This window comes from Streptomyces sp. Z423-1 (genome assembly GCF_013009255.1).
Classification (GTDB): Bacteria; Actinomycetota; Actinomycetes; order Streptomycetales; family Streptomycetaceae; genus Streptomyces; species Streptomyces gossypiisoli.
This window is the reverse complement of record NZ_CP053109.1, coordinates 8247963-8358034: the sequence shown is the minus strand read 5'-3', so window position 1 is coordinate 8358034 and position 110072 is coordinate 8247963. Positions and strand designations below refer to the sequence as shown.

The 110072-nt window shown below is 71.4% G+C and carries 116 protein-coding genes, 3 pseudogenes and 1 riboswitch (2 of these 120 cut by a window edge); of the genes and pseudogenes, 69 read left to right on the top strand and 50 right to left on the bottom strand.

Annotated elements, in window-relative coordinates:
- From HJD23_RS38145 to HJD23_RS38125, 5 genes are all read right to left on the bottom strand, one after another.
- Positions 1-532: the 5' portion of a phosphatidylinositol-specific phospholipase C/glycerophosphodiester phosphodiesterase family protein gene (locus tag HJD23_RS38145; protein WP_171107530.1), read on the bottom strand. 350 nt of this gene lie to the left of the window's left edge; the window shows 532 of its 882 coding nt (coding positions 1-532); its start codon is at positions 530-532; the stop codon falls past the left edge of the window.
- Between the two features lie 205 nt (positions 533-737).
- Positions 738-1814 (bottom strand): acyl-CoA dehydrogenase family protein, encoded by a 1077-nt coding sequence (locus HJD23_RS38140; RefSeq protein ID WP_171107528.1) that lies wholly within the window; start codon positions 1812-1814, stop codon positions 738-740.
- A complete protein-coding gene (locus tag HJD23_RS38135; RefSeq protein ID WP_171107526.1) occupies positions 1811-2992 on the bottom strand; it encodes an acyl-CoA dehydrogenase family protein in 1182 nt (393 codons plus the stop codon). Before HJD23_RS38135 ends, HJD23_RS38140 begins: the two co-directional genes overlap by 4 nt.
- Positions 2989-3954: an NADPH:quinone oxidoreductase family protein gene (locus HJD23_RS38130; protein ID WP_171107524.1), complete on the bottom strand. Its 966-nt coding sequence runs from the start codon at positions 3952-3954 to the stop codon at positions 2989-2991. Before HJD23_RS38130 ends, HJD23_RS38135 begins: the two co-directional genes overlap by 4 nt.
- An 89-nt stretch (positions 3955-4043) precedes the next feature.
- Complete coding sequence (locus tag HJD23_RS38125) at positions 4044-4616, bottom strand: XRE family transcriptional regulator (protein WP_171107522.1); 573 nt, start codon at positions 4614-4616, stop codon at positions 4044-4046.
- Positions 4617-4679: 63 nt separating this feature from the next.
- Between HJD23_RS38125 and HJD23_RS38120 the strand changes: the two genes are divergently transcribed.
- From HJD23_RS38120 to HJD23_RS38085, 8 genes are all read left to right on the top strand, one after another.
- Complete coding sequence (locus HJD23_RS38120; RefSeq protein WP_171107520.1) at positions 4680-5609, top strand: NAD(P)/FAD-dependent oxidoreductase; 930 nt, start codon at positions 4680-4682, stop codon at positions 5607-5609.
- 29 nt (positions 5610-5638) lie between these two features.
- The gene (locus HJD23_RS38115; RefSeq protein ID WP_171107518.1) at positions 5639-7177 is read left to right on the top strand and encodes an ATP-dependent DNA ligase; all 1539 of its coding nucleotides are present in this window, start codon (positions 5639-5641) and stop codon (positions 7175-7177) included.
- On the top strand, positions 7174-7638 hold the full coding sequence (locus HJD23_RS38110; protein ID WP_171107516.1) for an NUDIX domain-containing protein: 465 nt from the start codon (positions 7174-7176) through the stop codon (positions 7636-7638). Before HJD23_RS38115 ends, HJD23_RS38110 begins: the two co-directional genes overlap by 4 nt.
- A gap of 75 nt (positions 7639-7713) precedes the next feature.
- Positions 7714-9099, top strand: coding sequence for an NADP-dependent succinic semialdehyde dehydrogenase (locus HJD23_RS38105; RefSeq protein WP_171107514.1), 1386 nt, complete (start codon positions 7714-7716; stop codon positions 9097-9099).
- Positions 9100-9124: 25 nt separating this feature from the next.
- On the top strand, positions 9125-9361 hold the full coding sequence (locus HJD23_RS38100; protein WP_141310221.1) for a DUF6213 family protein: 237 nt from the start codon (positions 9125-9127) through the stop codon (positions 9359-9361).
- Positions 9362-9533: 172 nt separating this feature from the next.
- Positions 9534-10592: a type III polyketide synthase gene (locus HJD23_RS38095; RefSeq protein WP_171107512.1), complete on the top strand. Its 1059-nt coding sequence runs from the start codon at positions 9534-9536 to the stop codon at positions 10590-10592.
- Between the two features lies 1 nt (position 10593).
- Complete coding sequence (locus HJD23_RS38090; RefSeq protein WP_171107510.1) at positions 10594-11862, top strand: cytochrome P450; 1269 nt, start codon at positions 10594-10596, stop codon at positions 11860-11862.
- A 7-nt stretch (positions 11863-11869) separates the two neighbouring features.
- Positions 11870-12391, top strand: a complete 522-nt coding sequence (locus HJD23_RS38085; RefSeq protein ID WP_171107508.1) for a cupin domain-containing protein — start codon at positions 11870-11872, stop codon at positions 12389-12391.
- An 18-nt stretch (positions 12392-12409) separates the two neighbouring features.
- On the opposite strand, the gene HJD23_RS38080 is transcribed toward HJD23_RS38085, so the two are convergent.
- Positions 12410-13639 carry an acyl-CoA dehydrogenase family protein gene (locus tag HJD23_RS38080; protein ID WP_171107505.1) on the bottom strand — a complete coding sequence of 410 codons (1230 nt, stop codon included), beginning with the start codon at positions 13637-13639 and terminating at the stop codon, positions 12410-12412.
- A gap of 170 nt (positions 13640-13809) precedes the next feature.
- Between HJD23_RS38080 and HJD23_RS38075 the strand changes: the two genes are divergently transcribed.
- Positions 13810-14451, top strand: a complete 642-nt coding sequence (locus HJD23_RS38075; RefSeq protein WP_171107503.1) for a TetR family transcriptional regulator — start codon at positions 13810-13812, stop codon at positions 14449-14451.
- Positions 14452-14553: 102 nt separating this feature from the next.
- Here the strand turns inward: HJD23_RS38075 and def are convergent, their stop codons facing one another.
- Positions 14554-15093 carry a peptide deformylase gene (gene def / locus HJD23_RS38070; RefSeq protein ID WP_171107501.1) on the bottom strand — a complete coding sequence of 180 codons (540 nt, stop codon included), beginning with the start codon at positions 15091-15093 and terminating at the stop codon, positions 14554-14556.
- A 149-nt stretch (positions 15094-15242) separates the two neighbouring features.
- On the opposite strand from def, the gene HJD23_RS38065 reads away from it, so the two are divergent.
- From HJD23_RS38065 to HJD23_RS38045, 5 genes are all read left to right on the top strand, one after another.
- The gene (locus HJD23_RS38065) at positions 15243-16481 is read left to right on the top strand and encodes a MurT ligase domain-containing protein (RefSeq protein WP_171107499.1); all 1239 of its coding nucleotides are present in this window, start codon (positions 15243-15245) and stop codon (positions 16479-16481) included.
- A gap of 20 nt (positions 16482-16501) precedes the next feature.
- On the top strand, positions 16502-17233 hold the full coding sequence (locus HJD23_RS38060) for a glutamine amidotransferase (RefSeq protein WP_141310228.1): 732 nt from the start codon (positions 16502-16504) through the stop codon (positions 17231-17233).
- A gap of 187 nt (positions 17234-17420) precedes the next feature.
- Positions 17421-18446 (top strand): 6-phosphofructokinase, encoded by a 1026-nt coding sequence (locus tag HJD23_RS38055; RefSeq protein ID WP_171107497.1) that lies wholly within the window; start codon positions 17421-17423, stop codon positions 18444-18446.
- Positions 18447-18549: 103 nt separating this feature from the next.
- Entirely contained in the window at positions 18550-19500 is a 951-nt protein-coding gene (locus HJD23_RS38050; protein WP_171107495.1) for a cytochrome c oxidase assembly protein, read from the top strand.
- Between the two features lie 409 nt (positions 19501-19909).
- Complete coding sequence (locus HJD23_RS38045; protein ID WP_141310231.1) at positions 19910-20080, top strand: hypothetical protein; 171 nt, start codon at positions 19910-19912, stop codon at positions 20078-20080.
- Between the two features lie 6 nt (positions 20081-20086).
- On the opposite strand, the gene HJD23_RS38040 is transcribed toward HJD23_RS38045, so the two are convergent.
- The 4 genes from HJD23_RS38040 to HJD23_RS38025 all read right to left on the bottom strand — a co-directional run bounded on the left by HJD23_RS38040 (position 20087) and on the right by HJD23_RS38025 (position 24471).
- Positions 20087-21292, bottom strand: coding sequence for a histidine kinase (locus tag HJD23_RS38040; RefSeq protein ID WP_171107493.1), 1206 nt, complete (start codon positions 21290-21292; stop codon positions 20087-20089).
- Positions 21293-21634: 342 nt separating this feature from the next.
- A complete protein-coding gene (locus HJD23_RS38035) occupies positions 21635-23347 on the bottom strand; it encodes a cation acetate symporter (RefSeq protein ID WP_171108796.1) in 1713 nt (570 codons plus the stop codon).
- Positions 23348-23359: 12 nt separating this feature from the next.
- Complete coding sequence (locus HJD23_RS38030) at positions 23360-23719, bottom strand: hypothetical protein (protein WP_171111451.1); 360 nt, start codon at positions 23717-23719, stop codon at positions 23360-23362.
- 2 nt (positions 23720-23721) lie between these two features.
- A complete protein-coding gene (locus HJD23_RS38025; protein ID WP_171108795.1) occupies positions 23722-24471 on the bottom strand; it encodes a LytTR family DNA-binding domain-containing protein in 750 nt (249 codons plus the stop codon).
- Between the two features lie 77 nt (positions 24472-24548).
- Between HJD23_RS38025 and HJD23_RS38020 the strand changes: the two genes are divergently transcribed.
- From HJD23_RS38020 to HJD23_RS38005, 4 genes are all read left to right on the top strand, one after another.
- The gene (locus HJD23_RS38020; RefSeq protein ID WP_171108793.1) at positions 24549-25052 is read left to right on the top strand and encodes an Lrp/AsnC family transcriptional regulator; all 504 of its coding nucleotides are present in this window, start codon (positions 24549-24551) and stop codon (positions 25050-25052) included.
- Between the two features lie 121 nt (positions 25053-25173).
- The gene (ddaH, locus tag HJD23_RS38015; RefSeq protein ID WP_171108791.1) at positions 25174-25995 is read left to right on the top strand and encodes a dimethylargininase; all 822 of its coding nucleotides are present in this window, start codon (positions 25174-25176) and stop codon (positions 25993-25995) included.
- Positions 25992-27215, top strand: coding sequence for an ornithine--oxo-acid transaminase (rocD, locus tag HJD23_RS38010; RefSeq protein WP_171108788.1), 1224 nt, complete (start codon positions 25992-25994; stop codon positions 27213-27215). Before ddaH ends, rocD begins: the two co-directional genes overlap by 4 nt.
- Before the next feature lie 494 nt (positions 27216-27709).
- On the top strand, positions 27710-30196 hold the full coding sequence (locus HJD23_RS38005; RefSeq protein ID WP_171108786.1) for a SpoIIE family protein phosphatase: 2487 nt from the start codon (positions 27710-27712) through the stop codon (positions 30194-30196).
- A gap of 99 nt (positions 30197-30295) precedes the next feature.
- Here HJD23_RS38005 and HJD23_RS38000 read toward each other — a convergent pair.
- Both HJD23_RS38000 and HJD23_RS37995 read right to left on the bottom strand, forming a co-directional pair.
- A pseudogene (locus tag HJD23_RS38000) lies at positions 30296-30738 on the bottom strand (SRPBCC family protein).
- 28 nt (positions 30739-30766) lie between these two features.
- Positions 30767-31285 (bottom strand): TIGR03086 family metal-binding protein, encoded by a 519-nt coding sequence (locus tag HJD23_RS37995; protein WP_171111449.1) that lies wholly within the window; start codon positions 31283-31285, stop codon positions 30767-30769.
- A gap of 47 nt (positions 31286-31332) precedes the next feature.
- On the opposite strand from HJD23_RS37995, the gene HJD23_RS37990 reads away from it, so the two are divergent.
- Together HJD23_RS37990 and HJD23_RS37985 are read left to right on the top strand one after the other, a co-directional pair.
- Positions 31333-31665, top strand: a complete 333-nt coding sequence (locus HJD23_RS37990; protein WP_171108784.1) for a metalloregulator ArsR/SmtB family transcription factor — start codon at positions 31333-31335, stop codon at positions 31663-31665.
- Positions 31662-32099 carry an SRPBCC domain-containing protein gene (locus tag HJD23_RS37985; protein WP_171108782.1) on the top strand — a complete coding sequence of 146 codons (438 nt, stop codon included), beginning with the start codon at positions 31662-31664 and terminating at the stop codon, positions 32097-32099. The genes HJD23_RS37990 and HJD23_RS37985 overlap by 4 nt, the downstream gene beginning before the upstream one ends.
- 72 nt (positions 32100-32171) lie before the next feature.
- On the opposite strand, the gene HJD23_RS37980 is transcribed toward HJD23_RS37985, so the two are convergent.
- From HJD23_RS37980 to HJD23_RS37970, 3 genes are all read right to left on the bottom strand, one after another.
- Complete coding sequence (locus HJD23_RS37980) at positions 32172-32987, bottom strand: SAM-dependent methyltransferase (RefSeq protein WP_171108780.1); 816 nt, start codon at positions 32985-32987, stop codon at positions 32172-32174.
- Positions 32988-33060: 73 nt separating this feature from the next.
- Complete coding sequence (locus HJD23_RS37975; RefSeq protein WP_171111447.1) at positions 33061-33273, bottom strand: DUF397 domain-containing protein; 213 nt, start codon at positions 33271-33273, stop codon at positions 33061-33063.
- 25 nt (positions 33274-33298) lie between these two features.
- On the bottom strand, positions 33299-34174 hold the full coding sequence (locus HJD23_RS37970) for a helix-turn-helix transcriptional regulator (protein ID WP_171108778.1): 876 nt from the start codon (positions 34172-34174) through the stop codon (positions 33299-33301).
- Positions 34175-34480: 306 nt separating this feature from the next.
- Here HJD23_RS37970 and HJD23_RS43160 point away from each other — a divergent pair, with 306 nt between their 5' ends.
- From HJD23_RS43160 to HJD23_RS37955, 4 genes are all read left to right on the top strand, one after another.
- On the top strand, positions 34481-35227 hold the full coding sequence (locus HJD23_RS43160) for an ATP-binding protein (RefSeq protein WP_240980904.1): 747 nt from the start codon (positions 34481-34483) through the stop codon (positions 35225-35227).
- Positions 35205-35666: a hypothetical protein gene (locus HJD23_RS43155; RefSeq protein WP_180687724.1), complete on the top strand. Its 462-nt coding sequence runs from the start codon at positions 35205-35207 to the stop codon at positions 35664-35666. Before HJD23_RS43160 ends, HJD23_RS43155 begins: the two co-directional genes overlap by 23 nt.
- A gap of 142 nt (positions 35667-35808) precedes the next feature.
- The gene (locus tag HJD23_RS37960; RefSeq protein WP_171108776.1) at positions 35809-36537 is read left to right on the top strand and encodes a lysophospholipid acyltransferase family protein; all 729 of its coding nucleotides are present in this window, start codon (positions 35809-35811) and stop codon (positions 36535-36537) included.
- 69 nt (positions 36538-36606) lie between these two features.
- On the top strand, positions 36607-37659 hold the full coding sequence (locus tag HJD23_RS37955; protein WP_171111445.1) for an NAD-dependent epimerase/dehydratase family protein: 1053 nt from the start codon (positions 36607-36609) through the stop codon (positions 37657-37659).
- 7 nt (positions 37660-37666) lie between these two features.
- Here the strand turns inward: HJD23_RS37955 and HJD23_RS37950 are convergent, their stop codons facing one another.
- From HJD23_RS37950 to HJD23_RS37915, 8 genes are all read right to left on the bottom strand, one after another.
- Positions 37667-39271 carry an alpha/beta hydrolase gene (locus HJD23_RS37950; RefSeq protein ID WP_171108773.1) on the bottom strand — a complete coding sequence of 535 codons (1605 nt, stop codon included), beginning with the start codon at positions 39269-39271 and terminating at the stop codon, positions 37667-37669.
- A gap of 129 nt (positions 39272-39400) precedes the next feature.
- Positions 39401-40168 carry an urease accessory protein UreD gene (locus HJD23_RS37945; protein WP_171108771.1) on the bottom strand — a complete coding sequence of 256 codons (768 nt, stop codon included), beginning with the start codon at positions 40166-40168 and terminating at the stop codon, positions 39401-39403.
- A complete protein-coding gene (ureG, locus tag HJD23_RS37940) occupies positions 40165-40842 on the bottom strand; it encodes an urease accessory protein UreG (RefSeq protein ID WP_171108769.1) in 678 nt (225 codons plus the stop codon). Before ureG ends, HJD23_RS37945 begins: the two co-directional genes overlap by 4 nt.
- Before the next feature lie 207 nt (positions 40843-41049).
- Positions 41050-41724, bottom strand: a complete 675-nt coding sequence (locus tag HJD23_RS37935) for an urease accessory UreF family protein (RefSeq protein WP_171108768.1) — start codon at positions 41722-41724, stop codon at positions 41050-41052.
- A 9-nt stretch (positions 41725-41733) separates the two neighbouring features.
- Positions 41734-43455, bottom strand: coding sequence for an urease subunit alpha (locus HJD23_RS37930; protein ID WP_171108766.1), 1722 nt, complete (start codon positions 43453-43455; stop codon positions 41734-41736).
- Entirely contained in the window at positions 43448-43759 is a 312-nt protein-coding gene (locus HJD23_RS37925) for an urease subunit beta (RefSeq protein WP_171108764.1), read from the bottom strand. The genes HJD23_RS37930 and HJD23_RS37925 overlap by 8 nt, the downstream gene beginning before the upstream one ends.
- 10 nt (positions 43760-43769) lie before the next feature.
- Complete coding sequence (locus tag HJD23_RS37920) at positions 43770-44072, bottom strand: urease subunit gamma (RefSeq protein ID WP_141310265.1); 303 nt, start codon at positions 44070-44072, stop codon at positions 43770-43772.
- 111 nt (positions 44073-44183) lie between these two features.
- Entirely contained in the window at positions 44184-44831 is a 648-nt protein-coding gene (locus HJD23_RS37915) for a TetR/AcrR family transcriptional regulator (protein WP_171108762.1), read from the bottom strand.
- A gap of 115 nt (positions 44832-44946) precedes the next feature.
- Here HJD23_RS37915 and HJD23_RS37910 point away from each other — a divergent pair, with 115 nt between their 5' ends.
- From HJD23_RS37910 to HJD23_RS37895, 4 genes and pseudogenes are all read left to right on the top strand, one after another.
- Positions 44947-45957 carry an ABC transporter permease gene (locus HJD23_RS37910; protein ID WP_171108760.1) on the top strand — a complete coding sequence of 337 codons (1011 nt, stop codon included), beginning with the start codon at positions 44947-44949 and terminating at the stop codon, positions 45955-45957.
- A gap of 108 nt (positions 45958-46065) precedes the next feature.
- A pseudogene (locus HJD23_RS37905) lies at positions 46066-46269 on the top strand (ATP-dependent Clp protease proteolytic subunit); the annotation flags it as partial.
- A gap of 13 nt (positions 46270-46282) precedes the next feature.
- Positions 46283-46591 carry a hypothetical protein gene (locus tag HJD23_RS37900; protein WP_141310270.1) on the top strand — a complete coding sequence of 103 codons (309 nt, stop codon included), beginning with the start codon at positions 46283-46285 and terminating at the stop codon, positions 46589-46591.
- Positions 46592-46939: 348 nt separating this feature from the next.
- A riboswitch (cyclic di-AMP (ydaO/yuaA leader) is annotated at positions 46940-47148 on the top strand.
- A 3-nt stretch (positions 47149-47151) separates the two neighbouring features.
- On the top strand, positions 47152-47625 hold the full coding sequence (locus HJD23_RS37895; RefSeq protein WP_171108758.1) for a C40 family peptidase: 474 nt from the start codon (positions 47152-47154) through the stop codon (positions 47623-47625).
- 60 nt (positions 47626-47685) lie between these two features.
- On the opposite strand, the gene HJD23_RS37890 is transcribed toward HJD23_RS37895, so the two are convergent.
- Positions 47686-48300, bottom strand: a complete 615-nt coding sequence (locus HJD23_RS37890; RefSeq protein WP_171108755.1) for a LysE family translocator — start codon at positions 48298-48300, stop codon at positions 47686-47688.
- A gap of 103 nt (positions 48301-48403) precedes the next feature.
- Here HJD23_RS37890 and HJD23_RS37885 point away from each other — a divergent pair, with 103 nt between their 5' ends.
- Positions 48404-49327, top strand: coding sequence for a LysR family transcriptional regulator (locus HJD23_RS37885; protein ID WP_171108753.1), 924 nt, complete (start codon positions 48404-48406; stop codon positions 49325-49327).
- 351 nt (positions 49328-49678) lie between these two features.
- On the opposite strand, the gene HJD23_RS37880 is transcribed toward HJD23_RS37885, so the two are convergent.
- Positions 49679-50137 carry an ATP-binding protein gene (locus HJD23_RS37880; RefSeq protein ID WP_171108751.1) on the bottom strand — a complete coding sequence of 153 codons (459 nt, stop codon included), beginning with the start codon at positions 50135-50137 and terminating at the stop codon, positions 49679-49681.
- Positions 50138-50349: 212 nt separating this feature from the next.
- Between HJD23_RS37880 and HJD23_RS37875 the strand changes: the two genes are divergently transcribed.
- Both HJD23_RS37875 and HJD23_RS37870 read left to right on the top strand, forming a co-directional pair.
- On the top strand, positions 50350-51210 hold the full coding sequence (locus HJD23_RS37875; protein WP_171108749.1) for a helix-turn-helix transcriptional regulator: 861 nt from the start codon (positions 50350-50352) through the stop codon (positions 51208-51210).
- A 9-nt stretch (positions 51211-51219) separates the two neighbouring features.
- Complete coding sequence (locus tag HJD23_RS37870; protein ID WP_171108747.1) at positions 51220-51441, top strand: DUF397 domain-containing protein; 222 nt, start codon at positions 51220-51222, stop codon at positions 51439-51441.
- Between the two features lie 66 nt (positions 51442-51507).
- On the opposite strand, the gene HJD23_RS37865 is transcribed toward HJD23_RS37870, so the two are convergent.
- Positions 51508-52635, bottom strand: a complete 1128-nt coding sequence (locus tag HJD23_RS37865) for an 8-amino-7-oxononanoate synthase (protein ID WP_171108745.1) — start codon at positions 52633-52635, stop codon at positions 51508-51510.
- 154 nt (positions 52636-52789) lie between these two features.
- On the opposite strand from HJD23_RS37865, the gene bioB reads away from it, so the two are divergent.
- The 4 genes from bioB (at position 52790) to HJD23_RS37845 (ending at position 56766) form a co-directional block, all read left to right on the top strand.
- Positions 52790-53962, top strand: a complete 1173-nt coding sequence (bioB, locus tag HJD23_RS37860; RefSeq protein WP_171108743.1) for a biotin synthase BioB — start codon at positions 52790-52792, stop codon at positions 53960-53962.
- Positions 53955-55235: an adenosylmethionine--8-amino-7-oxononanoate transaminase gene (locus HJD23_RS37855; RefSeq protein ID WP_171108742.1), complete on the top strand. Its 1281-nt coding sequence runs from the start codon at positions 53955-53957 to the stop codon at positions 55233-55235. The genes bioB and HJD23_RS37855 overlap by 8 nt, the downstream gene beginning before the upstream one ends.
- A gap of 1 nt (position 55236) precedes the next feature.
- The gene (gene bioD, locus HJD23_RS37850) at positions 55237-55983 is read left to right on the top strand and encodes a dethiobiotin synthase (protein WP_171108739.1); all 747 of its coding nucleotides are present in this window, start codon (positions 55237-55239) and stop codon (positions 55981-55983) included.
- A 102-nt stretch (positions 55984-56085) separates the two neighbouring features.
- A complete protein-coding gene (locus HJD23_RS37845) occupies positions 56086-56766 on the top strand; it encodes a class I SAM-dependent methyltransferase (protein ID WP_171108738.1) in 681 nt (226 codons plus the stop codon).
- Positions 56767-56775: 9 nt separating this feature from the next.
- Here HJD23_RS37845 and HJD23_RS37840 read toward each other — a convergent pair whose 3' ends face one another.
- Together HJD23_RS37840 and HJD23_RS37835 are read right to left on the bottom strand one after the other, a co-directional pair.
- Positions 56776-57150: a fic family toxin-antitoxin system, toxin component gene (locus tag HJD23_RS37840; protein ID WP_171108736.1), complete on the bottom strand. Its 375-nt coding sequence runs from the start codon at positions 57148-57150 to the stop codon at positions 56776-56778.
- Positions 57151-57154: 4 nt separating this feature from the next.
- Positions 57155-57394: a toxin-antitoxin system HicB family antitoxin gene (locus tag HJD23_RS37835; protein WP_171108734.1), complete on the bottom strand. Its 240-nt coding sequence runs from the start codon at positions 57392-57394 to the stop codon at positions 57155-57157.
- Between the two features lie 231 nt (positions 57395-57625).
- Here HJD23_RS37835 and HJD23_RS37830 point away from each other — a divergent pair, with 231 nt between their 5' ends.
- Both HJD23_RS37830 and HJD23_RS37825 read left to right on the top strand, forming a co-directional pair.
- Complete coding sequence (locus HJD23_RS37830) at positions 57626-58468, top strand: ABC transporter ATP-binding protein (protein ID WP_171108732.1); 843 nt, start codon at positions 57626-57628, stop codon at positions 58466-58468.
- A gap of 3 nt (positions 58469-58471) precedes the next feature.
- On the top strand, positions 58472-61039 hold the full coding sequence (locus HJD23_RS37825) for an FtsX family ABC transporter permease (protein WP_171108730.1): 2568 nt from the start codon (positions 58472-58474) through the stop codon (positions 61037-61039).
- A gap of 86 nt (positions 61040-61125) precedes the next feature.
- Here HJD23_RS37825 and HJD23_RS37820 read toward each other — a convergent pair whose 3' ends face one another.
- Genes HJD23_RS37820 through HJD23_RS37785 form a run of 8 tightly spaced genes read right to left on the bottom strand, consistent with a single transcriptional unit; the run spans position 61126 to position 69417 of the window.
- Positions 61126-62547 carry an NADH-quinone oxidoreductase subunit N gene (locus HJD23_RS37820; protein WP_171108728.1) on the bottom strand — a complete coding sequence of 474 codons (1422 nt, stop codon included), beginning with the start codon at positions 62545-62547 and terminating at the stop codon, positions 61126-61128.
- Complete coding sequence (locus HJD23_RS37815; protein WP_171108726.1) at positions 62544-64049, bottom strand: NADH-quinone oxidoreductase subunit M; 1506 nt, start codon at positions 64047-64049, stop codon at positions 62544-62546. The genes HJD23_RS37820 and HJD23_RS37815 overlap by 4 nt, the downstream gene beginning before the upstream one ends.
- A 4-nt stretch (positions 64050-64053) precedes the next feature.
- The gene (locus HJD23_RS37810; protein ID WP_171108725.1) at positions 64054-65925 is read right to left on the bottom strand and encodes a proton-conducting transporter membrane subunit; all 1872 of its coding nucleotides are present in this window, start codon (positions 65923-65925) and stop codon (positions 64054-64056) included.
- Entirely contained in the window at positions 65922-66227 is a 306-nt protein-coding gene (locus HJD23_RS37805) for an NADH-quinone oxidoreductase subunit K (RefSeq protein ID WP_171108723.1), read from the bottom strand. The genes HJD23_RS37810 and HJD23_RS37805 overlap by 4 nt, the downstream gene beginning before the upstream one ends.
- The gene (locus HJD23_RS37800; protein ID WP_171108721.1) at positions 66224-66793 is read right to left on the bottom strand and encodes an NADH-quinone oxidoreductase subunit J; all 570 of its coding nucleotides are present in this window, start codon (positions 66791-66793) and stop codon (positions 66224-66226) included. The genes HJD23_RS37805 and HJD23_RS37800 overlap by 4 nt, the downstream gene beginning before the upstream one ends.
- 20 nt (positions 66794-66813) lie before the next feature.
- Positions 66814-67743, bottom strand: a complete 930-nt coding sequence (locus HJD23_RS37795; RefSeq protein WP_171108719.1) for an NADH-quinone oxidoreductase subunit H — start codon at positions 67741-67743, stop codon at positions 66814-66816.
- Entirely contained in the window at positions 67736-69076 is a 1341-nt protein-coding gene (locus HJD23_RS37790; RefSeq protein ID WP_171108717.1) for a hypothetical protein, read from the bottom strand. Before HJD23_RS37790 ends, HJD23_RS37795 begins: the two co-directional genes overlap by 8 nt.
- Positions 69067-69417, bottom strand: coding sequence for an NADH-quinone oxidoreductase subunit A (locus tag HJD23_RS37785; RefSeq protein ID WP_171108715.1), 351 nt, complete (start codon positions 69415-69417; stop codon positions 69067-69069). Before HJD23_RS37785 ends, HJD23_RS37790 begins: the two co-directional genes overlap by 10 nt.
- 449 nt (positions 69418-69866) lie before the next feature.
- On the opposite strand from HJD23_RS37785, the gene HJD23_RS37780 reads away from it, so the two are divergent.
- Both HJD23_RS37780 and HJD23_RS37775 read left to right on the top strand, forming a co-directional pair.
- On the top strand, positions 69867-72221 hold the full coding sequence (locus tag HJD23_RS37780; RefSeq protein WP_240981112.1) for a SpoIIE family protein phosphatase: 2355 nt from the start codon (positions 69867-69869) through the stop codon (positions 72219-72221).
- A 140-nt stretch (positions 72222-72361) separates the two neighbouring features.
- A complete protein-coding gene (locus tag HJD23_RS37775; RefSeq protein ID WP_171108711.1) occupies positions 72362-73729 on the top strand; it encodes an SGNH/GDSL hydrolase family protein in 1368 nt (455 codons plus the stop codon).
- Between the two features lie 49 nt (positions 73730-73778).
- On the opposite strand, the gene HJD23_RS37770 is transcribed toward HJD23_RS37775, so the two are convergent.
- Positions 73779-74303, bottom strand: a complete 525-nt coding sequence (locus HJD23_RS37770; RefSeq protein WP_171108709.1) for a PepSY domain-containing protein — start codon at positions 74301-74303, stop codon at positions 73779-73781.
- Between the two features lie 288 nt (positions 74304-74591).
- Between HJD23_RS37770 and HJD23_RS37765 the strand changes: the two genes are divergently transcribed.
- Positions 74592-75944, top strand: coding sequence for a DUF2254 domain-containing protein (locus HJD23_RS37765; protein WP_171108707.1), 1353 nt, complete (start codon positions 74592-74594; stop codon positions 75942-75944).
- A 102-nt stretch (positions 75945-76046) separates the two neighbouring features.
- On the opposite strand, the gene HJD23_RS37760 is transcribed toward HJD23_RS37765, so the two are convergent.
- From HJD23_RS37760 to HJD23_RS37720, 9 genes are all read right to left on the bottom strand, one after another.
- On the bottom strand, positions 76047-77204 hold the full coding sequence (locus HJD23_RS37760; RefSeq protein WP_171108705.1) for an aromatic ring-hydroxylating dioxygenase subunit alpha: 1158 nt from the start codon (positions 77202-77204) through the stop codon (positions 76047-76049).
- Between the two features lie 233 nt (positions 77205-77437).
- Positions 77438-77749 carry a hypothetical protein gene (locus tag HJD23_RS37755; RefSeq protein ID WP_171108703.1) on the bottom strand — a complete coding sequence of 104 codons (312 nt, stop codon included), beginning with the start codon at positions 77747-77749 and terminating at the stop codon, positions 77438-77440.
- A gap of 375 nt (positions 77750-78124) precedes the next feature.
- On the bottom strand, positions 78125-78661 hold the full coding sequence (locus HJD23_RS44390) for a hypothetical protein (RefSeq protein WP_232108335.1): 537 nt from the start codon (positions 78659-78661) through the stop codon (positions 78125-78127).
- Between the two features lie 7 nt (positions 78662-78668).
- The gene (locus tag HJD23_RS37745; protein ID WP_171108701.1) at positions 78669-79028 is read right to left on the bottom strand and encodes a hypothetical protein; all 360 of its coding nucleotides are present in this window, start codon (positions 79026-79028) and stop codon (positions 78669-78671) included.
- The gene (locus tag HJD23_RS37740) at positions 79025-80701 is read right to left on the bottom strand and encodes a cbb3-type cytochrome c oxidase subunit I (protein ID WP_171108699.1); all 1677 of its coding nucleotides are present in this window, start codon (positions 80699-80701) and stop codon (positions 79025-79027) included. The genes HJD23_RS37745 and HJD23_RS37740 overlap by 4 nt, the downstream gene beginning before the upstream one ends.
- A complete protein-coding gene (gene coxB / locus HJD23_RS37735) occupies positions 80698-81354 on the bottom strand; it encodes a cytochrome c oxidase subunit II (protein WP_171108697.1) in 657 nt (218 codons plus the stop codon). Before coxB ends, HJD23_RS37740 begins: the two co-directional genes overlap by 4 nt.
- A 160-nt stretch (positions 81355-81514) precedes the next feature.
- On the bottom strand, positions 81515-84721 hold the full coding sequence (locus HJD23_RS37730; RefSeq protein ID WP_171108695.1) for an FAD-binding and (Fe-S)-binding domain-containing protein: 3207 nt from the start codon (positions 84719-84721) through the stop codon (positions 81515-81517).
- A 30-nt stretch (positions 84722-84751) separates the two neighbouring features.
- Positions 84752-85906, bottom strand: coding sequence for an enolase C-terminal domain-like protein (locus HJD23_RS37725; RefSeq protein ID WP_171108693.1), 1155 nt, complete (start codon positions 85904-85906; stop codon positions 84752-84754).
- Positions 85903-87702, bottom strand: a complete 1800-nt coding sequence (locus HJD23_RS37720; RefSeq protein WP_171108691.1) for a thiamine pyrophosphate-requiring protein — start codon at positions 87700-87702, stop codon at positions 85903-85905. The genes HJD23_RS37725 and HJD23_RS37720 overlap by 4 nt, the downstream gene beginning before the upstream one ends.
- A gap of 286 nt (positions 87703-87988) precedes the next feature.
- On the opposite strand from HJD23_RS37720, the gene HJD23_RS37715 reads away from it, so the two are divergent.
- The 6 genes and pseudogenes from HJD23_RS37715 to HJD23_RS37685 form a co-directional block, all read left to right on the top strand.
- Positions 87989-88411 carry a sigma factor gene (locus HJD23_RS37715; protein WP_240980902.1) on the top strand — a complete coding sequence of 141 codons (423 nt, stop codon included), beginning with the start codon at positions 87989-87991 and terminating at the stop codon, positions 88409-88411.
- A gap of 549 nt (positions 88412-88960) precedes the next feature.
- Positions 88961-89380 (top strand): GNAT family N-acetyltransferase, encoded by a 420-nt coding sequence (locus HJD23_RS37705; protein WP_171108689.1) that lies wholly within the window; start codon positions 88961-88963, stop codon positions 89378-89380.
- Between the two features lie 203 nt (positions 89381-89583).
- Positions 89584-90912 (top strand): hemolysin family protein, encoded by a 1329-nt coding sequence (locus tag HJD23_RS37700; RefSeq protein WP_171108687.1) that lies wholly within the window; start codon positions 89584-89586, stop codon positions 90910-90912.
- A complete protein-coding gene (locus tag HJD23_RS37695; RefSeq protein WP_171108685.1) occupies positions 90909-91922 on the top strand; it encodes a hemolysin family protein in 1014 nt (337 codons plus the stop codon). The genes HJD23_RS37700 and HJD23_RS37695 overlap by 4 nt, the downstream gene beginning before the upstream one ends.
- 82 nt (positions 91923-92004) lie before the next feature.
- Entirely contained in the window at positions 92005-92808 is an 804-nt protein-coding gene (locus HJD23_RS37690) for an SGNH/GDSL hydrolase family protein (RefSeq protein ID WP_171108682.1), read from the top strand.
- Positions 92809-92815: 7 nt separating this feature from the next.
- Positions 92816-93148 (top strand): annotated as a pseudogene (locus tag HJD23_RS37685) (DUF4326 domain-containing protein); the annotation flags it as partial.
- 191 nt (positions 93149-93339) lie between these two features.
- On the opposite strand, the gene HJD23_RS37680 reads toward HJD23_RS37685, so the two are convergent.
- The 3 genes from HJD23_RS37680 to HJD23_RS37670 all read right to left on the bottom strand — a co-directional run bounded on the left by HJD23_RS37680 (position 93340) and on the right by HJD23_RS37670 (position 96092).
- The gene (locus HJD23_RS37680) at positions 93340-94578 is read right to left on the bottom strand and encodes a site-specific integrase (RefSeq protein WP_171108680.1); all 1239 of its coding nucleotides are present in this window, start codon (positions 94576-94578) and stop codon (positions 93340-93342) included.
- Between the two features lie 141 nt (positions 94579-94719).
- Positions 94720-95031, bottom strand: coding sequence for a hypothetical protein (locus HJD23_RS37675; RefSeq protein WP_171108679.1), 312 nt, complete (start codon positions 95029-95031; stop codon positions 94720-94722).
- A 527-nt stretch (positions 95032-95558) separates the two neighbouring features.
- The gene (locus HJD23_RS37670) at positions 95559-96092 is read right to left on the bottom strand and encodes a hypothetical protein (protein ID WP_206326001.1); all 534 of its coding nucleotides are present in this window, start codon (positions 96090-96092) and stop codon (positions 95559-95561) included.
- 171 nt (positions 96093-96263) lie between these two features.
- Between HJD23_RS37670 and HJD23_RS37665 the strand changes: the two genes are divergently transcribed.
- From HJD23_RS37665 to HJD23_RS37555, 23 genes are all read left to right on the top strand, one after another.
- Positions 96264-96503: a helix-turn-helix transcriptional regulator gene (locus tag HJD23_RS37665; protein WP_171108677.1), complete on the top strand. Its 240-nt coding sequence runs from the start codon at positions 96264-96266 to the stop codon at positions 96501-96503.
- Positions 96503-96709: a DNA-binding protein gene (locus HJD23_RS37660; protein ID WP_171108675.1), complete on the top strand. Its 207-nt coding sequence runs from the start codon at positions 96503-96505 to the stop codon at positions 96707-96709. Before HJD23_RS37665 ends, HJD23_RS37660 begins: the two co-directional genes overlap by 1 nt.
- Positions 96710-96920: 211 nt before the next feature.
- Complete coding sequence (locus HJD23_RS37655) at positions 96921-97271, top strand: hypothetical protein (protein ID WP_171108673.1); 351 nt, start codon at positions 96921-96923, stop codon at positions 97269-97271.
- Positions 97268-98428, top strand: coding sequence for a hypothetical protein (locus HJD23_RS37650; protein ID WP_171108671.1), 1161 nt, complete (start codon positions 97268-97270; stop codon positions 98426-98428). Before HJD23_RS37655 ends, HJD23_RS37650 begins: the two co-directional genes overlap by 4 nt.
- 106 nt (positions 98429-98534) lie before the next feature.
- Positions 98535-99188, top strand: coding sequence for a hypothetical protein (locus tag HJD23_RS37645; protein ID WP_171108669.1), 654 nt, complete (start codon positions 98535-98537; stop codon positions 99186-99188).
- Positions 99185-99589 (top strand): hypothetical protein, encoded by a 405-nt coding sequence (locus tag HJD23_RS37640; RefSeq protein ID WP_171108667.1) that lies wholly within the window; start codon positions 99185-99187, stop codon positions 99587-99589. The genes HJD23_RS37645 and HJD23_RS37640 overlap by 4 nt, the downstream gene beginning before the upstream one ends.
- A complete protein-coding gene (locus HJD23_RS37635; protein WP_171108664.1) occupies positions 99586-99966 on the top strand; it encodes a hypothetical protein in 381 nt (126 codons plus the stop codon). Before HJD23_RS37640 ends, HJD23_RS37635 begins: the two co-directional genes overlap by 4 nt.
- Positions 99963-100214, top strand: coding sequence for a hypothetical protein (locus tag HJD23_RS37630; protein ID WP_171108662.1), 252 nt, complete (start codon positions 99963-99965; stop codon positions 100212-100214). Before HJD23_RS37635 ends, HJD23_RS37630 begins: the two co-directional genes overlap by 4 nt.
- The gene (locus HJD23_RS37625; protein WP_171108660.1) at positions 100211-100456 is read left to right on the top strand and encodes a hypothetical protein; all 246 of its coding nucleotides are present in this window, start codon (positions 100211-100213) and stop codon (positions 100454-100456) included. Before HJD23_RS37630 ends, HJD23_RS37625 begins: the two co-directional genes overlap by 4 nt.
- Positions 100456-101496 carry a lambda-exonuclease family protein gene (locus HJD23_RS37620; RefSeq protein WP_171134121.1) on the top strand — a complete coding sequence of 347 codons (1041 nt, stop codon included), beginning with the start codon at positions 100456-100458 and terminating at the stop codon, positions 101494-101496. The genes HJD23_RS37625 and HJD23_RS37620 overlap by 1 nt, the downstream gene beginning before the upstream one ends.
- A 1-nt stretch (position 101497) precedes the next feature.
- Positions 101498-102271 carry an ERF family protein gene (locus tag HJD23_RS37615; RefSeq protein ID WP_171108658.1) on the top strand — a complete coding sequence of 258 codons (774 nt, stop codon included), beginning with the start codon at positions 101498-101500 and terminating at the stop codon, positions 102269-102271.
- Positions 102268-103020, top strand: coding sequence for an exonuclease domain-containing protein (locus tag HJD23_RS37610; protein ID WP_171108656.1), 753 nt, complete (start codon positions 102268-102270; stop codon positions 103018-103020). Before HJD23_RS37615 ends, HJD23_RS37610 begins: the two co-directional genes overlap by 4 nt.
- The gene (locus HJD23_RS37605; RefSeq protein WP_171108654.1) at positions 103020-103463 is read left to right on the top strand and encodes a hypothetical protein; all 444 of its coding nucleotides are present in this window, start codon (positions 103020-103022) and stop codon (positions 103461-103463) included. Before HJD23_RS37610 ends, HJD23_RS37605 begins: the two co-directional genes overlap by 1 nt.
- Complete coding sequence (locus tag HJD23_RS37600; RefSeq protein WP_171108652.1) at positions 103460-103741, top strand: hypothetical protein; 282 nt, start codon at positions 103460-103462, stop codon at positions 103739-103741. The genes HJD23_RS37605 and HJD23_RS37600 overlap by 4 nt, the downstream gene beginning before the upstream one ends.
- The gene (locus HJD23_RS37595) at positions 103738-104376 is read left to right on the top strand and encodes a hypothetical protein (RefSeq protein ID WP_240980901.1); all 639 of its coding nucleotides are present in this window, start codon (positions 103738-103740) and stop codon (positions 104374-104376) included. Before HJD23_RS37600 ends, HJD23_RS37595 begins: the two co-directional genes overlap by 4 nt.
- Positions 104373-105698, top strand: coding sequence for a DNA cytosine methyltransferase (locus tag HJD23_RS37590; RefSeq protein WP_240980900.1), 1326 nt, complete (start codon positions 104373-104375; stop codon positions 105696-105698). Before HJD23_RS37595 ends, HJD23_RS37590 begins: the two co-directional genes overlap by 4 nt.
- Positions 105695-106345 carry a hypothetical protein gene (locus tag HJD23_RS37585; protein ID WP_171108650.1) on the top strand — a complete coding sequence of 217 codons (651 nt, stop codon included), beginning with the start codon at positions 105695-105697 and terminating at the stop codon, positions 106343-106345. The genes HJD23_RS37590 and HJD23_RS37585 overlap by 4 nt, the downstream gene beginning before the upstream one ends.
- The gene (locus tag HJD23_RS37580; RefSeq protein ID WP_171108649.1) at positions 106345-106545 is read left to right on the top strand and encodes a transcription factor WhiB; all 201 of its coding nucleotides are present in this window, start codon (positions 106345-106347) and stop codon (positions 106543-106545) included. Before HJD23_RS37585 ends, HJD23_RS37580 begins: the two co-directional genes overlap by 1 nt.
- Positions 106545-107012, top strand: a complete 468-nt coding sequence (locus HJD23_RS37575) for a hypothetical protein (RefSeq protein ID WP_171108647.1) — start codon at positions 106545-106547, stop codon at positions 107010-107012. The genes HJD23_RS37580 and HJD23_RS37575 overlap by 1 nt, the downstream gene beginning before the upstream one ends.
- A gap of 138 nt (positions 107013-107150) precedes the next feature.
- Entirely contained in the window at positions 107151-107519 is a 369-nt protein-coding gene (locus tag HJD23_RS37570) for a hypothetical protein (RefSeq protein WP_171108645.1), read from the top strand.
- Positions 107520-107521: 2 nt separating this feature from the next.
- Positions 107522-108340, top strand: coding sequence for a DUF2303 family protein (locus HJD23_RS37565; protein ID WP_171108643.1), 819 nt, complete (start codon positions 107522-107524; stop codon positions 108338-108340).
- Positions 108340-108648, top strand: a complete 309-nt coding sequence (locus tag HJD23_RS37560; RefSeq protein ID WP_171108641.1) for a hypothetical protein — start codon at positions 108340-108342, stop codon at positions 108646-108648. Before HJD23_RS37565 ends, HJD23_RS37560 begins: the two co-directional genes overlap by 1 nt.
- An 11-nt stretch (positions 108649-108659) precedes the next feature.
- A protein-coding gene (locus HJD23_RS37555; RefSeq protein ID WP_171108639.1) for an AAA family ATPase crosses the window boundary here: on the top strand, positions 108660-110072 show its 5' portion. 369 nt of this gene lie beyond the right edge of the window; 1413 of the gene's 1782 nt are visible here — the first part of the coding sequence; the start codon lies at positions 108660-108662; its stop codon lies beyond the right edge, outside the window.

The following is a 110072-nucleotide window of genomic DNA, read 5'->3' as shown; positions in this document are numbered from 1 at the left end:
GCTGCGCCTCCATCGGCACGCGCGCCGCGCGGTCGCCGGAGATGACGGCGGTGACCGGTCCGGGGAAGACCCTGCCGTGGGCGTACGTGGTGAACAGGTGCCGGTAGCGGCGCAGATGACGGTCGAGTTCCAGGTAGGTCGAGGCGCCCTCGGTCTTGAGGTCGATCAGCAGCTGGAGCGACCCGCGGTGGCCGCGGTACACCGAGCCGCGGTTGGCCTTCACGCGGGCGGCGAGGGTGTCGAGGTAGAGGGACTCCAGGGTGCGGGCCGGGTCGAGGTCCTCGGGGTCGTGCGCGACGAGGAGCTGGTCACCGACGAGGTAGATGTCGGCCTCGACGCTGCCGAAGCGGTGGTCGAGGGCGTCGAGGAGCGGCCGGGGGTGCTCGTAGTCGTTGTGCGCGTGGGCGCGCCACAGCGGCCGTGGGGTGCGCTTCCGGTCGTTCGCCAGCGCGCTCGCGCCGGGCAGGGCGACCGCGCCCGCGAGGGCGGCGCCAAGGGTGGTGAGGGCTCTGCGACGGGTGGTGAGGGCCATGCTCTGCCTCCCTGGTGGGCGGGTTGGAACCCCAGCGAGTATGAGGTTCCAGTCCGCCCAACCGGCAGGTGGGAGCGGGGGAGTTGGCCGGACCGCCGCCATGAGTTCACTTCACCGGCGCAGCCACACCGAAAAGCCCGCCCCAGGTGGGACGGGCTTTCCTCGGGGTTCCCACGCGCTTCGGCCGCGCGTTTCCCGGTGTACGTCAGGGGGCCTGAAGGTCCATCAGTTCGGCCAGCGCGGCCCGGTGGGCGCCCGCGGTGCCGTACGCGATGGAGTCCGCCTTGGCCCGCTTCAGATACAGGTGCACCGGGTGTTCCCAGGTCATCCCGATACCGCCGTGCAGTTGCAGCGCCTCCTCGGCGGCGCGCACGGCGACGGGCGCGGCATAGGCCTGGGCCACCGCGACCGACACGGCCACGTCCTCGCCGGTCGCCAGCGCGTCCGCCGCGCCGCGTGCGGTGGCCCGCAGGTGGACGACCTCCAGCCACAGCTGGGCCAGCCGGTGCTTGAGCGCCTGGAACCCGCCGACGGGCCGGTTGAACTGCTTGCGCTCCTTCAGATGGCGCACGGCCTCGGTCAGCGACCAGTCGGCGAGGCCCAGTTGCTCCGACGCCAGCAGCCCGGCCGCCGCGCGCAGAGCCCGTCGTACGGCGGGCTCGGCCTCGCCCACCCGGCGTCCAGCCGCGCCCCGGAGGACCACCCGTGCCACGGGCCGGGTCAGGTCCAGGGACACCTGCGGCAGCACCGTCACGGCGTCGGCCTGCACGGCGTACAGCCCGCCGTCGTCGGCGGGCACGAGCAGCACATCGGCGGCCGACGCGTCCGCGACGCCGGTCAACTCGCCGTGCAGCGCTCCGTCTTCGAGTCGTACGACGGGGAAGGCGGCGCCCGGTGCGAGGTGCAGCGGGACGGCGAGGGCGCCGATGGTCCGGCCCGACGCCAGCCCGGTGAGCAGCTCACCGGAGCCGTCGCAGGCCAGCAGCGCCTCGGTGGCGACGACGGCGCTCGTCAGATATGGCACCGGCGCGACCGCCCGCCCCAGCTCCTCCAGGACGACGGCGGCTTCGCGGTGCGAGGCACCCTGCCCGTCCCGGTCCTCGGGCACCAGCAGTCCGGCGAGGCCCATGCCCTCGGTGAGGAGCTTCCACAGCTCCAAGTCGTGTGGGGCGGCGGACTCGCTGCGGGCGATCACACCGGCCGCGTCGCAGTGATCGGAGAGCAGGTCGCGGACGGCGGCCCGCAACGCCTCTTCCTCCTCCGAGTACAGCAGGTCGGTCATCGGGCCAGGTCCTTCCAGGCGACGTCCTTGTCGGTGCGCGGCTCGGCGGGCAGTCCGAGGACGCGTTCGGCGACGATGTTCAGCAGGACCTCGCTGGTCCCGCCCTCGATGCTGTTGCCCTTGGAGCGCAGATAGCGGTAGCCGGCGTCGCGGCCGGTGAAGTCCACGAACTCGGGGCGCCGCATGGTCCAGTCGTCGTACAGGAGCCCTTCCTCGCCCAGGAGTTCCACCTCCAGGCCGCTGATCTCCTGGTTGAGGCGGGCGAAGGCGAGCTTCATGCCGGCGCCCTCGGGGCCGGGCTGGCCCGCGACGAGCTGCTGGCGCAGCCGTTCGCCGGTGAGCCTGGCGACCTCGGCCTCGACCCACAGCTCGAGGAGCCGCTGGTGGAGGTCGTGGGCGCGCAGTTCGGGGCGTTCGCGCCAGGTCTTGGAGACCGGGCCGATCATGCCGCCCTCGCGGGGCAGTCGCATGCCGCCGATGGCGACGCGCTCGTTGTTCAGCGTGGTCTGCGCGACCCGCCAGCCGTCGCCGACCTCACCGAGGCGGCGCGCGTCGGGGATCCGGACGTCGGTCAGGAACACCTCGTTGAACTCGGCCTCGCCGGTGATCTGGCGCAGCGGCCGGACCTCGACGCCGGGGTCGGTCATGTCGCAGAGGAAGTACGTGATGCCCTGGTGCTTGGGCACGTCCGGGTCGGTGCGGGCGATGAGGATGGCCCAGCGGGCGAGATGCGCGCTGGACGTCCAGACCTTCTGCCCGTTGACGATCCAGTCGTCGCCTTCCCGGACGGCCCGGGTGCCCAGCGCGGCCAGGTCGGACCCGGCGCCGGGCTCGCTGAAGAGCTGGCACCAGACCTCCTCCCCCACCCACAGCGGCCGCAGATAGCGCTGCTTCTGCTCCTCGGTGCCGTAGCGCAGGATCGTCGGCGCGGCCATGCCCAGACCGATGCCGATCCGCCGCGGGTCGTTGTCCGGGGCGCCCGCCGCCTCCAGCTCGGCGTCCACGACGGCCTGGAGCGAGCGCGGGACACCGAGTCCGCCGAGCCCCTCGGGGTAGTGCACCCAGGCGAGCCCGGCGTCGAAACGGGCCCTGAGGAAGTCGAGCCGGTCCGTCGATGCGGGCGGGTACGCGGCCAGCAGCTCCTGGGTGCGGCGGCGCAGTTCTGCGGCGTCGGTCATGCTGCCTCCTCCATGACAACGGCGATCCGGCCGGTGGTGAGGCCGTCCGCCACCTTCTGCACGGCCGCCGCGGCGCCGCTCAGCGGCACCCGCTCGCTCACCAGCGGCTTGATCGCGCCCCGGGCGGCCAGTTCGGTGAGCTGCTCGTGGCAGTGCTGGACCAGCTTGGGGTTCTTGGTGTTGTACAGGCCCCAGTGCAGGCCGAGGATCGAGTAGTTCTTGACGAGGGCGTGGTTGAGCGCGGGGCTCGGGATCGTGCCGCTGGCGAAGCCGACGACCACGATCCGGCCCTCGAAGGCGACCGTCTTGGCGGACTGGGTGTACGCCTCGCCGCCCACGGGGTCGTAGATCACGTCGGCGCCCCGGCCGCCGGTGGCCTCCTTCACGGCCGCGACGACATCGGTGGCACGCCGGTCGATCACGACGTCGCAGCCCAGCTCACGCGCGACGGCGGCCTTCTGCGCGCCGCCCACGACGCCGATGACCGTGGCGCCGGCCGCCTTGCCGAGCTGCACGGCCGCGCTGCCGACCCCTCCGGCGGCGGCGTGCACGAGCAGCGTCTCCCCCGCTTCCAGCCGGGCCCGCCGGTGCAGGCCGAACCAGCCGGTCTGGTAGCCGATGTGCAGGGCGGCGGCCTCGGCGTCGTCCAGGGCGTCGGGCGCGGGCAGCAGGGCGGCGGCGTCCGCGACGGCGTACTCGGCGAAACCGCCGTACGGCAGCACCGGGTTGGCGATCACACGGCGGCCGTCCTCGGTCTCGCCGCAGATCTCGACGCCGGGCGTGAAGGGCAGCGGCGGCCGGACCTGGTACTGGCCCCGGCACAGCAGGGCGTCCGGGAAGTTGATGTTCGCGGCCCGCACCTTCAGCAGGACCTGGCCGTCACCGGGCGTCGGCGCCGCCATCTCATTCAGGCGCATCACCTCGCTCGGCTCGCCGTTCTCGTGCACCTGCCATGCCTGCATGCGGGGCCTCCACGGGGGACTGCGTCGTCTGACCGGGTACGCACTGCATACTAAGCGGTCGCTTGCCCCTCAGGGAACAGTCAGATACGTCACGCCCCCTTCGGCCGCGCCCGCACATGCATCCGCTCCCCCTGCGGCCCGAACAGGCTCAGGAACTCCGCCGGCCCCTCCCCCGTCGACCCGAACCAGTGCGGCACCCGGGTGTCGAACTCGGCCGCCTCCCCGGCCGTGAGGACCACATCATGGTCGCCCAGCACCACCCGCAGCCGTCCCGACAGCACGTACAACCACTCGTAGCCCTCATGGGTGCGCGGTTCGGGCTCCTCCTCGCGCTGCGGTACCAGCACCTTGAAGGCCTGGAGACCGCCGGGCTGCCGGGTGAGCGGCCAGTAGGTGCGTCCGTGTCGCACAAGGGGCTTGGCGCGTACCCGCGGGTCCCCCACCGGCGGCGTTCCGACCAGCTCGTCCAGCGGCACCTGGTGGGCCTGCGCGATCGGCAGCAGCAACTCCAGGCTGGGCTTGCGCAGGCCCGACTCCAGCCGGGAGAGCGTGCTCACCGAGATGCCGGTCGCCTCGGACAGCGCGGCCAGGGTCACCTCCCGCTCCTTCCGGATCCGCCGCAGCCGGGGGCCCACATCCGCGAGAACGTCTTCGGTACTCATGCCCGTATTGCAGAATCGGCAAAGACGTTTGTCAATCCCGTACCCGCGGGCGACCGTGTCGGTATGACCGAGACATACGAAGTGATCGTGATCGGCGGCGGCACGGCGGGCCTGTCCGCCGCCCTCGTACTGGGCCGCGCCCGGCGCCGCACGCTGGTGATCGACGCGGGCGAACCGCGCAACGCGCCCGCCGCGCACATGCAGGGCTATCTGTCGCGGGACGGCATGCCGCCCGCCGAGTTCCTGGCGATCGGCCGCGAGGAGATCGCGCGGTACGGCGTGGAGCTGGTCCGGGACCGGGCGGTGGACGTCACGCGCGGCAAGGACTTCGCGGTCGCGCTGGCGAGTGGACGGCACGTGCACGCCCGACGGCTCGTCATCACCACCGGCCTCAAGGACGAGCTGCCCGCGGTGCCGGGAGTCGCGGAGCGGTTCGGCCGGGATGTGCTGCACTGCCCGTACTGCCACGGCTGGGAGGTCCGCGACCGGGCCTTCGGCGTACTGGCGACCACGCCGATGAGCGTGCACCAGGCGCTGATCGTCACCCAGTGGTCCAAGGACGTGACGTTCTTCCTGCACGAGGTCGCCGAGGACGACCTGTCCGACGACGACCTGCGCCGGCTCGCCGCGGCCGGGGTCGAGGTCGTGCCGGGCGAGGTCGCGGGCGTGGTGGTCGAGGACGACCGGCTCACCGGCGTCCGGCTCGCGGACGGCACGGTCCACGAGCGGGAGGTGCTGTTCACCGCGCCCCGCGCCGTCCCGCAGACCGGCCTGCTGGAGCGGCTGGGCGCCGAGCTGAACGAGACGCCGTTCGGCGCGTATGCCGTGGTGGACGCGACCGGCCTGACCAGCGTGCCGGGCGTGTGGGCCGCGGGCAACGCCGTCGGCTTCTCCGAGCAGGTGGTGAACGCGGCGAGCGGCGGCTACCGCGCGGGCGCCACGATCAACGGGGAGCTGCTGATGTCCGACCTCGACGCGGCCGTCCAGGTGTAGGCCCCGCCTCCCCGGTGCACCATGACTGCATGCTGCTGACCCGGCTCGCCGACGTGTCCCAGGAGGTCGCCGCCACCTCGGCGCGGTCCCGCAAGATCGCCCTGCTCGCCGAGTTGTTCCGGGACGCGGAGCCGGACGACGTGCCGGTCGTCATCCCCTATCTCGCGGGCCGGTTGCCGCAGGGCCGGCTCGGCATCGGCTGGAAGGTGCTCGGCCGCCGGGTCGCCCCGGCCGCCGGGCCGACCCTGACCGTGCGCGAGGTGGACGCCCGCCTCACCGCGATCGGCAAGGTCACGGGCACCGGTTCGCAGGCCGAGCGGGCCCGGCAGGTCGGGGAGTTGATGGGCGCGGCCACCGAGGGCGAGCAGCGTTTCCTGATCGGCCTGATCACGGGCGAGGTCCGGCAGGGCGCGCTGGACGCGCTCGCCGTCGAGGGGCTGGCGCAGGCGACCGGGGCCGCGGGCCCGGACGTACGGCGGGCGGTGATGCTGGCGGGGTCGTTGCAGACCGTGGCGCAGGCGCTGCTCGCCGACGGCCCGCAGGCCCTGGACCGCTTCCGCCTCACCGTCGGCCGCCCGGTGCTGCCGATGCTCGCCCACACCGCGTCCTCGGTGACGGAGGCGGTCGAGAAGCTGGGCGCCTGCGCGGTGGAGGAGAAGCTGGACGGCATCCGCGTCCAGGTCCACCGCGACGGCGACGACGTACGCCTCTACACCCGCACCCTCGACGACATCACCGACCGGCTGCCCGAGCTGATCTCGGCCGCGCTTCGGCTGCGCGGCGAGCGGTTCGTGCTGGACGGCGAGGTGATCGCCTTCGACGAGCGTGGCCGGCCGCGCTCGTTCCAGGAGACCGCCGGCCGGGTCGGCTCCCGGGTGGACGTGGCCACGGCCGCCCGGGCGGTCCCGGTCTCCCCGGTCTTCTTCGACGCGCTGTCCGTCGACGGCCGCGATCTGCTCGACCTGCCGTTCGCCGAGCGGCACGCGGAACTGGCCCGCTTGGTGCCCGAGCCCATGCGGGTGCGGCGGACCGTGGTGTCCGGCCCCGACGACGTGCCCGCGGCCGAGACCTTCCTCGCCGAGACTCTCGAACGCGGCCACGAGGGCGTCGTGGTCAAGGCGCTCGACGCGCCCTACAGCGCGGGGCGGCGCGGCGCCGCCTGGCTGAAGGTCAAGCCCGTGCACACCCTCGACCTGGTGGTCCTGGCCGCCGAATGGGGCCACGGCCGCCGCACCGGCAAGCTCTCCAACCTCCACCTCGGCGCCCGCACGGCCGACGGCGGCTTTGCGATGCTCGGCAAGACGTTCAAGGGCATGTCCGACGCGATGCTGACCTGGCAGACCGAGCGGCTCCAGGAACTGGCCGTCGAGTCCGACGGCTATGTGGTGGCGGTGCGCCCCGAACTCGTCGTGGAGATCGCCTACGACGGTCTGCAGAAGTCGACCCGCTATCCGGCCGGCGTCGCCCTGCGCTTCGCCCGCGTGATCCGCTACCGCGAGGACAAGCGCCCGGAGGAGGCCGACACCGTCGAGACGCTGCTGGCCGCGCACCCGGAGGTCAGGCCGTGAGGGGCAGGCACAGCGCGGGCCTGCTGCTGTTCCGGCACACCGACGGCGGTCTGGAGGTGTTGCTGGGCCATATGGGCGGACCGTTCTTCGCCCGGCGGGACGCGGGCGCGTGGACCGTGCCGAAGGGCGAGTACGACCCCGCGGAGCCCGCCTGGGAGGCGGCCCGCCGGGAGTTCCAGGAGGAGCTCGGGGTGCCGCCGCCGGACGGCGAGGCCGTGCCGCTCGGCGAGGTCCGGCAGACCGGCGGCAAGATCGTCACGGCGTGGGCGGTCGAGGCGGACCTCGACCCCGGCTCCATCAACCCCGGCACCTTCACCATGGAGTGGCCACCGAAGTCGGGACGCACCCAGGAGTTCCCCGAACTGGACCGGGTGGCGTGGTTCGGCCTGGACCGGGCCCGGGGGGTGATCATCAAGGCGCAGTCCACGTTTCTCGACCGCCTGGCGGAGCACTCGGCCTGAAGAGGCCCGCACGCGTTGCGGCCCCCACCGCGGCGCGGCAAGGTCATAGCACAGTCGCTCCCCAGGAGGCCAGCCATGCCCATCGCAACGGTGAACCCGGCGAACGGCGAGACGATCAAGACGTACGAGGCCATGGGCGCCGAGGAGATCGAGCGCCGGCTCCAGCTCGCCGTGGCCACCTTCCGCACGTACCGGGAGAGCGGCTTCGCCGACCGCGCGCGGTTGCTGAACCGGGCGGCGGACCTCCTGGACGAGGACCAGCAGGACATCGCCCGCGTGCTGACCACCGAGATGGGCAAGCCGATCAAGCAGGCGCGCGCGGAGGCCGCGAAGTGCGCCAAGGCGATGCGCTGGTACGCCGCCAACGCCGAGCGCCTCCTCGCCGACGAGGAGCCCGCCGACACCGACGTCGAGGACTCCGGCGCCTCCCGGGTCCGGGTCCGTTACCGGCCGCTCGGTCCGATCCTCGCGGTGATGCCGTGGAACTTCCCCCTGTGGCAGGTGATCCGGTTCGCCGCGCCCGCGCTGATGGCGGGCAACGTCGGACTGCTCAAGCACGCCTCGAACGTGCCCCAGACCGCCCTCTACCTGGAGGACCTGTTCCACCGGGCGGGCTTCACCGAGGGCTGCTTCCAGACCCTGCTCATCGGCGCCGCCGCGGTCGACGACATCCTGCGCGACGAACGCGTCAGGGCGGCGACCCTGACCGGCAGCGAGCCCGCCGGGCGCGCGGTCGCCTCCACCGCCGGGGAGATGGTCAAGAAGACGGTGCTGGAGCTGGGCGGCAGCGATCCGTACATCGTGATGCCGTCGGCGGACCTCGACCGGGCGGCACAGGTCGCGGTGACGGCGCGGGTGCAGAACACCGGCCAGTCGTGCATCGCCGCCAAGCGGTTCATCGTCCACACGGACGTGTACGACGCCTTCGCCGAGCGTTTCGTCCAGGGCATGGAGGCGCTCAGGATCGGCGACCCGATGGACGAGGAGACGGAGGTCGGGCCGCTGTCCAGCGAGCGGGGCCGGGCCGACCTGGAGGAGCTGGTGGACGATGCGAAGCGCAGCGGCGCGCGCGTGCTGTGCGGCGGGGAGCGGCCCGAGGGCGACGGCTGGTACTACCCGCCGACGGTCCTCGCCGGGATCACCCGCGAGATGCGCATCCACCGCGAGGAGGCGTTCGGGCCGGTCGCCACGCTGTACCGGGCGGGTGACCTGGACGAGGCGGTGCTGATCGCCAACGACTCCCCTTTCGGACTGAGTTCCAACGTCTGGACGCGCGCGGAGACGGACGTCGACCGGTTCGTACGGGATCTGGAGGCGGGCAGTGTGTACGTCAACGGGATGACCGCCTCGCACCCGGCTTTCCCGTTCGGGGGTGTGAAGCGGTCCGGGTACGGGCGTGAGCTGTCCGGGCACGGAATCCGCGAGTTCTGCAACATCACGACCGTATGGCACGGAGCGTGAGGGTTCCGGGGCTACGATCCCCTTTGTGAACCGCGAAGTGACTCTGCCTCTGATCGTCGACGACCGCGGTACCTTGCAGGTGGCCGCGGCCGACGTGAGCAAGCTGCTCCGCACGGTGGGCGGGAGGTGGCTGCGTCTCGTCGAGGCCGGGCAGGAGGGGCTCGACGAGGACACGGTCGCCGCGCTGACCATCGAGCTGGCCAAGTTGGCCGACCGGATCGACGTGGCGTGCATCGCGCACAGCAGTGGGGCCGGTTCCTAGAGGTCAGCGGCGTGCGGTGACCCGGCGCCCGAAAGTCGTTGTCGCCTGTACGGAGTAACCCGGCGCGAGATCGCGGGCCTCTCGGGTGATCGTGGGTTTACACCTCCTCGGAGGTGAACCACCTTCTGACCGGGGCCCAGAGCCTTCCGGACGGCGAAAGCAGGCACGGTTCATGGCGACTTTGTGCAGACCCTCGGTGTCCGTTCCAGAACACGTGATCACGATGGAAGAGACGCTGGAGCTGGCACGCTCCCGCCACGCGGACCATCCCCAACTTCCGCTGGCCCTTCGGCTGATCGAGAACACCGGCGTGCGCACGCGGCACATCGTGCAGCCCATCGAGGAGACCCTCAAGCACCCCGGGTTCGAGACCCGCAACAAGATCTACGAAGCCGAGGCCAAGGCCCGTGTCCCAGCGGTCGTGCAACGGGCGCTCGACGACGCGGAAATGCTCACCAGCGACATCGACGTGATCATCTATGTGTCGTGCACGGGCTTCATGATGCCCTCGCTCACGGCCTGGCTGATCAACGAGATGGACTTCCCCAGCAACACCCGTCAGATCCCCATAGCCCAGCTGGGCTGTGCGGCCGGCGGCGCGGCGATCAACCGGGCCCACGACTTCTGCATGGCCTACCCCAAGGGCAATGTGCTGATCGTGGCCTGCGAGTTCTGCTCGCTGTGCTACCAGCCCACCGACATCGGTGTCGGATCGCTGCTGTCCAACGGCCTGTTCGGGGACGGCATCGCCGCCGCCGTGGTCCGCGGCCGCGGCGGCACCGGAGTGAAGCTGGAGCGCAACGGCTCGTACCTGATCCCCAAGACCGAGGACTGGATCTCGTACGACGTCCGGGCCACCGGATTCCACTTCCTGCTGGACAAGCGGGTGCCCGGCACCATGGAGCCGCTCGCGCCGGCGCTGCACGAGCTGGCGGGCGCCCACGGGTGGGACGCCTCCGACCTGGACTTCTACATCATCCACGCCGGAGGACCCCGCATCCTCGACGACCTCAGCAAATTCCTGCAGGTCGAGCCGCACGCCTTCCGGTTCAGCCGGGCCACCCTCACCGAGTACGGCAACATCGCCAGCGCCGTCGTCCTGGACGCGCTGCGCAGGCTGTTCGACGAGGGCGGCGTCGAGCACCAGGCGCGCGGACTGCTCGCCGGGTTCGGACCCGGCATCACAGCGGAGATGTCCGTGGGCCGCTGGCAGATCGACGAGGCGGCGTGACATGAGCCAGGACACGATCATCGCGACCGCGCCACCGCACGTCGGGTGCGGCAGGAGCGACGACACGACCACGGGGACCGCGCCGCCACCCGTGCGGCAGTGGCCGGCACTGGACCTGACCGGAGTGGCCTTCGATCCGGTCCTGCGCGACCTGATGGACGACGGCCCGGTCACCCGGATCCAGCTGCCCAACGGCGAGGGCTGGGCCTGGCTCGTCACCCGCTACGACGACGTACGGATGGTGGCCAACGACCCCCGGTTCAGTCGCGAGGCGGTCAGGGAACGGCCGGTCACCCGGCTCGCCCCGCACTTCATCCCGGCCCGTGGCGCGGTCGGTTTCCTGGATCCGCCGGACCACACCCGGCTGCGCCGCTCGGTGGCCTCCGCGTTCACGGCGCGGGGCGTGGAGCGGGTACGGGAGAAGTCCCGGCGGATGCTCGACGAGCTGGTGGACGAACTGCTCCAGGACGGCCCGCCCGCCGACCTCACGGCGACCGTGCTGAGTCCCTTCCCCATCGCGGTGATCTGCGAGCTGATGGGCGTCCCGGCCGCCGACCGGCACAACATGCACGTCTGGACGCAGCTGATCCTGTCCTCGTCGCAGGGCGCGGACGTCAGCGAGCGGGCCAAGCAGGAGATGAGCGCCTGTTTCTCCGATCTCATCGGCCTCAGGGAGAACAGCACGGCCGAGGACGTCACCTCCCTGCTCGGCGCCGCCGTGGGCCGGGGCGAGATCACGCTGGAGGAGGCCGTCGGCCTCGCCGTGCTGGTCCAGATCGGCGGCGAGGCGGTCACCAACAACAGCGGGCAGATGTTCTACATCCTGCTCACCCGGCCGGACCTCGCCGAGCGACTGCGCGCCGAGCCGGCCATCCGCCCGCAGGCCATCGACGAACTGCTGCGCTGGATCCCGCACCGCAACGCCGTCGGCCTGTCCCGCATCGCCACGGAGGACGTACACATCAAAGGCCACCTCATCCGCGCGGGCGAGGCGATCTACGTGTCGTATCTCGCGGCCAACCGGGACCCGGACGTCTTCCCCGACCCCGGGACGATCGACTTCTCCCGCAACCCCAACCCGCATGCGGCGTTCGGCTTCGGGCCCCACTACTGCGTGGGCGGCATGCTGGCGAAGCTGGAGTCCGAGCTGCTGGTGGACGCCCTGCTGGACCGGGTGCCGGGCCTGAGACTGGCGGTGCCGCCGGATGAAGTGCCCTTCAGGAAGGGCGCGCTGATCCGCGGGCCCGAATGCCTGCCCGTGACCTGGTGAGCGCACGGTGACCGCGACCGAGGGACTGCTGGTGCCACCCGGCCACGGCCGGGTGGTCCAGACACCCGCCCAGCACGTGACGTTCAAGGTCACCGGCTCGCACTCCCGGACGGCCTCCACCTTCGAGGTGCTCGTGCCCCCGGGCTTCGACGTCGGCGCCCATGTGCACACCCGCAGCGAGGAGCTGTTCTACGTCCTCGAAGGCGAGCTGGACGTACTCGCCTTCGAGCCCCGCGTCCGGACCCCCGACAACTGGCAGAAGTGGGAGTCGAGTTCGGGAAGGCGGGTGGTCCGTGCGACACCGGGGACGGTCATCGTCGTGCCGCCCGGATGCCCGCACGCGTTCGCGAATCCGACGGAGACCCCGGCAAAGATGTTCTTCCAGGCGTCCCCGCCTCCGGATCACGAGCGGTACTTCGAGGAACTGCTGGAGATCCTGAGGGACGGGGGCCCACCGGATCACGAGGCGATCGAAAAACTCCGGGCAAGGTACGACATCGAGCAACTCACACCTTTGAAGCACCGATGAGTGCACGCCCCCCGCGTACTACCGAATGGACATCCCAGACACCGTCCGAGCAATCACCAGCCGCTGGATCTCACTGGTCCCCTCGAAGATCGTGTAGATCGCCGCATCGCGGTGCATGCGCTCCACCGGGTACTCCCTGGTGTAGCCGTTGCCACCGAGAATCTGGATGGCCTGGGCGGTGACCTTCTTCGCCGTCTCGCTCGCGAACAGCTTGGACATCGAGCCCTCGGCCGCCGTGAACGGCTTCCCGTTCACCGCCATCCAGGACGCCCGCCACACCAGCAGCCGCGCCGCATCGATGGACGTGCGCATGTCGGCGAGCTGGAACGCGACCCCCTGGTTGTCGATGATCGGCCGCCCGAACTGCTCACGCGTCATCGCGTAGTCCAGGGCCACCTCGTACGCCGCCCGGGCCGTGCCCACGGCCATCGCGCCGACGGCGGGACGGCTCGCCTCGAACGTCGCCATCGCCGCGTTCTTCACCCGCTCCCCGCCGGAGGCCTTCGCCTTCTCCCGGGCGCGGGCGAGCCGCTCGTCCAGCTTCTCCTTGCCGCCGAGCAGGCAGGAGCCGGGGACACGCACGTTGTCGAGGACGACCTCGGCGGTGTGCGAGGCGCGGATGCCGTGCTTCTTGAACTTCTGGCCCTGGGACAGCCCCGGTGTGTTCGGCGGGATGATGAAGGAGGCATGACCCTTGGAGCCCAGCTCGGGGTCGACGACCGCGACGACCACATGGACGCCCGCGATGCCGCCGTTGGTCGCCCAGGTCTTGGTGCCGTCGATGACCCACTCGTCCTTGGCCTCGTCGTACACCGCACGCGTACGCATGGACGCCACGTCGGACCCGGCGTCGGGTTCGGAGGAGCAGAACGCGGCGACCTTGACGTCGCTGGCATCGCCGTACATCTGGGGGATCCAGGTGCCGATCTGCTCCTCGGTGCCGTTGGCGAGCACCCCCACCGCCGCGAGGCCGGTGCCGACGATCGACAGGGCGATACCGGCGTCGCCCCAGAACAGCTCCTCCATGGCCATGGGGATACCGAGGCCGGTGGGGTCGAAGTACTGCTGCGCGTAGAAGTCGAGGGAGTAGATGCCGACCTTCGCGGCCTCCTGGATGACCGGCCAGGGAGTCTCCTCACGCTCGTCCCATTCGGCGGCCGCGGGGCGGATGACATCGGCGGCGAAGCCGTGCAGCCAGTCCCGGACCTCCTTTTGTTCGTCGTTGAGCTCCATGGTGAACTCGGCCATGTCCCCTCCAGCGGCGCACAATGCATGTTACTTGCGGTAACAGCAGTCTGTTACCCATGGGTAGGAAAAGTCAACTGACGACGATTCCTCGGCAGCCCGTTCGAGGCACGGGGCGTGTTGAGTGTTAGTTTGCGCTGGCGTCACCGATTCAGCACGGGTGGGGAGAGCTCATGGACACCACGCAGCGGACCGAGCAACAGCGGTCCGCCGACCGCCGACGGCGCGAGCTGCTGGAGGCCGCCGACAGGGTGGTGCTGCGGGACGGCCCGCAGGCGTCGATGAACGCCATCGCCGCGGAGGCGGGCATCACGAAGCCGATCCTTTATCGCCACTTCGGTGACAAGGGCGGGTTGTACGCGGCGCTGGCCAAGCGGCACACCGACGCGCTGCTGGACTCGCTGCGGGCCGCGCTGGACGCTCCGGCGGAGCGGCGCGAGCGGGTCGAGGCGACCCTGGACACCTATCTCGCGGCGATCGAGGCTCGGCCCCAGGTGTATCGGTTTCTGATGCATCCGGCGGAGGGGTCGCCGGGGGATCAGGGGTTCGATGTGGGCAAGCACTCGGCGCCGTTGTTGCGGCGGATGGGTGAGGAGCTGGCCCAGGTGATCGAGGAGCGGCTGGATCTCGGTCCGGGGAGTCAGCAGCTGGCCCGGGTGTGGGGGCATGGGATCGTCGGGATGATGCATGCCGCCGGGGACTGGTGGCTGGGGGAACGGCCTTGTTCTCGGGATGAGTTGGTGCGGAGTTTGGCTGATCTGCTGTGGGGGCGTCTTGCGGCTGCGGGGGATCGGATGGGGGGTCCGGGGTTCTGACGGTGGTATGCGGTCTGCGGGTTGTGTGGGTTGTGTGTGGCTTGTCGCGCCCACGCGGCGGAGCCGCATACGACACAGCCCCGCGCCCCTGAGTCGGCATCCTCACCTGCGCCAAGGGGCCCGGGCCACCTGTCGCATCAGGCGACGGTGGCGCCAGCCCGTTACTCGGTCCGCATAGACCCGGCCCTCAAGATGGTCGCACTCATGCTGGAGGCACCGCGCGAAGAACCCCGTGGCATGTACCGTCACCGGCTCCCCGGTCACCGTGAACCCCTCCACCACCGCATGGTCGTAACGCTCCGTCCCTGCCTCCAGGCCCGGCAGGGACAGGCAGCCCTCCGGGCCGCGAACCACCACGCCGTCCGTCTCCACCAAGCGTGGGTTGACCACATGGCCCAGGTGACGTACGTCATCGTCGTCGGGGCAGTCGTACACGAACACCCGCAACGGCTCGCCGATCTGGTTGGCTGCCAGGCCGACCCCGTTCGCGGCGTACATCGTCGCGAACAAGTCCTCCACCAAATCCGCCAGTCCACTGCCGAAGTCGGTCACCTCCCGGCAGGGCTCACGCAACGCGGGGTCGCCGAGCAGGGTGAGAGGCCGGACGCGCCCGTGGGCGCCCGGGATCGAGCCGTGTCGCATGACCGCAAGGGTACGGTTCCCTTCGGTCCACGTCCGCCGCGCAGGCGCGGGCCGCGATTCGGGCAGGTGAGTGGATCTCGATAGGCTGAGGCCTCACCACGTTGCCGGATGCTACGGCGCGGCGCGTACGCAAGGAGGATCGAGAACTGATGGCAGGCAACTCGGACCCGCTCACGCCGCGGGCCAAGCTGGCCGTGACCGCGGGCAAGGCGGTCGCAGCGGCATCGCGCGCCGCGGGGCGCGGCAGCGGTTCGGTGATCGGTGGCCGGGTGGCCCTCAAACTCGACCCCGACCTTCTCGCCCGGCTCGCCCAGAACCTGGACGTGATCCTGGTGTCGGCGACCAACGGCAAGACCACCACCACGCGGCTCATCGCCGAGGCGCTGCGCGCCGCGGGCCCTGTGGTGTCCAACGCGCTCGGCGCGAACATGCCCGCCGGTATCACGTCGGCGTTGGCGGGGGGCTCGGACGCCAAGTTCGGTGTCATCGAGGTGGACGAGAAGTACCTCGCCGGGGTGGCCCGCGACACGGACCCGAAGTGCATCGCGCTGCTGAACCTCTCCCGCGACCAGCTCGACCGTGCCGCCGAGACCCGGATGCTCGCCGAGAACTGGCGTGAGGGGCTCGCCGGGTCGAAGGCGGTGGTCGTCGCCAACGCGGACGACCCGCTGGTGGTGTGGGCGGCGTCGTCGTCCCCCAACGTGATCTGGGTCGCCGCCGGGCAGATGTGGAAGGACGACGCCTGGTCCTGCCCGTCCTGCGGCGGTGTGATGCAGCGCCCAGGCGACGACTGGTTCTGCGGCGAGTGCGGTTTCCGCCGGCCCACGCCGAGCTGGGCGCTGTCCGGCGACCATGTGCTCGACCCGCACGGCTCCGCCTGGCCGATCCACCTCCAGCTGCCGGGCCGCGCCAACAAGGCCAACGCCACCTCCTCGGCCGCCGTCGCCGCGGTGTTCGGGGTGCCGCCGCAGGTCGCCCTGGAGCGGATGTACCAGGTGCAGGCCGTGGCCGGGCGGTACGACGTGGTGCAGTTCATGCAGCGCGACCTGCGGCTGCTGCTCGCCAAGAACCCGGCCGGATGGCTGGAGACGTTCTCCCTCATCGACCCGCCGCCGACGCCGGTGATCCTGTCCGTGAACGCGCGCTCCGCCGACGGTACGGACACCTCGTGGCTGTGGGACGTCGACTACACGCGGCTGACCGGCCACCCGATCTTCGTCATCGGCGACCGCAAGCTGGACCTCGCGGTACGGCTGGAGGTCGCCAACCAGCACTTCCAGGTCTGCGAGAACCTCGACCAGGCGGTGCAGACGGCCCCGCCGGGCCGGATCGAGGTCATCGCCAACTACACCGCGTTCCAGGACCTGCGCCGCCGCGTCGGCAACTGACAAGCACTCAGGGGACTTTCGTGAGCGACAACCAACTGCGGGTCGTCTGGATCTACCCGGACCTGCTCAGCACATACGGCGACCAGGGCAACGTCCTCGTCGTGGAGCGCCGGGCCCGGCAGCGCGGCCTGGACGTGGCCCGGCTCGACGTGCGCAGCGACCAGCCGATCCCGACCTCCGGCGACATCTACCTGATCGGCGGCGGTGAGGACCGCCCGCAGCGGCTCGCGGCCGAGCGGCTGCGCCGCGACGGCGGCCTGCACCGGGCCGTGGGGAACGGCGCGATCGTCTTCTCCGTGTGCGCCGGTTACCAGATCCTCGGCCACGAGTTCATCAACGACCTCGGCCAGCGCGAGCCCGGCCTCGGGCTGCTGGACGTGGTGTCCGTGCGCGGCGAGGGCGCGCGGTGCGTCGGTGACGTGCTCGGCGACATCGACCCGCGCCTGGGCCTGCCCCCGCTGACCGGCTTCGAGAACCACCAGGGCGTCACCCACCTCGGCCCCACCGCCCGCCCGCTCGCGCAGGTGCGGTTCGGCAACGGCAACGGCACGGGCGACGGCACGGAGGGCGCGTACAACGACACGGTCTTCGGCACGTACATGCACGGCCCGGTGCTGGCCCGCAACCCGCAGATCGCCGACCTGCTGCTGAAGCTGGCCCTCGACGTCAACGCGTTGCCGCCGACCGACGACCGCTGGTACGAGGCGCTGCGCGACGAGCGCATCGCGGCGGCGCAGCAGCAGCCCGCGTAGGACGCGTTCACCTGCGCTCCAGCGCCGCTCAAGGAGCCCGTCTGACGGGCCGTCCGCACAGGTGAGCGGGGTCGTCCAGCAGTCGGACGCACGGTTCGGTCCCGCCCCCCGGTGCCGCTAGGGTGGCGGGGATCGAGCCGGACAGCGTGGTCCGGTCCCGGCTCACGTCGAGAAGGTATTTCGGGCTATGCGCATTGGTGTCCTCACGTCCGGCGGCGACTGCCCCGGTCTGAACGCCGTCATCCGGTCCGTCGTGCACCGTTCTGTCGTCGACCACGGCGACGAGGTCATCGGCTTCCGTGACGGCTGGAAAGGCCTCCTGGAGTGCGACTACCTCAAGCTCGACCTCGACGCGGTGGGCGGCATCCTGGCCCGCGGCGGCACCATCCTCGGCTCCTCCCGGGTCCGTCCCGAGCATCTGCGGGACGGTGTGGAGCGGGCCAAGGGGCATGTCCAGGAGCTCGGCCTGGACGCGATCATCCCGATCGGCGGTGAGGGCACCCTCAAGGCGGCCCGGCTGCTGTCGGACAGCGGTCTGCCCATCGTGGGCGTGCCGAAGACCATCGACAACGACATCGCCGTGACCGACGTGACGTTCGGCTTCGACACCGCCGTGACCGTCGCGACCGAGGCGCTGGACCGGCTGAAGACCACCGCCGAGTCGCATCAGCGGGTGCTGATCGTCGAGGTCATGGGCCGGCACACCGGGTGGATCGCGCTGCACTCGGGCATGGCGGCGGGCGCCCACGCCATCGTCGTACCCGAACGGCCCTTCGACATCGAGGAGCTGACCGCGAAGGTCGGGGAGCGGTTCGAGGCGGGCAAGCGGTTCGCGATCGTCGTCGTGGCGGAGGGGGCGAAGCCGCGGCCCGGCACGATGGCGTTCGACGAGGGCGGCAAGGACATCTACGGGCACGAGAGGTTCGCGGGGGTCGCCCGGCAGCTGTCCGTCGAGCTGGAGAACCGGCTCGGCAAGGAGGCGCGGCCGGTCATTCTCGGGCATGTGCAGCGGGGCGGTACGCCTACGGCCTACGACCGGGTGCTCGCCACTCGGTTCGGGTGGCATGCGGTGGAGGCGGCGCATCGGGGGGAGTTCGGGAAGATGACCGCGCTGAAGGGGACCGAGATTGTGATGGTGTCCCTTGCGGAGGCGGTGGAGACTCTCAAGACCGTGCCGTCGGCGCGGTACGCCGAAGCGGAGTGCGTGCTTTAGCCGTCCGGTACGTTGCATTGCCCCCGGTCGCAAGCGCGGCCGGGGGCAGTTCTAGTCTTGGGGCGGACAGACAGCACAACCCGCACGAAACAGGAGCCGCCGGATGGATCACAGCGGGCACGGCATGACCATGGATTTGCCGCCGTTCACGCTGGGGCGGGGGCTTCAGTGGTCGGCGGAGCCGTTCTTTCTCGTGGCCTGTCTGCTGGGGCTCGCGCTGTACGGGTGGGGCGTCGTCCGGCTGCGGCGGCGCGGGGACAAGTGGCCGCTCGGGCGGACCGTGTCCTTCGTCGCCGGTGTGCTGACCATCGGGCTGATGATGTGCACCCAGCTGAACGACTACGGCATGGTCATGTTCAGCGTGCACATGGTGCAGCACATGGTGATCAGCATGCTGTCGCCGATCCTGATCCTGCTCGGCGGCCCGATCACGCTCGCGCTGCGCGCGCTGCCGCCCGCCGCCCGGGGCCACAAGGGCCTCCGCGAGCTGCTGCTGGCGCTGCTGCACAGCCGGTACATGCGGATCATCACGCACCCGGCGTTCACGATCCCGCTGTTCATCGCCAGCCTCTACGCGCTGTACTTCAGCCCGATCTTCGACTTCCTGATGGGCTCCAAGCCGGGGCACATCGCGATGATGGTGCACTTCCTCGCCGTGGGCCTGGTGTTCTTCTGGCCGATCATCGGCGTGGACCCGGGGCCGCACCGGCCCGGCCATCTGATGCGGATGCTGGAGCTGTTCGCGGGCATGCCGTTCCACGCGTTCTTCGGCATCGCGCTGATGATGGCGTCGACGCCGATGGTCGACACCTACGCCGACCCGCCCGCGTCGCTCGGCATCGACGCGCTCGCCGACCAGAACGCGGCCGGCGGTATCGCCTGGGCGTTCAGTGAGATCCCGTCCGTTCTGGTGCTGATCGCGCTGCTGTTCCAGTGGTACGCCTCCGAGCAGCGGCAGGCGCGGCGCAAGGACCGGGCCGCCGACCGCGACGGCGACAAGGAACTCGAGGCGTACAACGCCTATTTGGCCTCACTGAACGCACGCAGCCGCTGACCTGCTTTTCCGGGCGGTTCCTTTTTTCCCGCCGCGGGATCAGCCGCCCGGTCGGAACGGCGGGCCCCTCGGATCCGGCGGCGGGGACACGGCTGTGGTTCGGGGAGTAGGAGTACGTGACGCTGAGTGTGCCCGGGGGCACGAGTGGCGGGGCGACCACTCCCCCGGATCCGGGCCCGTCGTCACCGGCGCCCACCGGCGACCGAGCGTCCGACCAGCCAGGCACCCTCCTCCGCCCCACCACCGCCGACCACGACCGCACCCCCGACGAGCGAGCCACCCCCTAGACCAGCGATCCCCGCAGCGAGGGCAGGCTCCTGGAATTCCGGCACTCATTTCGCCGTGCGCACCGTACGCAAGCAGAACGGGGGCACCATGGGAGGGGACGAACCATAAGGAGGGTGTTGCGATGCCCGGTTCTACGGACGGCTCTACGAAAGCGATGGGGGTGCTCACCGTCGGCGGACTCGTCGTGGTGACCGCCTACACGGTGGCGCTCGGCAGCAACGGCTGGCTGTGGTTCGGCTGGGTCGTGCTGGGCCTGATCACTCTCGGGATGGTGGCCACCCGCAGCACCTGAGGTCGTTCACTCGCGGGTGACCCGCCCTGCCGAGTGCACCCCCGGCTGGTACTTCGGCAGCCGGGCGGTGACCTTCATGCCCGCGCCGACGGCGGTCTCGATGACGAGGCCATAGTCGTCGCCGTAGACCTGCCGCAGCCGGTCGTCGACGTTGGACAGCCCGATGCCGCCCGAGGGGCTGACCTCCCCGGCGAGGATGCGGCGCAGCAGGTCGGGGTCCATTCCGGCGCCGTCGTCCTCGATGACCACGAGGGCCTCGGCGCCGGTGTCCTGTGCGGTGATGCTGATGTGGCACTTGTCGGCCTTGCCTTCGAGGCCGTGCTTGACGGCGTTCTCGACGAGCGGCTGGAGGCAGAGGAAGGGCAGGGCGACGGGGAGGACTTCGGGGGCGATCTGGAGCGTCACGGAGAGGCGGCTGCCGAAGCGGGCCCGGACAAGCGCCAGGTAGTGATCGATGGCGTGGAGTTCGTCGGCGAGGGTGGTGAAGTCGCCGTGCCGACGGAACGAGTAGCGGGTGAAGTCGGCGAACTCCAGCAGCAGCTCGCGGGCGCGCTCGGGGTCGGTGCGGACGAACGAGGCGATCACGGCGAGCGAGTTGAAGATGAAGTGCGGGGAGATCTGGGCGCGCAGGGCCTTGATCTCGGCCTCGATGAGGCGGGTGCGGGACTGGTCCAGGTCAGCGAGTTCGAGCTGGACGGAGACCCAGCGGGCCACCTCGCCGGCCGCCCGGACGAGGACGGCGGACTCGCGGGGCGCGCAGGCGACGAGGGCGCCGTGCACGCGGTCGTCGACGGTGAGGGGGGCGACGACGGCCCAGCGCAGGGGGCAGTCGGGGGCGTCGCAGGTCAGCGGGAAGGCCTCGCCGCGGCCGGTCTCCAGGGGGCCGCTGAGGCGTTCCATGATCTCGGCGCGGTGATGGGCGCCCACACCGTCCCAGGCGAGGACGTGTGTGTCGTCGGTGAGGCACAGGGCGTCCGTGCCGAGCAGTGAGCGCAGCCGGCGGGCGGACTTGCGGGCCGTTTCCTCCGTGAGCCCGGCCCGCAGCGGGGGCGCGGCGAGGGACGCGGTGTGCAGGGTCTGGAAGGTGGCGTGCTCGACGGGGGTGCCGAGACCGCCGAGGCTCTCGGGGCGAGCCGTGCGCCGCCCCAGCCAGAAGCCCGCGGCGAGCAGCGGGAGCACGGCGACACAGAGCCCGGCGACGAACCCACTCATGCCGCCACCCCTCCCGGGCCGTCGCCCACATCCGCATGCGGCAGTACCGCGTCGGCCCACGAACCCGCAGGCCCATCACCCACCCTCCACCGCCGAACCCCGGCATGCCCCGACCACACCAGACAGCCGCCATCGGCCACAGCGGCTCTTGGCCCCCGGCGGGACTCGCTCATGCCGCCACCCCACCCGGGCCGTCGCCCACACCCGCATGCGGCAGTACCGCGCCGGCCCACGAACCCGCAGGCCCATCACCCACCCTCCACCGCCGAACCCCGGCATGCCCCGACCACACCAGACAACCCCCATCGGCCACAGCGGCTCTTGGCCCCCAACGGGACTCGCTCATGCCTTCACCTCCGCCCGCACTTCCTCCGGCAGGTGAAATCGCGCCAGGATCGCCGCCGTCCCCGCCGGGACCCGGCTCGGGGTCGCCAGGGACACCAGCACCATCGTGAGGAAGCCCAGCGGCACCGACCACAGTGCGGGCCAGGCGAGCAGGGCGTGCAGGGGGCCTGCGCCGGGGAAGTCCGCCATGGTGGCGGCCACCGCCAGGAACGCCGAACCCCCGCCCACCAGCATCCCGGCCGCCGCGCCCGGCGGAGTCAGCCGACGCCACCAGATGCCGAGCACCAGCAGCGGGCAGAAGGACGACGCCGACACGGCGAAGGCCAGCCCCACCGCGTCCGCCACCGGCAGCCCGCCGACCAGCACGCTCGCCGCGAGCGGGGCGGCCATCGCGAGGACCGTGCCGCGCCGGAAGTGCCGCACGCCCCGCGCGGGCAGGACGTCCTGCGCGAGCACGCCCGCGACCGCCATGGTCAGCCCCGACGCCGTGGACAGGAACGCCGCGAAGGCCCCGCCCGCCACCAGCGCGCCGAGCAGATCGCCGCCGACGCCCCCGATCATGCGCTCCGGCAGCAGCAGGACCGCCGCGTCCGCGTCGCCGGCGAGGGTGAGTTCGGGGGCGTAGAGACGGCCGAGGGCGCCGTACACCGGCGGCAGCAGATAGAAGGCGCCGATCAGGGCGAGCACGGCGACCGTCGTCCGGCGGGCGGCGACGCCGTGCGGGCTGGTGTAGAAGCGGACGACGACGTGCGGCAGGCCCATGGTGCCGAGGAAGGTGGCGAGGATCAGTCCGTACGTGGCGTACAGCGGGCGTTCCGCACGGTTCTCGGCCCGCGACGGTGACATCCCGCCGCCGCTCGCGGAGTCCGCCCGGGGGACGGGCGTGCCCTTGTCGAACGTGAGGCGGGTGCTCTGTTCGATTCGGTGGGTGCCGGCGGGCAAGTCGAGCCGCTGCTCCTCGTACGTGCGCCCGTCGACCGTGCCGCTGACCGTCACCGTCAGCGGCCTGTCGAGCTTCAGGTCGAGGGTGTCGTCGACGCGGACGACCCGCTGTTCGCGGAAGGTGGCCGGTTCGTCGAAGGCGTCGCGGGGGGCGCCGTCGCCCTGCCAGGCGAGGACGAGGAAGAGGACGGGGACCAGGAGGGCGGTGAGCTTGAGCCAGTACTGGAAGGCCTGCACGAACGTGATGCTGCGCATGCCGCCCGCCGCGACGATCGCGGTCACGACGACGGCGACGATGATCCCGCCGAGCCAGTCGGGCGCGCCGGTCAGAACGGTCAGCGTCAGCCCGGCGCCCTGGAGCTGTGGCAGCAGGTACAGCCAGCCGACGCCGACGACGAAGGCGCCCGCGAGCCGCCGTACCGCCTGGGAGGCGAGGCGGGCCTCGGCGAAGTCGGGCAGCGTGTAGGCGCCGGAGCGGCGGAGGGGGGCGGCCACGAAGACGAGCAGCACCAGGTATCCGGCGGTGTATCCGACCGGGTACCAGAGCATGTCCGGGCCCTGGACGAGGACCAGTCCCGCGATGCCGAGGAAGGACGCGGCGGAGAGGTACTCGCCGCTGATCGCGGCGGCGTTCAGGCGGGGGCCGACGGTGCGGGAGGCGACGTAGAAGTCGGAGGTGGTGCGGGAGATGCGCAGGCCGAAGGCGCCGACGAGGACGGTCGCCACGACGACGAGGGCGACGGCGGGAACGGCGTATCCGGAGTACACGGGTCGACGTCCTCAGCGGTCCTCGACCAGGCGGACGAAGTCGCGTTCGTTGCGTTCGGCGCGGCCGACGTACCAGCGGGCCAGCAGCACCAGGGGCGCGTACAGGCAGAAGCCGAGGACCAGCCACTCCAGGCGGCGTGCGTTGGGGGTGGTGGCGAACACCAGGGGCAGGGGGCCGACCAGCAGGACGAGGACCGCGAGCACCGCGAGGGCGGCGCGGAGCTGGGTGCGCATCAGGGAGCGGACGTAGGTGTGGCCGAGGGTGGTCTGCTCGTCGATCTCGGTGCGCGGGCGGTAGTAGCCGGAGGCGCGGCTTGTGCGGCGGGGCGGGCCGGTGACGACCACGCGGCGTTCGGTGGGTTCCGGTGGCATCGTCACGGCCTCCTCATGAGCAGGTCCCGCAGCTCGCGCGCGTGGCGGCGGCTGACCTGGAGTTCCTCCGTGCCGACCAGGACGCTGACCGTGCCCGCGTCGAGACGGAGTTCGCCGATGTGGCGCAGGGCGACCAGGTGGCGGCGGTGGATGCGCACGAAACCGCGGGAGCGCCAGCGCTCCTCCAGGGTGGACAGCGGGATGCGGACCAGGTGGCTGCCCTTGCCGGTGTGCAGGCGGGCGTAGTCGCCCTGGGCCTCGACATGGGTGATGTCGTCGACGGCGACGAAGCGGGTCACGCCGCCCAGCTCGACGGGGATGTGGTCCGGGTCGGGCTCGTGGACGGGGATGCGGGGCGCGGCGCCGCGCTGCTCGGCGGCCCGGCGTACGGCTTCGGCGAGCCGTTCCTTGCGGACGGGTTTCAGCACGTAGTCGACCGCCTTGAGGTCGAAGGCCTGCACGGCGAAGTCCTCGTGGGCGGTGACGAAGACGACCAGCGGCGGCTGGGCGAAGCCGGTGAGCAGCCGGGCCAGGTCCAGTCCGTCGAGGCCGGGCATGTTGATGTCGAGGAAGACGACGTCGATGGCCTCGGGTCCGTCCGGTCCGGACTCCAGGGCGCGGGTGATGCGGCGCAGCGCCTCGGTCGCGTCGCCGGCACCCTCGGCGCTGCCGATCCGCGGATCCGCGTTCAGCAGGTACACGAGTTCCTCGAGGGTGGGTCGTTCGTCGTCGACAGCCAGGGCGCGCAGCATGAACGTGGAGTCTAGGTGCGATTCGTACGTCTGCACACGGGCCGGGCGTGGACGTTCGCCCTGGATACAGTGCTGTTATGAACAGCAGGTCGGCGCCCTTCGACGAACTGGACCGGAAGATCATCACCGCGCTGATGGCGAACTCCCGGACGAGCTTCGCCGAGATCGGCGCGGCGATCGGGCTGTCCTCGACGGCCGTGAAGCGCCGGGTGGACAGGCTGCGGGAGACCGGCGTGATCACCGGGTTCACGGCGACGGTGGAACCGTCGGCGCTGGGCTGGCGTACCGAGGCGTATGTCGAGGTGTACTGCGAGGGCGCGGCGCCGCCCCGGCGGCTGGCGGAGGTGGTGCGGGGGTATCCCGAGATCACGGCGGCGATGACGGTGACCGGCGGCGCGGACGCGTTGCTGCATGTGCGGGCGCGGGACGTGGAGCACTTCGAGGAGGTGCTGGAGCGGATCCGTACGGAGCCGTTCATCCGGAAGACGATCAGTGTGATGGTGCTGTCCCATCTGATCCCGGAGAGTCCGGAGGCGGGTGCGAGCCAGCCCGCGCCGGAGCGCGCACCAGACGTGCGCTGAGGCCGGAAACTACGCAGCGATCCTGCGCGGACACGCAGCTTTTGTTTCTTGTCGGTCCTTTCCGCCGTTCCTACCGTGGTGTCACCCCAGTCGACACCGCAGGAAGCGGAGGGACCCCTCTGTGCCCGAAACCCGTGTGCCGCGCCGGCGGCGCTTCCTCGTCTGCGAACCCAGACACTTCGCCGTGCAGTACGCGATCAATCCCTGGATGGACCCCGACGTCCGGGTCGACGTCGATCTGGCCCAGGAGCAGTGGCGGACGCTGGTCCGCGCCTACCAGGACCACGGCCACACGGTCGACACCGTGCCGCCGGTGCCCGGTCTGCCGGACATGGTCTTCGCCGCCAACTCGGCGGTCGTCGTCGACGGCCGCGTCTTCGGCTCCCTCTTCCACGCGCCCGAGCGGCGCCCCGAGTCCGGCTACTACGACACCTGGTTCAAGGCGGCGGGCTTCGACGTCTACCGCCCGGAGAACGTCTGCGAGGGCGAGGGCGACCTCGTCCCGACGGGCCGGTACGTGCTGGCCGGCACCGGTTTCCGCACCACCCGCGAGGCGCATCGCGAGGTGCAGGAGTTCCTCGGTGTGCCGGTGATCTCCCTGACCCTGGTGGACCCGTACTTCTACCACCTCGACACGGCGCTGTTCGTGCTCGACGAGGAGAACATCGCGTACTACCCGGACGCGTTCTCGCCCGGCAGCCGTGAGGTGCTCGCGCGGCTGTACCCGGACGCGGTGCTCGGCACCCGCGAGGACGCGATGGCGTTCGGGCTCAACTCCGTCTCCGACGGACATCACGTCTTCATCTCGCCCCGTGCCGAGGGCCTCGCCGCACAGCTCGCCGACCGCGGCTATGCGCCCGTCCCGGTGGACCTGTCGGAGTTCCACAAGGCCGGCGGGGGCATCAAGTGCTGTACCCAGGAAATCCGGGAGATCCGTTCATGACCGCACCCGCCCGTACCCGCGACTCCGCCGAGCTGATCCGCGCCGAGGAGCCGGTGCTCGCGCACAACTACCACCCGCTGCCCGTGGTCGTCGCCCGCGCCGAGGGCACCTGGGTGGAGGACGTCGAGGGCCGCCGCTACCTCGACATGCTGGCCGGCTACTCGGCCCTCAACTTCGGCCACCGCCACCCCGCCCTGATCGAGGCGGCCCACCGCCAGCTGGACCGTCTGACCCTGACCTCCCGGGCCTTCCACAACGACCGGCTCGCGGAGTTCGCCGAGCGGCTGGCCGAGCTGACCGGCCTGGACATGGTGCTGCCCATGAACACCGGCGCGGAAGCGGTGGAGAGCGGCATCAAGGTGGCCCGCAAGTGGGCGTACGACGTGAAGGGCGTCCCCGCCGACCGGGCGACGATCGTGGTCGCGGCGGAGAACTTCCACGGCCGTACGACGACGATCGTGAGCTTCTCGACGGACGAGACGGCGCGGGCGGGGTTCGGCCCGTTCACGCCGGGCTTCCGGATCGTGCCGTACGACGACCTCGCGGCGCTGGAGGCGGCGGTCGACGAGACGACGGCCGCAGTGCTGATCGAGCCGATCCAGGGCGAGGCGGGCGTGCTCATCCCGTCCGAGGGCTACCTGGCCGGCGTGCGGGAGCTGACGCGGCGCAAGGGATGCCTGTTCATCGCGGACGAGATCCAGTCGGGCCTCGGCCGTACGGGCCGCACGCTCGCCGTCGAGCACGAGCACGTCGTCCCCGATGTGCTGCTGCTCGGCAAGGCGCTGGGCGGGGGCATCGTGCCGGTGTCGGCGGTGGTCGCGCGCCGGGAGGTGCTCGGGGTGCTGCGGCCGGGTGAGCACGGTTCGACGTTCGGCGGCAACCCGCTGGCCGCCGCGGTCGGCACGGCGGTGGTCGAGCTGCTGGAGACGGGCGAGTTCCAGCGCCGGGCCGCGGAACTGGGCATTGTGCTGCGGGGGGCCCTTGAGGGGCTGGTCGGCAAGGGCGTCGTCGGCTTCCGGGCGCGCGGGCTGTGGGCGGGGGTCGACATCGACCCGGCGATCGGCACCGGGCGCGAGATCAGCGAACGCCTCATGCGTGAGGGCGTGCTGGTGAAGGACACACACGGCTCGACGATCCGGCTCGCACCTCCGCTGACCATCACGACGGAGGAGCTGCGCTCGGCGGTTGGGGCGTTGGAGGCGGTGCTGGGGCAGGCCTGAGGGGGCCGGGCGGAGGCGGCTTCGCGGGGGGGCGGCGGTCGACGGCCTCCCCGCAGGCGCCGCCCACGGCGAACAGCGCCCGCGCGGCGGCAGTCGACGGCTCCACACACGCCCCGCCGCCCACCGCGAACAGCGCCCGCGCGACGGCAGCCGACGGCTCCACACACGCCCCACCCACCCGCGAACAGCGCCCACGCGACGGCAGCCGACGGCTCCACACACGCCCCACCCACCCGCGAACAGCGCCCGCGCGACGGCAGTCGACGGCCTCGCGCACGCCCCACCCACCCGCGAACAGCGCCCACGCGACGGCAGCCGACGGCTCCACACACGCCCCACCCACCGGCGAACAGCGCTCCCACCCAGCCCTCCACGCGACCGCCCGCCCCGCCCCTCTCCCGGGCGGGCGGTCCCCCAGCGGCAGCCCCGCCCCCACAGGGGTGAAGATGGGGGCAAGAGGTGGTAGACCACTCTCAGCGACAGAGAGGTCAACCGTGGGCACATTCGAGGAGCGCGACGTCGACCGTCGGCGGTTCGACGTGGCGGACGCCGCTCCCGTGCTGCTCGACGCCCAGGGCGTGGTGACGAGCTGGACCAGGAACGCCCAGCGCCTGCTGGGGTACGCCCCCGCCGAGGCGGTGGGCCGGGGTGTCGCCGAATTGTTGATGCCCGAGGACGCGGCACGGGTGCCGGAGCTGGTCGAGCGGTGCCGCAGGGACGGCGGCTGGGCGGGCCTGATGACGGCCCGGCGTGACAACGGGATGCCGGTCCGGGTGATGGTCCGGATCACCTCGGCGCTGGAGACGCAGGGCCCCTCCCGCTGGCTGGTGCTGCTGTCGGAACTGGGCGACGCCCCCGGCTGGGACATGAGTCGCGGCATGCTGGAGCAGCTGGTGGCCCGCTCCCCGATCGGCATAGCGATCGTCGACACCAACCTGCGCTACGTCTGGTCGAACGCCGCCCTCGCCAGGTTCGGCGGTGGACCGCCCAGCCACCGGCTGGGCCTGCGGCTGGCGGACATCCAGCCGGGCCTGGACGCCGAGGCGATCGAGGCGCAGATGCTGCACGTCCTCGCGACCGGCGAGCCGGTCCTGGACTTCGAGCACGTGGGCCACGTACGGTCCGCCCCGTTCCGCGAGACCGCCCACATGATGACGTTCACCCGCCTCGACGACGGCCACGGCCGTCCCATGGGCGTGTACTACACCGTCGTCGACATCAGCGACCGGCACCGCGCCCGCCAGCGCCTCGCCCTGCTGGACCGCGCCGGCGAGCGCATCGGCCGCACTCTGGACATCACGCAGACCGCGCAGGAACTGGCCGACGTGGCGGTGCCCGAGCTCGCCGACTTCGTGACCGTGGATCTGCTGGAGTCGGTGCTGCGCGGCGCGGAACCGGAACTCGGGCCGCCACGTGAAACGGACCGGGTGCGGCTGCGCCGGGCGGGGCAGCGCTCGCTCGACCGGTCCATCCCGGAGGCCGTCGTGGAGATCGGCGAGGTGGCCTCGTATCTGGCGGGATCGCCGCCGATCCGCTCGCTGACCACAGGCAACTCATGGCGCGAGGAGCGACTCGACCCGCTCGCCGAGCAGTGGGCCACGGACGCCCGCGGCGGCCGGCGGTCCATCTTCATCGAGCTGGGCCTGCACAGCGCGATGACCGTGCCGATCCGCGCGCGGGGCGTCACCCTCGGCGTCACCACCTTCTTTCGGCGCCGCCGCCACGAGCCCTTCGACGAGGGCGACCTGAGCCTCGCCGAGGATCTCGTCTCCCGGGCGGCCGTGTGCGTGGACAACGCCCGGCGCTACACCCGCGAGCGGGACGCGGCCCTGGTACTGCAGCGCAGCCTGCTGCCACACCGGCTGCCGGAGCAGGAGGCCGTGGAGGTGACGGCCTGCTACCGGCCCGCCGACGAGCTGACCGGCCTCGGCGGGGACTGGTACGACCTGATCCCGCTGTCGGGGGCGCGGGTCGCCCTCGTGGTGGGCGAGGTCACCGGGCACGGCATCCAGGCGGCGGCGGCCATGGGGCGGCTGCGGACCGCCGTACGCACCCTCGCGGCGCTGGACCTGCCGCCGGAGGAAGTGCTCGGCCACCTCGACGACCTGGTCGCCCTGGGCTCGCCCGAGGAGGGTGTCGTACCGGACGCGGGCAACCAGTGCGGGCCGCATGCGGAGGACACCGACAGCGCCCAGGCCGTCGGTTCCGGGTGCGTGTACGTCGTCTACGACCCCGTCGACGGCCGGTGCACGATGGCCGCCGCCGGACATCCCACACCGGTGGTGATCGGGCCGGACGGCAAGGTCACGTTCGTGGAGCTGCCGCAGGGACCCGCCCTCGGCGTGGGCGGGCCGCCGTTCGAGGCGGTGGAGGTGACGCTGGCCGAGGGCAGCACGCTGGCGCTGCACACCGACGGGCTGCTGGCCGGCGACGACGGGGCGTGGGCGGTCGACGTGAGCCGGGACCGGCTGCGGGGCGTGCTGCAGCGGCCCGCGCCGTCGCTGGACCAGCGCTGCCGGGCCGTGGTCGACGCGCTGGTGCCCGACCGGCCGCACGACGACGTGGCCCTGCTGATGGCCCGCACCCGGCTGCTCGGCGCCGAACAGATGGCGAGCTGGGACCTGCCCAGCGATCCTGCCGTGGTCGCCGACGCCCGCAAGTCGGCCTGCCGCCAGCTGTCGGAGTGGGGGCTGGAGGAGCTGACCTTCACCACCGAGCTGGTCGTGAGCGAGCTGGTCACCAACGCCATCCGGCACTCCATCGGCCCGATCCGGCTGCGGCTGATCAGGGCGGGCACGCTGGCCTGCGAGGTCTTCGACGGCGGCGCCACCGCACCGCATCTGCGCCATCCGCGCACCACGGACGAGGGCGGGCGCGGACTGCTGCTGGTCTCGCAGCTCACCCAGCGGTGGGGCACCCGGTTCGTCCCCGACGGCAAGGTCATCTGGGCGGAGCAGCCGCTGACCGGCTTCGCGGACTGACGCGGGCGTGGAAAACCGGCGGACGCGTCCTGCCGGAACGGCTGCCACCCGACGGCGTCACCGACGACACAGCGCTGATCAGCACGGGGCCGGCGACCGTCAGGTCCCCAGCCGGCGCGCCAGGTCCCGCAGGTCCTTGCCGATCGACGAGCGGACCTGCCGGGCCATGAGGGGCCCGGCCGGCCAGTAGTACTTTCCGGGGTCGCCCCGCACCCGGATCCGGGCGTGCGTGCCGTCGGGATGCGGGTCGAAGGTGTAGGTGACGTGCATGGGCATCGGCCCGCCACGGACACCATGTCCAGCAGCCGCGGCGGGTCGTACGCCGCGACGCGCAGGACGTAGTCGATCCGCCGCCCGAGGAAACGGGCCGTACGCGTCACCTCGGCGCCGACACCGAAGCCGCCCGTGTCCGCCTCCTGGGTCAGCTCCGCCGTACGGATGCCCTGCGTCCACTCGTGGTCGTGGCGCCAGTCCATGGCGTACGCGGCGACGCGCTCGGGCGGCAGCCCGATGACGCGCTCCGCCGTCACGTCGATGGTCATACCGGTCTCCGGGTGTCTCGGTGGACGGTCAGCTCCACTCAGGATTCCGGCCGCTGGCACCGAGCGCGCGGTGGAGTGCGGGGGCGTCGGCCGGAACGGGCACCGGCGGGCCGTAGCCGCCGCTGGTCCGGGCCTGCTCGGCGATCCGCTCGACCACACCGAGCACCGCCTGCGCGGTCTCGGCCCCGAGGGTGAACGGCCGGCCGGTGGCGCGGGCCAGGTCCCAGCCGTGCAGGGCGAGTTCCTCCAGCGTGATCGACGCGGCGAGGGCGGCGGGCATCTCACCGGGCCCGAAGTGCGTGCTGCCTTCGTACGCCGCCGGGTCGGCCCACGCGGACGCGGCCAGCTCGGCCGCCTCGGCCACGGCGGCCGACGACAGCGCCGAGACGGGGGCGTCCTCCTGGGGCTCCTTGCGGGCCGCCCGCGCGGAGGAGAGCAGGGTGCCGCCGAGGTGGTCGAGCAGCTCGGCGACCGTGAACTTCTCGCACGGCGTGCGGTCGGTGAGCTGGTCGGCACGAACGCCGGACGTGAGGGCGACGACGGAGATGAAGGCGCCGCGAAGCGCAAACTGTAGCGGCGACTAAAATGACGGGCATGGATGCGGTACGGGTGGTCGCCGAGCCCCGGCGGCGGGAGATTCTGCGGCTGGTGTGGGACGCGGAGCTGTCCGCGGGGGAGATCGCCGAGCGGTTCGACGTCACGTTCGGGGCGGTCTCCCAGCACCTCAAGGTGCTGCGGGACTCCGGTCTGGTTACGCTGCGCCAGGACGGCAAGAAACGTTTCTACCGGGCGGACCGCGAGGCCCTGGGCCCGCTGGCCGACTATCTACAGTCGATGTGGGCCGCGAAGCTCGACACGCTGGCCGGGCTGGCCGAGGCCGCAGAGGCGGCCGAGCGCTCGGGGCAGGACGAAGGGCAGGGCTCGTGAACGCGAACGTGGTCACCGTGGAGCGGCGCATCGCCGCCCGGCCGGAAACGGTGTTCTCCTTCTTCACCGACCGGGACAAGTGGCTGTCCTGGATGGGCAAGAACGGCGAGTTCACGTTCGAGCCCGGCGGCGCCTACCGCACCAACGTCACCGGCGAGAACGTCGCCGAGGGCCGCTTCGTGGAGATCGACCCGCCCAAGCGGCTGGTCTTCACATGGGGCTGGGCCGAGGGCGGGATGCCGGTTCCGCCCGGCTCGACGACGGTCGAGATCACCCTGGAGCCGGTCCCCGAGGGCACCCTGCTCCGCCTGGTCCACAGCGGCCTGCCCTCCCCCGAGGCGTCCGCCGCCCACCGGGAGGGCTGGACGCACTACACCGACCGGCTGGCCGTCGTGGCGGCGGGCGGCGATCCGGGGCGCGACGACTGGATGTGAGCGGGGCCCCACCCCAGTGACCGGGCCGGGGCCGTACGTCGGCCCCGGCCCGCAGAAACTACGGCTCAGGGCTCACGGCTTGCGCGCCACCGCCCCGTACATGGCGATGTCCTCGTCCCGGATCCCCTGCTCGCCCGTGCCGTCCGGGTGCCACTTGTGGACCTGGACGATGCCGGGTTCGACGAGTTCCAGGCCGTCGAAGAACTCGTGGGCCTCGTCGATGGTGCGCAGCCGCATCGGCATGTTGCGGGCGGCGTACTCGCGGGCGACGCGGCCCACCTCCTCCGGCGCGAACTCGGCGGTGCCGATGGACATCGCCAGGTAGCTGCCCGAGGGCAGCGGCTCCAGCAGGCGGCGGACGATGCCGACCGCGTCGTCCTCGTCGAGGATGAAGTGGACGATCGCGATCACGGTGAGGGCCACCGGCTGCGTGAGGTCGAGGGTCTCGCGCAGCTCGGGGGCGTCCAGGATGCTGCCCGGCTCGCGGAAATCGGCCTCGATGTACGAGGTCCGCCCCTCGGGGGTGCTGGCCAGCAGGCCCTGGGAGAGGGTGAGGACGATGGGGTCGTTGTCGACGTAGACGACGCGCGACTCGGGAGCCACCGCCTGGGCGATCTCGTGGAGGTTGGGCGAGGTGGGTATGCCGGTGCCGATGTCGAGGAACTGACGCATCCCCGCCTCCTCGGCGAGCCAGCGCACGGCGCGGTTCATCCAGTCGCGGTTGGCCCGCATGTGGATGGGCAGGGCGGGCCACTCCCGGGACATGGCGTCGCCCGCCTCCTGGTCCGCGGGGTAGTAGTCCTTGCCACCCAGGATGTAGTCGTAGATCCGCGCGGAGTGCGCGTTCTCGGTGTCGATACGGTCGGCCGGCCATCCGTTGTCAGGCAACGCCGTGTCTCCCATTCGGGTCGGTGGGTCTGCGGGGAACGCTCAGCAATAGCAAGGGAATTGAACTGTAAGGTCAGAGCAGGAAGTCGGCCTCACCCGCCTTCACACCCGTCAGGAAGCTCGACACCTCCAGGGGCGTGAAGACCAGCGCCGGTCCCTCGGGGTCGGTCGACTGGCGGACGGCGACGCGCCCGTCGTCGAGTTTCAGCACTTCCACGCAGGCGCCTCCGGCGTCGTCGCTCCACGGCTTGGACCAGCCGCAGGCACCCAGTTCGGGGGCCGGCATGCCGTTGCGTATGGGGTGGTGCACGTCAGAGCTCCTTGCGAATCGCGCCGAGGTGGGCCTCGGTCTTACTGGCGGGCGCCGCCTGGGCGCCCAGCCGGTCCAGGGCCTCGCGGTACACCACGACGTCGTCGCTCTTGTCCAGGTAGACGGCGCCCACCAGGCCGTTGAGATAGACGATGTCGGGCAGTTCGCGGGCCCGGAACCGGAAGAGGTGGAAGGCGCCCGCCCGCATCGCCGGGTGCGGGCCGTTGGCGAACCGCATGATCTGCAGGGTCACATGCGGCAGCCGGTTCACCTCGATCAGATGGTCGATCTGCGCCCGCATCACATCGGCGCCGCCGACCGGCCAGCGCAGCACGGTCTCGTCCATCACGACCCACAGCCGCGGCGGCGCCTCGCGGGTCAGCAGCTCCTGGCGCCGCATCCGCAGCGCCACCCGGCGGTCGGTCGCCTCGGCCGGGGCGTGCGGATTGCCGGCGCTCAGCAGGGCCCGGGCGTAACTCTCCGTCTGCAGCAGACCGTGCACGAACTGGTTCTCGTAGGCACGGATCTGCAACGCCGCCTGCTCCAGGCTCAGATAGGCGGCGAACCAGTCCGGCAGTACGTCACGGTAGGTGTGCCACCAGCCGCGCTTGTTGGCCTCGCGGACCGACTTCAGGAACGTGTCGATCTCCTGCTGGTCCGTCACCCCGTAGACCTGGAGCAGCTTCTCGGCGTCCGGGAGCCGGAGCCGGGCCACCTTGGCGGCCTCCATCCGGCGGATCGTGGAGTGGCTGACCCCGATGGCCGCGCCCGCCTGCTCGTAGGTCAGTCCGGCCCGGGTCCGCAGCTCCTCCAGCTGTCTGCCGAGGATCATGCGCAGCACGGAAGGGGCGCCGCCCCAGTCGGTTTCCGCGGTCACGCCCTACCCCCTCACGCCGTCAGCTCAGGGCCACCGTCTCACGCGGTCACGCTCGGAATGCCATTCGATCATTTCCTGGCGAGAGCAGCATGCACTTGACCAATTGCAATTTTCAACTTGCAGCTTGCGAGTGGTTGTCGGCGGGTGCCACAGTGGACTCACTGTCCTCGGCTCGCCGAACGGGGAGACGGACCGGTCCAGTTGGGGGAGACCGGGCCGCAACTCACCGTTCTCGCAAGCGGGTTGTCCTCCGCCTCCGCATCCCGCGCACAGCCGGCCGACCGACAGCTGTACGGCGATGACCACATGGCAGACGAAAGGCGCACGGCGATGGCTCCGCCCTCCCTCCCCCACCCGCTCGACCGACTGCCCGGGAACGAACTCCCCGACCGCCCGCCCACCGCACGACAGGCCCTCCGCCTGTCCGGCGCCGACCCCTTGGGCCGACCGCCCGGCTCGGAGCACACGCTCCGGGCGCCGTCGAAGGCGACGCGCACCCCCCAGTCACCCGGGGGCGAGTTCACCGGTCGACTCCCTGGGCCGAAAGGCCTCGACCGGCTCGCCTCCGGGGACCAGCCCGCCCACCGCGCCCACACGTTCGTCCTCCCCGCGGCCCCGGAGTCGGTCGGCGCGGCCCGCCGCACCGTGCGCGAGACGCTGACCTCGTGGCACACCGGCCCCGACGACCTCGACAGCGCTGTCCTGGTGACCTCCGAGCTCGTCACCAACGCGGTCACCCACTCGGGCAGCGAGCGCATCGTGTGCCGGCTGCACACCACCGGGGACCGGATCCGCGTCGAGGTCGAGGACCAGAACTTCGGGCCCACCCTGCCGACGCCCCGGCAGGCCTGCCCCGACGACCAGAACGGCCGCGGGCTCCTCCTGGTCGAGGCGATCTGCGACGACTGGGGAGTCCGGCCCGCCCCGAACCGCTCCGGACGCATCGTCTGGGCCGACCTGACGACGACCCGTTCCCACCCCGCGCCCCCCGCACGGCCCGTCCCCCACTCGGCCGAAGGACCCGTACCGCATGCACCGACCGCCCAGGCGTGACCCGCACCCGCCCCGTTCCGCGGCGACACTCCACCCCGCACCCGTCCGGCAGGACCACCCCCGTCTCCCGATCCCCCCGCACCTCGCCACGAGCCTCGGCCACGACGCCGTGGGTACACCCCTGGAACACGGCGCGAGCATCCTGAACGCTCTCCCCCGCGTCGGGTGCGTGTTCGCCGACGACCGGCACTGGTGGTGGATCGTCCCGGCCGGCTCGCACATCGGGATCACCTGGCCGCCGAGCACCACGTACGCGGTCGGCGCCGGGATGCGCGACCCGTCCTGGACCGCCACGCGCCCGAAACCGGGCACGGACCACCCGCGCCTGATCCACTCCCCCATGGACGGCTCGCCGTACACCCCGCCGATACCGCTGTACTTCCTCACCTGCCGCCTCACCGGCAGCAGCCCGAGCTGGTCGCTCGGCGCCACCGGCTGAAGCATCCCGGTACGGCCCGCTCACTCGGGTCGTACCGGTTTCCCCCCATCCCGCCCGCGCCTACACTGACACCTCACGACGTGCTGGTTGACCTGCGAGAACGCTGCCGTGCGCCGAACCGACGGAGTGAGGAGCCCACCCGTTGTTCTACTACCTGCTCAAGTACGTGCTTCTCGGGCCGCTGCTCAGACTGGTCTTCCGGCCCCGGATCGAGGGCCTGGAGCACGTCCCGTCATCGGGCGCGGCGATCGTCGCGGGCAACCATCTGTCCTTCTCGGACCACTTCCTGATGCCGGCGATCCTCAGGCGCCGGATCACCTTCCTGGCGAAGGCCGAGTACTTCACCGGCCCCGGCATCAAAGGCCGCCTGACGGCGGCGTTCTTCCGCAGCGCCGGGCAGATCCCGGTCGACCGCTCCGGCAAGGACGCCGGTCAGGCCGCGATCCGCGAGGGCCTCGGGGTACTGCGGAAGGATGAGCTGCTCGGCATCTACCCCGAGGGCACCCGCTCGCACGACGGCCGCCTCTACAAGGGCAAGGTCGGTGTCGCGGTGATGGCCCTCAAGGCCGGGGTCCCGGTCGTCCCGTGCGCGATGATCGGCACCTTCGAGGCCCAGCCGCCGGGCAAGGTCGTCCCCCGTATCCACCCCGTCGTCATCCGCTTCGGCGCGCCCCTCGACTTCTCCCGTTACGCCGGCATGGAGAACGAGAAGGCCATCCTGCGCGCCGTCACCGACGAGATCATGTACGCCATCCTGACGCTGTCCGAGCAGGAGTACGTCGACCAGTACGCGGCTGTCGTGAAGGCCGAGGCCGCCGCGGCGAAGCCGGACCAGCGGGAGCGCAGGTTCCGGCGGATGCCGCTCAGCTGACTCTGCTGTGAGCCAAGTTCCGTGACCCGCCCGGCCGTTGTGGCTTACGGTCCCGTCATGAAACGTGCTGTGGTGATCGGAGCGACAGGCCAGATCGGGCGCCCGGCGGTGGCCGCGCTCGCACGGGACGGCTGGGAGGTGACGGCCGCCTCCCGGGGCGGCGGACGGGACGAGGCCTGGCCCGAGGACGTCCGGGCGGCGCGGCTGGACCGGAACGACGACGCGGCGCTGGCCGCGCTGATCGGCGACGACTGCGACCTCGTCGTCGACATGGTCGCCTACGACACCCGGCACGCCCGGCAGTTGACCGGCCTGGCCGGGCGGATCGGCTCGGCGGTGGTGATCTCCAGCGTGTCGGTGTACGAGGACGACAAGGGCCGCGGCTTCGACACCCAGGCCGAACCGGACGGCTTCCCCGAGTACCCGCTGCCCCTCCCGGAGAGCCAGCGGACGGTGACGCCCGGCGAGGCGTCGTACAGCACCCGCAAGGCCGCCCTGGAACGCGAACTGCTCGCGGCCGGCGACCGGTTGCCCACCACGCTGCTGCGCGCCGGGGCGGTGCACGGCCCGCACTGCCGCACGCCCCGCGAGCTGTACTTCGTCAAGCGCAACCTGGACGGCCGCCGCCGACGCGTCCTCGCGTACGGCGGCCGGAGCCGCTTCCATCCGGTGAGCGTGCACACCCTCGCCGAACTGATCCGTCTCGCCGCCGCCCGCCCCGGCTCGCGCGCCCTCAACGCCTGCGACGACGAGGCGCCGCCGGTGCTGGAGATCGCCACCGCGATCGACACCGCGATGGGCGTCGAGACGGAGACGGTCCTGGTCGACGGTCCCCCGCCGGTGCCGTCGGTGGGCGACAGCCCGTGGTCGGTGCCGGTGCCCGTGGTGTGCGCCATGTCGGCGGCGGAACGGGAGCTGGGCTACCGACCAGTGGTGCGCTACGCCGAGACGCTCCCGGAGACCATCGAGTGGATCGAACGCCAACTGTCCGGACGCGACTGGCGGGAGGCGTACCCGAAGATGTTCCAGGCGTACGGCGACCTCTTCGACTACGCGGCCGAGGACGCCTGGTTGGACCAGGGGCGGCCGACCGGTCCGCCGGCCGCCCCTGGCACCGTATGACCGCCTGTTACGGCTTGGGCGTGGCGTGCGGGGCGCAGGTCACGTCCTTGCCGTCCAGTTGGCCGGTGAGCAGGTAGGCGTCCACCCGGTCGTTGATGCAGGAGTTGACCAGGCCGGTGACGCCGTGCGAGCCGGCGCCCTTCTCGGTGATCAGGCGGGAGCCCTTGAAGCGCTCGTGCAGTTCGAGGGCGCCTTCGTACGGGGTGGCCGCGTCACGCTCGGACTGCACGATCAGGACCGGCGGCAGGCCCTTGCCGGTCTTCACGTTCAGCGGGGTGTTCTGCTTCACCGGCCAGGTGGCGCACGGCAGGTTCATCCAGGCGTTGGCCCAGGTCATGAACGGGTGGTCGCGATGCAGCCGGGTGTTGTCGCGGTCCCACTTCCGCCAGTTGGTGGGCCACTTGGCGTCGGCGCACTCGACGGCGGTGTAGACGGCGTTGCCGTTCTCCGCGGAGGCGTTGCCCGCGGTGTCGGACAGGTCGGGGGCGGCCGCGTCGACGAGGGCCTGGGTGTCACCGGCGACGTACTTGCTGAACACGGTCGCGACCGGCACCCACGCGGAGTCGTAGTACGGGGCGCTCTGGAAGAAGGAGATCAGCTCCGCCGGGCCGACCACGCCGCCGATGGGGTTCTGCTTCGCGGTGGCGCGCAACTGAAGCCACTTGTCCTGGACCTCGGCACGGGTGTCGCCGAGGTGGAAGGTGGCGTCGTTCTTCGCGACCCAGTCCTGCCAGTCCTTCCAGCGCTTCTCGAAGGCCACGTCCTGGTCCAGGTTGGCCTGGTACCAGATCTTCTCCCGCGACGGGTTGACGACGCTGTCGACGACCATCCGGCGGACGTGCCCCGGGAAGAGAGTGCCGTAGACCGCGCCCAGGTAGGTGCCGTAGGAGACGCCGAGGAAGTTGAGCTGCTTCTCGCCGAGCGCGGCGCGGATGACGTCCAGGTCGCGGGCGGTGTTCGGCGTGGTCATGTGGGGCAGCATGGCGCCGCTGCGCTCGTAGCAGCCCTCGGCGTACTCGCGGGCCAGCTTGCGCTGGGCGAGCTTGTCGGCCTCGGAGTCGGGCACCGGGTCCGGCTTGGGCGCCTTGACGAACTCCTGCGGGTCGACACAGGAGATGGGCGCCGACTTGCCGACGCCCCGCGGGTCGAAGCCCACGAAGTCGTACGCCTTGGCCACCTTCGCCCAGACCGGCGCCTTGGTCGTGACCCGGCGGGGGAAGAACAGCCCGGAGCCGCCCGGGCCGCCCGGGTTGTAGACGAGGGCGCCCTGGCGCTCCTGCTGGGTGCCGGTGTTGCCGACGCGGTCGACGGCGAGCTTGATCTGCTTGCCGAAGGGCTTGGCGTAGTCGAGCGGCACGGTGACCCAGCCGCACTGGATCGGCTTCTCCAGCCTCCAGTCGGCGGGGCAGTCCTGCCAGTCGATCCCGGCCCGGGCGGCGCGGGCCGCGGCGACCTTGACGCCCCAGGCCTCGTGGTCCTGACCGTGGCGGGCCTGGTCGGCGCTCGCGCTGGCGGTGGGCGCGGCCACCGCTCCGGCTATCAGGGTCGCCGCGACGAGCAGTCCGGCCGAACCGACCGCCGCCGTCCGCCTCTTCGGTCTGATGTCCCTCAAGTGGGGCCTCCCGTACACCGTTTCGATGAGTACGGGTGATCCTGTCCACTGTGCGGACGCCGAGAACAGAGGCGGGCGGTGTTCTTTGCCAATCCGATAACCGGAGAGGCAAGTCCGCTGACCGGATCGTTACCCGAACGAGGCCAGCGCCTCGTCCAGCAGCCGCCGCAGGCGCAGCGCGTCCGGCGCGACGGCGGTCACCAGCGCGGCGGGCCCGGCGAGGGGCATCACCGCGGCGCCCTCCCCCAACACCCTCGCCGGCACCGGACGCTGCGCGAACTCCGGGCGTACGACGACCAGTTGCCCGACGGCACGATGTCCGCCGAGCCCGGCGGGACCGTCCCAGCCGCCCGGCGCTCCCGGACCGCAGGACAGCTCCTGGTCGAGGACGGCCCGCCCGGCGATCCGTACGGACAGACGGCTGGTGAGCCGCCCGGGTTCCTCACCCGCCCGGCCGAGCACCTGCTCCTCGCGCAGCACGAGACGGGCGGCCGGGCCGACGTCGGCCCGGGTGTGCATGTGCAGGTCGCTGCCGCAGGCGGAGATCAACTGCTCGGGCAGCCAGCGCAGTTCGCCTCCGTCGGCGACGGTGAGGCGCACGTCGTAGCGGGCCTCGCCCTTGGCCTGTCCGGGCAGCGCGATGGTCGCGGCGGCCGACCCGACGAGCAGCCGGGCCCCGGCCTCGACCCCGGCCTCGACCGTGAAGTGGTCGCCGCCGAGGGGGCCGCTCATCGCGCCGACGAGCATCACCCGGGCCTCGCCGTCCGCGCTCCCCCGCGTCCGGCGCGGCGCCAGCGGCCCCTCCCCCTCCAGTACGGGCAGGGCCGTACCGCCGCGCCCGTCGGGGCGGGCGAGCATCCGGGCGGTGGCGCGTACCCCGGTGGTCGTCGCGCTCATGCGGTCCACGCGGCGAGCTGCGCGCGCACCCAGTCGGCCACGTCCTTCACCCCGGCCTCGGTCCTCAGCGACTGGAACACGACCGGCAGTTCGGCCCGCTGGGCCTTGGCGTCCGCGGACATCCGGGCCAGGTCGGAGCCGACGTAGGGGGCGAGGTCGGTCTTGTTGACGACCAGCAGGTCGGCGGTGGTGACGCCGGGGCCGCCCTTGCGCGGGATGTCGTCTCCGCCGGCCACGTCGATGACGAAGATCTGCGCGTCGACGAGGCCCTTGGAGAAGGTGGCGGTGAGATTGTCCCCGCCGGACTCGACCAGGATCAGGTCCAGCGGCCCGACCTCGTCCTCCAGGTCCTCGACCGCTTCGAGGTTGGCGGAGATGTCGTCCCGGATCGCGGTGTGCGGGCAGGCCCCCGTCTCCACGGCGGTGATCCGCTCCGGCGGCAGCACGGCCTCCCGCAACAGGAACTCGGCGTCCTCGCGCGTGTAGATGTCGTTGGTGACGACGGCGAGGGAGAGTTCGTCACGCAGCGCCCGGCACAGCGCGGCGACGGTCGCGGTCTTCCCGGACCCGACGGGCCCACCAAGCCCGACACGCAGGGCCCGCCGCCGACCGTCGGGGCGGTGGGCGTCGGCGCTGGGGGCGGGGGTGGTGTCGTGGAGGTGGTCGAGATGCATGAGGGCGGCTCCAAGTTTCACGGGTTCGGTGCCGGCAGGCCGGTGCGCTTCCAGCCGAGGCCGGCATCATTCAGCCCGTCCGGCGTTTGAGGACGAGGCCCGTTCAGGGCCGAAGCGGGGGTCCAGGGGGCGGCAGCCCCCTGGCGGGGTCGAAGGGGCGGAGCCCCTGGAGGACGGGACGGGTAGGGGCGGCGGGGGCGAGACAACTCACGAGGCGAACAACCGCACCCCCCACCCCGCATGCACCTCCGCCCCGATCTCCAGCAACGGCGCGGAAGCCGCGGGCAGCGCATCAACCCCCGCATCCACGACACCCCGCGCCACCTCCACCGCCCGATCCGCGACGCGATCCATCTCCGGCGCCAACCGCGCCAGCACCCCCGTCGCATCGAATGGATCCAGACTCAGCAACCGCACCGTCGCACTCGCCGCCCCACTCACACTCTCGTACGCCGCACAGTAAGCGGCATCAACAGCCCCAAGCCCCGCGGCCCGCGCCGCGAGCCCCAGCACCACCGGCTGATGCGCCCCCTTGGGAAACTCCCGCGCCACGGCGTCCAGCTCGCCCGACGGCCAGGTGGCCCGCGCCGCCCGCAGCATCTGCCGCCCCAGCTTGCGCGCAGCGAGCCGCAGCGCCGGAGACGGCGTCCGCGCATCCGCCGCCGCGTCCAGCTCCCCCGGATCGACGCCGAGCGCCGCCGCCGCGGCGAGGGCGGCCGACACCAGCCCCGCCGTGTGCAACCGGCCCCGGCAGAACTCCTCCAGGCTCGCCGCACCCGTGACCCGCCCCGCCTTCACCGCGGCCTCGGCCCCGCCGGAGTGTGCGTGCCCTCCGGCGGGGAAGCGGCCGTCGGCCAGGACGAGAAGTGCTGCTCGTGACATCACAGCACCTCAGAAGAGGAAGTACCGCTGGGCCATGGGCAGTTCGGCGGCCGGAGTCGCCTCGACGAGCTCTCCGTCGATGTACACGGCGAAGCTGTCGGGGTCGATCCGTACGTCGGGCCGGGCATCGTTCTCCCGCATGTCCGCCTTGGTCACCCCGCGCGTCGACTCGATGGCGACGAACCGCTTCCCGAGCCCGAGCCGCTCCGGCAGCCCGTCCTCGACGGCGAGCGGCGCCACGAAGTTGAACGAGTTCGAGCCCGGCGCCCGCCCGATCGCCCCGTACATCGGCCGGGGCAGGATCGGCTGCGGCGTCGGAATGGAGGCGTTGGCGTCGCCCATCTGCGCGTACGCGATCTGCCCGCCCTTGAGGACGAGCTGCGGCTTGACGCCGAAGAACGCGGGCTCCCAGAGCACCAGGTCGGCGAGTTTCCCGGTCTCCACGGAACCGACCTCGCGCGCGAGGCCCTGCGCGAGCGCCGGGTTGATGGTGTACTTGGCGACATAGCGACGTACTCGGCGATTGTCCGCCCGCCCGTCACCGGGGAGCGCGCCGCGTCGCCGTTTCATCACATGGGCGGTCTGCCAGGTCCGCATGACGACCTCGCCGACCCGGCCCATGGCCTGCGAGTCCGACGAGATGATCGAGATCGCGCCCAGGTCGTGCAGGATGTCCTCGGCCCCGATGGTGGACGGCCGGATCCGCGACTCGGCGAAGGCCAGGTCCTCCGGCACCGCCGGGTTGAGGTGGTGGCACACCATCAGCATGTCGAGGTGTTCCTCGGCGGTGTTGACGGTGAACGGCCGCGTCGGGTTCGTGGAGCTGGGCAGCACGTGCGGCTCGGAGACCACGGTCATGATGTCGGGCGCGTGCCCGCCGCCCGCCCCCTCCGTGTGGTACGCGTGGATCCCCCGCCCGGCGATCGCGGCCAGCGTGTCGCCGACGAAACCGGCCTCGTTCAGCGTGTCGGTGTGGATGGCGACCTGGACGCCGGTCTGCTCGGCGACGGTCAGTGAGGCGTCGATGACGGCCGGGGTGGAGCCCCAGTCCTCGTGCAGCTTCAGACCGAGGGCGCCGCCGCGGATCTGGGACAGCATCGCCTCGTGGGAGACGGTGTTGCCCTTGCCGAGGAAGCCGATGTTGAGCGGGTACTGCTCCATCGCCTCCAGCATCCGGGCCAGATGCCAGGGGCCGGGCGTGACGGTGGTCGCCTTGGAGCCCTCGGCCGGTCCGGTGCCGCCGCCGACGAGGGTGGTGATGCCCGCGGCCAGCGCCTCGTCGGCGATCTGCGGGCAGATGAAGTGGACGTGCGCGTCGATGGCCCCGGCCGTCAGGATCCGCCCGTTGCCCGCGATGACCTCGGTCTCGGGGCCGATGACCAGCTCCGGATGCACCCCGTCCATGGTGTCCGGGTTGCCCGCCTTGCCGATCCCGGTGATCCGGCCGTCGCGGACACCGACGTCGGCCTTGACGATGCCCCAGTGGTCGACGATCACCGCACCGGTGATGACGGTGTCGGGCGTGCCCTCCGCGCGCGTGGCCCGCGCCTGTCCCATGGACTCGCGGATGACCTTGCCGCCGCCGAACACCGCCTCGTCCCCGGCGAGTCCGGGGCCGCCGCAGCGGTCCTCCTCAATCTCGATCAGCAGATCGGTGTCGGCGAGCCGGATGCGGTCACCGGTCGTCGGGCCGAACAGGTCGGCGTACGCGGCACGGGACATCTCAGGCATCGAGGGCACCTCCGGTCTCCCCGCGCAGGCCGGGCACCACGCGGGCGCCGGCGAGCGGGACGAGTTCGACGTCGACGGGGATACCGGGTTCGAAGCGTACGGCCGTACCGGCGGCGACGTTGAGCCGCTTGCCGCGCGCGGCCGCGCGGTCGAACTCCAGGCCGGGGTTGGCCTCGGCGAAGTGGTAGTGGGAGCCGACCTGGACGGGCCGGTCGGCGGCGTTGAGCACGGTGAGGCGGGTGACCTCGCGGCCCTGGTTGTAGGCAATCGGGCCGTCGGCGAACAGGATCTCTCCGGGGATCATCGAGGCCCCCTCAGACGATCGGGTCGTGGACGGTGACGAGCTTGGTGCCGTCCGGGAAGGTCGCCTCGACCTGGACGTCGTGGATCATCTCGGGGATGCCCTCCATGACGTCGTCCCGGGTGAGCAGCTTGCGTCCGGAGGCCATCAGTTCGGCGACGCTGCGGCCGTCGCGGGCGCCTTCGAGGATGTGCGACGTGATGAGGGCGACGGCCTCGGGGTGGTTCAGTTTCAGCCCGCGGGCGCGACGCTTCTCGGCCACGTCGGCCGCCACGTGGATCAGCAGCCTCTCCTGCTCGTGCGGGGTCAGTTGCACGTCCCACCTCACATCCTCGCTCCGGGCCGTGCGGGGCCCGGTTGCCGCGGCCACCGGCAAAGTCCCTGGTGGCGTGGAGGGGCAGGCTAGTTGGCACGAGTTTCAAGCAAGTTAACCAAGCTGTGATCCATCAGGAGCGGTGCGCTCGTCCCGCATGCTCATCAACGCCCGCAGACCGTCGCGGAGCACCTCGACCGGGACGGGCCCGAAGAGGGACTGCTGGGCGACGAAGCCCATCACGGCAGCGATCATCGTGCGGGCCACATGGTCCGGGGCGACGTCCGGGCGCATCATCCCGGCGTCCTGGTAGCCCTCGACGATCCGCGACCAGGCCGCGCGCACCGAGCCGTACCCGTCACGCAGGACGGCCGCCAGTTCCTCGTTGCGCAGTGTCTCCGTCCACACCTGGACGACGAGCCGCGGAAAGGCGGGCCGCCCGTCGACAGTCAGGTTCTCCCGGGCGGCGAGCGTCCGGCCGAGGACCGCGGCGACGAGTTCGTCCGGCGGCGGGGGCGGGGACTGCCGTGCCGCCACCTCGAAGGCCTCGCGGACCGATCCGAGCACCTCGCCGACGATCGCGGCGATCAGCTCCTCCTTGCCGCTGAAGTAGCGGTAGACGGCACCCGCGGAGAGGTCCACCTCCTTCAGCACGTCCTGCATGGACGTGGCATGGAACCCGTTGCGGGCGAAGCAGACGGCGGCGCCGTCGAGGATCTGCCGGCGGCGGGCGTCGAGGTGTTCCTGGGATACACGAGCCATGCCCTGAAATGTAAAACGAACATTCCTTCTTGACAAGGAGCGGGCACGGGCGCACGGTGGTGCCGAACCGAAAACGAACGATCTTTCTTTTTGACCTTTCACCGGAGGGGGACCCATGTCCACGCCACCCGGCACGCATCCCACCCAGCACCCCGACCCCCGTCGCCTGATCGCGGTCGTCGTCCTCGTCCCGCTCCTCGCGGCGCTGGCGCTGTGGGCCTTCGCGTGGCCCGCCGCCCGCACCGCGCCACGCGACCTGCCGCTCGGCGTCGCGGGCCCGGCCGCCGCCACCGCGCAGGTCGAGCAGCGGCTGGCACGGCACCAGGGCGCGTTCGAGATCCACCGTTACGCCGACGAGGCCGCCGCCCGGCAGGCCATCGAGGACCGGACGGTGTACGGCGCGGTCGTGGTCACCGACCAGGGGCCCGAGCTGCTGACCGCGTCGGCCGCGAGCCCGACGGTCGCGCAGCTGCTGCAACAGGCGCTTTCGGCCGAGGGTGCCCAGCCGCGCACGGTGGACGTCGTGGCCGCCCCCGAGAACGACCCGCGGGGCGCCGCCCTCACCGCGAGTGTGCTGCCGCTGGCGCTGGCCGGGATCGCGGCGGGCGCGGCCGTTTCCCTGACCGGGCTGCGCGGCGTCCGGGCGGTGACCGCGCTGGTGGGCGCGGCGGCGCTGGTCGGTGTCACCGCGGCCGCGATCGCGCACAGCTGGCTGGAGGTCCTCACCGGCGACTGGTGGGCGGAGGCCGCCGCCCTCGGCCTGTCCACGCTGGCGGTGAGCAGCGCGGTCGCCGGTCTCGCCGCGCTCATGGGCAGGGCCGGGCTCGGCCTCGGCGCGGGTGTGCTGATGCTGTTCGGCAACCCGTTCTCGGGGGCGGGATCGGCGCCGCAGATGCTGCCCGAGCCGGCCGGGGCGCTCGGCCAGTGGCTGCCGCCGGGTGCGGGGACGACGCTGCTGCGCTCGGTGTCGTACTTCGACGGCGCGGCGGCGCTGGGTCCGGCGCTGACGCTGACGTGGTGGGTCGCGGTGGGGCTGGGGGCGGTGCTGCTGGGCAGCGCGCTGAAGTCCCGTACGGCGAGCAGCGAAGAATCCGCAGCCGACCGGAGGCCCGCGCTGGCCGGCTGACCACATACAGCACGTAGAGGCCGTGCGCCCCGCCGTAGGGGGCGCACGGCCTGTACGTGTTCTACGAGGGGTTGGGCCCGCGATGTTCCGCCGTGTCACGACGACGCGCTGGAGACGATCTGCCTCGGGCAGGCCGGATCGACCGCCGCCGTACTGCTCGCCGCAGGCACCCCCGGGCAAGCGATTCGCCCTGCCCGGCGCCCGGGTGGTGATCCGTCAGCCGGCGCTGCCCGAGCCGATCGAGGGACAGGCCAGTGAGTCGCCGTCCAGGCGGAGGAGTTGGCGCGGGTACGCGCCCGGCTGGAGGAGATGGGGTGAGCCGCGGATGCTGCCACCGGAACTCCCGCCGCTGCCCGCCCTCACCCGGGCCGAGGGCGAGTTGATCGACCGTTACCTGGAAGTGGCGGACCTGCTGGGGCGTATCAACCCGGCGTACGACGGGGACACGTATCGTGGACTGCGTGCCGCCCAGGCGCTGGTGCGCAAGGCGGCCGAACTGCGCGACGCGCTCGCGCTGATGCACCAGCGGGGCGAGACCGAACTCCACGCCCGAACGCTCGCGCGGGCGCTGCGCGTGCTGGACGGTGAACGCCGCACGGCGCGTGTCACCGTTCCGCCGCGCTCCGACAGTTGAGGCACGGTCGACTCAGCCACCGTCCACCCGGACCGCGAGGCGACGCGACAGGACGTCCGGGCCGGGGGTGAAACGAACCAAAAGGGCTACCCCCGTCCGGTGGATCCTCAGGTCCTTTTCCGGGGCCCTTGCGGTTGCGCAACGAGGTCTGCCTCGGGTCGGAATGAGACGTTCCGCTGCTGGTCCGAGGTGGCGTGGCACCCTTGACACCTGTTCGCACATCAGGCTGTCCACCCGAACGGGCGAGTGGTGAGTAACGCCACAAATCCCCGGTTGCGTTGGGATTTTCGGACTTACGTGGGTCAAGATCCCGACTGACGACAAGCCCCCGCCACCGCGGCGGGGCGGTCCGGGCGGACGCCGAGTCCTGCCGCCGCCCGGATGACCGGTCGACAGGAGTGGATCGGCAGGAGTGGAGGACCCGAGCACGACGGGTCGCCGGAACGCTTGTTCAGGTTCCGAGCAGCCCTTGGGGTGAAGCCGTGACAACGCGGCCGGGCAACTTCGCCAGCCCGAATCCGACAGGTCATCCTTCACAGGCGGCTGACGAAGGGTTGCGCATGACCGCGCTCAATCGTGTCCCGTCGCTCATGGCCCGGGCCGGTACGGCCTCGGCCCTCACTCTCGTCGCGGTGGGCGGCTCCGTCGTGGCTCCGGGCTTCGCCTCGGAGGCCGAGGCCGCCACGCCGGCGAGGAAGGCTCTCCAGGTCGCGGCCTCGAAGAAGGGCTCCCCGTACAAGTGGGGCGCCACCGGACCGCGCAGGTTCGACTGCTCCGGGCTGACGCTGTATTCGTACAAGAAGGCGGGCAAGAAGCTGCCTCGTACGGCCGCCCAGCAGTACAACAAGACCCGCCACATCCCGGCCAAGAGCCGGAAGGCCGGCGACCTCGTGTTCTTCCACTCGGGGTCGAACGTGTACCACGTCGGCATCTACGCCGGAAAGGGGAAGATCTGGCACGCCCCGAAGTCCGGGGACGTGGTGCGGCTGCAGAAGATCTGGACGAAGAGCGTCTGGTACGGCCGGGTCAAGTGACTCTCGGGCGGCGGTGGCAGCGCCCCGACGGGCCGCCACCGCCCCGCCCGTGACGCAGGCTCAGCCCGCTTCCAGCAGCAGGGTCGCGCCGAGGACCGTCAGCGCGGCGCCCGTGACGCCCTCCAGGGCGCGGGCGGCGCGCGGCCTGCGCAGCCATCGGCCGAGCCGGTCCACCAGCAGGGCCACCGCCGGGAACCACACCAGGGCGAGGGCCACGACGATGAGCGCCAGCAGCAGGGTGCGGGGCAGCACCGGGGCGCCCGCCGGGACGAACTGCGGCAGCAGACTGAGGAAGGTCACCGGCGCCTTCGGGTTCAGCGCGTTGGTGACGAAGCCCTGGCGCAGCGGGTGCGGCGCGGGCGACGTCGGCGCCTCGCCGGTGGCGGTGCGGGGTCGTCGTACCGACCACAGGGTCCGGATCCCGAGATGGAGCACGTAGGCGCCGCCGGCCAGTTGCAGCGCCCGGAACAGCGCGGGCACGGCGGCCAGGACCGCCGCGACACCGGCCACGGCCAGCGCGGTGTGCAGCAGCAGCCCGCCCGTGATCCCCAGCGCGCACGCGACGCCGGCCCGGCGGGAGATCAGGGCGTTGCGCACGACGACGGTGAAGTCCGCGCCCGGCATGGCGACCATGCCCGCGGCGACTCCGGTGAAGGCGATGAGCTGTGCGTCCATGACGTCAGGCTGCCGGAAAGAAGCCTTCAGCAGGTATTTCGAGTAACCTGGGTAAGCCTTAAGCATTGCTTTCATCTACCTCTGTAAGCCGCCCTGGAGTGACATGTACGACCCGACGCGGCTCGCCGCGCTGGTGGCGGTCGCCGAGGCCGGGTCGATCACCCGGGCCGCCGAGCGGCTCGGCTACACCCCGCCCGCGCTCTCCCAGCAACTGGCGAAGCTGGAGCGGGAGGCGGGCGCCGCGCTGCTCGTACGGCACCACCGAGGGGCGCGGCTGACGGCCGCGGGCGAGTTGCTGGCGGCGCGGGCCCGTACGGTGCTGGACGAGCTGGAGCGGGCGCGTCACGAACTGGCGCGGCTGACCGGGCTCGCCGGTGGCACGCTCCGGGTCGGCACCTTCCAGACCGCGGGGATCCATCTGCTGCCGCCGGTGCTCAGCGCGTTCCGCCGGGCACATCCGGACGTGGAGCTGACCGTCGCGGACTACGAACCGCCGGCCGGGGTCGCGGCGGTGGCCGCGGGCGAGGTGGATCTGGCGCTGACGCACACCTACGAGCCGGCCGATCCGGTGCCGCTGCCCTCGTCGGTCGGTGCCGAGCCGCTGCTCGTCGAGGAGCTGGTGCTGGTGACGGCGCCGGGGCACGCTCTCGGCGGCGGTGGCTCCCGGCTGCCGCTGGCCGAACTCGCCGGGCAGCCACTGATCAGCATGGCGCCGGACCATCCGGCCCGGCAGGGGGTGGAGACGGCGCTGGCCCGCGCCGGGGCGGCGCCCTCGGTGCTGGTCGCCACGCCGGGGTACGCCCTGGTGTGCGCGCTGGTCAGTGCGGGGCTCGGGGTGGCGGTCGTACCGGAGATGGTGGCGCGCACGTCGGCCACGCCGGTCGGGGTGCGGTCGCTGTCGGAGGGCGAGCTGCGCCGGACGATCTCGGTCGTCCACCGCGCCGGTGAGCCGGCCCCCGCGGCGGACGCCTTCCGCGCACTGCTACGCGGCGCGTTCGGCCGAGCTCAGCAACCTGCACGGCCCTGAGGCGTCCGCGACTCCCAGGGCGCGGGCCTGAGGCCCCCGCCTCCGCCGCGCCACCCCCGACCCTGCACGCCGGACCACCCAGAGCACGGGCCCGAACTCTCCGCCCCAACCGCCCCGCTCCTGACCCGGCAGGCCGGACCGACCGCCCGGGGCGCGGGCTTGAGGTCTCCGCCTCTTCCGCGGCGCGGGCCTGAGCCCTCCGCCTCCACCGCGCCACACCCGACCCAACAGACCAGACCACCCAGAGCACGGGGCCGAGCCCCCCGCCCGGCGACTCCAGTCGCGCAGCGCGCTGCGTGGCCCGCCCGGGTAGGGCTCCCCTCGCAACGCGCCCCGCACCCGCCCCGAAAGCTACGGCTCCTGTTTGCCCGCCGTCGGTACTGGGCCCGCCCGCACCGTCCACGGCAGTTCGATGGAGACCGTCTTGCCGCCCTCGCGGGTCGGGCGGACTCTCATGCGGCCGCCGCACTCGGCGGTCAGCCAGCGGATGATGACCAGGCCGCGGCCGTTGTCCTGCTGGACGGCGGCCGGGAGCCGCTTCGGCAGGCGCGGGTGACTGTCGGTCACCCCGATGCGGAGCTGCTCGTCGCGGTCGAGCTCCATGGCGACCGTGAAGGTGGGTGACTGGCCGGACGTGTGCAGAACGGCGTTGGTGGCGAGTTCGGAGACGATGAGCCGGATCGTGTCGGCCACCTCCGTCTCCGGCGGCAGGCCCCATTCCGCCAGCGTGCTGACCACGTAGGTGCGGGCGGCGGAGACCGAGGCGGGATCGCTCGGCAGAGTGACGGATGCTTCCAGGTGGTCTGCCATGGCGACGTCGTCCCTTTCCCACGGGACCGCAGTCCGACACGGAGCGGATGGTTCGAGTACGGTCCCGGACTGGTGCTTCGTCGCCAGACTGCCACTCATAGCCCGGAAGCGGTGGCGATCCACCAAGATATGCATATATCTGTCGCTCGAAGCGGTGAACTCTGCGACGGCAGAGCGTATTTGGGCGGCTCGGAAGGAGTAAGGAGTAGCCCATGCAGCACGGTCCCGCGGTGCGCCGCCGGAAACTGGGCGCCGAATTACGCACACTGCGAGGCCGCGCGGGCCTCACCAGCGGTGAGGCGGCCCGGCTGGTGGGCTGGCACCAGTCGAAAGTGAGCCGGATCGAGACCGGCGCCAGCGGCGTGAAACCGGCCGATGTGCGGTTACTCCTGGATGCCTACGGGGTGGACGACGCCCAACTTCGGGACCTCCTCCTGGCGTTGGCGGGCTCCGGCGGCGGCCACGGCCGCGACCACTGGTGGCACGCCTACAAGGGGGTGCTGCCGCCCACCTACCGGGACTTCATCAGCCTGGAGTCGCAGGCCGGCGCCATGCGCACGCTGGAGACCTCCGTCGTCCCGGGCCTGCTCCAGACCCCCGAGTACGCCCGCGCCGTGACCCGCGCCGCGGTGGAGGGCCTGGACGAGGACCGCCTGGACGCCCTGGTGGAGGTACGTCTGGCCAGGCAGGACGTGCTGCGCTCGCACCCTCCGCTGGTACTGAGCGCGGTGCTGGACGAGGCGGTGCTGCGCCGCGAGGTCGGCGGCCCGGAGGTGATGTCGCGGCAGCTGGAGCGGCTCATGGACGCGGCCCGGCTGCCCCAAGTGCGCCTCCAGGTGCTGCCCTTCGCGGCGGGGGCGCACATCGGCATCACCGGGCCTTTCGTTATCTTCTCATTTTCGAGCACTTCCGATCTGGACGTTGTCGTTCTTGACCACTTGACGAGTAGCCTCTACCTCGAACGGAAAGAAGACGTAGAGGCCTACACCGAGGCCTTCAACGCCCTTCAGTTCTACGCCCTTTCGCCCGAGGAATCGTTGGACTACATCGCCGTGATAGGTGACGGCGCGTAAGGAGGCACCATGACCGTCCTGCCTCGGAACGTACCTTCCAGCACTCAACTGCTCGGTGTGCACTGGCTGCGCAGCAGCTACAGCACCGGCGCGAACAACTGCGTCGAGACGGCCCGGCCGGCCCTTGGCCCGTGGGCCGGACTGCTCGCCGTACGCGACTCCAAGGACCCGTCCGGACCCGCGCTGTTCTTCTCCCCCGAGAGCTGGGCGGGGTTCACGGCTCACCTCTGAGGGTCCGAACCTGGATCGTCCCTGATCAGTTCCGTAGCACGCGATGCACGGCCGTGGTTCGCCGACTCATGGTCGCGTGTCGCCGATGACACGTACAGCGCGTTCGATCTGGTCCCCGGAGAGGTCCGCGCGGGCCGTCAGCCGCAGCCGGGAGATGCCGTCGGGTACGGAAGGAGGTCGGAAGCAGCCCACGGCGAGCCCCTCGGCGCGGCAGTCGGCCGCCCAGCGCACGGCGCTCTCCGGGGACAGCGCGCGGACGGAGACGACCGCCGCGTCCGGTCGTACCGCCTGAAGGCCCAGGGCCGTCAGCCGGGTGTGCAGCTCGCCCGCCACCGCGCGGGCCCGCGCCGCCCGCTCCGGCTCACCGCGCAGCAGCCGCAGGGCCGCGAGTGCCGCGCCCGCGGCGGCGGGAGCCAGACCGGTGTCGAAGATGAACGTCCGGGCCGCGTTGACCAGATGGTCGATCACCCGCGCCGGGCCGAGCACGGCGCCCCCCTGGCTGCCCAGCGACTTGGACAGCGTGACCGTGACGACCACGTCGTCCGCGCCCGCGAGCCCCGCCGCGTACGGCGCGCCCCGGCCGCCGTCGCCGAGCACGCCGAGGCCATGGGCGTCGTCCACGACCAGCCCCGCGCCCTGCTCCCGGCACACCTGGGCCAGGGCGGCGAGCGGGACGGCGTCGCCGTCGACCGAGAAGACCGTGTCGGACACGGCGACCGCGGGACCGTCATGCGTCTGGAGGGCCTTGCGTACCGCCTCCGGGTCGGCGTGCGCGACGACCTGCGTGGTGCCACGCGCCAGCCTGCAGCCGTCGATCAGCGAGGCGTGGTTGCCCGCGTCGGAGACGATCAGCGAGCCGTGCGGCGCCAGCGCGGTGACCGCGGCGAGGTTCGCGGCGTAACCGGAGGAGAAGACCAGCGCCGCCTCGAAGCCGCAGAAGTCGGCCAGCTCACGTTCGAGTTCCGTGTGCAGTTCGGTGGTGCCGGTGACGAGCCGGGAGCCGGTCGCGCCGCCGCCCCACCTCCGCGCGGCCCGCGCGGCGCCCTCGGTGACCTCCGGGTGCCGGGCCAGCCCCAGGTAGTCGTTGCTCGCCAGGTCCAGCAGCGGCGAGTCGGCCGGGCGGGGACGCAGGGTCCGTACGAGTCCGGCGCTGCGGCGCAGCTCCGCCTGCTCGTCGATCCAGCCGAACGCCATGGGGTTTCGTCCTCCGGTGTTTTGTAGGCAGTGAACAGACCCTAGCGGTACCCATCGCAGCTCAGGGTGTGGCAATACCCACACGTCGAACGCCGCGTGTTGTGTGAAGTCTCCTCTTGGCCGGAGGCGGTGCGTTAGGACAGGATCAGCTTCCATGGACCTGCTGAACACGCTGGTGGACAAGGGGCTTCGGCGCGAGACGCCGACCCGCGAGGAAGCGCTGGCCGTCCTCGCAACTTCCGACGACGACGTGCTCGATGTGGTGGCCGCGGCCGGAAAGGTGCGCCGCCACTGGTTCGGCCGACGGGTGAAGCTGAACTACCTCGTCAACCTCAAGTCGGGGCTGTGCCCCGAGGACTGCTCGTACTGCTCCCAACGGCTCGGCTCCAAGGCCGAGATCCTCAAGTACACCTGGCTGAAGCCCGACGAGGCCTCCGAGGCGGCGGCCGCCGGGCTCGCGGGCGGTGCCAAGCGGGTCTGTCTGGTGGCCAGCGGGCGCGGGCCGACCGACCGGGACGTGGACCGGGTCTCCGAGACGATCCGGGCGATCAAGGAGCAGAACGAGGGCGTCGAGGTGTGCGCCTGCCTCGGGCTGCTCTCCGACGGCCAGGCGGAGCGGCTGCGCGACGCCGGCGCGGACGCCTACAACCACAACCTCAACACGTCCGAGGGGACGTACGCGGACATCACCACCACGCACACGTACGCCGATCGGGTGGACACGGTCCAGAAGGCGCACGCGGCCGGGCTGTCGGCCTGCTCCGGTCTGATCGCCGGGATGGGCGAGAGCGACGAGGACCTGGTCGACGTCGTGTTCGCGCTGCGCGAGCTGGACCCGGACTCGGTGCCGGTCAACTTCCTGATCCCGTTCGAGGGCACCCCGCTCGCCAAGGAGTGGCACCTCACCCCGCAGCGCTGTCTGCGGATCCTGGCGATGGTGCGGTTCGTGTGCCCGGACGTCGAGGTGCGGATCGCGGGCGGCCGCGAGGTGCATCTGCGCTCGATGCAGCCCCTCGCCCTGCACCTGGCCAACTCCATCTTCCTCGGCGACTACCTCACCAGCGAGGGGCAGGCGGGCAAGGCCGACCTGGAGATGATCGCGGACGCCGGGTTCGAGGTGGAGGGCACCGACCAGGTGACGCTGCCGGAGCACCGGGCGGGCGGCGGGTGCGGTGCCCGCGAGAGCGCCGAGGATGCCGGGTGCGGGTCGCACGAGGGGAACGGAGTCTGCGGTTCCGAATCCGTCCCGCAGGCCGCCGAACCGCGTACGGACCTGGTCGCCGTACGCCGCCGGGGTGCCGGAACGGACCTCGCGCCCAATGCCTGACCTGACCCTGCCCGAGCTGCTGGACCTCGACCGGCGGCACGTCTGGCATCCGTACGGCCCCATGCCCGGCCGGCAGGAGCCGCTCGTCGTGGAGTCGGCGAGCGGGGTGCGGCTGCGGCTCGCGGACGGCTCGGGCGAGCTGATCGACGGCATGTCGTCCTGGTGGTCGGCGATCCACGGCTACAACCACCCGGTGCTGAACGAGGCCGCGCGCGAGCAGTTGTCGCGGATGAGCCATGTGATGTTCGGCGGGCTCACGCACGAGCCCGCCGTACGGCTCGCGAAGCTCCTTGTCGACATGTCGCCCGACGGTCTGGAGCATGTGTTCCTCGCCGACTCCGGGTCGGTGTCGGTCGAGGTCGCGATCAAGATGTGCCTGCAGTACTGGCGTTCGCTCGGCCGGCCCGAGAAGCGACGCCTGCTCACCTGGCGGGGCGGCTACCACGGCGACACCTGGCAGCCGATGTCGGTGTGCGACCCCGAGGGCGGCATGCACGAACTGTGGACCGGGGTGCTGCCGCGCCAGGTGTTCGCGGACCCGCCGCCGGCCACGTACGAGGAGTCGTACGCCGGCCGGCTGCGCGACCTGATCGAGCGGCACGCCGGCGAACTCGCCGCCGTCATCGTGGAGCCGGTGGTGCAGGGCGCGGGCGGGATGCGGTTCCACTCCCCCGCGTATCTGCGGGTGCTGCGCGAGGTGTGCGACGCGCACGACGTGCTGCTGGTGTTCGACGAGATCGCGACCGGGTTCGGGCGGACGGGCGCGCTGTTCGCGGCGGAGCACGCGGCCGTGACGCCGGACGTGATGTGCGTGGGCAAGGCGCTGACCGGCGGCTATCTGACGATGGCGGCGACGCTGTGCACGTCACGGGTGGCCGACGGCATCTCCCGGGGGGAGGTGCCGGTGCTGGCGCACGGGCCGACGTTCATGGGCAATCCGCTGGCGGCGGCCGTGGCCTGCGCCTCGATCGAGTTGCTGCTCGGCCAGGACTGGCGCGCGGAGGTCAAGCGCATCGAGGCGGGACTCCGGGACGGGCTGGCACCGGCCGCTGACCTCCCGGGGGTACGGGAGGTACGGGTCCTGGGTGCCATCGGGGTCGTCCAGCTCGACCACGCGGTGGACATGGCGGCGGCGACGCGGGCCGCCGTGCGCGAGGGCGTGTGGCTACGGCCGTTCCGCGACCTCGTCTACACCATGCCGCCGTACGTCACGGGCGACGCGGACCTGGCACGGATCGGGCGCGCGGTGTGCGCGGCCGCGCGGGAGGGATGACATGCCGATCCTGGTGATCACGGGGACGGGCACGGAGATCGGCAAGACGGTCACGACGGCCGCGGTCGCCGCGTCGGCGGTGGCGACGGGGCGCTCGGTCGCCGTCCTGAAGGCCGCGCAGACGGGCGTACGACCGGATGAGCGCGGGGACGCCGAGGAGGTCGCACGGCTGGCGGGACCGGTCACGGCGCGGGAACTCGCCCGGTACCCCGAGCCGTTGGCGCCGGGTACGGCGGCGCGGCGGGCCGGGCGGGCGCCGGTGCATCCGCAGGAGATCGCCGAGGCCGCGGCCAAGCTGGCCACCGAGCACGATCTGGTGCTGGTGGAGGGTGCGGGCGGGCTGCTGGTGCGGTTCGACCCGGCGGGCGGGACGCTGGCGGACGCGGCCGAGCTGCTGGCGGCGCCGGTGATCGTGGTGGTCGCGGCGGGACTGGGGACGCTGAACACCACCGAGCTGACGGCGCGTGAACTACGCCGTCGACGGCTCGATCTGGTGGGTGTGGTGATCGGCAGCTGGCCCACCGAGCCGGATCTGGCCTCGCGCTGCAATCTGGCGGATCTGCCCGAGGTGGCGGGCGCGCCGTTGCTGGGGGCGCTTCCGGCCGGGGCGGGGGCCTGGGCGCCGGAGGCCTTCCGGGCGGCGGCACCGGGGTGGCTGGCGCCGCGGCTGGACGGGACGTGGGACGCGGAGGCGTTCCGGGTGCGGGAGAGGCCTGTTCCGTTGAAGGACGCCGGTACGGCGACGTAGGGACTCACGAGCGCGCGGCGCGGGCGGGTTCGAAGTCGCGGGGTGCACGGGGCGCTTCCTGGGGACAATCCCGGTATGGCCCGTCCTGCCCGGGAGGTTTCCATGCCGCTACGGTCCACCGGCACCGGCAAGGTGGCGCGCGATCCCGTGCACCACCCGCTGTTCGCCCGTTACTACGCCCGCCTCAGCGTGGCCGCCGAGACCCGGATGGGCATGGCCGGGGTGCGCGACCGGCTGCTCGCCGGGCTGTCGGGGCGGGTGATCGAGATCGGCGCGGGCAACGGTCTGAACTTCGCGCACTATCCGGGCACGGTCGCGGAGGTCGTCGCCATCGAACCGGAGCGCAGCCTGCGGCAGCTGGCGGTGGAGGCCGCCCTGCGCGCCGAGATGCCCGTGGACGTGGTGCCCGGCGCGGCGGAGGCGCTGCCGGTCAAGAGCGAGGGCTTCGACGCGGTGGTCCTGTCGCTGGTGCTGTGCAGTGTGCGGGACGTGCCGCGCGCCCTCGGTGAGGTACGGCGGGTGCTGCGGCCCGGCGGTCAGGTGCGGTTCTTCGAGCACGGCCGGGGCGGTGGCCGCGCGATGGGCCTCACGCAGCGGGCGCTGGACCGCACGGTGTGGCCGGTGCTGAACGGCGGCTGCCATCTGTCCCGGGATCCGGTCGGCGCGCTCCGCGACGCCGGGTTCGAACTGGGGCCGTACCGGCGGATGCTGATGCCGGAGAAGGGGCCGGTGCTGCCCACGTCGTTCTGCGTGCTCGGCACCGCGTGGCGGCCGCAGCAGTAGGCCGGCGCCTCACAGGCTCCACTGGCGCAGCTCGCGCGCGATGTCGCCCACCGACGCCTCGCCGCTCTTGACCAGCCGGGCCAGATCGCGCACCTGCTCGGGCGAGGTGACGACCTTGGCGCCGCTGGCGACAAGGTAGGCGTACGCGACGGCGGAGGCGAACAGGGCGTTGGAACGCTCCAGTGCCGGGACGTGGATCAGCAGCTGGAGCAGGGCCGCGGCGCGGGCGTGGGGGGTGTCGTAGACGGGGACGTCGAAGATCTCGGCCTGGTGGCGCGCGACGGCGGCGACGAGGGCTCCCCAGTCGGTGACCTGGGGGTCTCCCGGCGTCTTCTGTTCGGCGAGCATCAGGAGCCAGGCGAGGTCGATGGTGAGGTCGCTCAAGGGATCAGCGGCGACCTTCGCGCGTACCCTCACGGTCGCTGCCGAACTCCTCGGCGAAGACCGACTCGTACTGCTTCATGAAGTCGGCGGCGGCCTCCACGAAGGTGTGGCCGACCTCGCCGGTGTCCTGCTTGACGAGTTCCTCGATGTAGCGGTTGACGCTCATCCCGCGCGCGAGGGCGCGTTCGCGGGCCGCGCGGGCGGTGTCCTCGTCGACGCGGACGTTCAGCTGGGTCTTGGCCATATCTCGAAGCTAGCGCTGGGGCGCTAGCACGGCAAGGGCGCCTGCACGGCCGGGTGCGTGCCCCTTACACCCGCATCCGGTGCCCGACCTGGGCAGGAGACGGCCCAGGACCTCCGGCGTATACCGTGTGTGCCGCGCATCACATTACTGTCGGCCCCGGCGATGAGCGGCCGTCGGCCACGGCGAGGAACCCGGGACGTCCACGAGCGAGGAGCGACCAAGGAGGCACCCTTGTCCACACCTGCTGCGGAACACGCCCCGGGGCTCGCCTCGGCCGACGGGGTCGCGGCCCGCGCCCGCGGTCTGACCAAGGCGTACGGCTCGGGCGAGACGACGGTGCTCGCCCTGGACGCGGTGGACGTCGACATCGCGCGCGGGCGGTTCACCGCCGTGATGGGCCCGTCGGGGTCCGGCAAGTCCACTCTCATGCACTGTCTGGCCGGGCTCGACACCGTCTCGTCGGGCCGGGTGTGGCTCGGCGACACAGAGATCACCGGGCTGAGGGAGCGCGAACTGACCCGGCTGCGCCGGGACCGGATCGGTTTCATGTTCCAGTCGTTCAACCTGATCCCGACACTGAACGCGCTGGAGAACATCACCCTGCCCATGGACATCGCGGGCCGGCGGCCCGACCAGAAGTGGCTGGACGAGGTCATCGAAACCCTCGGGCTGCGGGACCGGCTCGGGCACCGCCCCTCGCAGCTGTCCGGCGGTCAGCAGCAGCGCGTCGCCTGCGCCCGCGCTCTCGCCTCCCGGCCGGAGCTGATCTTCGCGGACGAGCCGACGGGCAACCTCGACTCGCGCGCGGGCCTGGAGGTCCTCGGCTTCCTGCGCGAGGCCGTCGACGGACTCGGGCAGACCGTCGTCATGGTCACCCACGACCCGGGCGCCGCCGCCCACTCCGACCTGGTGCTCTTCCTCGGCGACGGACGGATCGTCGACGAGATGGCGCGGCCGACGGCGGAAGCGGTGCTGGAACGCATGCGCCTCTTCACTGGGGGTGCCCCCCAGACCCCCGGGTCCGACGTGATCCGCCGTCAGTACGACGACGGCACACCCGCCCAGGGAGACTGAACCGTGCTGAAGGCGACGCTCAGAAGCTTCCTCGCCCACAAGGGGCGGCTGCTGCTCTCGGCGCTGGCCGTGCTGCTGTCCGTCGCGTTCGTCGCGGGCAGCCTGATCTTCTCCGACACCGTCAGCCGCACCTTCGACCGGCTCTTCGCCTCGACGGCGGCCGACGTCACCGTCAGCCCCAAGGAGACTCTCGACGAGGCGGTGCCGTCCGGCGCGACGGCCACCCTGCCGGCCGACCTCGCCGAGCAGGTCGCCCGGGTCGACGGGGTGGCCGCCGCCCGCGCGGAGGTCGAGGTCCAGAACATCACCGTCGTCGACGACCGCAACGAGTCGGTCAGCCCGACGACCGGCGCCCCCACGCTCGGCACCAACTGGAACCCGACCGAGCGCAGCCCCGTGGAACTGACCTCCGGTCACGCCCCGCGCGGGCCGACCGAGGCACTGCTCGACTCCGAGACCGCCGAGCGCCGGAACGTACGGGTCGGGGACGCCCTGACGGTGATCGCGGCGCCCGGCTCGTTCAAGGTCGAGGTCGTCGGCATCGTCACCTTCACCACCACCAACCCCGGTGCCGCGCTGCTGTTCCTGGACACGCCGACCGCGCAGACCAAGCTCCTCGGCGACCCGGAGGGCGCCACCGCCATCACCGTGGACGCGGCGCCGGGCGTCAGCGACGAGACGCTCAAGGAGCGGGTGACGGCCACGCTCGGCACCGGCCGCTACGACTTCCGCACCGCCGGCGAACAGGCCCAGTCGGACGTCGAACAGCTCGGCGGCTTCCTCGACATCATCAAGTGGGTGATGCTCGGCTTCGCCGGGATCGCCGTGCTGGTGGGCGTGTTCCTGATCGTCAACACCTTCTCCATGCTGATCGCGCAGCGCACCCGCGAACTGGGCCTGCTGCGCGCGCTGGGCGCCGACCGCCGCCAGGTCCGCCGCTCGGTGCTCACCGAGGCGCTGCTGCTCGGCCTGGTCGGCTCGACCCTGGGCCTGGCCGCCGGTATCGGGCTCGCCGCCGGGCTGATCGAGCTGATGGGTCTGCTCGGTATGAACATCAAGTCCACCGAGATGGTCATCGGCTGGGTGACACCCGTGACGGCGTACGTCGTCGGAGTCGGCGTCACCTTCGTCGCCGCGTACCTCCCGGCCCGCCGGGCCGCCGCCGTCTCGCCGATGGCGGCGCTCGCGGACGCCGAGGCCGCCGGGGTGGGCCGGCCGCTCAAGGTGCGGGCGATCGTCGGCACGGTCGTCGGAGCGGCCGGCGCGGCCGCGCTGGTGGGCTGTGTGGTGGCGTCCGACACGGGCTCGGCGGCGTCCCTGCTCGGTCTCGGGGTCGTCCTGACGCTGGTCGCGACCGTGATCGCGGGGCCGCTGCTGGTACGGCCGGTGATCCGGGTGCTGGGCGGCTGGTTCCCGGCGCTGTTCGGTTCGATCGGGCGGATGAGCCAGCGCAACGCCCTGCGCAATCCCCGGCGTACCGGCGCCACCGCGGCCGCGCTCATGGTGGGGCTCGCGCTGGTCGGCGGGATGTCGGTGGCGAGCGCCTCGATGACGAAGTCGTTCGACGAGCAGATCGACCAGACGCTGGGCGCCGACTTCGTGCTCCAGAACGCCAACTTCGTGCCCTTCCCGCAGGAGGTCACCCAGCGGGTGCGCGAGACCGAGGGCGTCGGCCTGGTCGTGCGCTCGCAGTTCGCGCCGATCGCGGTGACCCTCCCCGACGGCGACCGGATCGAGACGACGGCCGTCGGCTACGACCCGGAGCTCGACGAGGTCGCCAACATCACCTACGCGCAGGGCGACAGCGCCGCCGCGCTGGCTCCCGGGCGGATGGCGATGGACCGGGACTTCGCGCGGGACCACGGTGTGCGGGTCGACAGCACGGTCCCCGTCGAGTTCCAGGGCGGACGGGAGGCCGAACTGACCGTCGGCGCGCTGACCGACCAGGAGTCCGCCGAGGGCTTCGGCATGCAGGGCGGGATCTACTTCGGGCTCGCCACCCTGGAGCGGTACGCGCCGGGCGCGCAGGACTCCGCGCTGTACGTCAACGGCTCGCCCGGGACCGAGCCGGACGACCTGCGCGGCAGCCTGGAGGCGACGCTGGAGGCCTATCCGCAGGTGCAGGTGCGGGACCTCGCCGACTACAAGCAGTTGGTGCACGACCAGATCGCGGTGCTGCTGTACCTCGTGTACGCCCTGCTCGGGCTGGCGATCGTCATCGCGGTACTCGGCGTGGTCAACACCCTTGCCCTGTCCGTCGTCGAGCGCACCCGGGAGATCGGGCTGCTGCGGGCCATCGGGCTCGCCCGGCGGCAGCTGCGCCGGATGATCCGGCTGGAGTCGGTGGTGATCGCGGTGTTCGGCGCGGTGCTCGGGCTCGCGCTGGGGCTGGTGTGGGGCCTGTGCACTCAGCAGGTGCTGGCGCTGGAGGGCATGACCGCGCTGGCGATCCCGTGGTGGACGATCGTCGCGGTCGTGATCGGCTCGGCGGTGGTCGGCGTCGTGGCGGCACTGCTGCCGGCGCTGCGGGCGTCGCGGATGAATGTACTGGCGGCGATCGCGCACGAGTGACGGTGGGCGTCCGGCCGGGTGGTTGAGCGGGCGTGAACGGGCCTCCGGTACGCGTCGGCGCCGCCCTTGAGGAGGCGGTGTGCGTGTCAGCGAAGGAGAGGTCCTGTGGTGAGGGGGAGGACTGCGCCGCCGGCGATGCCGAGGACAAGGGAGCCCGTTCCGGCGGTGTAGGCGGTGGCGGCGGCCCAGCGGCCGAGGACGGCGTGGGCTGCGGCAGGTGCGGGTGCGGTCGTGGCGAACAGGGGGGCGAGCCAGCGCAGGTAGTAGAAGAGGGAGGCGACGGTGTTGGCGACGGCGAGCGCGGCGAGCCAGCTGTAGCCGCCGTCGACCGCGGCGCTGAAGATCTCCAGTTTGCCGAGGAAGACACCGGTGGGCGGCGTACCGACCAGTCCGAGCAGGCACACGACGAGGACGGCGGCGAGGCCCGGGTGGCGGCGGGCGAGGCCGCGGTAGTCGGCGAGGGTACGGGCGTGCGGGAGTTCGGTGACGACGGCGAAGGCGCCGAGGTTCGTGGCGGCGTAGGCGGCGAGGTAGAACAGCAGGCTCTTCTGGGCGAGGTCGGTGCGGGTGGCGACGGCCAGAGCCATCAGGAGGTAGCCGACCTGGCTGATGGTGGAGTACGCGAGCAGGCGTTTGACGGAGTTCTGGAAGAACGCGGCAAGGTTGCCCAGCGTCATGGTGACGGCGGCGATGACGGCGAGGAGCAGGGGCCAGTTGACGTCGCTGTCGGGCAGGGCCTGGTGCAGCAGGCGATAGCCGGCGATCAGGCCGCCGATCTTGGGCAGGGTGGTGACGTACGCGGCGACGGGGGTGGGGGCGCCGTCGGTGACGTCGGGGACCCAGAAGTGCGCCGGGACCGCTCCCGCCTTGAAGAGGAGCCCGGCCAGGACGCCGATGAGTCCGACGGCGACCAGTCCGTAGGCGGCGGTGGGCAGCGCGCTGTGCAGTTCGCGGTAGAGGGTGGCGTGGCCGGCCGCGAAAAGGAGGGCGGTGCCGGTCAGCATGGTGGTGCCGAGCAGGGCGCCCATCAGGTAGTACTTCAGGGCTGCTTCGGTGCCGCGTGCGTCCTTGGCGAAGGCGGCGAGCGCGTAGGCGGGGATACTCGCGAGCAGGTAGGCGGCGAACAGGGTCAGCAGATCGTTCGCGCCGATGAGGGCGAGGGTGCCTGCCCCGGTGAGCAGGAGCAGGACCCAGTATTCGGTTTCGCGTTTGTGGCCGCGGACGGTTTCCACGGACATGCCGATGATCAGCAGCAGGGCGCCGAGGACGATCAGGCGACCGATGTCGGTGGCGGTGTCGACGGCGAACGCGTGATGGAAGACGGTCTGCTCGCGGCCCGTAGCCATGGTGATGCCGGTGGCGGCCAGGCCGGCCACGCAGGCGGCCGCCGCGAGTACGGCGACGGCCCACTGACGGCGGCGGGGCAGCCAGGAACCGGCGAGCAGGCCGATGACGGCGGCGCCGAGCAGGGCGAGTTCGGGGACGAGGGCGGCGAGGTTCTCGTTCATCGGGCCACCAGTCCGGTCAGCGTGCGGCCGGCGGGTTCGATGACGTCCAGCAGCCAGCGCGGCACGACGCCGATCACCAGCGCGACCGCCAGCAGCGCCACCGTGGGAACGGTTTCTGTGCCTTTCAGGTCGCTGAGGCCACCGGTGGGGATGGTCTGCGGCAGGCGCGGGACGCCCAGGAACATCGAGCGCACGGCGCGCAGGAACAGGGCCGCCGTGATCAGGATGCCGGTCAGGGCGATGGCGGTGGCGATCGTCTGGGAGGCCAGGGAGCCGGTGAAGATCTGGAACTCGGCGATGAACCCGGAGAAGCCGGGGATGCCCAGGCTCGCGAACGCCGCGACGGCCGTGACACCGGCGAAGCGCGGGGTGTGCGCGGCGAGCCCCGAGTAGGCGTTCATCGCATACGTCCGCCCCCGGTCGTACAGCACACCGGACAGCAGGAACAGGGCACCGGTGATCAGGCCGTGGCTGACCATCTGGGTGACCGCTCCGGTGACCGCGAGGGAGCGGGCCTGAGCGTCGGTGCCGGCCAGCGTTCCGGCGGCACCGACGGCGAGGACGATGTAGCCCATGTGGTTGACCGAGGTGTAGGCGATCATCCGCTTGAAGTCGGTCTGCGCCAGGGCGACCAGTGCGCCGTAGACGACGGAGACGGCGCCGATGACGACGACGACCAGGGCGTACTGACGCCAGCTGCCCGGCAGCAGCGGCATGGCGATGCGGACGAAACCGTAGGTGCCCATCTTCAGCAGGATCCCGGCGAGGATCGCCGAGCCGGCGGCGGGGGCGTCGGTGTGCGCGGGCGGCAGCCACGTGTGGAACGGCACTGTCGGGGTCTTGACCGCCAGGCCGACGCCGATGGCCAGCAGCACCAGGCCTGCGTACAGGCCGGTGCCGGCGAGCGGGTTGTCGCGGGTGAGGTCGACGAGGTCGAAGGTGTGGGGTTCGGCGGCCAGGTACAGGCCGATGAAGCCGAGCAGCAGGGCGAGTGAGCCGATGAAGGTGTACAGGAAGAACTTCAGCGCGGCCGCCCTGCCCCGCTCGCCGTGGCCCCATCCGGCGATGACGAAGAACATCCCGACGATCGACAGGTCGAAGAAGACGAAGAACAGGATCAGGTCCTGGGCGACGAACAGGCCCAGGCTGACGGTCTGCAGGAACAGAAACAGGCACACGTACGAGCGCACCCGTCGCCGCTCCTTGAGCGAGTACACGGCGACGGCCAGGAACAGCAGGCAGGTCAGCGCCACCAGGGGCAGGGACAGGCCGTCGACGCCGACGTGGTAGCCGACCCCGGCGTTGGGGATCCACCGCACCCGCTGCTGGTACTGCATTCCCTGCCCCGGGTCGAAGCCGGTCCAGACGGTGACGACCAGGGCGAGGTCGACGGCGGCTGTGGCGATCCACACCCAGATGTACACCCTGTCGGAGAGCGTGCGGGGCCAGAGCAGCAGGAGCGCACAGACCAGCAGGGGCAGGAAGGTGACGACACTCAGCACGGGGCTACCTCACCAACAGCACGATCAGGATCAGCACGGCGAATCCGACGGCGGCCTGTGCGTAGTACTGGTGCAGCAGTCCCGTCTGCGGACGGCGTGCCCACCGGCCCAGGCTCCGGGCGCCGGCGGCCACCGCGCCGACGGCGGCGTCGATGCCGCCGTCGTCCACTCGGCCCGCGAGACGGGCGGTGGCCAGTCCGCCTCGTGCGGCCTGCCGTACGGCACCGTCGACGACCCGGTCGTCGAAGACGGCCAGCGCCCGCGCCAGGCCCAGGACGGGCCGTACCACCACGGCGTGCGCGGCCCGCTCCAGATACAGCCACCCCTGCGCCCACCGCACCACCGGGCGCGGCACGGGCGCCGGGCGGGATCCCCACCACCAGGCCAGGCCCGCGGCGGCGAGCGCGACACCGGCGGACAGGCCCAGCTCCCACGGCTTGGGCGACGGCTCGTCGGGCGCGCCGACCAGGTGCTTCAGCCAGGACGCCGGTCCGGGCAGGGCCAGCACGCCCAGTACGGCCGCGGCGAGGGTGAGGGCGAGCAGCGGTGCGGGCGTCGTGGGGGCGGTGCGCCGGGTGCCGTGGCGCTCGGTGTCGTACCCGGCCTCCGGATCGTCGGGCAGCGGCTGGGTGGCGTACCAGAGGGCCTTGATGCTGTAGACGGCGGCGACAGCGGACGCCGCGAGCCCCACGGCGTACAGCGCGGTGCTCTCGGCGTGCGCGGCGGCGAGGACCTCGTCCTTGGCCGCCCACAGCGACAGCGGCGGCAGCCCGGCCAGTGTCAGCGCGCCGACGGTGAAGGCGGTGCCGACCAGACGGTGGGTGCGGGCGGCGCCGCGCAGGGCGGGCAGCTGCTTGGTGCCGAGCGCGGTCAGCCAGGCCCCGGCAGCGAGGAAGAGCCCGGCTTTGGTGGCGGCGTGTGCGACGAGCTGGGTGGTGCCCGCGGCGATTCCGCCGCTGCCGGCGGCCAGCACCATGAACCCGATCTGGGACGAGGTGGAGGCCGCGAGCAGCTGTTTCAGATCGCGCTGGGCGACGGCGACCACGCCGAGGGCGAGAGCGGTGACGGCGCCGGTCCAGGCGACCAGCGGACCGGCCCAGCCGGTGGCGGCCGGCAGCGGATGCAGGCGCAGCAGCAGGTAGGCGCCGGCGGCGACCATGGTCGCCGAGTGCAGCAGCGCCGACACCGGGCTCGGGCCCTGCATGGCCCGCGACAGCCAGAAGGAGAACGGCAGTTGCGCGGATTTGCCCAGGGCGGCCACGACCACCCCTGCGGTGATCACGTGCAGCCACGGTGAGGTGGCGTGCGGCAGGGTGTCCAGTTGCAGGGAACCGGCGCCGCCGGCCATCGCAGCCCCGGCGGCCAGGTACAGGCCGAGGTCGGCGGTGCGGGTGGTGAGGAACGCGGTGTCCGCCGCCCGGACCCGCTCGGGCTCGCGCCACCAGTAGCCGATCAGCGCCCAACTGGTGGCACCCATCACCTCCCAGGCCATCAGCAGCAGCGGCAGTGTGGTCGCCGTGACGGTGACCAGCATGGAACCGGCGAAGATCAGCATCAGCCCGAAGAACCGCCCTCGGTTCTCCTCAGGCGAGAACTCCCCCGCGGCGAAGGCCAGGACGGCGGCGGTGACCGCGGCCACGGTGACCACCAGCACCGCGGACAGCCCGTCCACCGCCAGGCCCGCCCGCAGTCCGGCGAACAGCGGCGCGCTCGCGTGGGGCCGGTCCACCGCGGCGGCGACGGCCACTCCGAGCGTCGCCGTGGCCACCGCCACGCCGATGGCGGGGACCAGCCGGTTGCAGCGCGCGCCCGTCAGCCCGAGGACCGTCCCCGCGCCGAGGGGGAGGGCGATCAGCAGCCAGATCACCGCGCTCATCCCTTCAGGTCGCCGGCCATGTCGGTCATGTCGACCTGGCGGGCGCGGTAGATCGCGGTGGTCGCGGCGAAGCCCATGGCCATCTCCACCGCCATCGCGACCACGGCGGCCACGATCACCACCTGGCCGCTCGGTGCGCCGGGGGACAGGAAGTGCCAGAAGTCGGCCGCCGCGACGATGATGCCGCCGATCATCAGCTCGATCCCCATCATGATCATGACGATGGACTGCTGGGACAGCGCGCCGAACAGGCCGATGCAGAACAGGCCCGCGGCCAGCACCAGGATCAGCTCGAACGTCACCGGCCCACTCCTCCGCCGGCCGGGTCGTTCGCGGGGCGCTGGTCGAGGTCGTCGCCGAAGCGGTCGTAGCGGCCGCGGTGGGTGGCCAGCACGGTGGCGCCGACCATGGTGGCCAGCAGCACGAATCCAAGGACGACCATGGTCAGCATCTGCTCGGCCATCAGTGCCCTGCCGACCTGGAAGGTGGTGTCCCTGGGCGGGGTCGGGGCGGCGTCGGGCCAGGGCACCAGGGAGATCCCGGCGACCAGCGCCGCGAAGACGACACCGCTGATGGCGAACGCGCCGCGGCTGTTGTGGAGCATCGACATCGGCATCAGACCGGCCGGGTTCATCATGTAGGCGATCATGAACACGGCCATGATCACCATCTCCATGACCATCATCAGCACGATCACCACGCCCAGATAGGGCAGGCCGAGGACGGTCGTCACACCGCCGACGCACACCAGGGCCGCCAGCAGCGAGAAGGTCACCCGGGCCATCGAGTTCAGCGTGAACACCAGCACGCCGAAGAGCAGGGCGAGCACCCCCGGAACCACCAGCAGCACGGTGTCGGTCGTGCCCATGACGCGGTCCCTCCGTTCTCCTATCGGTTGAGGTTGACCAGGGCCGGAACCAGGGCCTGCACGATCGTCAGCGGGATCAGCACCACCCACGCCAACTCCACGTACCGGTCGGCGCGGATCACCGGCAGCCGCCGCAGGACCCACACCAGCAGACCGAGCACCAGCAGCGTCTTGACCAGCGACCACGCCCAGGCCGGCAAGCCCGGCCCGGCGCCGCCGCCCAGGAACAGCGGCACCGCCATGGCCGCGCCGGAGGCGAGCCACAGCCACCGGCCGGCCTGCAGCAGCAACCGGTCCACCCCCGACGTCTCGCCCAGGACACCTCCGGCCAGGTCGCGGCCGACCGGATAAGCGAACGGGCCCAGGAAGCTGAACGCCAGCACACCGGCCAGATAGACGGCGAAGGCGACCGGCATCCACACCGCGTACCACAGCCCGTGCTGCGCGGCGGCGATGTCCCCCACCCGCAGCGACTCGGCCCCGGTGGCGGCCGAGATCAGCGCGAACATCAACGGCAGCTCATAGGCCAGGCCCTGAGCGAGAAACCGATAGCCGCCGACCAGGGGAAACGCGGAGTTGGGGCCCCAGCCGGCCAGCCACAGCCCACCCCAGGTCAGCACCTCCATGGCGTTGAACCACACCACCCCGACCGACAGGTCGGCGACCACACGGTTGCCGAACGGGATGACCAGCGTCGACAGCACGGCGGCCACCGGCACGGTCACCACGCCCGCCCGCCACAGCAGCCGGTCCGAGGCGGGCAACCGCCGCGGCTGCGCCACCAGCGCCCGCGGCACACCGAGAAACGGCCGCACCGCGGCGGCGAGACCGACCTGCCGTCCCGCGTTCCGCGCGTCCAGCACCGCGTCGCCGGCCACCGCCAGCACCGCAAGGGCGAACAGCAGTCCCGGGGCGACCAGCAGCGTCCACCACGCCCCCGCCTCAACCACGCGCCACCTCCACCGCGCAGGCGGCCAGTTCCTCCGGATCGGGGTCGAGACCGGCCACGACGAGGCGGGCCGCGGCCAGCTCGGCTCCTTCCAGCAACCGGGGCAGCAGCGCGATCAGGGCGGCCGACGGCGGGTGCCTGGAATTCCAGAGGCCACGCGGGCTCTCCTCCACCGCCGGCTGAAGGGGTGACGACTCCTCCAGCCGGTGCAGGTCGCGCCGGATGTCGGTGAGCCACTGCCGGTAGCGGGCCGTCACATCCCCGCCGGCCCGCGCCGCCGGACCACTCACCCCCGCCTCCCGCGCCTGCTGAGCCGTCACGACACCGATGCCGCGGGTCAGCCAGGCCAAGGTCCGCGAACGGCCGACCCTGCGGGCGAGGCGTTCCAGCCGGGGCGCGACCGCGGCACGGGGCGCGCCGCAGAGCAGGTCGTCCCGCAGCCGCCGGGCCGACACGGCCTCGGCCGGCCAGCCCGCCACCGCCAGTAACCGTCCCAGGCTGTCCAGATGCGCTGCCGCGCGCCGGCGCACCGCCTCCCCTGCTTGTACTGGCTCCCCAGCAGCGGTCCGCAGCCACGGCTGCACCCAGAAAGGCTCAACCACCGCTCCGGCAGCGGGCGTTGCCGGTTCGTCGACGCCGGCCTGCTGGACAACGTCGCCCTGCAGCACCAGACGGATCGTCAGGCCCGTGGGCCAGTCGGACAAGAACGGCCCCAGTGGCACATGCAGCTGATCCAGCGTCAGCCCGTCGCGGTCCTCGCCCTGCCCGGCCATCGGCAGCCCGCCCGGCGTCTCCATGTCCCCGCTCCCGTGCCCGCCATGCCCGCCATGCCCGCCGTGTCCCCCGTGGCCGCCCTGCCGGCCGTGCCCGCCGTGCCCGTCAGCGTCCTGGTCATCGTGGGCGTGACCGCCGTCGCCACGCTCCGCCTCCCTGTCCTGGCCGGCACCGTGCCGCTCCTGCGTGCCGTGCCCGCCACCCTGGTGCCCGCCTGCTTCAGGCGCCGCCGGCAGCTCGCGCTGAACGCCCGGTGAACCGAGGAGGGCTTGGCCGCTGTCCAGCGCGGCCTCCACTTCGTCAGCGCTGCGGGCGTGCACGCGGGCGCGCGGGGCGGGCAGGTCCTGCCACAGCCGCTCCAGCGCCGCCCGCAGGGTGGGACAGCCGGGACCGGCGACGAGGAGAAGATCGGCCTGCGCCGGAGTGGACGCCTGCGGCCAGTCGCGCAGCCGCAGCAGTCGCTCGGCGGCCAGCCGTACCGATGCCCCGCCCGGCACAGTCGCCAGCAGCACGCACGGTCGCGCCGCGGCGGCGCGCAGGGCCAGGGCGGTCACGTCCATCGCAGCGCACCCTCCCGCCACGCGTAGACGACGCCGGTGACCAGGACGGCGAGGAAGACGAACATCTCGATCACCGCGCCGGGTCCCATGGCGGAGATCACTCGCGTCCACGGATACATGAAGACCATCTCCATGTCGAAGGCGAGAAACAGCATCGTCACCGCGTACCAGCGCACATGGAACCGGCTCACCGCGTGCTCCACCGGCTCCAGCCCCGACCCGAACGGTGCCGCGCCCAGCGCGCCGGAACTGATCCGCACCGCCCGCGCCGCCCCGTACACACCGGCGACGGCGATCAGGGCGATGCCGAGCAGGGACAGCGCCGCCGTCGTGCCGCTCATACGTCCTCACCATCCCGGGCGGCGACCGACCAGCGAGACCAGCCGGACCGGCCGGACCGGCCCGGCAGGATCAGGCTGCCGCGCGCCGCGTGCGCCGACGTCCGCTCGCTCACGGACATGTCATGACAGAAACCTCCAGTGGTACGGCAGCGTCTGGAGCGACGGCCGATGCCGTTCACGTAGGAGTAACACCGCACCGGACCCCGCAAACCGCCCGGTGCACTGCCGACGCCGATCGGCCGTGTCGGGGGCGCGGTCGGTGGTCTGTCCGGACGGCCGGTCTCCGCATGCGCAGGAGGACAGGCCGTACGAAGCTATTGGCATGGCCGAGCGCCCCGCGATCGTGTACATGCCTGGCTGCACTGCGGACGAAGACGGTGGAGGAGCGGGTGAGGCAGCTCAGCGAGAACGATGACGATCCGCTCGGTCTGCACCTGGCCGCCTTGGGGATGCTCGACGACCGGGGGACGGTGGTCGGCTGGAGTCGACGGGCCCAGGAGCTGATCGGCTACCGAAGCCCTGACGTGATCGGCCGCTCCGCATTCGAGGTTCTGGTCAATCCCGGCGATCTGCGGGCCGTCAGGGATGCCGCGGACAGATGCAGGAGAGCCAATGGCTGGTTCGGACTGCTCGCGGTACGGCACCGCAGCGGGCAACCGGTGGAGTTGGGGCTCAGGGTCTCAGCGCTCGAACGCGACGGGGTCCGGGAGTGGCTTCTCGCCGGGGCACCTGCGGCTGACGTCCTGGACTGGCAGAGGGATCGCGCGGTCCTCGACGGTTTGTACCACCGCTGCCCCATCGGCCTGGTCGTGCACACCCCCGACATGAGGATTCTGCGGGTCAACCGGGCCATCGAACGGTTCGCCGGCGTCCCGGCTGCGGACTTCCGAGGCATGCCCACCGGCGCTCTGCTTGTCCCCGAGGACGCACGCAAGGCCGTGGACCGGGTGCGCCAGGTCATGCGGACCAGGAGATCACTGGTCTATTCGGAGCAGTACGCACGCCTGGAACGGGCCCCGGCGCAAGAACACGTCGCATCGGTGTCGTCCTTCCCCATGGAGGATTCCGCCGGCCGGATCCTGGGCGTGGCCGAGATGATCGAGGACATCACCGAACGGCACCGCGCCCAGCACCGGCTCGCGCTCCTCGCCGAAGCCGGCACCCGGGTCGGCACGACCCTGGACGTGGGACAGACGGCCCGGGAACTCGCCGACGTGATGGTCCCTCGCCTCGCCGACCACGCGTCGGTGGACCTGCTGCAGCAGGTAACCCTCGGTGAGGAACTGACGCTCGCCCCGGCGGGGCCAGTGGTACGGATGGGCACGTCCGGCATCGGTGCGCAGGAAGGCGGCCCGGGCGCGCCACGGCCGATCGAGTACGCACCGGATACACACCAGGCCAGATGCCTTGCCGAAGGCCGCCCCGCCCTGGAACCCGTTCTTCCGTCCGACTGGTGGTCCGTTGCACAGGGCCGAAGCGGATACGCGTCGCCACGGGGCGCACACTCCTTGATCGTTGTGCCGCTCACGGCGCGGGGCGTGGTACTGGGCGTGATGAGCCTGTGGCGCTCGCGGCGCCCCGATCCGTTCGCAGCCGATGATCTGACGCTGGCGCTGGAACTCGCCTCGCGCGCCGCCCTCGCCATCGACAACGCCCGGCGCTTCGCACAGCAGCAGCAGACCGCGTTCACCTTGCAGAGCAGCCTGCTGCCCAGCACGGCGCCCGAGCAGTCGGCCGTCGAGGTGGCCCAACGTTATCTGCCTGCCGGCTCGGGTCCCGGCCTGGGCGGTGACTGGTTCGATGTCATCGCCCTGTCCGGGACGCGGGTCGCCCTCGTCGTCGGCGACGTGGTCGGACGCGGCCTGCACGCCGCCGCCACGATGGGCCGACTGCGTACCGCCGTCCATACCCTGGCCGGCCTCGACCTGGAACCGGACGAAGTGCTGTCCCGCCTGGACGACTTGGTCAATCTGCTGGCGGCAGAGCAGGAGGCAGCCGACGAACGGCCGGCGACTCAGCCGTTCCTCACCGCCACGTGCCTGTATGCCGTCTACGACCCCATCTCCCGCCGGTGCTCCGCGGCCCGCGCCGGCCATCCGCCGCCGGTGGTGACCAGCCCGGACGGGCAGGCCCGCCTGCTCGACCTGCCCGCCGGCCCACCGCTCGGTCTGGGTGGTCTGCCGTTCGAGGCCGGCGAGTTCGAACTCGCCGAGGGAAGCCTGATCACGCTCTACACCAACGGGCTGATCGGCGAACGCACCATGGACACCGATGAGGGTCTGGCGCGGCTGTGCGCAGCCCTGACCCACCCGGCCAGTCCCTTGCAGGACACGTGCAAGGCAGTCGTGGACGCCCTGGTGCCCCCTCGTCCTGCCGACGACATCGCTCTGCTCATCGCCCGTACCCGCGTCGTACCGGAGCGGCATGTCACCGCCTGGCGGCTGCCTCTGGAAGCCACCGCCGCCACCCGGGCCAGAGCACTCGTCAGCGACAAACTGACCGAGTGGGCACTGGAGGACCTCACCTTCACCACCGAGTTGATCGCCAGCGAACTGGTCACCAACGCCTACCGTTACGCCAGCGATCCGATGACCCTGCGCCTGATCCGGGAACGACGCTCCCTGGTCTGCGAAGTGAGCGACGGCAGCCACACCTCGCCGCACCTGCGCCGGGCCCGCACCACCGACGAAGGCGGACGCGGCCTGTTCCTGGTGGCTCAGATGGCCGAACGCTGGGGTACCCGCTACAGCCGCGAGGGCAAGACAGTCTGGACCGAACAGTCACTGCACGGCGCCCAGGGGTAACCGTCAGGTGTGACGGCGGCCGTGACGAGGGGACCGCAGGTCGTGGCAATGAGCGGACACAGCACGCAAGGAGGGCAGTGGCCTGCACCGCCCGCCTGAGATTGAGGCGGAAACGACCGGCACCATGGAAGGGCCGCGGGATGCGACGCCGGGTCGCGGTCGCCGCCGGGTACGTTCTCGGGCTCGCGGCTCTGGCGCTGGCAGCGGTGTGGCTGGCGGTGCGGATCACTCCACTGCAACCGGTGTCGGCGGCCGGCCAGACGGTGCGGGTGGGCGCCGCACCACTGGAGTGGAACCTGTCCGGTCCCGGGCAGCTCAACCTGTTCGGCCAGACCATCCCCACCCGGCCCCACTTCAACGGGCCGATCAGGCCCCGGCTCGAACTGACTCACATCGAACAGGACGCCGAGGTGGCCCGGCTCCTGCGGTCCGGCGACCATGACCGGCTCACCCTGGAGGTGGGCCGGAAACTCGCGGCGGGCTGGGTCCGCTACGGAGCGTGGGAGACCGCGGTGGCCGCCGGGCTGGTCCTGCTCCCCCTGGCCGCCTGGACGGGACTGCGCCGCATGCCGCCGGGCCGTACCGTCCTCGTGCTGGCCGGCGGCGTCGCCCTGGTGGCCGCGGTCAACGCCGTCGGGTTCTATCTGCTGGCCTCGGACACCCCGCAGGCGCTGCGCGAGGTACGGTCGCTGGAGGATCTGGTGGGCGACAGCCCCCTGACCCCGGTGCCCCGGGCCGAAGGCCCGCCACTGGGCGGCGTACGGGCGGTGGCCCTGGGCGACTCGACCGCCGCAGGCACCGGCAACGGCCCGCCGGCCGACGCCGACGAGCTGGACAAGGCATGCCGGCGCAGTGCGGATTCCTACCCACGGATGCTGGCCCGAGCCAACGACTGGCGCGTCCTCAACCTCGCCTGCTCAGGCGCCACCGTCCGGGACGGCATCCTCGGCGTGCAGATCCTCGGCGACCAGGTCGCCCCACCGCAGCTGGCCCAGGCGCGGCGGGCCACGGAAGCGTCCGTCGTCCTGGTCAGCGTCGGGGCCAACGACGTGCGCTGGGCAGAACTGGTCAAGCTCTGCGCGGCCTCCCCGACCTGCGACGACCGCGCCTCCACCGCCTTCTTCCAGAACCGCCTCGCCCAGTTCGCCCTCGACTACCGGACGCTGCTGCGCCAGCTGGCCGCCCTCCCCCAGGACCCCGCTGTACTGGTGAACGAGTACTACGACCCCTTCGGCCCCGACGTCGACTGCCTCCGCGACGAAGGTCTCACCCGGGAGAAGGTGCAAGTCCTGCGCTCCCGGCTGGCCGCGCTCAACGCCGTCCTGCGGCAGGGAGCCGAGACCGCCGGCTTCACCCCGGTGCGGCCGGACTTCACCGGGCACGGGCTGTGCAGCGCGCAACCGTACGTGCAGGGCCCGACCGGCCGCGCTCCACTGCACCCAACAGCCGCCGGAGCACTGGCCATCGCCCTCGCCGACCAGCAGGCTCTCCCCCCTGATGCACAGTGACCGGCCGCCACAGCGCCGTGATCCGCGGCGCGGGCGCCCCGTGGCCGCGTCAGGCCGGGCTGCGTTCCAGGACCTCGCCCGTCCTCGCGTCGACCACATGGACCGTCGCCGACTCGTCACCCACGCCCAGGACACTGACCTTCCAGACCGGTTCGCCGTCACGCCCGTCCAGTTCTATGGCGGGGACGACCGCGCCGTTCGTCGTATCGGCCACCTCACGGGCCGCCTGGCCCGGCAGCAGCCGAGCCTCCTCCAGCAGCCGCGTCAGCTCCTGCCGCTCGGAGTCCGTCAGGTCGGGGCCAGGACTCGTCCCCAGCACCTCACCCCGGGTGGCATCGATCCGGACCGTCCGGAGCTGTCCCTCCCGGTCCGCGATCCGGCTCTCCCACACGGGCGACACCGACTCGGGATCCTGAAGTTTCAGGGCAGCCAGCTCACCGCCGGTCACCTCGGCCACCGACAGGCGAATGGCACGCTCATGGTCGATCTCGACGTTCCCGTACCGCTCGGCGGGTTCGTTCAGCGGATTGTCCCGGCCGCAGCCCACCAGCAGCGAAAGAGCGACAACCGGCACGCACAGAACCAGGGCGAGCCGCTTCCAAGCGCGTCCGCCCCCGTGCCGACACATGACTCCCGTTGCTTCCATGCGGGGCCGACTATCCATCCGATATGGAATGAACCCCACATGTCCTGGAAATCCACTGCGATGCACATGTGAGGCATCTGGATCCCTGATCCGCTCAGCGCACAAGTTGTCTCATTTGCTGTGCTCTGTACCCTGATCTTGTGCTGATGCCGAAGCGCTTCCTCTCTCTCCCCGCGTCGGGGACCCCCTCGGCCCCGGCCGGCGTTCCTCGCACCGATGCGTGACACGCTCCGGGTCCAGTTGTGGCCGCTGCCGACGCTGGGTGTCGCCCTCGCCGTCGTCGCGGGAGTGGGACTGCCCCGGCTGGATGAGCGGATCCGGCACGACATGCCGTCCTGGCTACGGGACTACCTGTTCGGCGGCAGCGCCGATGCCGCGCGCTCGGTGCTGACCGCGATCGCCGGCTCACTCGTCACGGTCACGGCGCTGACCTTCTCGCTCACCGTGCTGACGCTGCAACTGGCAAGCAGCCAGTTCTCCCCACGCCTGTTGCGAACCTTCACCGCGGACCGGTACGTCCAGACGACCCTGGCGCTCTTCCTCACGACGTTCACCTACGCCCTGACCGTGCTGCGCACGGTACGCACCGGCGAGGACGAGCAGACCGAGTTCGTCCCTCAGATGTCGGTCACCGCGGCCTTCGTGCTCACCTTGGCCAGCGTGCTCGCCCTGGTGCTGTTTCTGTCGCACCTGGCACGCGAGATCCGGGTCGAGAAGATGATGAACAGCGTCCACTCCGCCGCCGACCGCACCATCCGCCGGCTCCTTGCGGAGCAGCAGGACACGGCCGGCGGGGAGCCCGCGGCCGGGAGCCCTCCTGCCGCGCCGCCGGAACCGCCCGCGAACGCGCTGACCCTGACCGTCGGCGCTTCCGGCTTCCTCACCTCCGTCGACGAGGCGGCGCTCCTGAAGGTTGCCGTCGAAGCCGACGCCCTGGTGCTCATCGACCGCTACCCTGGAGGCTCGCTGATCGTCGGCACGCCCATGGGAGCCGCCTGGCCGCGCACCGGAGAGCCGTTCTCCCCCGGCACATGGACACGCCTGGCCGAAGGAGTCCGCGAGGCGGTGCGGACCGGTGGCGAACGCACCGACCTCCAGGACATCGCCTTCGGGCTCCGGCAGCTCACCGACATCGCCGCCAAAGCGCTCTCCCCGGGGATCAACGACCCAACCACCGCCGTCCACGCCCTGTCCCACTCCTCCGCCCTGCTGTGCCAGCTGGCGCGCCGTGACCTCGGACCCCGGCTGCTGCGCGACGATCACCAGCAGGTCAGAGTCGTGCTGCGCCGCCCGGACCTGCAGGACCTGCTGGATCTGGCGGTGTCCCAGCCCCTGCGCTACGGCGCCGCCGAGCCCGCCGTCCTGGCCCGCCTCGCCATGCTGCTGCGCGAACTGGCCTGGAGCAGCGCACCCGACCAGCACCCGGCCGTCACCGCCACACTCGCCCGGCTGCGCTCCACCATCGACGCCCAGAACCTCCACGCCACCGAGCACTTCCGGCTCATCGAGCTGACCGAACGCGTCGACGAGGCCCTGACCGGCCGATGGACACACGGCTTCAGGCGCTGACCGCACGACCGCCCCGACCACCCACAGTGGCAGCAATTCGCGGGGCGCCGACGTCCGTATCGCCGGGGTCGGCCCGTTGGTCAACCTGCTGCCGTGCAGCATTCACCTGCTCGGCTCGGCGGTGCCGCACGCAGCGACCTGAGGGCGCAGTGGGACGCCGTTGGCGCGCAGTACCTCGCGGACGTCCAGGATCAGGGGGAATACCTCATGATTGCGGTCCTCCCCCTGCTCCTCCCACGCCCGCTGCTCTGCTTCGACTGCCATGCGGTCCTCGGCGAACACCCGCTCGGTGAAGCGCCTGATGAACGGCCAGGCCAGATGAAGGGCACCGGGGATCCCGGGCTTCTGGATCATGAGCAGGCCGTAGGCGCGACAGCTGCGTTGCTCGGAGTCCTCGGGCACGTACGCGGCCCACAGATGAAAGGCCGGACGTTCGGCGTTCTCCGGGACGAGGTCGAGCGTCTGGTACGGGTAGTGGGTGCGGATGGTCATGAGGTCGTAGGAGGCGCTGCGGCGGACGCCTTTGGAGGCCAGCAAGGTGGCGCCGCGGTTGCGCTTGCCCCCGGCGTGGGTGAAGACGTACCTGGCCTCCACCGAGCGCTCACCGGTCCGGTATTCCAGCAGCTCGGGGTAGAGCCTGCCGACGATCCCCCGGTGCAGGAACTGGTGGTTCATGTCGAGCAGGTTCTCGTGCATGAACGAGTAGTGGCAGCGCACCGTCCGGGAGAATGTCATGGTCTTGTACTTCGCCGAGCCGAAGGCCGGCACCTCGGGCAGCGCGGTGACCGCGGCCTTCTCCGCGGCGCCGGGGAAGACGAACACCAGACCGTAGGCCTCGCGGACGGGGTAGCCGCGCACGCCGCGCGGCGGCAGGCCATCCCCTTTGGCCAAGTAGGGGATGTGCGAGATGCGGCCGTCACCGCGATACGCCCATGCGTGATAGCAGCAGCGGAGCGTCTCGCCCTCGACGACACCCATGCTCAGCGGCACCTGCCGGTGGGCGCACCGGTCCTCCAGCGCGTAGATGGCGCCCCCGCTCTCCCCGCGGTAGAGCGCGATCCGCCGACCGGCGAACGCCGTCGCCAGCACCCGCCCGTCCCGCACGCTCCGGGACAGCGCGACCGGGTACCAGAAATCCGGGTTCGCCCCAACGCGCCGCAGGTCAGTGGCACCGGCAGTCGGATCGCGGTGCCGCGAGACCCGACGGCTCCCGGCCCCGGCGGGAAGGGTCCCGGCCCCATCGGAGTCGGACTCGGTCATACCTCTCCCTCGTACGTGGGACACCGGCACGGACAGTCAAGCGTCACGCCGGGCATCACCACCCGCCGATACGCCGATACGCCGATTCGCCGATGGGACCCAGCACCCTCCACCCTGGCGGCCGCCCGTCGCCCACGCCCTGCCCAGCGCGTCCGGACGGGTGAGCGGCCCCGTTGGGGCATGGCTCTGCGCATCCGCCCCGCGCTACGGATGGAGCCAGTGCGCTCCCTGCCCTACACCACTTCCAGAGAGAACGCGGAACTCGCCCCGTCGGCGATGACCTTGATCTGCACGGCGCCGGGGGCATCGCCCGCGATGAGCGGCACGTCCGTGGTTCCCGTACCGTCCGAGGCCGTGGTGACCCGGACGGGTGAACCGCCGCGGAAGTCGGTGCCAGTACCCTCGGGATCGTCGACGAAGAAACTGACCATGCGGCCGCCGGCGGGCTCGCCGTTGGCGGCCGCCAGGACGGTGAGGGGTGCGAACTCCTTCCCACGCTCGACGCGTTGGCTGTCTCCCGCGATCCGCGTCAGTGCATCCAGCAACCTCGGTCCCTCCCATCGGAAACCACCCCGACACAGTCTGGCCCGTGCGGAGTTCCTCAGGCCTTTGGTTCTCACGGAATACGACCTCTGAAACCCCGACGGCCTCACGCCGGCGCCTGACCAAGCGCGCAGCTTGCCTCCCGGACCGGCCTGGACGAGCCGGAGATCCGGCGTGCCGTCGCCTGGGCAACGACGGGCGGGGACCAGTGCCTCGGCACACTGCTTTCGCCCCGCCGATCGACGTGGCAGGCCGGCCGCCAGGCACTGAGGCCCGCCGGGCCGACCGGTCCCCGCCGCAGGCGGGCGGCGGCGAATGGGGGCCGGTCGGTGAGCGTTTGACAGACGTCGAGGAGGACGGCGCCGCCCGGGCGGGCGTCAGCGAGCATGCGGATCACCGGCCCGCACCGCGAGCGAGGACTCGTCCGCCGCCTGCCGCTCCTCACGGTTGATCCACGACCAGGTGAGGGCAGCCGCGGCGAGGGCGAGGGGCAGCATGCCGACGATCATGGCGAGTCCCTCCGCCGAGTGCCCCGCAGCGATCACGCCGAGCGCGGGGATGTCCAACAGCGGCGCCGCCAGGAAGAGGTAGAGGCAGCGGCCGGTATCACTGAGCCGGTGCCGGGTACACGCCACGACGGGCACCCAGAACGTCACCGCCGCCGAGAGCAGGACCAACTCGGATACGAGCGTGACAGCGGCGGGCATCGGGCGCACCAGGCCGGCGAGCATCACCCAGGCGTGCAGCAGGACCAGCAGGGGCAGGGCGACGCCGGGCGGGACACTCACCCGCTCCCACAGCGGCGTCCGGCGAGTGAGCCACACGACGCCCGGCACCACCGCGGCCAGCACGAACCCCGACAAGCCCATCGCGGCCACGGACGACAGGTGCGTCCCGTGTGTCGAGTGGTCCATCACGGGTTCACTCCTCGCGGGCCGTCGTACCGCGCACCGCGAGGGCCACCGCAACCAGCAGCAGCGGCCCGGCGAGGGCCAGCAGCCACCAGCCGTAGACGAACGCCAGCGCGACGAGCAGGAAGCCGAACGCGGCGGGCACCACCGCACCGGCCGCCCGGTCGGGCACCCGGTAGCGGACGTGCTGCTCGGGTCCGGAGCGGGAGGAGGCGAGTACCGCCACGGCGACCAGCGCCAGCAGCACGACGACGCTGCCCCACAGCCAGAACACCAGCGCGTTCTCGCCGTACACGGCAAGCACCGCCAGGAGGATGCCGTTGAGCACGGCCCAGCCGGCCACGACGACGACGGACGGGTGCCTCTTCACGGCCGGCTCCTGTCCGCCGCGGCGTCCGCCTTCTGCCGCTGCCGCAGGTCCAGCAGCGGAGCGAAGCTGGTGACGGGCGGCACCGGGTGCTCCGGGGTGAAGTTCAGCCGGGGCGGCGGGGACGAGGTGGCCCATTCCAGGGTGTGCCCGCCCCATGGGTCGTCCGGGGCCTTCTCGGCGCGCCCCAGGGTGCGCTTGCGCAAGGTCCACAGCACATTGACGGCGAACACGGTCATGGCCGCGGCGAGGAAGGCGGCGCCGATACTGGACAGCAGGTTCAGCCAGCCGAAGCCCTCGAAGGGCGCGTACGTCGAGATCCTGCGGGGCATGCCCAGGTAGCCGAGCGCGAACATGGGCAGGAACGTCACGTTGGTGCCGATCACCAGCAGCCAGAAGTGCAGCCGGCCCAGCCGGTGGCCGAGCATCACGCCCGTCACCTTCGGAAACCAGAAGTACACCCCGGCGAACAGCCCGAAGGCGCTGCCCGCGAACAGCACGTAGTGCAGGTGGGCCACGACGAAGTAGCTGTCGTGCACCTGGTAGTCGATCACCGGGGTGCCGACCATGATGCCGGTGAGCCCGCCGATCAGGAACTGCGGGATGAAGGCCAGGGCGAACAGCATCGGGGGAGCCAGGCGCAGCCGCCCGCCGACGATGGTGCCGACCATGGCGAAGTACTCCACGCCCGCGGGGACGAGCAGGGCGATGGAGGCCAGGGAGTAGTAGTCGTTGGTCGCCTGGCCGGTGGCGAACATGTGGTGGCCCCATACGCTCATCGACAGCGCGGCGAACACCAGCAGCGACAGCACCGTGCCCTTGTAGCCGAAGAAGCGGCGCCCGGAGAACACGGCGAGCACCTCCGCGGCCGCTGCCAGGTAGGGGAAGAACATCACGTACACCACGGGGTGGCCGTAGAACCAGAACAGGTGCTGGTAGCCGATGTTCCACACGTTCTCGTTGAAGACCGACGGGTCGGCACGGCCGACGGCGAGCAGCACGAGTGCGGCCAGGAGGGCGGGGAAGGCGCCGATCACCATCAGGCAGCTGGCGATCATCGACCAGGAGAAGACCGGCAGCCGCAGCATCGTCATGCCGTGCGTGCGTTTGCGCAGCACCGTCCACAGCACGGTCCAGCCCATGACGATGGTCCCGGTGGTCGCCAGGAACACCCCCGCGATCCACAGGTCGGTACCCACGCCCGGCGAGTGGACGCTGTCGGCCAACGGCGGGTAGGAGAACCAGCCGTCCGCGTGCGCTCCCAGGGGCGTGGCGAAGCCCGCCAGCATGACCAGCGCCCCGAGCGCGTAGAGCCAGTAGCCCAGCAGGGTCAGGCGTGGCATGGCGATGCCGGGAGCCCCGATCTGCAACGGCACCAGATACACGCCCATCCCGAGCGCCAACGGCGTGAAGACCATGTAGATCATGCCGGAGCCGTGGATGGTGAACAGCTGGTTGTAGAGATGAGTGGTCACCAGTTCCTGCTCCGGCTGGGCCAGCTGGGCCCGCATGGTCAGGGCGAAAGTGCCCGTCACCAGGAGCAGCACCAAAGAGGTGCCGACCGTCAACAGTCCGATCCGTTTGTGGTCGGTGCTGGTCACCCAGCCGAGCCAGCCGCTCGGCGGGACCGGCCGCCCGCCCGTGCCCTCCCTGGTGGTGGGTGGCGCGACCGTCATGCCGCCGCCCCCTGCCCGGTACCGCTCTGCTGGCCCTGCAGGAACCGGTCGTACTCCTCGGGTGACACCGCCTTAATCCAGAAGTGCATCGTGCGGTGCCGGAGGCCGCAGAACTCCGCGCACTTGCCCAGCCAGCGGCCCTCCCGGTCCAGGGTGACGGTGAAGGTGTTCACGTGGTCGGGGAAGGCGTCCATCTTGTACCGCAGTTCCGGAACCCACAGCGAGTGGATGACGTCACGGGAGGTCAGCCGCAACTGCACGGGGCGGCCGGTCGGCACGACCAGGGTCGGCAGGTCGTCCCCCCGACACGTTCCGGTGACGTTGCGCGGCGCGGGCGCCTGCGGGTAGCTGAAGTTCCAGCACCACTGGAAGGAGGAGACGTCGACGCGCACGGGTGGCCGCTCGGCCGCCTGGTGCTCCCGGTGGTTCTGCCACGCCGTCCACGCCACCAGGAACACGGCGAACGCGGTCAGGACACCGACGTAGTACCCCTCCAGCCGAGGGCGCTCCGCCCGCTCGGACGCGGTCACCTGCCGCCCGGCCCGCCGCCTGAGAAGCGCGTAACCCAGCAGGGCGAACACGACGACGAAGACCACGCCCGCGACGATCGTCTCCAGAGCGAAGACCTCGCCGAAGATATGACGTTGCTTCACTGCGCCACCTTTTCCGCGTCGCTGGCGGCGCCCCTCGAACGCCTTGACCCAGATCGCTCCCGTCGCACTGTTCGAGACCGAGGCCATGCGGACATTACGGGCAGGCCGGACGGTCCGCGAGCAGACACACCGCCGACCGGAGTGCCCGGGTATCCAGGTCTCACACCTGCCGCGTCGGCGTACCGGCGGGGCAGGCGTTCCTGACGGTGGCGCACCGGCGGGCGGTGCGGAGGCCGACGAGCGCCGTGACGGCTGCCCCGAGGGCACCGGCGGCCGAGACCCTCAGTGCCCGTTTCCACAGTGGCGGCGCAGGCAGCGCCGAGGCACCGCGCTCGGGCAGCCGTGATGCGGCCCGGGCCCCCTTGTCCCGGGCCAGCTTCATCACCTCGGCGACGTGCAGGGCCTGCCGTCCGGTGCCCGCGTCCTTGATCTGCGTCTTGCAGGAGAACCCGTCGGCCACGACCAGACAGTCCTCGTCCGCGTCACGGACGGCGGGCAGCAGGGCTTGTTCGCCGCAGTCCATGGAGATCTCGTACTTGCCGGATTCGAAGCCCCAGGATCCGGCGAGCCCGCAGCACCCTCCCTGAAGGTTCTGCACCTGAAGGCCCATCTTTTCCAGCAGTTCCTGTTCGGGGGTCATACCGCCCGTGGCGCGCTGGTGGCAGTGCCCCCACAGCAGTGCCTTGCCGTCGAGCTTCGGCGGCTCGATGCCGAAGGTCTGGAAGAACTCCGGGAAGTGGTAGGCGTTGCGGGTCAGCCGCCCGGCGTCGTCGTCATGGGGCAGCAGTTTGGGCAGCTCGTCCTTGAAGACGGCCAGGCAGCTCGGCTCCATGCCGACGATCGGCGTACCGGCCCTCAGGTGCGGACGGAGGATGTCCAGTACGCGGTGGAGATAGCGCTCGGCGGCGTCCAGAAAGCCGTAGTCGTACAACGGCCGTCCGCAGCAGATGTGCTGCTCGGGCATGACGACCTGCCAGCCCGCCGCCTCGATCGCCTCCACGCAGGCCACCCCGACGCCCGTGTGGAAGTGGTTGTTGAAGGTGTCCGGGAACAGGACGACGGGGCGGCCGGCCGGGTTGGCTGTTCCGCCGCGCCGGGCGAACCACTCCTGGAGCGTCATGGGTGCGAAGCGGGGCAGCGGGCGGTGGCGGTCGATGCCCGCCACGAGCTTCGCGATGCGGGCCAGCCCGGGTGTGTGGGTGGTGAAGTTGGCCAGTTCCGGGACGCGTGAGGCGATCCGGGCCGCCTGGTCGATGAAGCCGAAGACGTAGGCGTGGCGAGGGCGCCACCGGCGGGCCGACTTGAAGTGGTGGTACAGGAACTCCGCTTTGTAGGTGGGCATGTCGACACTGACGGGGCAGTCGTTCGTACAGCCTTTGCAGGCCAGGCAGAGGTCGAGGGCGTCGTAGACCTCCTTGGACTGCCAGCCGTCGGTGATGACGTCGCCCTTCAACATCTCGTACAGCAGCCGGGCCCGGCCACGGGTGGTGTGCTTCTCCTCACGGGTCACCTGGTAGCTGGGGCACATCGTCGTCTTCGCCTCCGGCACCCGGCACTTGCCGATGCCGACACATCGCACGGTGGCGTGCGCGAAGTCGCCACCGTCCTCGGCGTAGGAGAACTTCACCGGGTGCCGGGGCGGGTTGTAGTCGGTGCCCAGCTTCAGGTTCTCGTCCATCCGGTAGGCGTCGACCACCTTGCCGGGGCTCATCTTCCACTGCGGGTCCCAGATCGCCTTGAACTCCCGCATGACCTGCACGAGTTCGCTCCCGTACTGCTTCTCCAGCAGTTCCCCGCGCTGCTGGCCGTCGCCGTGCTCGCCCGAGACCGAGCCGCCCATGGACACGCACAGGTCGGCGGCCTCCTCCATGAACGCCCGGTAGGTGGTCAGGCCCTCGGCGCTGCGCAGGTCGAAGCTGAGCCGGCAGTGGATGCAGCCCTGGCCGAAGTGGCCGTACATGGCGCCGGTGATGCCATGCCGGTCCATGACCTTGCGCAGCTCGCGCACGTACTGGCCGAGCCGGTCCGGCGGAACGGCGGAGTCCTCCCAGCCGGGCCAGTGGTCCTTGCCGTCGGGCGGGAACGCCGTCGACCCCAGGCCGCTCTCCCGGATTGCCCACAGGTGCTCGCTGCTGCCGCCCTCCTGCTTGCTCCTGGCCACGCGGATACGGTCGCGGGCGAAGCCCTGGTCGTCGGTGAGCCACCGGGCGAAACCATCTGCCTGTGCGAGGGACTCTTCGGCGGTGTCGGCTCCGAACTGCACGAGGAGCCAGGCCCCGCCGCCCAGCCGCGGCAGTTCCTGGATGTCCTCCGCATTCATGTTCTCCTGCTGCTGGTCGCTGATGAGCCGGTGGTCGAGCGCCTCCAGGCCGATCGGCTTGAACCGCTCGATGATCTGCGGGCAGTGCTCGGCGGCGTCGGCGAGATCGTCGTACTCGACCACCACGGTGGTGCGCTGGAACATGCCGGGGGTCAGCATGAGCGTGGCGCGCAGCACGGTCGCGCAGGTGCTCTCGGTGCCCACCAGGGCGCGGGCGACGTTGAAGCCGCGTTCGGGCAGGAGTTCGTCGAGGTTGTAGCCGGACACCCGGCGCGGGACCTGCTGCTCGGAGCGGAAGCCCGTCCGGATGGCGTCGGCGTACTTGTCGCGCAGGTCCCGCAGTCCGGCGTAGATCTCTCCCTTGCGGCCCCCCTTGGCAATGATCTTGTCGAGGTGCTTCTCCTCGTCCACCCCGACCCAGAAGCGCTCGCCGTCGTAGGTGACGACCTCCAGAGCGTGCACGTTGTCGCTGGTGCGAGGGCCCGGGCCGTACAGCTGCGACTGCACCGAGTGGATGCCGCAGGAGTTGTTGCCGATGTTCCCGCCGATCACGCACCGGGAGTGGGAGGACGGGTCGGGGCCGAAGACCAGATTGTGCTGCCCGGTGTGCCGGTTGAGGTCTTCGTTGATCACGCCCGGTTCGCAGGTGACCAGGCGGCGGCCGGGGTCCACCTCTCCGATGCCGGTGAGGTACTTCGAGTGGTCGATCACCACGGCCTCGTTGACCGTCTCGCCGGACAGGCTCGTCCCGCCGCCGCGGCTGAGGATCGGAGCGCCGAAACGATGGCAGACCTTGTGCACCGCCACCACGTCGTCCAGCGTCCGGGGGACGACGACCCCGATCGGCACCTGACGGAAGTTGGACGCGTCCTGCGCGTACAGCCCCAGTGAGGCGGTGTCGAAGCGGACCTCGCCCTGCACCGCCTTGCGCAGCGCCCGCTCCAGTCCGCCGACGTCGAGGGTCTGACGGCCCCGCGGAGGTCCGGCGATCTCCGGGTGCGTCTTGGCCGGGATGTCACGCGTCGTGCGACGTGCTGCCTTCGCCATCGGGTTCCAACTTTCCTTTTGGGAGCCTGGTCAGGCGGGTCGGGCTCCGTACACGCGGAAGGGTTCGGCGTCGGCCCATTTGACCTCCAGACCGAGCCCCGGGCGGCCCGGGTCGGGCCGCAGGGTCCCGCCGTCCGGCGACAGGGTGCCGTCGAACAGCAGGTGCTCGACGCGCACGTGGTCGTGGAAGTACTCCAGGTGCCGCAGGCGGCGCACGGCGCAGAAGGCGTGGGCGGAGAGCGCCGGCGCGCAGTGGGCGGACAGGTCGAGGTGCCGGGTCGCCGACAGACCGGCCACTTCCAGTACGCCGGTGATGCCGCCGCATCGGGTCACGTCGGCCTGGAGGCAGTCCACGGCGGGCGGCTCCACGAGGTTGACGAAGTCCTGTGGGGTGAAGGCGTATTCGCCCGCCGCGATCTCCAGGCGCACCGGGCCCCGGTCCCGCAGCATCCGCAGCCCCTCCAGGTCGGCCGAGCTGACGGGCTCCTCCAGCCACCGCACGTCCCACTCCTCATGGAACCTGCGCGCCCAGTAGAGGGCCTCCTTGCGGGCGAGCGCGCCGTTGGCGTCGGTGAAGATCTCCGGCTCGTCGCCGATCGCCTTGCGTACGGCGGTCAGCCGCTGCGGATCCCGCTCGGGCTCACGGGAGGTCTTGAGCTTCACACGGGAGATGTCCTGGGCCACCCATCCGGCGAGCTGCTCGGTGAGCCGGTCCAGCGGGTAGTTCGTGAAGCCGCCGCTGCCGTACACCGGTACCCGGTCGTGGTAGGCGGGCAGGACGCGGATCAACGGCAGGTCCAGCAACCTCGACTTGAGGTCCCACAGCGCCACGTCGACCGCGGAGACGGCCATGGCTCCGACGCCGGGGCGGCCCGCGTTGCGGATACGCGCGCCCATACGGTGCCACAGGGCCGGCGGCGCGGTGACGTCCTGTCCCTCCAGCATCGGGGCGAGTTCGGAGGTCACGAAGGAGGCGACCGACACGTCTCCGTAGGTGTAGCCGAGGCCGATCCTGCCGCCGGCGTGCACCCGGACCAGGACCATGGTCGTCGAGTCCCAGTCCAGGGTCCCGTCCTGTTCCCGGCCGTCGGGGCCGTCGGTGGGCACCTCGAAGGCGTGCACGTCGACCGCGTCGACACGGCACTCCTCCAGTCCCGCTCCCCCAGCGGTCGTACGACCGGTCATGAATGCCGCCCCGGCAGGTGCTCGACCAGCTCGGTGAGCTTCTGGCGCGCGCCCTTGGCGGCGATGCCCGCCCTCTCCGGGTCCCGCACGGCCGCTTTGGCGGCCTTCTTGCCCTGCTCCAGCATGATGTGCGGCGGGATCGGCGCGATCTCCGCGTCGACCTTGAACTCCAGCACCACGGGCCGGTCACTGGCCAGCGCCTCGTCCCACGCCTTGCCGACCTTGCTCGGTTTGTCGCAGTAGATGCCTTTCAGGCCGATGAGTTCGGCGTACTTGGCGTAGGGGATGTCCGGGATGTCCTGGGAACCCGGGAACTTGGGGTCGCCGGACATGGCGCGCTGTTCCCAGGTGACCTGGTTGAGGTCCTGGTTGTTGAAGACGCAGAAGACGAACGGCGCCGGCCCGGACAGCCGGTCCAGGTACCGCTTGACGGTGATCATCTCGGCCATGCCGTTCATCTGGAAGGCGCCGTCACCGACGAAGGCGATGACCGGCCGGTCGGGGTAGGCGAACCGGGCGGCGATCGCGTACGGGGTGCCCGGGCCCATCGTGGCCAGCGTCCCCGACAGCGACGCCTGCATTCCCTTGCGCAGTTTCAAGTGGCGCGCCCACCAGTTCGTGCCGGAGCCCGAGTCGGCGGTCAGGATGGCGTTGTCGGGGAGCCGGGGCGAGAGCTGCGAGGCCACCGCCTGCGGGTTGATCGTCTTTCCGAAGTGCTGACCGGCCCGCTTCTCGCAGATCGCGTTCCACTCGGCGACGTCCTTCTCGATCTTCTCCCGCCAGCCGCGGTCCTCCTTGCGGCGCAGCAGCGGCAGCAGAGCCTTGAGCGTCTCCTTGGAGTCGCCGACGAGGTGGGCGTCCATCGGGTAGCGGACACCGATCATCCGCCCGTCGATGTCGATCTCGACGCCGCGGGCCTGGCCCTCGTCCGGCAGCCACTCCGCGTACGGGAAGCTGCTGCCGATCATGAACAGGGTGTCGCAGCCGCGGATCATGTTGTCACTGGCCTTGCTGCCCAGCAGCCCGATGGGTCCGGTGACGAACGGCAGGTCGTCGGGCAGCACCTCCCGGCCGAGCAGCGCCTTCGCCACCCCCGCACCGAGCAGCTCCGCCGCCTCCACGACCTCGCTTTCCGCATGCGCGGCCCCCTGGCCGATGATCATGGCGACCTTGTTGCCGGAGTTCAGGATGCCTGCCGCCCTGCGCAGCTCCGCCTCGTCGGGCAGGAGGCGCGGGCGGCTCCAGCCGACGCTGGAGAACACCGAGCCGTGCTTCTTCGGCGGCGAGGGCTGGGCGTCCTCCTCCTGGACGTCGTTCGGGACGATGATCGTGGCCACCGACCGTGTGGTGAGCGCGGTTTTGAAGGCCCGGTCGATGACGTGCCTGGCCTGCGCCGGATGCGTGACCATCTGGCAGTACTCCGAGACGTCCGCGAACAGCTGCGGGAGGGCGATCTCCTGCTGGTAGTGAGCGCCGAGTGACACCCGCTTCTGCTGGCCGACCACCGCGACGACGGGCTGATGGTCCAGCTTGGCGTCGTACAGCCCGTTGAGCAGGTGCACCGCGCCGGGCCCCGATGTCGCGACGCAGCAGCCGACTTCGCCGGTGAACTTGGCATGGGCACAGGCCATGAAGGCCGCCATCTCCTCATGCCGCGTCTGGATGAACTCCGGCTCCCCCTTCGCCCGGTCGAAGGCGCCGAGCAGCCCGTTGATCCCGTCCCCGGGATAACCGTAGACCCGCTCCACGCCCCACTCCCGCAGGCGTTGCAGCACGAAGTCAGCGACCAGCGTCATGACGTACTCCCTCGGACACACCTCTGCCGTCTCCGGTGGGTGACCCGGGGCGGGGGTACGTAAACGGAGAGTTCCGCGCCGCCACTCTCATGGACCGGAACGGTGACTGGTTCGGCGTCCGTGCGCACGGGAGGTGGCCCTCCGAGAGCGGACAGCATGGTGTCGCCCGAATTGCGCGCTGAGCGGGTTTTGTGACGATGGGTGTCGGCGCGTTTCGCGGCCCTTGCGCCGGGTCACTCCGTGAGCCGACGCGACACAGCATGGTTGCTGCGAGGCGGCGGTGCCCATGTCTGCTTCAGCCGCTGCCCTGCTCCGGACGCACGACGGCACCGCCGTACCAGAGCCCTCCTCGGATCACCTCGACACGCTGATGTGCGAGATCTCGGAGCAGCATCCGGGACCGCGGCGGGCCGCCCTCCGTGACCAGGTCATCCGCTTGCTGCTGCCGCTGGCCCACCGTGTGGCACGCCGCTTCCAGCACCGCGGGGAGGACTCCGACGACCTCGCTCAGGTCGCGTCCCTCGGGCTGATCAAAGCGGTCGACGGTTATGACCCGAAACTGGGTGGGGAACGGGGCAGCCGTACGGCGCTGGTACGGTCGCGCACGTTGCCGCCTGAGCTCACCGGTCACCTTCCGCAGCGCGTACGACAGGAAGGCGTGACGCCCTCGGTCGTGTCGTCGACGCCCTGGCCCTGGCAGCCCTGGTGAAGGAGCTGCCGGAGCGGGACCGCCGAGTCCTCTACCTGCGGTTCTACCGGGAGCAGACCCAGCAGCAGATCGCGGACGCCATCGGTGTCTCGCAGATGCAGGTCTCGCGCATTCTGAGGCACTGTCTCGACCGGCTCCGTAAGGCCCTCCTGGCGACCGAGCCGCCTCCCGGCGACGACGAGCAGGAGCAGCGGCCGCGCACCGGCCGTGCGGCACGGCCGGCGCTTTCCTCGGGCGGTCCCGTCACCTGGCGGGGGCGGTACGTCCTGCCGGGCCCGTCCGTCCTGCGCGCCCGACGCCGGGCCGGACCGGTGGGAGTGTGGGGGTCGTTCCCGCGCGTCGCGGCCGGCCCTGTGTGCGGTGCGTCGCGGCGAGCTGCGCGCGCTCTCGCTCGGGACTTGCCGGGGATCCGACGCTGCGACGGCCTCCGCGTCGGAGACGTAGACCGCGGGAGCCCAACCTCCCTTTCTGATACAGCATCGCCCTGGCAGCAGCACCGGCGGGGAAACCCGTTCGCCGGACAGGCGAGCGCTCTGCTTGGCTCGCCCCATGAGCGATCTTTACATCCGCCGCGCCACCCTCTCGGACATCGATACCGTGCTGCGGTTCTGGCGCGAGGCCGCGGAGGGAACGAGTATCAGCGACGACCACGACGGAGTGGCCCGACTCATCGCACGAGACCCCGAAGCCCTGCTCCTCGCAGAGCGCGACGGCCTCCTGACCGGAACCGTCATAGCCGGCTTCGACGGATGGCGATGCTCCGCCTACCGACTGGCCGTACACCCCGACCACCGTCGGCAGGGCATCGCCACCGCCCTGCTGGAAGCCGCGGAACAACGCTTCGCCGCCCTGGGCGGGCGACGCGTCGACGCCATGGTCCTGGAAGCCAACGAACAGGCCCACCACACGTGGGCCGCGGGTGGCTACCACCGCGAGGACCACTGGCGACGCTGGGTCAAGCCCCTATAGACGTCAAGCCCGGCCGCGCTGGGTCAAGCCGCTGACCGAATCCTGACGCTGCCGGCCCTTTACCCTGGGAGGGCCACTCGGTCCTCCCAGGACCCGCCCCGTCCTCAGTGAAAGGGTGAGCGTCCGCCCATGGGCGAGCCTCCCAGTACCGGACATCGCGCGATCCTCCCTGCCCTGCCGGACCATGGGACTGGGGTGACCAGATGACCGAAGTACTGCTCCTGCTGGTGGCGGTCCTGCTCTCGCTCGCCTGTGGCGCCTTCGTCGCGGCCGAGTTCTCGCTGACCACGGTCGAGCGCAGCGAGCTGGAACGCGCCGTCGAGCGCGGCGAGCGCGGCGCCTCCGGCGCCCTGAAGGCCGTACGGAACCTCACCTTCCAGCTCTCCGGAGCGCAGCTCGGCATCACCGTCACCAACCTGGTGGTCGGCATGCTCGCCGAGCCGTCCATCGCGCGGCTGATCGCGGGTCCCCTGCGCGGCATCGGCATCTCCGGGACCACGGCGTCCTCTATCGCACTGGTGCTGGGCACGGCCCTGTCGACGGTGTTCCTGATGGTGGTGGGCGAGCTGGTGCCCAAGAACTGGGCGATCTCCTCGCCGCTGGCCGTGGCCAGGCGGGTGGGCAACGCGCAGCGCTGGTTCAGCGCGATCTTCCGGCCGTTCATCACCCACCTCAACAACACGGCGAACCGCTTGGTGCGCCGCCTCGGCCTCGAACCCGCCGAGGAGCTGGCCTCCGCGCGCGGGCCGCAGGAACTGGCCGCGCTCGCCCGGCACTCCGCCCGGGAGGGCGCGCTTGAGCCGGACACCGCCGAGCTGTTCGTCCGCACCCTGAACCTCGTGGACCTCACCGCGGAGAACGTGATGACGCCGCGCGTGCAGGTCGTCGCCCTCGACGCGCAGGCGACCTGCGAGGACGTGGCGAACGCGACCCGGGCGACGGGACTGTCCCGGTTCCCGGTCTACCGCGGCAGCCTCGACTCGGTCGTGGGCACCGCCCACATCAAGGACATCCTGACCGTGCCCGCGGAGCGACGGCCCCGGGTGCCGGTCGCCGACATGATGCGCGAGCCGCTGCTCGTCCCCGAGTCGCTGACCGTGGACCGGCTCCTCGACCGGTTGTCCGGCAAGCGCACGATGGCCGTGGTCATCGACGAGTACGGCGGAACGGCGGGCGTGGCCACCCTGGAGGACATCGTCGAGGAGGTCGTCGGCGAGGTGCGCGACGAGCACGACCCGCACGAGACACCCGACCTCGCCCCGGTCGGCGCCGACGAGAACGGCCACGCCCTGTACTCGGCGGAGGGCGCCGCCCGCATCGACCAGCTCGCGCGCGTCGGCCTGCGCCCGCCGGAGGGGCCGTACGAGACGCTGGCCGGTCTTGTCGCCGCCGAACTCGGTCGCATTCCGGTGGCCGGCGACACCGTGCAGGTCGCCGGCTGGCGGCTCGAAGTGCTGGACGCCTCCGGGCGCCGGGCGGCACGCGTTCTGCTGCACGCGCCCCTGGACGACGAGAAGGATGCGCAGGCATGACCGCCGTACAGCTGCTGATCGGTCTGGCGACGCTGGTCGTGAACGCCTTCTTCGTGGGGGCCGAGTTCGCGCTGATCTCCGTGCGCCGCTCCCAGATCGAGCCGTACGCCGAGCGGGGCGACCGGCGCGCGAAGAGCGTGCTGTGGGGACTGGAGCACGTGTCCGCGCTGATGGCGGCCGCGCAGCTCGGCATCACCCTGAGCACCCTGGTGCTCGGTGTGGTCGCGGAACCGGCGATCGCGCATCTGCTGGAGCCGGTGTTCCACGCGATGGGCGTGCCGACCGGCGCGGGACACGCGGTGTCCTTCGTGATCGCGCTGACCCTGGCGACGTATCTGCACATGCTGCTGGGCGAGATGCTGCCGAAGAACATCGCGCTCGCCGAGCCGGTGCGCAGCGCGCTGCTGCTCGGGCCGCCGCTGGTCGCACTGTCCCGGGCGCTGCGGCCGGTGATCTTCACGATCAACGCGTTCGCCAACGGGCTGCTGAAACTGCTGCGGATCGAGACCAAGAACGCCGTCACGGCAAGCTTCTCGGACGCCGAGCTGGCCCGGATGGTCCAGGACTCCGGCGCCGCCGGGCTGATCGACAACCGTGCGCAGGAGCGGCTGCACGACGCCCTCGAACTGGGGCACCGGCCCGTGCGGGATGTCGTACTCCCGCTGGAGCGTGTCGTGTACGCGCGTGTGGGTGTCACTCCGGAGGAGTTGGAGGGGCTGTCGGCACAGTCCGGGTTCTCCCGCTTCCCCGTCGTGGACGAGGGGCGCCGGATCGTCGGCTATCTGCATGTGAAGGACGCGCTGGACGCCATGCCGCGGGACCTGCCGTTCCGGCTGCGCGACATGCGGCAGATCGCGCGCGTGCGGGAGACCACGCCGCTGGACGACGTCCTGACCGCGATGCGGGGCAGCCGTACGCACCTGGCGGCCGTGCTGGGCTCGGACGGTCGGCTGGCGGGGCTGGTGACCATGGAGGACGTGCTGCGGGAGCTGTTCGGGCAGTGGGCGTGAGGCTCGCGGCCGGGCGGTGGCCGTGAGGGCGGGGAGGTGACCGACCGGCGGGTATGCGCCTCGGGATACCATCTCTGACGCCATGCAGACGAACGCCTCTCCCACGTACACCAGCCTGGTCGCGGTCGGCGACTCCTTCACCGAGGGCATGTCGGACCTGCTGCCCGACGGCACCTACCGGGGCTGGGCCGACCTCCTCGCGGCGCGGATGGCCGCCCGCACGCCCGGCTTCCGGTACGCCAACCTCGCGGTGCGCGGCAAGCTGATCGGGCAGATCGTCGACGAGCAGGTGGACGTGGCGGCCGCCATGGGCGCCGATGTGATCACCCTCGTCGGCGGGCTCAACGACACCCTGCGGCCCAAGTGCGACATGGGCCGGGTGCGCGGGCTGCTGGAGGAGGCCGTGGAGCGGCTGGCCCCGGCCTGCAAGCAGCTGGTGCTGATGCGCAGCCCGGGACGGCAGGGGCCGGTGCTGGAGCGGTTCCGGCCACGCATGGAGGAGCTGTTCACCTGCGTCGACGAGCTGGCCGCACGGCACGGCGCGGTGGTGGTCGACCTGTACGGGGCGGCGTCTTTGAGTGACCCGCGCCTGTGGGACGTGGACCGGCTGCACTTGACGGCCGACGGGCACCGGCGCGTCGCGGAGGCGGTGTGGCAGGCGCTCGGGTACGAGCCCGAGGACCCCGACTGGAGGGTGCCGATGCCGGCCACGCTGCCGCCGGGGTGGGTGACGCGCCGGGTCGCGGACGTCCGGTTCGCCCGGCAGCATCTGCTCCCATGGATAGGACGCCGGCTCACGGGCCGCTCCTCCGGGGACGGCCGCCCGCCGAAGCGGCCCGAGCTGCTGCCGTACCCCGAGCTGCTGCCGTACGAGGATCCGGCGTAGGTCCGTCGTGACCACGCGGGTGATCAACCTCAGGGGCCGGATCCACGACTTCGGTCCCCGGCTGGAACACGCCCCTGCGGACGTGGTGTACGTCGGCCGTCGCTGGACGCTGGGCGGCTGGGACCTGCCCCGGCACCCGCTGTACAACCCGTTCGCCCAAGACACGGCCACGAAGAAGCGGGACGGCACCCGGGCCGAGGTGATGGCGATGTACCGGGCGTATCTGCTGGAGCGCCCCGAGCTGCTCGACCTGGTGCCGGAGCTGCGCGGGCGCACGCTGGCCTGCTGGTGTGCGCCGGAGCTGTGCCATGCGGATGTGCTGGCGGAGCTGGCCGAATCGGCCGGGGTCGGCTGTGCAGCGACCGCCTCGTCGGTTCCCGGGGACCGCCTTGTAGCTTCCGACGAACCCACCCGTGGCGCTGGCCTGCACAAACCGCCAGTAGAATCCGGTTACTGTTCTACGGCACCACCCATCTGTGCAGATCAGAGTAGGTTTCCTCGGGAACGTGAGAGATCATCTCTCACAATTTCTCACGTAGCGGCCTTCGGAGTGCCTCCATGGAAGGCGTCCCACGCAGCCGCGGCGGCCCGCATGTCCTCAGCTCCGACGTGGACGTACTTACGCTTCGTGAAGCTGGCGTTCGTGTGGCCGGCCCACGCGGCGAGGACGACGTCCGGGACGTCGTTGACGGCGAGATAGGACAGGCAACTGTGCCGCGCGTCGTAGAGGCGCACACGGCGCAGCCCGAGCTGGTCCATCAGCCGGTAGGCGTGCTCCCGCAGCTTCCGCGTGTTGAGCGGCCGTCCCAGCTCGTCGACGAGGACGTAGCCCGTGTCGGTGTAGCCCTCGCCCGCGGCCAGCTTCTCCCGAGCCTGTTGCGCCCTGAACCGCTTCAGCGCCTCCCACGGCCACTGAGGCAGCGGGAGAGCGCGCTCACCCGACGCGGTCTTGGTGTCCTTCTCCAGGACCCGCACGTTGCCGACCATGGTGCGGGTGTTGGTGATGTCCAACGTGCCGAGTTGCAAGTCGATGTCCCGCCAGCGCTGACCGCACACCTCGGCTGGCCGCAGCCCCATGAGGGACAGCAGCAGCGGAGCGTACAGGCGGTCAGCCTCGATGCCCTTGATGAACGTCTGCACCTCGGCGACGGTCCAGGGCTTCGGCCGCTCCCGCTCACGCTTGTCGGTCTTCTTGTCCGCGAGCGACACGCGGACGTGCTTGGCCGGGTTCACCGGAATCAGCTTGCGGACCACCGCGCGGCTGAGGGCCTCCCGGAGCCGGATCAGGATGCCGTCGACCGTCGACACGGCCAGTCGGCTACCGGGCTCCCCGCCCTTCCGGCGGCCCTTAGCTACCAGCTCGTCGACGAAGTCGCGGATCTGGTCCTCGTTCAGCTCCTGCAGACGAATGTGGCCGAGGCGGTCACGAACGTGCACAAGGGCGAGCCGGTACGTGCGGATGGTCGTCTCCTCGACGTCCCGCCGCTTGTACTCCAGCCACTGGTCAAGCCACTCCCCCAACGTGATCTTGTTGGGGGCGATGTAAGTCCCAGCTGCCATCTGCCCGCGGATGCGGTCGACCTCGGCCTCTACCTCCTTCTTCTTGTCCTTGGTGATGGTGAGCTGGTTGCGCTTCATCACCGGTTTCCCGGTCTCCGGGTCGGTGATCACCTCACCGGCCTGGTCCGTCTTCGGCTCATAGCCGACGTCGATGACCGTGCGGTAGCGGACCTTGCCGCTACCCAGCACGATCTTCTTGATCTCGGCCACGGTCTCCTTCTCTCGGTGTTGGGCTGGTGTCATCCGCCTCCCGAGAGGCAGACCGCCAGGTCCAGGACTGTCAGGGCCAGTCCGAGGCACAGAGCAGGTCTACCGGGGGGCGGGGACGGGGTGAGTTGTGGCGGTGATGGATCAGGGGGAGGCGTGGGCAGCGCTGTTGGCGATGCCGTCCCGCCGCCGGGCGGCCCCGGATCGGCGCTGCCTCCTGATGATGCGGTAGATGGTGGGGCAGGAGTCCTGTTGCCGATGGGCGCCCCCGAGGCGCTCCCGGCAGGGCCGGGCGTGAGGCCGCTGGGGCCGCTTGCCGACGGGCCGGGACTGACCGTCGGCCCGGGCGTTGTTGAGGGGTTCGTGGACGGTGGTGTCGGGCTTGGGGTTCGGGTCACTGTGGCGGTCGCCGTCGGTGCGGATGGCGGCGGCGCGGCCCCGTTGCGGGTCGGCCACTGGGTGACGATCAGCATCACGGCGGTAGCTACGGCGATGGCCGTGGCCCCGGCGACTGCGACGAGCTGCCCGCGGTTCGAGTCCCAGGCCTGGCGGGTGGCCTCGGCGAGGGCCGCCGCCGCGGCGACAAGGCCGCCTCCGAGGTATAGGCCTAGGTGCCGCTTGCGTCGGACTGGCTGCGGGTCGCTGGGTGGTGGTCCGTATGGGTAGCCGTTTGCGGCCTGGGCCGCCTGTTCTCCTTGCTCCTGTACGCCCTTGAGGGCGTGCAGTATCCATTCGCTGTTGCGCTCGGCACGCATGTCGCTGAGCTGCCGGTTGAGGTCCCCCCTCAGCCGCCGGAAAAGCAGCGCAATCGCGATGAAGTTAGCGAGGCCGAGCCCAGCCGCGAGAACGACGTAGATCATTCTCGTCCCCTGAGCACGGTGGATCTCGGTTACCGCACAGGTCGGCGCATCTGTGCGGGGTACACACGATGCGACAGAAGTTGACCAATGAGACCTGCATAAATACGTTTCGTAGCCGAAACGTTACGATCCGGTTTTGGGTTGCCTCACCTCACCTGACTGCACGGCTGGCTGTGCCGCAGGGGAGTCGCCGGCGTCCTCCAGTTCACCCGCCTCGACGCGTTCCGCGAGTCTGCGCAGCGCCGGGCCGCGATCCCTGGGCGGGAGTTGGCCGATCATGTCGAGGATGATGCGCTGCCTCTGTGCGTCGAGGTTGTCCAGTGGGTCGGGGAGACTCGCCGCCTGCTCGGCGCGCTGAATCTGAATCTCCCGCAGGATCTTGGCTGCATCGTCGCGCCCCGCTTCGGTCAGCCTGCTTGGCGTGACGCTGACGGTGTACGCCATGTGCGCCAGTGTCTTGGCCGGCGCGCGCACAGGATCGGAGGCGCCGGCCTTGCCTTTCCAGCCGTTCTCGATCTGACGCCATCGGAAGCCCTTGATGCGGACCGGGGTGCGGTCGGCGGCTTCCTCAGGGCTGAGGCCGCGTGCCTGTCGAGCGAGGCGGATGAGGTCTGCCTCGGGCGGCGGCTTGGGGGGGCCGTGCTCGGGCGAGCTCATGGCTCTACGTCCTCCTACTCCTGTGGACTTTCGTCAACTTCAGTCAACTGTCCCAGGTTCGCGGGGTGCACCCCAAGCCCGATAGGGCACCGCACAACTCCTTTACAAACGGAGTTCTACTTCTCGCTACTAGTGGCTTGACTGTCTTCTACTTTCATCTACTCTTGAGGCATGTCACCACCCACTCAAGACCCGAAGCGCCTCAGGCGTCGGCGGATCGAGGCGGGCCTGAACAAGCGGGAACTGGCCAGAGCGGCCGGGATTCACCCGTCGTACGTCACATGGCTCGAACGCGGAGAACGCGGAGCCTCACCCAGAGTCCTCAAGCGGCTCTCCGAGGCCCTGCGCTGCGAGATCGCTGACCTGATGCCCCCGGAGTCGAACGACGACGACAAGGCAGGTGCGGCCTGATGCCGGCGGTAGTCCCGACTCTCGACGAAGTCCGCTCCTGGCCCGCGACGGTCAGCGTGCCGAAGGCCGCGACGGCGCTCGGCATCTCCCGGAGCTACCTGCACGACCTGATCAAGCGGAACGAAGCGCCCGTGAAGGTGCTGCCCCTCGACGGCCGGCACCGCGTCATCACGGCGTCGCTGGTCCGGCTGTTGGAGGGCTCCTGATGCGGGCCCGGCTGCGGTCGCTGCTCGGTTGGCAGTGCCCGACCTGCCAGCACCGCAACCCGCCGATCCGCATGCAGTGCCGGAAGTGTCGCCGCGATCGCCCGCTGGGCTCCTGATCCACCCCTGAATGCGCCGAAGGGCCGCCCGACTTCCCGGCCCGGCGACCCCACGACTCGGCGCCCCTCACCCAACGATCGAAAGGAGGAGCCCCGTGGCTCCGATCATCGCAGAACAGAAGCAGAAGGCCATCGACGGCCTGCGCGCCCTGGCGGACTTCCTTGAGTCCGACCCGTCTCTGCCGGTGCCCACCTCCCAGTACCTGAACGTGCCGCTGCACACGAACCAGGCCGTGGAGGAGTTCGCCTCCGCCCGGGGTCTGACCGTCGAGTACGACGACGAGGGCAACGCGCGCACGGACCTGAAGTTCGGGCCGCTGACGTACCACGTGTACGGCTACGTCGACTTTGCCGAGCACTGCGAGCGGAACGCCGAGCGCAATGCCCGGAACTGGGCGGCTCGCAAGGGGCTGGAGATCCGGCCCGCCGAGGCGGTGTCCGCATGAGCGCGCCGCTGGTGGTGAACACCAAGGACGGCACGTGCTGGACGCGTCGCAGCGTGACGCGTGACGGGCTCGCGTTGTATGCGCCGGAGGGCGTGTGCAAGTGCCCCGAGTTCGTGATGGCGACGCTCGCCGAGCTGGCCGAGCACGGGATCGTCGGGTCGGCGGATGTGCTGCCGGTGCCGGGCGGTACGGAGCCGCAGCCCTCGATGGCAGAGACGCTGGAGAAGCGGACCGAGCTGCTGCGCATCGTGCAGGCCACGGCGCGCCGCCAGACGAAGGAGATCGCGGGCCGGAAGGTGTACGGCGACCGGCTGAAGACGGAGAACGCCGAGCTGACCGTCGAGCTGCACCAGGCGAAGCAGTACGTCCGCGCCGTCGAGAAGCTCCTCACCGAGCGGACGCCGTTCGGTCCGCGCGGGCAGCGCGCCGTACTGCTGGCGATCGGCTGGCTGCGGGAAAGCCTGGACGACTACCGGGGCCGAGTCGACGCGGCTGAGGTGTTCGCGCGCCGGACGCAGGCACGGATCAACGCGCTGCTGGTCGAGCCGTTCGATCTGCAGGGGTGCGCACTGTGCGGTACGTCGGAGGACGGGCACGGGGTGCGTGTCACTGATGGGTTCGAGCACGAGTGGAAGCGGCCGACGGATGTGCACGTCCGCGAGCGGCAGGCGATGCAGCGGCAGTTGGAGCGGTCGGCGTCGGGTGAGCCGCATGTGTCGGAGTTGGCGTGGCTGCGGGCTCGGGTCGCTGAGCTGGAGGCTGAGCGGCACTCGACGAACGAGGCCCTGTCGGACGCGGCCGAGACGCTGCGCGCCAACCGGGACCGGATCGCCGAGCTGGAGCAGCAACTCGCCGCGAAGGACCGCCCCGTCGACGAGGACCCCATCGCGTACGCGCTGACCGACAAGGCGGCGTCCGCGGTGGACCCCTGCCACCCGTGCGGCTGCCCGAAGCGCTTCGACCGGCATGCGTGGGGCTGCCCCACGACGGCCGTCGACGCTGCCTCCGTCGCCGCCGACGACGTGACGCCGCGGGTGGCGAAGCTGCGCGGCATCCTCGCCGGGCAGCGTGCCGCCGTCGAGGACCCGCACGACTCGCCGCTCCACCACGACTACCGGATCGGCCGCGACCTCCCGCAGGCGGGTGGTGCGTCGTGACCGCCGTCGAGTGGCTCTTCTGGGGCGCGATCGTCTGGACCGTCTTCCTCGCGTACGCCGCGCTCGACGCGCCGAAGCTGGTCATCCGCTGGAAGCGGGGCCGCCGATGAGCGCCCGCGACGACATTCACCGCCTGTTCGAGAGCGGCAGGACGTCCTACCACCTCGACGGCTACCTCGCCGCCCACCGCGCCGAAGTGCTGCACGAGGCCGCCGACTTCGTCGGCAACGACGACGACTGCGGCTGCGGCGGCTGCGACACGTGCGTGCCGCGGAAGCTCGCCGAGGGCCTGCGTGAGATGGCGGGCGCACCGCGCGGCGGGGTGCTCTCCACGACCGAGCAGTTCCCCGGCGAGCTGGTCATGTTCCGTGGCCTGGTCCGCACCCTTCGGGTCGCGGCCCGCTTCGAGGACATGGCCGAGGTGCAGCGTCTGCTGTACGAGCACGACGCCGACGAGCGCGCCGCGCACACCGAGGCACAGGAGAAGAGCAGCCCCGACGGGGCCGGCGCCACTCCCGACTTCTTCCAGCCCGGTCACACCTACTCCAAGGGCCAGGACGGCTACAAGGCCCCCGAGCAGACCTGGCAGTTCCGCTGCGTCGCCATCGCCGACCACCCCCGCGAGGACGCCGGGCGCCGGGCCTTCGGGTTCATGCGCCAGGGCATCGGCCGGTGGGAGTCCGTCGGCGTCCGCGAGGGCGAGTTCGAACGCGGCTGGACCGACATCACCGACCACACCAGGAAGGACAGCCGCTCATGACCGGCCCCGACCGCATGACCCTGATCGAGCTGGCCGAGACCGCCTACTCCGAATGCCTCGGCGCCACCCAGGACGAGGCCGACGAGCGCCACCAGGAACACGTCGAGGACTTCCTGACGTCCGCACGCGGCGCCGCCCGCCACCGACTCGGCTCGGCCGCCGACGAGCTGGACTGGACCTACACGTCGCCGGACGACCTGCCGGACGACGTCGAGGAGGCCACCGCGCTGCTCGCCAAGGGTCGGATGGACTGGCTGCGCTACCGCTACGACCACGCCACCGAGCGCACCACGTTCGAGCTGGTGAAGCAGTGCAGCACCTGCAGCCACGAGCAGGCCGACGAGGTCGACGGCCTGGTCAAGCTCGGCGAGCTGCTCGCCGCGAAGGGCGGCGACCGATGAACCGCATCCGCCTCACCCTGCACCGCCTCTTCCGCCGCCCCGCCATCACTGGCCCCTACCGGCTCTACATCCGCCGCACCCCCACCGGCGCACTCCTCGACGTCGAGCACTACCTCACCGCCGTCCTGGAAACCCTCGTCGACAACCCGGACCTCCTCGACCTCCTGATGGAGTTCGCCGAGGACCGGGGGCAGGCCCGCCAGCACGACGGGTGGGAGCCGGAGCAGCTGCTCGCCGAGAAGCTGTGCACGGCGCTCGGCTACGAACTGCCGCTGTACGGCCGCGAGGTCGAGGCTCTGGCGGACCGGCTGCGCGCTGTTGCCCCGGCGGCGGCCGCGGTCTCGGCGCCGCGTCGCGAGGGTGGTGCTGCCGCGTGAGCACCCTCCAGGGCACCCGCCGCCAGTACCTCCTCGCCGCCATAAGGGCCCACGGCCGCCCGGTCACCACCCAGCTCGCCGAGCAGCTGATGACCGACTCCCCCTGGCCCACGGCTGGCCGCAACACCACGCGGAAGGACCTGCGCGGCCTCGCCCGCGCCGGACTCCTCACCCCGGGTGTCAGCACCGACGGCCGCACCACCTACCACCTGATCAACGCGACCACCGGAGAGGACGGCCGCTCATGAGCCGCACCACCCGAGCCGCCGGACCAAACGACCGACGCCGCGTCCAACCGACGACCGACACCCACCGCGTCCTCGGCCAGATCGAGCGCGGTGAGATTCGCTGCGGCGCCGACGCCGCCCGCGAGATCGCTGCCCGGCACCAGGCCGCGTACGGCGACGCCGTATGGGGCCCGGACAACGATGCCGCGTGGGCGGACGCCCTCTCCAGCCTTTCCACGACCACGAAGGGCGGTACCGCCTGATGACGACGACCGTGCAGGCCGGGGCGAACACCGCCCCGGCCGCCGGCCGCCGGGTCACACCCACCGGCCGACTCATCCTCCCCGCCGACGCCGACCGCGCCGACTGGCTCACCGCCCGCCGCTCCGGCATCGGCTCCTCCGACGTCCCCGCCATCCTCGGCCTCGTCGAGAAGAAGCCACCCATCAAGGTCTACTACGACAAGATCGGCCGCGACGTTGACGACGCCGGTGAGGCCGCATTCTGGGGCACCGTCCACGAGGAGCCCGTCGCCCGCGTCTGGGCCATGCGCAACCGCAGCGTCATCCGCCGCGTCGGCCTCGTCGCCCACGAGAAGCACCGCCACTGGATGACCACCCTCGACCGGCGCGTCACCGAGTGCCCCCTCTCCGAGGACACCCGCATCCCCTGCGCGCTGGAGGTCAAGACCCGCTCGGCCTTCAAGTCGGCGCAGTGGCACGCCGGAGCCCCCGACGACGTCACCGCGCAGATCCTGTGGCAGATCGCCGTCAACGGCTACGAGCACATGCACTACGCCGTCCTCATCGGCGGCAACGAGTACCACCAGGGCGTCATCCGCGCCGACCAGTACACCGACGTCATCGCCGACATCACCACGGCAATGGACAAGTTCTGGACGGAGCACGTGCAGGCGCAGGTTGAACCGGCCCCGTCCGGCGACGGCGAGACGGTCGTGAGGATGTTCCGCCGCCTGCACCCCACCCGCTCCGGCTCGGTGGACGTCGACATGCACCCGGACGCCCTGGACGCGCTCCTCGACTACAACCGCCACCAGCGCGAGGAGTCCGCCGCAAAGAAGGCGAAGGCCGCGGCGAAGGCCCGCATGGTCGCCGCCCTCGGCGACGCCCAAGAGGCCCTGCTCGGCGGCGAGCGCGCCTACGCGCTGGAGCCCACCAACGCCGCGCCGAAGGTCGACCTGGAACTGCTGGCCGAGCGCTGGCCCGACGCCTACGAGGCGTGCGTCAAGCCGAACCCGACCGAACGCATCGACATCTCCAAGGCCTTCAAGGGGGGCATCTGACATGGGACTGCGCGAGAGTGCCGCCGCTGCGGCTGGCCGGACGCCGACCGATAGCCAGCAGGCCGCCGACTCCGTCGAGGTGCGTGATGCACCGAACCTGACCGAGCCCGACCTCGGCGACCTCACCAAGGACGCCGAGACGACGCCCGCGGTCGTCGCCTGGTCCCGGGTCATGGGCGAAGTCCGGGCGATCGGCAAGGACCAGCGCTTCGACGGCGGCAACGCAGGCCGCTTCAACTTCCGCGGCGTCGACCTGGCCCTGAACGCGTTCGGCCCGGCCTGTCGAAAGCACGGCGTCGTCGTCGCCCCGGTGAAGGTCGAGCCCCAGTACCGGGACATCAGCACGAAGAACGGCGGAGTGAAGCGGGAGTGTACCGTCCTGGTGACCTACCGCATCTTCGGCCCGGCCGGGGACTACTTCGACACCCAGGCCGCGGGCGAGGCCTCCGACTCCGGCGGCCGGTCCACTCCGAAGGCGCAGTCGATCGCGCTGCGGACGCTGTTGCTGTCGGCGGGCCTGGTGCCCACCGAGGACCGCGACGCGGACGCCACGGAGTTCGAGCGGTCGGAGTCCCCGGTGCGGCCGGCGGTCAGCTACCTGGACGAGATCTGCAATCCGAGCACGAGTGCCGGTCGGCTGCGCCAGATCCATTACGAGCTGGGCTCGACCCGGCAGCTCGGCACGTTGGTCACGAACGAGGTGGGCGACGAGGAGCAGATCGGCGCGATGGTCGTGCGGATCGGCAAGGAGCGCGCGGCCGGAGGTGGCCAGTGAGCACCTTCGCCAACGTCCGCCGCCTCGCATGGGACACGGAGACCACCGGCCCGAACCCCCTGGAGGACCGCATCGTCACCGCGGCGATCGTCGTCCGCGGCGGCGGCCGGGATGACCGCGTCTTCTCCTGGCTCATCAACCCCGGCGTCCCCATCCCCGAAGAGGCCTCCGAGGTCCACGGAGTGACCGACGCCAAGGTGCAGGCCGACGGCCAGGACCCGAAGACCGCGCTCGACGAGATCGCCACCAACCTCACCCGCGCCATCGAGTGGGGAATGCCGATCATTGCGTTCAACCAGTCCTTCGACTGGTCGATCCTCCACCACGACCTGGTCCGCAACGGCCTGCCGACCGTCGAGGAGCGCGTGGGCCTGCACCCCCTGCCCCTGGTGGACCCGCACGTCATCGACCGGAAGTGCATCGAGCGGCTGCGCGGCAAAGGCATGCGGAAGCTGAAGCCCACCGCCGAGCGCTACGGCGTCCAGCTCACCGACTGGCACACCGCCGAGGCCGACGCGCTCGCCGCCCTGCTCATCGCCGAGGCCCAGTTCGAGCGGTACCCGCACCTCAACGACATGGGCCCGCAGCAGCTGTTCGCCGCGCAGAAGGCGTGGAGGGCGGAGCAGCAGGCCGGCTTGCAGGAGTGGTTCCGGACGAAGGCGAGTCCGGAGCAGGGCGGTGACCCGAACAAGGTCATCGATGGCTCGTGGCCGCTGATCCCGGCGCAGCGCGACGGGGGGCGAGGCTGATGTTCGGGCTCACCACCACCCGCCGGCTCCGCGCCGAACTGGCCGCCGCCCGCGCCGAAACCGACCGGCAGCGCCGCCGCGCCGAAACCGCCGAGGGCAACCTCGCGACCGCTGTCTACAACCGCAAGCAGGTGCTGAAGCAGAACGCCGAGATGGACGCCACCAACCGGCGCCTGAACGGCCGCCTGCTCGAACTCGGCCGCCGAAACGCCCGGCTGATCGAGTCCGACCCGGAGTACGCGGCGCAGCTGGAGCAGCGAGTGGCCCGGCTGCAGAAGGTCGGCGCGCGCATCCTCGCCGCCTGGCACGCCGAGCGGCGCCGAGCAAACCACCTCCAGGCTCGCCTCGACGACGCGCTCGGCCTGAACACCCCGGGCGTCCTGGACGGCCGGAACTGGCAGGCCAACCGGCAAGACGGCGGCCGGAAGCAGGTGTCGGCATGAACGCGTTCATCGCGGCCGTGACCGGCGCCGGCACTGCCGTGGCGGTCGGTCTGGTCGCCATTGCGCGGGCGACCGCGCCGACCGGCCGTCACCGTGCACCGCGCCGGGCGCCCGCCGACGTCGAGCCGCTCCGGCCGGTGGAGGCCCTCGACCAGTTCGAGGCGTACTGCCCGGCCGAGGACCGGCCCACGTTGCAGCTCCGCATGCGGCTCGGCGGCACCTGCTGCACCGAGTGCCGCAACGACACCACCAGCACGACCACAGGGGGCAATCAGTGAGCGCACCCACCCTGTTCGACACCGAGGCACCGGCCGCCACCCAGGTGGCCGGGCCCCGGCCCACCACCGGCATCCCCCGCGTGATCGGCCTCGACGTCGCCATGGGCATCACCGGCATCGCAGGCGAAGGCTGGACCGACTACGTCAAGGCCAAGGGCGCCAGCCAGCACTCCCGCTTCGAGCAGCAACTCGCCGGGATCGCCGACCACGTGCGGCACGCCGACTTCGTGGTCATCGAAGGCGCCGCCTACAACAAGAACAACCAGGGCGCCGACGCCCTGAGCGCCATGCGGTGGATGGTCCGCCACGACCTGTGGAAGCGCCGCATCCCGTACGTCATGATCGCCCCCGCGCAGCGGATGATCTACGCGGTCGGCACCGCGGCGCCCACCGACCCGGACACGGGGCAGCGCCTGAAGGGCACCGCGCTGAAGGGCGCCCTCCGCCAGGCCGTCGCCGACACCTACGGCATCACCACGGAGGGCGAAGCACGGTACGACGAGGCCGACGCCTACGTCCTCATGGCGATGGGCCTGCACTGGCTCGGCTGGCCGCTGGCCGTCGTGCCGGACACCCACCGGCGGGCGCTGGACTCGGTCCGCTGGCCGGAGCGAACGGCGGTGACCGCCCGATGATGAAGCGGTTCCGCCACGACGGCGACGACGACTTCACCGACCTGTTCTGCGGCCTCGGCGGCTCCACCCGCGGCCTCATCGAGGCTGGCATGCGCGCGCGCCTCGTGATGAACCACGACCGCGTCCAGGTCGACGCGCACCAGGCCAACCACCCCGAAGCAGAGCACCTTTGCGAGGACATCCACGCCTACGACAAGCGCAGCCTGCCCAGCACGCGCGTCCTCTGGGCCTCGCCGATCTGCACCGAGATCTCCCCGGCAGGCGGCCGCAAGCGAAAGTACGGCCGTAAGCGGCTCGAAGGGCAGACGTGCATCGTCGGCCCGGACGGACAGCAGGTCCGCGTTGACGAGTACGGCAACCCGATCCAACCGGAGTTCGAGCGGACCAGGGCGACAGCACTCGACATCATCGCCGCAACCGAGGTGCACCGCTACGACGCGGTCCTATGCGAGAACGTCATCGAGTTCTTCACCGACTGGGAGCTGTTCGACTGGTGGGTCGGCGGCTTCAAGATCCTCGGTTACAACCACCAGATCGTGTGCGCATCCAGTGCCCACCTCGGCGACGAGGACAACGAGGTCGCGCCGCAGCACCGCAACCGCGGGTACGTCGTCTTCACCCGCGAGGGCATCCCGCTGCCCGACCTGGAGGTACGGCCCGCCGCGATCTGCCCGGAGTGCGGGCCCGTCAAGGCCCGCCAGGCGTGGCGCAACCCGCGCCGCCGCAAGGTTGGCATGTGGGGCGTGCAGTACGACTACCGCTGCCCCAACGAGAAGTGCGGGCTGATCCTCGAACCGGCGACGCGGCCCATCGGCGACGTCATCGACTGGTCACTACCCGGCACGCGCATCGGTGACGGCCGCCCGGACCGGAAGAAGTTCACCCCGTACGCCGAGTCCACCCGGGCCCGCGTCGCCGCCGGCCTGGAGAAGTTCGGGTACGCCCCGCACGTTGCGATGCTGCGCCAGAACACCACCGCGGTAGCCACCTCGGAACCGATTCCGACTGTCTCGGCGCAGGGGCGCCACCACGCGCTGATCGTGCCCAACGGCCGCAAGGGCGCGGTCCGTACGACGGCTGAGCCACTCACCACGGTGGCGTGCAAGCCGCACCACAGCCTCGTGCGGCCCGCGCCGGAGGTCGACGAGTGCACGCTGCGCATGCTCAGTCCCCGAGAACTGGCCAGCGCGCAGAGGTTCCCCGCTGACTACATCCTTCCGGACGCCAGCCAGGAGAAGCAGATCCTCGGCGTCGGCAACGCCGTGTCGGTGAACGCGGCCCGCTGGCTCGGCGAGCGCGTGAAGGCGGTGCTCGACCGATGACCCACCCCACCCACACGCCATCCCGCGCCTGCTACCAGCGTGGTTGCGACCGCCCCGAGTGCGAGCAGGCCAACCGCCGCTACATGAAACACCTCCGCCTCGACTACGCCCACGGCAAACGCCGCCGCCAAGACGCCACCCCCACCATCACCCGCATCCAGCAACTGCGCGCCACCGGATGGAGCCTCGCGCAGATCTCCCGCACCTCCGGCGTCCACGAGGTCACCATCCGCGTCATCGCCTCCGGCAAAAACCCCACGGTGTCCAACAAGAACGCCCACGCGGTACTCGCCGTCCCCGTCGGACCACCCCCAACCGACGGCCCGATCGTGAACGCCACCGGCAGCGTGCGACGCCTCCAAGCACTCGCCGTCATGGGCTACAGCACTACCCGCCTCGCCGAACTGCTGGGCATCAACCGGTTCGTCGTCGGCCGGATCATGCGCGGCCAACACGCCGCCGTGCACGCCACGACCGCCAGCACCATCGCCGAGGGGTATCGGAGGCTCGCCCGCGTTCCCGGGGGCAGTGTTCGGGCCCGTGGTGACGCGAGGCGGCGGGGCTGGCACGGTCCGGCGGCGTGGGACGGGGAGGCGATCGACGACCCCCGCGCGCGGCCCGACATCGACGAGAGGGCGACGGCGTGATGGCCGGCCCGTGGATCGGCGGTCTCCAGGTCCGCCGCACCGAACGCGGCCAGACCCCCATCGCCGACTTCCTGTGCACCGCCTGCCGCACCTACCGCCGCGTCACCGGCCGCCAGAAGGTCGCCGACTTCGTCCGCTCGAACCCGATCACCGACCACCGGGCCAACTGCCGCCCGACCAAGCAGAAAGCAGCAGCCTGATGGGCTACTCCACCACCTTCGAGGGCCACGCCACCGTCACCCCACCCCTCAACCCCCACGAGATCAGCTACCTCCGCGCCTTCGCCGAGAGCCGACGCCACCAGCGCCCCGACGGCCCCTACTCCACCCGCGACTACGGCTACGGCGAGATCGGCCACCCCGGCTATAACACCCCTCCCGAGGGGCAGCCCGGCCTGTGGTGCAACTGGGAGCCCACCGACGACGGCACCGGCATCCGCTGGAACGGCGCCGAGAAGTTCTACGACGCCACCAAGTGGATGCAGTACCTCATCGACCACTTCCTCAAGCCCGACGCGGCCGCGAAGGGCCAGCCCGGCTTCGAGGCGTTCACCTTCGACCACACCGTCACCGGCGTGATCCAGGCACAGGGCGACGACCCGGCCGACCAGTGGGAGCTGCTCGTCGTCGACAACAAGGCCGTCGGCGGCGGCATCCACGGCTACTGACCGCACGACTGGCGGTCGCCCGCGCCCAACGCCGCGGCCGCCACCCGGGCCCGCCCCTCTTCCCCCAAGCCAGGGGCGGGCCCCCCACCCCCACAAACCACACCAGCACCACCACAACCAGAAAGGCACCACCAGCACATGACCATCCAGCAGGAGACCGAGGCGCAGCCCGCCGAGTTCGCCGCCTTCTTCGTCCAGCACCTCGCCGGCCGCAGCCACGAGGAGATCTCCAAGGAGTTCCACGAGCTGCTCGCCGCCGTCAACGAGCACGGCAAGAAGGGCTCCCTCGTCATCACCATCACCGCCGAACCCCCCAAGGGCCACATCGACGGCGCACCCGTCGCGATCTCCATCGACTCGGTGCTCAAGGCCCCGAAGGCGTCCGCGCCGCCCTCCCTCTACTTCGTCGACTCCGACGGCAACGCCACCCGCAACGACCCCCGCCAGACCGCGGCCTTCGACGTCCGCGACCTGCCCACCGCCAACACCGAGATCAAGGACATCTGACCGTGACCAACACCGACTCCAACAGCGTCCTCACCATCACCGGCCTCGCCCAGCAGGCCCTCGCCCCCAAGCAGGTCGACCCCGGCAACATCTACCTCGTCGCCACCGCCGACGGCCGCGTCCAGACCGTCGACCTCACCGGGCCCGAGCACACTGGTCAGCTCGACCGGAAGACCGGCACCACCACCGTCCGCGACGCCGCCAGCTTCCTCACCTACTACGCCAAGCACCACGACGAGGACACCGAGGTCTACTCCGACGTCGAAGCCCTCTCCGTCACCGCAGTCCTCGACGCCCACCGCGCCGCCGGGGCCCGCTTCGGCGGCCACCGCCTGGCGCTCTCCCTCCGCCGCACCAAGGCCTGGCAGCAGTGGCTCGGCAACGACGGCAGGCTCCTCACCCAGGACGAGTTCGCCAACTTCCTCGAAGACCAGCTGCCGTACCTGCAGACCCCGGACTCAGCGACCATGCTGGAGATCGCCCAGTCCATCAAGGCCACCACCAAGGCCGAGTTCCAGTCGAGCAGCCGACTCCAGTCCGGCGAGCGGAAGTTCGCCTACGTCGAGGACACCAAGGCGTCCGCCGGCGCGAAGGGCGACCTCGCCATCCCGGAGACGTTCATCATCGCCGTCCCGCCGTTCGAAGGCGCCGACGCCTACCGGATGACCGCCCGCTTCAAGTACCGCATCGACCGCGGGCAGCTGCACCTCGGCTACAAGCTGGAGCAGCCCGAGGAGCGCGCCAAGGCCGCGTTCGCTGACGTCCTCGCCGCGATCGCCGAGGGCATCGACACGCCGATCCTGAACGGCAGCCCCGCCTGATGGCCGGCCGCACGAGGGGCGGTAGCCCCCAGCGCTGCCCCTCGTGCGGCGCCCCCACGCTCACCCAGTGGGTCGGCGACACCGCCGCGCTTCAGGCCGTCGTCGACCTCCCACCCGCCGACGAAACCCGCCCGTACGCCCCGGCCGCCGCACAGGCGACACCACACGACCTCGTCTGGTGCCTCCCCCGCCTCCCCTACCGCGCCCTCCGCCTGCGCTGGACCAGCGGCCGCCACCCGCCCAACTGCCCCCACCAGCACCTGCTCACCCACCGCTGCCCACCCGCCGAACCCACCACGATCTTCTGAGGAGACCGCCCGTGGACAACGTCCGCCACATCCCGCACAGCCACGCGGCGGACCCGGACGGCCTCAACCTGAAAAGCCCCCACGACGCCGAGGCCGAGAACTACGTGGCCGGCGTCATCCTGCACAGCCGCACCGCCTACCTCGAATGCGCCCAAGTCCTCGACCGCGAAGACATCTACCAGCCCGCCGTCCGCCTCATCTGGGACGTCGTCGGCGGCATGGTCGCCGAGAACAAACAGCTCCACCCGGTCACCGTCCGCGCCGAGATCGAGAAGCTGAAACGGCTCCGCGAAGTCGAAGGCGGCACCCTCCTCGACCGGCTCGGCAGCCAGACCATCCCCCCGTCCATGGCACAGGCCTTCGCCGAGCGCATCGCCGAAGTCGCCCGCGTCCGCCGCCACGACGAGCACGTCAACCGGGTCAAGTCCCAGATCCTCCTCGGCGCCACCGCCGAGGAACTCGACAAACTCCACGCCGAGCACCACCAGTACGAGGAACGCCGCGCCACCACCGGCCACGGCCCCTCACACCTCACCGCCTCGTTCGTCGACTGGGACCCGTTCTTCGCCACCGACTTCGGCGCCGTCCAGCTCCTGCCCGGCAAACTCCTCGCGCCCGGGCAGCAGATCACCATCGTCGGCGACGGCAAGGCCGGCAAGTCCCTCCTCGTGCAGGAGTGGCTGTGGCGCATGGCCACCGGCCAGTCCTTCCTCGGCGACCGGCCACAGGCCCCCATCAGCGTCCTGTACGTCGACGCCGAGAACGGCCACCAGGACATCCAGGAACGGTTCCTGTCCTACGGCGGTGGGCCCGGCCGCATGGGCCTGCTCACCTACTCGTCGTTCCCCCCGATCCGCCCCCTCGACACCGCGGGCGGCGGCGCGGACCTTCTCGCGATGGTCAAGGAGGCCGAAGCCCAACTCGTCTGCCTCGACACCGTCTCCCGGTTCATCTCCGGCCCCGAGAACGATGCCGACACCTGGCTCTCCCTCTACCGGCACACCCTCCTGCCCTTGAAGCGCGCAGGCATCGCCTCCGTACGTCTGGACCACCTCGGCAAGGACGGCGAGCGCGGCGCCCGCGGCTCCTCCGCCAAGACGCAGGACGTCGACCACGTATGGGAGTTGCGCGCACAGGGCGGCGGGACGCTCCTGCTGAAGCGGACCCACACCCGCACTGGTATCGGCCCGGACGTGTTCGTTCTCGTCCGCCAGGCGCAGAAGGACGGCGACAACTACCGGCCCGGCTGCACCCGCCACGTCCTCATGGACTACGACCGGATGGAGCAGGCCGCCGAGGGCTCCGTCGAGTGGCTCGTCAAAAAGATCGACGACCTCGGCCTGCCGAACGACGCCGGTAACCCGCGGACCATCGCGGCCCTCGCGCACGCCGGGATCAAGATCGGAAAAGACAAGATCGCCGCC

What these genes read in the sequence shown, in the direction of transcription:
- HJD23_RS37945 (WP_171108771.1), bottom strand. Translation starts at nt 40,168, where the DNA reads ATGAGCGCGACGACCACCGGGGTACGCGCCACCGCCCGGATGCTCGCC.
- ureG (WP_171108769.1), bottom strand. Translation starts at nt 40,842, where the DNA reads ATGCATCTCGACCACCTCCACGACACCACCCCCGCCCCCAGCGCCGAC.
- HJD23_RS38045 (WP_141310231.1), top strand. Translation starts at nt 19,910, where the DNA reads ATGCCCGGTTCTACGGACGGCTCTACGAAAGCGATGGGGGTGCTCACC.
- HJD23_RS37635 (WP_171108664.1), top strand. Translation starts at nt 99,586, where the DNA reads ATGAACCGCATCCGCCTCACCCTGCACCGCCTCTTCCGCCGCCCCGCC.
- HJD23_RS38030 (WP_171111451.1), bottom strand. Translation starts at nt 23,719, where the DNA reads ATGCCACCGGAACCCACCGAACGCCGCGTGGTCGTCACCGGCCCGCCC.
- HJD23_RS37670 (WP_206326001.1), bottom strand. Translation starts at nt 96,092, where the DNA reads ATGAGCTCGCCCGAGCACGGCCCCCCCAAGCCGCCGCCCGAGGCAGAC.
- HJD23_RS37560 (WP_171108641.1), top strand. Translation starts at nt 108,340, where the DNA reads ATGGCCGGCCGCACGAGGGGCGGTAGCCCCCAGCGCTGCCCCTCGTGC.
- HJD23_RS37585 (WP_171108650.1), top strand. Translation starts at nt 105,695, where the DNA reads ATGACCCACCCCACCCACACGCCATCCCGCGCCTGCTACCAGCGTGGT.
- HJD23_RS37650 (WP_171108671.1), top strand. Translation starts at nt 97,268, where the DNA reads ATGAGCGCGCCGCTGGTGGTGAACACCAAGGACGGCACGTGCTGGACG.
- HJD23_RS37930 (WP_171108766.1), bottom strand. Translation starts at nt 43,455, where the DNA reads ATGCCTGAGATGTCCCGTGCCGCGTACGCCGACCTGTTCGGCCCGACG.
- HJD23_RS37800 (WP_171108721.1), bottom strand. Translation starts at nt 66,793, where the DNA reads ATGGGCACGACCGACACCGTGCTGCTGGTGGTTCCGGGGGTGCTCGCC.
- HJD23_RS44390 (WP_232108335.1), bottom strand. Translation starts at nt 78,661, where the DNA reads ATGGACCACTCGACACACGGGACGCACCTGTCGTCCGTGGCCGCGATG.
- HJD23_RS38055 (WP_171107497.1), top strand. Translation starts at nt 17,421, where the DNA reads ATGCGCATTGGTGTCCTCACGTCCGGCGGCGACTGCCCCGGTCTGAAC.
- HJD23_RS37625 (WP_171108660.1), top strand. Translation starts at nt 100,211, where the DNA reads ATGAGCCGCACCACCCGAGCCGCCGGACCAAACGACCGACGCCGCGTC.
- HJD23_RS37700 (WP_171108687.1), top strand. Translation starts at nt 89,584, where the DNA reads ATGACCGAAGTACTGCTCCTGCTGGTGGCGGTCCTGCTCTCGCTCGCC.
- HJD23_RS37580 (WP_171108649.1), top strand. Translation starts at nt 106,345, where the DNA reads ATGGCCGGCCCGTGGATCGGCGGTCTCCAGGTCCGCCGCACCGAACGC.
- HJD23_RS37600 (WP_171108652.1), top strand. Translation starts at nt 103,460, where the DNA reads ATGAACGCGTTCATCGCGGCCGTGACCGGCGCCGGCACTGCCGTGGCG.
- HJD23_RS37910 (WP_171108760.1), top strand. Translation starts at nt 44,947, where the DNA reads ATGTCCACGCCACCCGGCACGCATCCCACCCAGCACCCCGACCCCCGT.
- HJD23_RS37780 (WP_240981112.1), top strand. Translation starts at nt 69,867, where the DNA reads ATGCTCGACGACCGGGGGACGGTGGTCGGCTGGAGTCGACGGGCCCAG.
- HJD23_RS37875 (WP_171108749.1), top strand. Translation starts at nt 50,350, where the DNA reads ATGCAGCACGGTCCCGCGGTGCGCCGCCGGAAACTGGGCGCCGAATTA.
- HJD23_RS37660 (WP_171108675.1), top strand. Translation starts at nt 96,503, where the DNA reads ATGCCGGCGGTAGTCCCGACTCTCGACGAAGTCCGCTCCTGGCCCGCG.
- HJD23_RS37640 (WP_171108667.1), top strand. Translation starts at nt 99,185, where the DNA reads ATGACCGGCCCCGACCGCATGACCCTGATCGAGCTGGCCGAGACCGCC.
- HJD23_RS37835 (WP_171108734.1), bottom strand. Translation starts at nt 57,394, where the DNA reads ATGGCCAAGACCCAGCTGAACGTCCGCGTCGACGAGGACACCGCCCGC.
- HJD23_RS37645 (WP_171108669.1), top strand. Translation starts at nt 98,535, where the DNA reads ATGAGCGCCCGCGACGACATTCACCGCCTGTTCGAGAGCGGCAGGACG.
- HJD23_RS38025 (WP_171108795.1), bottom strand. Translation starts at nt 24,471, where the DNA reads ATGCTGCGCGCCCTGGCTGTCGACGACGAACGACCCACCCTCGAGGAA.
- HJD23_RS38090 (WP_171107510.1), top strand. Translation starts at nt 10,594, where the DNA reads ATGAGCCAGGACACGATCATCGCGACCGCGCCACCGCACGTCGGGTGC.
- HJD23_RS37865 (WP_171108745.1), bottom strand. Translation starts at nt 52,635, where the DNA reads ATGGCGTTCGGCTGGATCGACGAGCAGGCGGAGCTGCGCCGCAGCGCC.
- HJD23_RS37785 (WP_171108715.1), bottom strand. Translation starts at nt 69,417, where the DNA reads ATGAGCGGCACGACGGCGGCGCTGTCCCTGCTCGGCATCGCCCTGATC.
- HJD23_RS37725 (WP_171108693.1), bottom strand. Translation starts at nt 85,906, where the DNA reads ATGACCGGTCGTACGACCGCTGGGGGAGCGGGACTGGAGGAGTGCCGT.
- HJD23_RS38125 (WP_171107522.1), bottom strand. Translation starts at nt 4,616, where the DNA reads ATGAGTACCGAAGACGTTCTCGCGGATGTGGGCCCCCGGCTGCGGCGG.
- bioD (WP_171108739.1), top strand. Translation starts at nt 55,237, where the DNA reads ATGCCGATCCTGGTGATCACGGGGACGGGCACGGAGATCGGCAAGACG.
- HJD23_RS38050 (WP_171107495.1), top strand. Translation starts at nt 18,550, where the DNA reads ATGGATCACAGCGGGCACGGCATGACCATGGATTTGCCGCCGTTCACG.
- HJD23_RS37760 (WP_171108705.1), bottom strand. Translation starts at nt 77,204, where the DNA reads ATGACCGAGTCCGACTCCGATGGGGCCGGGACCCTTCCCGCCGGGGCC.
- HJD23_RS37790 (WP_171108717.1), bottom strand. Translation starts at nt 69,076, where the DNA reads ATGGACGTGACCGCCCTGGCCCTGCGCGCCGCCGCGGCGCGACCGTGC.
- HJD23_RS37665 (WP_171108677.1), top strand. Translation starts at nt 96,264, where the DNA reads ATGTCACCACCCACTCAAGACCCGAAGCGCCTCAGGCGTCGGCGGATC.
- HJD23_RS37720 (WP_171108691.1), bottom strand. Translation starts at nt 87,702, where the DNA reads ATGACGCTGGTCGCTGACTTCGTGCTGCAACGCCTGCGGGAGTGGGGC.
- HJD23_RS37975 (WP_171111447.1), bottom strand. Translation starts at nt 33,273, where the DNA reads ATGCCGGCCCCCGAACTGGGTGCCTGCGGCTGGTCCAAGCCGTGGAGC.
- HJD23_RS37690 (WP_171108682.1), top strand. Translation starts at nt 92,005, where the DNA reads ATGCAGACGAACGCCTCTCCCACGTACACCAGCCTGGTCGCGGTCGGC.
- HJD23_RS37730 (WP_171108695.1), bottom strand. Translation starts at nt 84,721, where the DNA reads ATGGCGAAGGCAGCACGTCGCACGACGCGTGACATCCCGGCCAAGACG.
- HJD23_RS37570 (WP_171108645.1), top strand. Translation starts at nt 107,151, where the DNA reads ATGACCATCCAGCAGGAGACCGAGGCGCAGCCCGCCGAGTTCGCCGCC.
- HJD23_RS37765 (WP_171108707.1), top strand. Translation starts at nt 74,592, where the DNA reads ATGCGTGACACGCTCCGGGTCCAGTTGTGGCCGCTGCCGACGCTGGGT.
- bioB (WP_171108743.1), top strand. Translation starts at nt 52,790, where the DNA reads ATGGACCTGCTGAACACGCTGGTGGACAAGGGGCTTCGGCGCGAGACG.
- HJD23_RS37590 (WP_240980900.1), top strand. Translation starts at nt 104,373, where the DNA reads ATGATGAAGCGGTTCCGCCACGACGGCGACGACGACTTCACCGACCTG.
- HJD23_RS37740 (WP_171108699.1), bottom strand. Translation starts at nt 80,701, where the DNA reads ATGACGGTCGCGCCACCCACCACCAGGGAGGGCACGGGCGGGCGGCCG.
- HJD23_RS37900 (WP_141310270.1), top strand. Translation starts at nt 46,283, where the DNA reads ATGCTGCCACCGGAACTCCCGCCGCTGCCCGCCCTCACCCGGGCCGAG.
- HJD23_RS38075 (WP_171107503.1), top strand. Translation starts at nt 13,810, where the DNA reads ATGGACACCACGCAGCGGACCGAGCAACAGCGGTCCGCCGACCGCCGA.
- HJD23_RS38135 (WP_171107526.1), bottom strand. Translation starts at nt 2,992, where the DNA reads ATGACCGACGCCGCAGAACTGCGCCGCCGCACCCAGGAGCTGCTGGCC.
- HJD23_RS38020 (WP_171108793.1), top strand. Translation starts at nt 24,549, where the DNA reads ATGAACAGCAGGTCGGCGCCCTTCGACGAACTGGACCGGAAGATCATC.
- HJD23_RS37715 (WP_240980902.1), top strand. Translation starts at nt 87,989, where the DNA reads ATGTCTGCTTCAGCCGCTGCCCTGCTCCGGACGCACGACGGCACCGCC.
- HJD23_RS38120 (WP_171107520.1), top strand. Translation starts at nt 4,680, where the DNA reads ATGACCGAGACATACGAAGTGATCGTGATCGGCGGCGGCACGGCGGGC.
- HJD23_RS37775 (WP_171108711.1), top strand. Translation starts at nt 72,362, where the DNA reads ATGCGACGCCGGGTCGCGGTCGCCGCCGGGTACGTTCTCGGGCTCGCG.
- HJD23_RS37915 (WP_171108762.1), bottom strand. Translation starts at nt 44,831, where the DNA reads ATGGCTCGTGTATCCCAGGAACACCTCGACGCCCGCCGCCGGCAGATC.
- HJD23_RS37885 (WP_171108753.1), top strand. Translation starts at nt 48,404, where the DNA reads ATGTACGACCCGACGCGGCTCGCCGCGCTGGTGGCGGTCGCCGAGGCC.
- HJD23_RS37820 (WP_171108728.1), bottom strand. Translation starts at nt 62,547, where the DNA reads ATGAACGAGAACCTCGCCGCCCTCGTCCCCGAACTCGCCCTGCTCGGC.
- HJD23_RS38065 (WP_171107499.1), top strand. Translation starts at nt 15,243, where the DNA reads ATGGCAGGCAACTCGGACCCGCTCACGCCGCGGGCCAAGCTGGCCGTG.
- HJD23_RS37935 (WP_171108768.1), bottom strand. Translation starts at nt 41,724, where the DNA reads ATGTCACGAGCAGCACTTCTCGTCCTGGCCGACGGCCGCTTCCCCGCC.
- HJD23_RS37605 (WP_171108654.1), top strand. Translation starts at nt 103,020, where the DNA reads ATGTTCGGGCTCACCACCACCCGCCGGCTCCGCGCCGAACTGGCCGCC.
- HJD23_RS37810 (WP_171108725.1), bottom strand. Translation starts at nt 65,925, where the DNA reads ATGAGCGCGGTGATCTGGCTGCTGATCGCCCTCCCCCTCGGCGCGGGG.
- HJD23_RS37895 (WP_171108758.1), top strand. Translation starts at nt 47,152, where the DNA reads ATGACCGCGCTCAATCGTGTCCCGTCGCTCATGGCCCGGGCCGGTACG.
- HJD23_RS38115 (WP_171107518.1), top strand. Translation starts at nt 5,639, where the DNA reads ATGCTGCTGACCCGGCTCGCCGACGTGTCCCAGGAGGTCGCCGCCACC.
- HJD23_RS38140 (WP_171107528.1), bottom strand. Translation starts at nt 1,814, where the DNA reads ATGACCGACCTGCTGTACTCGGAGGAGGAAGAGGCGTTGCGGGCCGCC.
- HJD23_RS38105 (WP_171107514.1), top strand. Translation starts at nt 7,714, where the DNA reads ATGCCCATCGCAACGGTGAACCCGGCGAACGGCGAGACGATCAAGACG.
- HJD23_RS37990 (WP_171108784.1), top strand. Translation starts at nt 31,333, where the DNA reads ATGGATGCGGTACGGGTGGTCGCCGAGCCCCGGCGGCGGGAGATTCTG.
- HJD23_RS37880 (WP_171108751.1), bottom strand. Translation starts at nt 50,137, where the DNA reads ATGGCAGACCACCTGGAAGCATCCGTCACTCTGCCGAGCGATCCCGCC.
- HJD23_RS37845 (WP_171108738.1), top strand. Translation starts at nt 56,086, where the DNA reads ATGCCGCTACGGTCCACCGGCACCGGCAAGGTGGCGCGCGATCCCGTG.
- HJD23_RS37890 (WP_171108755.1), bottom strand. Translation starts at nt 48,300, where the DNA reads ATGGACGCACAGCTCATCGCCTTCACCGGAGTCGCCGCGGGCATGGTC.
- rocD (WP_171108788.1), top strand. Translation starts at nt 25,992, where the DNA reads ATGACCGCACCCGCCCGTACCCGCGACTCCGCCGAGCTGATCCGCGCC.
- HJD23_RS37695 (WP_171108685.1), top strand. Translation starts at nt 90,909, where the DNA reads ATGACCGCCGTACAGCTGCTGATCGGTCTGGCGACGCTGGTCGTGAAC.
- HJD23_RS37620 (WP_171134121.1), top strand. Translation starts at nt 100,456, where the DNA reads ATGACGACGACCGTGCAGGCCGGGGCGAACACCGCCCCGGCCGCCGGC.
- HJD23_RS37870 (WP_171108747.1), top strand. Translation starts at nt 51,220, where the DNA reads ATGACCGTCCTGCCTCGGAACGTACCTTCCAGCACTCAACTGCTCGGT.
- HJD23_RS37855 (WP_171108742.1), top strand. Translation starts at nt 53,955, where the DNA reads ATGCCTGACCTGACCCTGCCCGAGCTGCTGGACCTCGACCGGCGGCAC.
- HJD23_RS37705 (WP_171108689.1), top strand. Translation starts at nt 88,961, where the DNA reads ATGAGCGATCTTTACATCCGCCGCGCCACCCTCTCGGACATCGATACC.
- HJD23_RS37925 (WP_171108764.1), bottom strand. Translation starts at nt 43,759, where the DNA reads ATGATCCCCGGAGAGATCCTGTTCGCCGACGGCCCGATTGCCTACAAC.
- HJD23_RS38080 (WP_171107505.1), bottom strand. Translation starts at nt 13,639, where the DNA reads ATGGCCGAGTTCACCATGGAGCTCAACGACGAACAAAAGGAGGTCCGG.
- HJD23_RS43160 (WP_240980904.1), top strand. Translation starts at nt 34,481, where the DNA reads ATGGCAGACGAAAGGCGCACGGCGATGGCTCCGCCCTCCCTCCCCCAC.
- HJD23_RS38040 (WP_171107493.1), bottom strand. Translation starts at nt 21,292, where the DNA reads ATGAGTGGGTTCGTCGCCGGGCTCTGTGTCGCCGTGCTCCCGCTGCTC.
- HJD23_RS43155 (WP_180687724.1), top strand. Translation starts at nt 35,205, where the DNA reads ATGCACCGACCGCCCAGGCGTGACCCGCACCCGCCCCGTTCCGCGGCG.
- HJD23_RS37615 (WP_171108658.1), top strand. Translation starts at nt 101,498, where the DNA reads ATGGGACTGCGCGAGAGTGCCGCCGCTGCGGCTGGCCGGACGCCGACC.
- HJD23_RS37575 (WP_171108647.1), top strand. Translation starts at nt 106,545, where the DNA reads ATGGGCTACTCCACCACCTTCGAGGGCCACGCCACCGTCACCCCACCC.
- HJD23_RS38130 (WP_171107524.1), bottom strand. Translation starts at nt 3,954, where the DNA reads ATGCAGGCATGGCAGGTGCACGAGAACGGCGAGCCGAGCGAGGTGATG.
- def (WP_171107501.1), bottom strand. Translation starts at nt 15,093, where the DNA reads ATGCGACACGGCTCGATCCCGGGCGCCCACGGGCGCGTCCGGCCTCTC.
- HJD23_RS38095 (WP_171107512.1), top strand. Translation starts at nt 9,534, where the DNA reads ATGGCGACTTTGTGCAGACCCTCGGTGTCCGTTCCAGAACACGTGATC.